96 protein-coding genes and 1 pseudogene (1 of these 97 running past the window's edge) are annotated in these 115,343 nt (G+C 45.1%); 54 read left to right on the top strand and 43 right to left on the bottom strand.

Translation table 11 applies throughout. The annotated features are described in order from the left end of the window. The 9 genes and pseudogenes from VL525_RS13995 to VL525_RS14035 all read right to left on the bottom strand — a co-directional run. A pseudogene (locus tag VL525_RS13995) lies at positions 1-390 on the bottom strand (alpha-ketoacid dehydrogenase subunit beta); the annotation flags it as partial. Positions 391-756: 366 nt separating this feature from the next. Further along, positions 757-1,230, bottom strand: a complete 474-nt coding sequence (locus VL525_RS14000; protein ID WP_325387650.1) for a hypothetical protein — start codon at positions 1,228-1,230, stop codon at positions 757-759. A 108-nt stretch (positions 1,231-1,338) separates the two neighbouring features. Further along, positions 1,339-2,259 carry a TIGR01777 family oxidoreductase gene (locus tag VL525_RS14005; protein WP_325387652.1) on the bottom strand — a complete coding sequence of 307 codons (921 nt, stop codon included), beginning with the start codon at positions 2,257-2,259 and terminating at the stop codon, positions 1,339-1,341. Positions 2,260-2,284: 25 nt separating this feature from the next. Then, positions 2,285-2,812 (bottom strand): hypothetical protein, encoded by a 528-nt coding sequence (locus tag VL525_RS14010; protein ID WP_325387653.1) that lies wholly within the window; start codon positions 2,810-2,812, stop codon positions 2,285-2,287. Beyond that, positions 2,813-3,634: a DUF393 domain-containing protein gene (locus tag VL525_RS14015; RefSeq protein ID WP_325387654.1), complete on the bottom strand. Its 822-nt coding sequence runs from the start codon at positions 3,632-3,634 to the stop codon at positions 2,813-2,815. A 13-nt stretch (positions 3,635-3,647) separates the two neighbouring features. Then, positions 3,648-3,959: a hypothetical protein gene (locus tag VL525_RS14020; protein WP_325387655.1), complete on the bottom strand. Its 312-nt coding sequence runs from the start codon at positions 3,957-3,959 to the stop codon at positions 3,648-3,650. A 370-nt stretch (positions 3,960-4,329) separates the two neighbouring features. Beyond that, positions 4,330-4,836 (bottom strand): GbsR/MarR family transcriptional regulator, encoded by a 507-nt coding sequence (locus VL525_RS14025; protein ID WP_325387656.1) that lies wholly within the window; start codon positions 4,834-4,836, stop codon positions 4,330-4,332. A 72-nt stretch (positions 4,837-4,908) separates the two neighbouring features. Beyond that, complete coding sequence (locus tag VL525_RS14030; RefSeq protein WP_325387657.1) at positions 4,909-6,516, bottom strand: S8 family serine peptidase; 1,608 nt, start codon at positions 6,514-6,516, stop codon at positions 4,909-4,911. Positions 6,517-6,528: 12 nt separating this feature from the next. Next, positions 6,529-8,070: an aldehyde dehydrogenase family protein gene (locus VL525_RS14035; RefSeq protein ID WP_325387658.1), complete on the bottom strand. Its 1,542-nt coding sequence runs from the start codon at positions 8,068-8,070 to the stop codon at positions 6,529-6,531. Positions 8,071-8,333: 263 nt separating this feature from the next. Between VL525_RS14035 and VL525_RS14040 the strand changes: the two genes are divergently transcribed. From VL525_RS14040 to VL525_RS14085, 10 genes are all read left to right on the top strand, one after another. Continuing rightward, entirely contained in the window at positions 8,334-9,737 is a 1,404-nt protein-coding gene (locus VL525_RS14040; protein ID WP_325387659.1) for a tetratricopeptide repeat protein, read from the top strand. Positions 9,738-10,107: 370 nt separating this feature from the next. Next, positions 10,108-10,869, top strand: coding sequence for a phosphosulfolactate synthase (locus VL525_RS14045; RefSeq protein ID WP_325387819.1), 762 nt, complete (start codon positions 10,108-10,110; stop codon positions 10,867-10,869). 97 nt (positions 10,870-10,966) lie between these two features. After that, positions 10,967-11,782, top strand: a complete 816-nt coding sequence (locus VL525_RS14050; protein ID WP_325387660.1) for a class I SAM-dependent methyltransferase — start codon at positions 10,967-10,969, stop codon at positions 11,780-11,782. A gap of 222 nt (positions 11,783-12,004) precedes the next feature. Then, positions 12,005-12,805: a shikimate dehydrogenase gene (locus VL525_RS14055; RefSeq protein ID WP_325387661.1), complete on the top strand. Its 801-nt coding sequence runs from the start codon at positions 12,005-12,007 to the stop codon at positions 12,803-12,805. After that, positions 12,802-13,407 carry a gliding motility lipoprotein GldD gene (locus VL525_RS14060; RefSeq protein ID WP_325387662.1) on the top strand — a complete coding sequence of 202 codons (606 nt, stop codon included), beginning with the start codon at positions 12,802-12,804 and terminating at the stop codon, positions 13,405-13,407. Before VL525_RS14055 ends, VL525_RS14060 begins: the two co-directional genes overlap by 4 nt. Before the next feature lie 81 nt (positions 13,408-13,488). Beyond that, entirely contained in the window at positions 13,489-14,127 is a 639-nt protein-coding gene (locus VL525_RS14065; RefSeq protein ID WP_325387663.1) for an MBL fold metallo-hydrolase, read from the top strand. Between the two features lie 56 nt (positions 14,128-14,183). After that, positions 14,184-15,413: an ABC transporter permease gene (locus VL525_RS14070; RefSeq protein WP_325387664.1), complete on the top strand. Its 1,230-nt coding sequence runs from the start codon at positions 14,184-14,186 to the stop codon at positions 15,411-15,413. Between the two features lie 92 nt (positions 15,414-15,505). Continuing rightward, positions 15,506-15,877 carry a 30S ribosome-binding factor RbfA gene (gene rbfA, locus VL525_RS14075; RefSeq protein ID WP_325387665.1) on the top strand — a complete coding sequence of 124 codons (372 nt, stop codon included), beginning with the start codon at positions 15,506-15,508 and terminating at the stop codon, positions 15,875-15,877. Between the two features lie 38 nt (positions 15,878-15,915). Beyond that, positions 15,916-16,614: a peptidoglycan DD-metalloendopeptidase family protein gene (locus VL525_RS14080; protein WP_325387666.1), complete on the top strand. Its 699-nt coding sequence runs from the start codon at positions 15,916-15,918 to the stop codon at positions 16,612-16,614. A 30-nt stretch (positions 16,615-16,644) separates the two neighbouring features. Further along, positions 16,645-17,199: a hypothetical protein gene (locus tag VL525_RS14085; protein ID WP_325387667.1), complete on the top strand. Its 555-nt coding sequence runs from the start codon at positions 16,645-16,647 to the stop codon at positions 17,197-17,199. A gap of 2 nt (positions 17,200-17,201) precedes the next feature. Here the strand turns inward: VL525_RS14085 and VL525_RS14090 are convergent, their stop codons facing one another. From VL525_RS14090 to VL525_RS14100, 3 genes are all read right to left on the bottom strand, one after another. Further along, positions 17,202-18,269: an SGNH/GDSL hydrolase family protein gene (locus VL525_RS14090; protein ID WP_325387668.1), complete on the bottom strand. Its 1,068-nt coding sequence runs from the start codon at positions 18,267-18,269 to the stop codon at positions 17,202-17,204. A 114-nt stretch (positions 18,270-18,383) separates the two neighbouring features. Then, positions 18,384-19,286, bottom strand: coding sequence for a glycoside hydrolase family 25 protein (locus VL525_RS14095; protein WP_325387669.1), 903 nt, complete (start codon positions 19,284-19,286; stop codon positions 18,384-18,386). Positions 19,287-19,443: 157 nt separating this feature from the next. Further along, complete coding sequence (locus VL525_RS14100; RefSeq protein ID WP_325387670.1) at positions 19,444-19,908, bottom strand: hypothetical protein; 465 nt, start codon at positions 19,906-19,908, stop codon at positions 19,444-19,446. A gap of 166 nt (positions 19,909-20,074) precedes the next feature. Between VL525_RS14100 and VL525_RS14105 the strand changes: the two genes are divergently transcribed. The 3 genes from VL525_RS14105 to VL525_RS14115 all read left to right on the top strand — a co-directional run bounded on the left by VL525_RS14105 (position 20,075) and on the right by VL525_RS14115 (position 22,394). Further along, the gene (locus tag VL525_RS14105; RefSeq protein ID WP_325387671.1) at positions 20,075-20,428 is read left to right on the top strand and encodes a YciI family protein; all 354 of its coding nucleotides are present in this window, start codon (positions 20,075-20,077) and stop codon (positions 20,426-20,428) included. A gap of 117 nt (positions 20,429-20,545) precedes the next feature. Beyond that, positions 20,546-21,772, top strand: coding sequence for an RNA polymerase sigma factor (locus tag VL525_RS14110; protein WP_325387672.1), 1,227 nt, complete (start codon positions 20,546-20,548; stop codon positions 21,770-21,772). A 148-nt stretch (positions 21,773-21,920) separates the two neighbouring features. Then, the gene (locus VL525_RS14115; protein WP_325387673.1) at positions 21,921-22,394 is read left to right on the top strand and encodes a carboxymuconolactone decarboxylase family protein; all 474 of its coding nucleotides are present in this window, start codon (positions 21,921-21,923) and stop codon (positions 22,392-22,394) included. Between the two features lie 119 nt (positions 22,395-22,513). On the opposite strand, the gene VL525_RS14120 is transcribed toward VL525_RS14115, so the two are convergent. Next, entirely contained in the window at positions 22,514-23,893 is a 1,380-nt protein-coding gene (locus VL525_RS14120) for a TlpA disulfide reductase family protein (protein ID WP_325387674.1), read from the bottom strand. Between the two features lie 350 nt (positions 23,894-24,243). Further along, the gene (locus tag VL525_RS14125; protein ID WP_325387675.1) at positions 24,244-25,857 is read right to left on the bottom strand and encodes a vitamin K epoxide reductase family protein; all 1,614 of its coding nucleotides are present in this window, start codon (positions 25,855-25,857) and stop codon (positions 24,244-24,246) included. Positions 25,858-26,293: 436 nt separating this feature from the next. Between VL525_RS14125 and VL525_RS14130 the strand changes: the two genes are divergently transcribed. The 9 genes from VL525_RS14130 (at position 26,294) to VL525_RS14170 (ending at position 33,451) form a co-directional block, all read left to right on the top strand. Beyond that, complete coding sequence (locus VL525_RS14130; protein ID WP_325387676.1) at positions 26,294-26,479, top strand: hypothetical protein; 186 nt, start codon at positions 26,294-26,296, stop codon at positions 26,477-26,479. A 220-nt stretch (positions 26,480-26,699) separates the two neighbouring features. Beyond that, a complete protein-coding gene (locus tag VL525_RS14135) occupies positions 26,700-27,041 on the top strand; it encodes a metalloregulator ArsR/SmtB family transcription factor (RefSeq protein ID WP_325387677.1) in 342 nt (113 codons plus the stop codon). Positions 27,042-27,052: 11 nt separating this feature from the next. Next, positions 27,053-27,580, top strand: coding sequence for an SRPBCC family protein (locus VL525_RS14140; RefSeq protein ID WP_325387678.1), 528 nt, complete (start codon positions 27,053-27,055; stop codon positions 27,578-27,580). A 5-nt stretch (positions 27,581-27,585) separates the two neighbouring features. Next, positions 27,586-28,548, top strand: coding sequence for an SRPBCC domain-containing protein (locus VL525_RS14145; protein WP_325387679.1), 963 nt, complete (start codon positions 27,586-27,588; stop codon positions 28,546-28,548). 29 nt (positions 28,549-28,577) lie between these two features. After that, positions 28,578-28,940, top strand: a complete 363-nt coding sequence (locus VL525_RS14150) for a DoxX family protein (protein ID WP_325387680.1) — start codon at positions 28,578-28,580, stop codon at positions 28,938-28,940. 23 nt (positions 28,941-28,963) lie between these two features. After that, positions 28,964-29,185, top strand: a complete 222-nt coding sequence (locus VL525_RS14155) for a methyltransferase type 11 (RefSeq protein WP_325387681.1) — start codon at positions 28,964-28,966, stop codon at positions 29,183-29,185. 19 nt (positions 29,186-29,204) lie between these two features. Next, complete coding sequence (locus tag VL525_RS14160) at positions 29,205-29,990, top strand: alpha/beta hydrolase (RefSeq protein ID WP_325387682.1); 786 nt, start codon at positions 29,205-29,207, stop codon at positions 29,988-29,990. Positions 29,991-30,318: 328 nt separating this feature from the next. Next, complete coding sequence (locus VL525_RS14165) at positions 30,319-30,678, top strand: response regulator (RefSeq protein WP_325387683.1); 360 nt, start codon at positions 30,319-30,321, stop codon at positions 30,676-30,678. A 235-nt stretch (positions 30,679-30,913) separates the two neighbouring features. After that, positions 30,914-33,451, top strand: a complete 2,538-nt coding sequence (locus tag VL525_RS14170) for a DUF5686 and carboxypeptidase-like regulatory domain-containing protein (RefSeq protein ID WP_325387684.1) — start codon at positions 30,914-30,916, stop codon at positions 33,449-33,451. Here the strand turns inward: VL525_RS14170 and VL525_RS14175 are convergent. From VL525_RS14175 to VL525_RS14205, 7 genes are all read right to left on the bottom strand, one after another. Continuing rightward, entirely contained in the window at positions 33,448-34,230 is a 783-nt protein-coding gene (locus VL525_RS14175; protein ID WP_325387685.1) for an alpha/beta hydrolase, read from the bottom strand. The genes VL525_RS14170 and VL525_RS14175 overlap by 4 nt on opposite strands. A gap of 110 nt (positions 34,231-34,340) precedes the next feature. Beyond that, a complete protein-coding gene (locus VL525_RS14180) occupies positions 34,341-34,808 on the bottom strand; it encodes an SRPBCC family protein (protein ID WP_325387686.1) in 468 nt (155 codons plus the stop codon). Next, on the bottom strand, positions 34,798-35,130 hold the full coding sequence (locus tag VL525_RS14185) for a metalloregulator ArsR/SmtB family transcription factor (RefSeq protein ID WP_325387687.1): 333 nt from the start codon (positions 35,128-35,130) through the stop codon (positions 34,798-34,800). Before VL525_RS14185 ends, VL525_RS14180 begins: the two co-directional genes overlap by 11 nt. A gap of 107 nt (positions 35,131-35,237) precedes the next feature. After that, positions 35,238-36,266: a phytanoyl-CoA dioxygenase family protein gene (locus VL525_RS14190; RefSeq protein ID WP_325387688.1), complete on the bottom strand. Its 1,029-nt coding sequence runs from the start codon at positions 36,264-36,266 to the stop codon at positions 35,238-35,240. 13 nt (positions 36,267-36,279) lie between these two features. Continuing rightward, the gene (locus tag VL525_RS14195) at positions 36,280-36,789 is read right to left on the bottom strand and encodes a hypothetical protein (protein WP_325387689.1); all 510 of its coding nucleotides are present in this window, start codon (positions 36,787-36,789) and stop codon (positions 36,280-36,282) included. After that, positions 36,782-37,471, bottom strand: a complete 690-nt coding sequence (locus VL525_RS14200; RefSeq protein ID WP_325387690.1) for an aspartyl/asparaginyl beta-hydroxylase domain-containing protein — start codon at positions 37,469-37,471, stop codon at positions 36,782-36,784. Before VL525_RS14200 ends, VL525_RS14195 begins: the two co-directional genes overlap by 8 nt. Next, positions 37,468-39,165, bottom strand: a complete 1,698-nt coding sequence (locus VL525_RS14205; RefSeq protein ID WP_325387691.1) for a carbamoyltransferase family protein — start codon at positions 39,163-39,165, stop codon at positions 37,468-37,470. Before VL525_RS14205 ends, VL525_RS14200 begins: the two co-directional genes overlap by 4 nt. A 293-nt stretch (positions 39,166-39,458) precedes the next feature. On the opposite strand from VL525_RS14205, the gene VL525_RS14210 reads away from it, so the two are divergent. The 7 genes from VL525_RS14210 to VL525_RS14240 all read left to right on the top strand — a co-directional run bounded on the left by VL525_RS14210 (position 39,459) and on the right by VL525_RS14240 (position 45,496). Then, positions 39,459-40,136 carry a Fe2+-dependent dioxygenase gene (locus tag VL525_RS14210; protein WP_325387692.1) on the top strand — a complete coding sequence of 226 codons (678 nt, stop codon included), beginning with the start codon at positions 39,459-39,461 and terminating at the stop codon, positions 40,134-40,136. 13 nt (positions 40,137-40,149) lie between these two features. Continuing rightward, complete coding sequence (locus VL525_RS14215; RefSeq protein ID WP_325387693.1) at positions 40,150-41,265, top strand: ABC transporter substrate-binding protein; 1,116 nt, start codon at positions 40,150-40,152, stop codon at positions 41,263-41,265. Positions 41,266-41,267: 2 nt separating this feature from the next. After that, a complete protein-coding gene (locus VL525_RS14220) occupies positions 41,268-42,212 on the top strand; it encodes a formyltransferase family protein (protein WP_325387694.1) in 945 nt (314 codons plus the stop codon). 17 nt (positions 42,213-42,229) lie between these two features. After that, the gene (locus VL525_RS14225; protein ID WP_325387695.1) at positions 42,230-42,829 is read left to right on the top strand and encodes a phage tail protein; all 600 of its coding nucleotides are present in this window, start codon (positions 42,230-42,232) and stop codon (positions 42,827-42,829) included. A gap of 19 nt (positions 42,830-42,848) precedes the next feature. Beyond that, positions 42,849-43,454 carry a phage tail protein gene (locus tag VL525_RS14230; protein ID WP_325387696.1) on the top strand — a complete coding sequence of 202 codons (606 nt, stop codon included), beginning with the start codon at positions 42,849-42,851 and terminating at the stop codon, positions 43,452-43,454. A 37-nt stretch (positions 43,455-43,491) separates the two neighbouring features. Beyond that, the gene (locus tag VL525_RS14235; protein WP_325387697.1) at positions 43,492-44,100 is read left to right on the top strand and encodes a phage tail protein; all 609 of its coding nucleotides are present in this window, start codon (positions 43,492-43,494) and stop codon (positions 44,098-44,100) included. Between the two features lie 208 nt (positions 44,101-44,308). Further along, entirely contained in the window at positions 44,309-45,496 is a 1,188-nt protein-coding gene (locus VL525_RS14240) for a nucleotidyltransferase family protein (RefSeq protein ID WP_325387698.1), read from the top strand. A gap of 17 nt (positions 45,497-45,513) precedes the next feature. Here the strand turns inward: VL525_RS14240 and VL525_RS14245 are convergent, their stop codons facing one another. The 6 genes from VL525_RS14245 to VL525_RS14275 all read right to left on the bottom strand — a co-directional run bounded on the left by VL525_RS14245 (position 45,514) and on the right by VL525_RS14275 (position 51,194). Next, complete coding sequence (locus VL525_RS14245) at positions 45,514-46,410, bottom strand: sulfotransferase (RefSeq protein WP_325387699.1); 897 nt, start codon at positions 46,408-46,410, stop codon at positions 45,514-45,516. After that, positions 46,410-47,240, bottom strand: coding sequence for a hypothetical protein (locus VL525_RS14250; RefSeq protein WP_325387700.1), 831 nt, complete (start codon positions 47,238-47,240; stop codon positions 46,410-46,412). The genes VL525_RS14245 and VL525_RS14250 overlap by 1 nt, the downstream gene beginning before the upstream one ends. A 438-nt stretch (positions 47,241-47,678) precedes the next feature. After that, positions 47,679-48,893 (bottom strand): 50S ribosomal protein L11 methyltransferase, encoded by a 1,215-nt coding sequence (locus VL525_RS14260; RefSeq protein ID WP_325387702.1) that lies wholly within the window; start codon positions 48,891-48,893, stop codon positions 47,679-47,681. Next, positions 48,890-49,888 carry a sulfotransferase gene (locus VL525_RS14265; protein ID WP_325387703.1) on the bottom strand — a complete coding sequence of 333 codons (999 nt, stop codon included), beginning with the start codon at positions 49,886-49,888 and terminating at the stop codon, positions 48,890-48,892. Before VL525_RS14265 ends, VL525_RS14260 begins: the two co-directional genes overlap by 4 nt. Further along, the gene (locus VL525_RS14270) at positions 49,885-50,697 is read right to left on the bottom strand and encodes a hypothetical protein (RefSeq protein WP_325387704.1); all 813 of its coding nucleotides are present in this window, start codon (positions 50,695-50,697) and stop codon (positions 49,885-49,887) included. Before VL525_RS14270 ends, VL525_RS14265 begins: the two co-directional genes overlap by 4 nt. Then, positions 50,694-51,194 carry a hypothetical protein gene (locus VL525_RS14275; RefSeq protein WP_325387705.1) on the bottom strand — a complete coding sequence of 167 codons (501 nt, stop codon included), beginning with the start codon at positions 51,192-51,194 and terminating at the stop codon, positions 50,694-50,696. Before VL525_RS14275 ends, VL525_RS14270 begins: the two co-directional genes overlap by 4 nt. A 115-nt stretch (positions 51,195-51,309) precedes the next feature. Between VL525_RS14275 and VL525_RS14280 the strand changes: the two genes are divergently transcribed. From VL525_RS14280 to VL525_RS14325, 10 genes are all read left to right on the top strand, one after another. Further along, positions 51,310-51,945 (top strand): 2OG-Fe(II) oxygenase, encoded by a 636-nt coding sequence (locus VL525_RS14280; protein ID WP_325387706.1) that lies wholly within the window; start codon positions 51,310-51,312, stop codon positions 51,943-51,945. A gap of 124 nt (positions 51,946-52,069) precedes the next feature. After that, on the top strand, positions 52,070-52,594 hold the full coding sequence (locus VL525_RS14285) for a 2OG-Fe(II) oxygenase (protein ID WP_325387707.1): 525 nt from the start codon (positions 52,070-52,072) through the stop codon (positions 52,592-52,594). 1 nt (position 52,595) lies between these two features. Next, positions 52,596-53,570, top strand: a complete 975-nt coding sequence (locus tag VL525_RS14290) for a phytanoyl-CoA dioxygenase family protein (RefSeq protein WP_325387708.1) — start codon at positions 52,596-52,598, stop codon at positions 53,568-53,570. A gap of 62 nt (positions 53,571-53,632) precedes the next feature. Then, on the top strand, positions 53,633-53,917 hold the full coding sequence (locus VL525_RS14295; RefSeq protein ID WP_325387709.1) for a PqqD family protein: 285 nt from the start codon (positions 53,633-53,635) through the stop codon (positions 53,915-53,917). Further along, complete coding sequence (locus VL525_RS14300; RefSeq protein WP_325387710.1) at positions 53,907-54,350, top strand: lasso peptide biosynthesis B2 protein; 444 nt, start codon at positions 53,907-53,909, stop codon at positions 54,348-54,350. The genes VL525_RS14295 and VL525_RS14300 overlap by 11 nt, the downstream gene beginning before the upstream one ends. A gap of 48 nt (positions 54,351-54,398) precedes the next feature. Then, a complete protein-coding gene (locus VL525_RS14305) occupies positions 54,399-54,572 on the top strand; it encodes a hypothetical protein (protein ID WP_325387711.1) in 174 nt (57 codons plus the stop codon). 101 nt (positions 54,573-54,673) lie between these two features. Further along, positions 54,674-56,569, top strand: coding sequence for an asparagine synthase-related protein (locus VL525_RS14310; RefSeq protein ID WP_325387712.1), 1,896 nt, complete (start codon positions 54,674-54,676; stop codon positions 56,567-56,569). 2 nt (positions 56,570-56,571) lie between these two features. After that, positions 56,572-57,543, top strand: a complete 972-nt coding sequence (locus tag VL525_RS14315) for a hypothetical protein (RefSeq protein ID WP_325387713.1) — start codon at positions 56,572-56,574, stop codon at positions 57,541-57,543. A 21-nt stretch (positions 57,544-57,564) separates the two neighbouring features. Further along, the gene (locus VL525_RS14320; protein ID WP_325387714.1) at positions 57,565-58,758 is read left to right on the top strand and encodes a cupin domain-containing protein; all 1,194 of its coding nucleotides are present in this window, start codon (positions 57,565-57,567) and stop codon (positions 58,756-58,758) included. After that, positions 58,751-60,964, top strand: a complete 2,214-nt coding sequence (locus tag VL525_RS14325; protein ID WP_325387715.1) for a tryptophan halogenase family protein — start codon at positions 58,751-58,753, stop codon at positions 60,962-60,964. Before VL525_RS14320 ends, VL525_RS14325 begins: the two co-directional genes overlap by 8 nt. A 3-nt stretch (positions 60,965-60,967) precedes the next feature. On the opposite strand, the gene VL525_RS14330 is transcribed toward VL525_RS14325, so the two are convergent. From VL525_RS14330 to VL525_RS14340, 3 genes are read right to left on the bottom strand one after another with little or no spacing between them, the layout of a single operon-like run. Continuing rightward, the gene (locus VL525_RS14330; protein ID WP_325387716.1) at positions 60,968-62,758 is read right to left on the bottom strand and encodes a hypothetical protein; all 1,791 of its coding nucleotides are present in this window, start codon (positions 62,756-62,758) and stop codon (positions 60,968-60,970) included. Further along, positions 62,755-63,702: an NAD-dependent epimerase/dehydratase family protein gene (locus VL525_RS14335; RefSeq protein ID WP_325387717.1), complete on the bottom strand. Its 948-nt coding sequence runs from the start codon at positions 63,700-63,702 to the stop codon at positions 62,755-62,757. Before VL525_RS14335 ends, VL525_RS14330 begins: the two co-directional genes overlap by 4 nt. Positions 63,703-63,729: 27 nt before the next feature. Next, a complete protein-coding gene (locus VL525_RS14340; protein WP_325387718.1) occupies positions 63,730-64,920 on the bottom strand; it encodes a glycosyltransferase in 1,191 nt (396 codons plus the stop codon). Positions 64,921-65,196: 276 nt separating this feature from the next. Here VL525_RS14340 and VL525_RS14345 point away from each other — a divergent pair, with 276 nt between their 5' ends. After that, positions 65,197-66,576 carry a hypothetical protein gene (locus tag VL525_RS14345; RefSeq protein ID WP_325387719.1) on the top strand — a complete coding sequence of 460 codons (1,380 nt, stop codon included), beginning with the start codon at positions 65,197-65,199 and terminating at the stop codon, positions 66,574-66,576. Here the strand turns inward: VL525_RS14345 and VL525_RS14350 are convergent. The 10 genes from VL525_RS14350 to VL525_RS14395 are packed head-to-tail and all read right to left on the bottom strand — an operon-like array spanning position 66,571 to position 79,169. Continuing rightward, entirely contained in the window at positions 66,571-67,656 is a 1,086-nt protein-coding gene (locus VL525_RS14350) for a glycosyltransferase family 4 protein (protein ID WP_325387720.1), read from the bottom strand. The genes VL525_RS14345 and VL525_RS14350 overlap by 6 nt on opposite strands. Continuing rightward, positions 67,634-68,557, bottom strand: a complete 924-nt coding sequence (locus VL525_RS14355) for a class I SAM-dependent methyltransferase (RefSeq protein WP_325387721.1) — start codon at positions 68,555-68,557, stop codon at positions 67,634-67,636. Before VL525_RS14355 ends, VL525_RS14350 begins: the two co-directional genes overlap by 23 nt. Next, complete coding sequence (locus VL525_RS14360) at positions 68,554-69,783, bottom strand: glycosyltransferase (RefSeq protein WP_325387722.1); 1,230 nt, start codon at positions 69,781-69,783, stop codon at positions 68,554-68,556. Before VL525_RS14360 ends, VL525_RS14355 begins: the two co-directional genes overlap by 4 nt. Before the next feature lie 10 nt (positions 69,784-69,793). Then, a complete protein-coding gene (gene asnB / locus VL525_RS14365) occupies positions 69,794-71,701 on the bottom strand; it encodes an asparagine synthase (glutamine-hydrolyzing) (RefSeq protein WP_325387723.1) in 1,908 nt (635 codons plus the stop codon). Positions 71,702-71,715: 14 nt separating this feature from the next. Next, the gene (locus tag VL525_RS14370; protein ID WP_325387724.1) at positions 71,716-72,585 is read right to left on the bottom strand and encodes a glycosyltransferase family 2 protein; all 870 of its coding nucleotides are present in this window, start codon (positions 72,583-72,585) and stop codon (positions 71,716-71,718) included. Next, positions 72,582-73,334: a class I SAM-dependent methyltransferase gene (locus VL525_RS14375; RefSeq protein WP_325387725.1), complete on the bottom strand. Its 753-nt coding sequence runs from the start codon at positions 73,332-73,334 to the stop codon at positions 72,582-72,584. Before VL525_RS14375 ends, VL525_RS14370 begins: the two co-directional genes overlap by 4 nt. 36 nt (positions 73,335-73,370) lie before the next feature. Then, positions 73,371-74,630, bottom strand: a complete 1,260-nt coding sequence (locus VL525_RS14380; protein WP_325387726.1) for a lipopolysaccharide biosynthesis protein — start codon at positions 74,628-74,630, stop codon at positions 73,371-73,373. Positions 74,631-74,643: 13 nt separating this feature from the next. After that, positions 74,644-75,630, bottom strand: a complete 987-nt coding sequence (locus VL525_RS14385; RefSeq protein WP_325387727.1) for an SDR family oxidoreductase — start codon at positions 75,628-75,630, stop codon at positions 74,644-74,646. A gap of 26 nt (positions 75,631-75,656) precedes the next feature. Further along, positions 75,657-76,646 carry a hypothetical protein gene (locus tag VL525_RS14390; protein ID WP_325387728.1) on the bottom strand — a complete coding sequence of 330 codons (990 nt, stop codon included), beginning with the start codon at positions 76,644-76,646 and terminating at the stop codon, positions 75,657-75,659. Between the two features lie 30 nt (positions 76,647-76,676). Then, complete coding sequence (locus tag VL525_RS14395; protein ID WP_325387729.1) at positions 76,677-79,169, bottom strand: SLBB domain-containing protein; 2,493 nt, start codon at positions 79,167-79,169, stop codon at positions 76,677-76,679. Between the two features lie 341 nt (positions 79,170-79,510). Between VL525_RS14395 and VL525_RS14400 the strand changes: the two genes are divergently transcribed. Both VL525_RS14400 and VL525_RS14405 read left to right on the top strand, forming a co-directional pair. Then, on the top strand, positions 79,511-81,286 hold the full coding sequence (locus VL525_RS14400) for an ABC transporter ATP-binding protein (protein ID WP_325387730.1): 1,776 nt from the start codon (positions 79,511-79,513) through the stop codon (positions 81,284-81,286). A 94-nt stretch (positions 81,287-81,380) separates the two neighbouring features. After that, positions 81,381-82,346, top strand: a complete 966-nt coding sequence (locus VL525_RS14405; protein ID WP_325387731.1) for a glycosyltransferase family 2 protein — start codon at positions 81,381-81,383, stop codon at positions 82,344-82,346. Between the two features lie 50 nt (positions 82,347-82,396). Here VL525_RS14405 and VL525_RS14410 read toward each other — a convergent pair whose 3' ends face one another. From VL525_RS14410 to VL525_RS14420, 3 genes are read right to left on the bottom strand one after another with little or no spacing between them, the layout of a single operon-like run. Continuing rightward, positions 82,397-82,741: a phage holin family protein gene (locus tag VL525_RS14410; RefSeq protein WP_325387732.1), complete on the bottom strand. Its 345-nt coding sequence runs from the start codon at positions 82,739-82,741 to the stop codon at positions 82,397-82,399. 46 nt (positions 82,742-82,787) lie between these two features. After that, a complete protein-coding gene (locus VL525_RS14415; protein ID WP_325387733.1) occupies positions 82,788-85,082 on the bottom strand; it encodes a BamA/TamA family outer membrane protein in 2,295 nt (764 codons plus the stop codon). Positions 85,083-85,100: 18 nt separating this feature from the next. After that, complete coding sequence (locus tag VL525_RS14420) at positions 85,101-90,236, bottom strand: translocation/assembly module TamB domain-containing protein (RefSeq protein WP_325387734.1); 5,136 nt, start codon at positions 90,234-90,236, stop codon at positions 85,101-85,103. Between the two features lie 639 nt (positions 90,237-90,875). Between VL525_RS14420 and VL525_RS14425 the strand changes: the two genes are divergently transcribed. The 12 genes in view from VL525_RS14425 to VL525_RS14480 are tightly spaced (at most 55 nt apart) and all read left to right on the top strand, a layout consistent with a single transcriptional unit that may run on beyond the window. Continuing rightward, a complete protein-coding gene (locus tag VL525_RS14425; protein WP_325387735.1) occupies positions 90,876-92,282 on the top strand; it encodes a hypothetical protein in 1,407 nt (468 codons plus the stop codon). A 21-nt stretch (positions 92,283-92,303) separates the two neighbouring features. Continuing rightward, positions 92,304-96,080, top strand: coding sequence for a hypothetical protein (locus tag VL525_RS14430; protein ID WP_325387736.1), 3,777 nt, complete (start codon positions 92,304-92,306; stop codon positions 96,078-96,080). A gap of 20 nt (positions 96,081-96,100) precedes the next feature. Further along, positions 96,101-97,360 (top strand): endonuclease/exonuclease/phosphatase family protein, encoded by a 1,260-nt coding sequence (locus VL525_RS14435; protein ID WP_325387737.1) that lies wholly within the window; start codon positions 96,101-96,103, stop codon positions 97,358-97,360. A 19-nt stretch (positions 97,361-97,379) separates the two neighbouring features. Further along, positions 97,380-98,156, top strand: coding sequence for a hypothetical protein (locus VL525_RS14440; protein WP_325387738.1), 777 nt, complete (start codon positions 97,380-97,382; stop codon positions 98,154-98,156). Between the two features lie 11 nt (positions 98,157-98,167). Further along, positions 98,168-98,665 carry a hypothetical protein gene (locus VL525_RS14445; protein WP_325387739.1) on the top strand — a complete coding sequence of 166 codons (498 nt, stop codon included), beginning with the start codon at positions 98,168-98,170 and terminating at the stop codon, positions 98,663-98,665. A 34-nt stretch (positions 98,666-98,699) separates the two neighbouring features. Beyond that, positions 98,700-107,738 (top strand): LysM peptidoglycan-binding domain-containing protein, encoded by a 9,039-nt coding sequence (locus VL525_RS14450; protein WP_325387740.1) that lies wholly within the window; start codon positions 98,700-98,702, stop codon positions 107,736-107,738. 55 nt (positions 107,739-107,793) lie between these two features. After that, positions 107,794-108,597, top strand: coding sequence for a glycosyltransferase family A protein (locus tag VL525_RS14455; RefSeq protein WP_325387741.1), 804 nt, complete (start codon positions 107,794-107,796; stop codon positions 108,595-108,597). A 7-nt stretch (positions 108,598-108,604) separates the two neighbouring features. Then, on the top strand, positions 108,605-110,371 hold the full coding sequence (locus tag VL525_RS14460) for a glycosyltransferase (RefSeq protein WP_325387742.1): 1,767 nt from the start codon (positions 108,605-108,607) through the stop codon (positions 110,369-110,371). Between the two features lie 22 nt (positions 110,372-110,393). Next, positions 110,394-112,274: a glycosyltransferase gene (locus VL525_RS14465; RefSeq protein ID WP_325387743.1), complete on the top strand. Its 1,881-nt coding sequence runs from the start codon at positions 110,394-110,396 to the stop codon at positions 112,272-112,274. 44 nt (positions 112,275-112,318) lie between these two features. Next, positions 112,319-113,269 (top strand): FkbM family methyltransferase, encoded by a 951-nt coding sequence (locus VL525_RS14470; protein WP_325387744.1) that lies wholly within the window; start codon positions 112,319-112,321, stop codon positions 113,267-113,269. Positions 113,270-113,290: 21 nt separating this feature from the next. After that, positions 113,291-114,445: a hypothetical protein gene (locus tag VL525_RS14475; protein WP_325387745.1), complete on the top strand. Its 1,155-nt coding sequence runs from the start codon at positions 113,291-113,293 to the stop codon at positions 114,443-114,445. Next, on the top strand, positions 114,429-115,343 hold the 5' portion of the coding sequence (locus VL525_RS14480) for a hypothetical protein (protein ID WP_325387746.1). It continues 336 nt past the right edge of the window; only the first 915 of its 1,251 coding nucleotides appear in the window; the start codon lies at positions 114,429-114,431; the stop codon falls past the right edge of the window. Before VL525_RS14475 ends, VL525_RS14480 begins: the two co-directional genes overlap by 17 nt.

The raw sequence follows: 115,343 nt of genomic DNA on the forward strand, positions 1-115,343 counted from the left end.
GCTGTGCTGCGAGCTAAGCATACCGGCGTTACCGGTTGGACCACGGAACACGATAGGCACTGAGAACTGGCCGCCGCTCATCGACATGATCTTAGCCGCGCCGTTAATGATCTGGTCGATGGCTACCAGCGAAAAATTAAAGGTCATGAACTCGATGATCGGGCGCAGGCCGTTCATAGCCGAGCCGATGCCGATACCGGCAAAACCCAATTCAGAGATGGGGGTATCTATCACCCGTTTTGCACCAAATTCATCCAGCATACCCTGGCTCACTTTATAGGCGCCGTTATACTCGGCTACCTCTTCGCCCATCAGGTATATTTTATCGTCTTTGCGCATTTCTTCGCTCATTGCTTCCCGAAGCGCTTCTCTGAATTGTATTTCTCTCATTATGTTTCTAAAAATGAATTTTTCGCGAACGCAAATATAGGGAATGCGTTTGTAAAAACAATTTTGCCGGAGTGTAACAAATGCTTGATTTGACGATTGCCCGACATGCAGCAAACAGTAGGCTCCTACGGAGTCGTTATGCTGGTTTGGTGTCAAGCTATAAACAGGGTATCCCTATGGGATTTGAAATCCGTCGGTGAGAAAAATTAAAGCTCCGGCTGGAGTTCCTGTTTAAGCTATAACCAGGCAATCCCTACAGGATTTGAAACGCGCGGGCGCGAAAAATTAAGGCTCCGGCTGGAGCCGCCTGTTTATAGCCCATTTCAAAATTATCAAAATAGCTCCCATAGGAGCTTCCTCCGGCGATCAGGATGCGGCTTCCAATAATCGTATATATTTGTGGCACAGGTAAAGCGGCACAAGCCCGATAACCCCGAACGAACAATCTATCAGTTGCCAGAAGAAGGGAATGCCACGTATCGACCCGGCAATAAAAGCCAGCGGAAACACGCCGATACAGGCTATCATCCCGAAATGAATGACCCAAATATTCTTCACCGGGTCGCGCAGCGGACCGACAAACACTACTGCGATAACCAGGTGCGCAAATGCCAGCCAGTCGGTGCCGTAACTGAGCCATGGGAATCGGGTGTTGGTGGCTTTTATAGCATGATAAATATGATCTATCCAGTTGCCCATCAGGCTGCCCGGATTAACATGGTCTTTTAAAATTGCCAGTTCGCTTTCCAAAGGAAAGGCCGTGATGCCGCTTAATGCCAAACCTGTGATGACAATCCATAGGCATATTTTGATACGGTGGCGTAAAGTTTTTTCTTTCATGATGCGATGGATCAATTTTAAAAGGGCTGTCATGTTGAGGCTCTCGAAACATGCGGGTCGGCCTTTGCGCTCACCCTTCGAGAGCCTCAGGGTGACACCCGCATATGTTTATTCGTTCAAGCATTCTTTCACCGCCCCCTTCATATCCGGATATTGAAAAACATACCCTGCTTCCAGCAACCGTTTGGGCAAAACCCAACGGCTTTTCAATATCAGTTCGGTTTCGGTGCCAATAACCAGGGAGCCGATGCTGAGCAGCCACGCAGGCGCGGGTAAGCCAAACTTTGCTCCATAAGCCTCGCGAATGAGCCGCATTTGATTGGCGTTCCGTTCGGGATTAGGAGCGGTAGCGTTTACTGCACCTTCTATTTCGGGATGCTCCAACAGCCATTCGGTTATGCCTGCTATATCCTTTTCGTGTATCCACGATACCATTTGCTGGCCGTCGCCTTGTTTGCCGCCAAAACCCAGCTTCACCAAATTCAGCAGCCTTGGAAACACTGCATCGGTTTTGCCGAATACAATGCCTATGCGCAGGGCCACTTTCCGGGTTAACGGTGTTTTTGTGTTGAAGAAGGCGTTCTCCCAGGCCGTACAGATATTGACAGAAAAACCTTTGCCTATCTCACCGGCGTCTTCCGTTTGCGGCATATCTTCCGCATGGCGATAGATGGTAGCCGATGCGCTGTTGATCCAAAGCTTAGGCGGATTTTCCAGTTTAGTAACTACCTCATTCAGAAGGTTTATCGGGTTGATGCGGGAGTCCAGTATCTCCTGCTTGTTTTTGGGTGTGTAGCGGCAATTGACATTTTTACCGCAGAGGTTGACCAGCAGGTCAGCATTTTCCAGTTCGCCTGCCCATTCCCCTTTGGTTTTGCCATCCCATACCAGTGTTTTGACGTTGCCATCGCCGTCTTTTGGGTGGCGGCTGAGGATGATGATCTCGTCGGCCAGCGTTTTGAAATGTTCGGCAAGCACGGTGCCGAGATAACCGTTGCCCCCTGCCAGTACTATTTTGTGGTATTTCATTTTATATAAGGTTTATCTTAGGGTTTCAAGGTAAAAACCAAAATCGCCAGCCATTCCAATAAACAGCATATCGCTGATAAAAGGTTTTGAATTCGCTTACCTGCGGCAGATGATGCACTGATGCATAGGTTTCATATTCTTGTTTGCTATTATGTTTGTTCCATTCACCTGAGATAAGATGGTAGTCGTAATAGTTATTGTCTGATACAAAACATAGATGCTCGTTGCGAACAAGAAAGCTGTCGACGTTAACTTCACTATCAGGCTTTAAGGCGAAATAAGGATTGCCATCAGTGCTATTCATGCTTTTCCAATGACCCAAAGGAATATTAGCTTCATCCCCGAGTCCATGATCTCCGTAGTAAGTAAATGAAAAGACCAGCATCAATGCCGACACCGAAAGATATACTGGTTTAAATTTGATCAACCGTAGGGAATCATTTTTTATTATTTCAGTCAGGACAAATTTTAAGGTCAATATAGTTAAAGCATAAACAGCGGCTTGAATAGCTATTTTAAAGATTTCGAAGCCAAAATGAAATAATGTGAACATTTATATAAGGTTTAGGATCAATAAAAGGATAAGGATACGATAAATTACCCAGCTGATGGTGAGCAGCCAGCCCAGTTTCATCAGTTTGGTGCGACGGATGTGCTCCAAAAACATCAATCCTGCAACGGCCATAAAATACAGCGGATAAACAACCGGCCATATGCGGAAAAAATGCGCTACGAGGATCAATGGTGTTAACAGCAAGGCTCCGGCGAATGATATCGTCATCATATTGCCGAGGTAATCCCAGCGTTTTTTGCGTTCGTAAAAATTGACGATAATACCCTGGAACAGTATCTGCCCGCCGCAGATGGCGTATTCGCGCCAGGCATTTCCCAGCGGAACAAAAGCTGTTAGCAGGTAAGCGTAATGCGTCAGGATAAAACCCGTCATCAGCCAGGTGGAGATCAGGTAAGCTATGCGGTGTTTCAGGCTGAAAGAAGGGTCGATCGTGTTATGATTATCCGCTGCAGAGGGGGCTATCACCCGCCTGTTGTAAGAAACAAACCCATACGCTTTACCCATCAGCCATACGAAAGGTTGAAAAGTAAATAGTTTTCCAAATACCGGAAATGAATTTCCGATCACCTTAAACAAACTTTTTACGCCATATTCCACCTCTCCGGTTTGAGTGTTTACCAGGGCTATCTCGTTAACGGCGCGCTGCCTGTCCACATAAGGGCAAACCGTTTCTGGCATTTGCTGGTAAGGTGCACGGCCATCGGCCCCAAGCATGCCGCTTTTTACAAACTGGTTGGTATACAGCTTGCACATGGGGCAATCGGCGTCGTAAAGGATGATATGGTTGTTCAGCGTTTTCATGTTTTTACATTCTTTAAGGTATTGCAACCAAAGACATAAGACCTGTTATAAATGGAATAAAGCTTACAAACAGGCAAGAGTATTCTTTGCCAAAAACTGATTTAAAAGCGCCTTTTATTATATAGCTGTAGACTGAAACAATAATTAGGGCGAGCACGGCAGGAATATGTACTAAATAAAACGTGTAAATGGTTAACTGTTCCAAGGTTGTACCCAATCGTCCGAAATTCCTGTCCATATTCACAATTAAAAAGCACCATGCGACCAAATATATTGCGGTAACTGTGCCAAAAGCATTGCGGAGTATTCTTCTAATTGTTTTCATAGTGCTATTTTTTTAAATGCACAACTAAAAGCTCGATCAAGTCCAATGATATACAGAGGCCCAATTGGGCAAACCAGAAATAATATTCTGTTTTGAATTCTGACCAAAATCTCTTGTTGATAAAATAGTTGCAAACGGAAACTATGGGTAATAATAGCAAGGCAGGCAAATAAAGAAATACAAAATATATTACGTTAGGGTATGCGAGAAATCCCAATAGATGCAATTCGAATGTTTCAATAAAGAATCCAAGAATACCTAGAATCCCGCCTATGCCTAAGATATACCTTATTATTTTTTTAAAGTAAAACATAACAATTTTTGTTATTGTATTTTCAGGAAAAATTGAAATATAGGATTAAAAAATATATCACTTAAAAATTTTAAATATCGACCCCCAAAACCAGTTCTCTTCAGCCTTTACCATAGTGGTAAGCGTGCGGTCGACGTTTTTAGCCAGTTTGTTGATGTCGCCAACCGATTTTTTAAAAGTTTTATAATGGGCATCTTTCTCGTCGCCTTTAATGGTTGATAGTTCGTTCAATACTTTCAGTACCGGGTCAAGCTCGCGGCGTTTCCGCTCCTGCGCTACCTGGCGCGCAATGGTCCATACATCTTTTTCGGCAAAAAAGTATTCTTTGCGTTCGCCGGCACGGTGCTGCTTTTCAATCAACCCCCAGTTGATCAGGTCGCGCAGGGTCATGTTGGCATTACCGCGGGAAATTTTAAGATCGTCCATGATCTCCTCTGTCGTCAAAGCTTCCGGCGAAAGCAGCAGTAAGGCGTGTACCTGCGCCATGGTGCGGTTAATGCCCCATTCCGAACCAAGCTTGCCCCATGCTTCAATAAACTTCGCTTTGCCTTCCGCTAATTCCATGCACAAATATAAAACATGTTTTTAAACTTTCAAAATATTTTGAAAGTTTATTTTGATGGGATCATGGATTCGTTATTTTATGTCCCCCTTCATCTCTGAAGCGATCTGCAACGCCTTGTAAGCATTTACAATGCCGCCCGTTTTGCAAAGCGAGGTAAAATCGACCAATTCCTGGGTGCCGGGCTTGTAAACTTTAGTGCCGGATAAAGGTACAGCGGATCGCATGATGGCTTCTTTTACCTGCCTGGCGCTTAATTGAGGGTAATATTCGCGTATAAGCGCCGCTATGCCCGATACAATGGGCGCTGAAAAACTGGTGCCGTCATCAGTGATGGTTTCGGCATCCATGTCAATAGAAGTTATTTTAACGCCTGGCGCAAATACATCGACGTTTTTCTGTCCGAAATTGCTGAAATCGGTAGCCAGGACGCTATCTGCCCTTAAACCGGATGCTCCGACATTGATCACATTATCAGCGTCAGCAGCCGAGCCGTCTTCAAAAGTATCATTGGGGTACTCGGGCTTTTCGTCCATGTCCTGGTTCTCGTTGCCAGAGGCCTGCACCAATAGCACATCATGTTCGGCCGCATACTTAAAAGCGGCATCCACCCAGGCTTTGTGGGGCGATATTTTTTTCCCAAAGCTCATATTGATCACCTTTGCGCCATTATCCACCGCGTAGCGGATAGCATTAGCCTCGTCCTTATCATATTCATCGCCAACAGGAACCGCTTTCAGTATCATCAGTTTCACGTTATCCGCTACCCCGTCTATACCATAACCGTTGCCGCGTTTGGCGCCTACTAACCCCGCTACTTCGGTGCCGTGCGATGCATCTTCGTATTTAAGGATATTGTTACCATAAGGCTTATCGTTTAAAATGTCGGGGTTATCACCGACGGTACGCTTACGGGCTTCCAGGTCCGGACTGATATCGTTATTCAGCTTGGTAACGTATTCGTTCATCTCCTTTATCACCTTCACATTGGTGCTGGTGGAAACATCCTGGCTGAAAGCCACCAGCCAAAGATCCTTCACCTGGGCCATGGTATCATTTTTTGTTTCTATCCGCTCAACGTCTTTACGGGTAAAGGTCTGATTGTTTTTTAACCCAAGTTGCGCCCTCACCAAACCAGACGTTTGTACCAGCGCGTTAAATATGGGTGATAGCTGCTCCAGTTCGGTTTTGGCCTTGCTCAGGGTCGAATCGTACTGCGCTTTCACATTCAGCCAAAAATTATATTCCTTTTTATCAGGTGCGGTCGCTTTGGTAAGATGCAGGTACTTGTCTTTCAATTTAAAATATTGCCTTACTTCTTCTTCCGTTTCATTAAAGTCGCATTTACGGCCGGGGCCGCCAAGATAGTTCCAGCCGTGTATATCGCCCTTACCCGTGTTTTTGGGGTTTATCCACAATATTCCCTGCAAATCCTGCTGAAGTGTATCCACCCCGCTGTCGATGATGGCCACCACCACCGGTTTGCTTTCCTTTCCTTTCAGAAAATCATAAGCCTGGCTAAGGCTCACACCAAAAAAACCGTCTTTCTGCAGATCGAGCGCGTACCAGTTTTTGGGCGGATCGGGCTGAGGAGGCGGTAATTGCTGGGCAAAAGAACGGGAGCCGCAAAAAAGCGCGCAAGCGATAAAGCAGCTTATGAGGTATTTGTGGAAATTATGCATGCTCGATATAAGCTACAGGTCGAATTTGATGCCTTGCGCCAATGGTAATTTAGTTGAATAATTAATGGTGTTGGTTTGTCTTCTCATATAAGCTTTCCATGCATCCGAGCCGGATTCGCGACCGCCGCCGGTTTCTTTCTCGCCACCGAACGCCCCGCCTATCTCCGCGCCCGATGTACCTATATTTACGTTAGCAATACCGCAATCAGAACCAGCATAAGACAGAAATTGTTCTGCCTCGCGTAAATTATTGGTCATGATAGAGGATGAAAGCCCCTGCGGGACACCATTTTGCAGCGCGATGGCTTCGTCCAGCGTGTTGTATCTGATAAGGTATAATATAGGGGCAAAGGTTTCGTGCTGAACAATGGCGTAACTATTCTCTACCTCGGCAATGCAGGGTTTTACATAACAGCCCGAGGTATAATCGCCGCCTTCCAGTTTGCCGCCCTCAACAACGAACTTGCCGCCCTCCGCTTTACACTTTTCTATCGAATCAAGATAAAGTTGAACAGCGTCCTTATCTATCAGCGGGCCCATATGGTTATGCTCATCGAGCGGGTTGCCAATACGTATCTGCCCGTAGGCTTTTACCAGTTTTTGTTTGAACTGATCATAAACGCTCTCGTGAATGATAAGCCTGCGCGTAGTAGTACAACGTTGGCCGGCAGTACCTACGGCGCCGAATACCGCGCCTATCAGCACAGTGTCCAGGTCGGCATATTGGCTTACGATGATGGCGTTGTTGCCACCGAGCTCCAGTAAACTGCGGCCTAATCTTGCACCTACAGCAGCGCCTACGGCCTTGCCCATGCGGGTTGACCCGGTAGCCGAAACCAAAGGAACGCGGGTATCATTCGACATGAGTTCGCCAACCACACGGTCACCGATAATAAGACAGGAAACACCTTCGGGCACATCGTTCCGTTCAAAAACTTCCTGCACAATATGCTGGCAGGCAATGGCGGTCAACGGTGTTTTTTCCGATGGTTTCCAAACGCATACGTCGCCGCATATCCAGGCCAGTGCAGCGTTCCATGCCCAAACCGCAACCGGGAAGTTAAAGGCCGATATAATACCAACTATACCCAGCGGGTGATATTGCTCGTACATGCGGTGCTCGGGCCGTTCCGAATGCATCGTCTGGCCAAACAACTGGCGGCTCTGGCCCACAGCCAGGTCGCATATATCTATCATCTCCTGCACCTCGCCATATCCTTCCTGCAGGCTCTTGCCCATTTCGTAAGATACCAAAGCGCCCAGCTCCTGCTTTTTGGCGCGTAATGCTTCGCCCACCTGGCGCACTACCTCGCCACGCTTTGGGGCCGGTACGGTGCGCCATTTTTTAAAGGCTTCGGCAGCCTGTGTTATTACTGTGTTATAATCTGCTTCAGCCGCCATTTGCACCGAGGCAATTTTTTTGCCGTCGACGGGTGAATAGATGGTCTTTATACTGTCACCTTTGCCGCTTCCCCATTTACTTCCCGTACTAAACGCGCCGTTATTGTCGTTAATGTGTAAATGATCAAGAATTTCAGAAATATTAAGGCTCATAATCGTATTTTTGTCAAAGGTAAAAATCTTTAAGGCAATTTGTCATCAACTCACCCTTTGCCGGCAAAGCACCAATGCTTTCCATTTATTATCAGGTCGTTGCAAAAAACCACTGTTAAAAATGTTTGAATGTTGAAAACTTAATTGCCATGAGGATGCTTACATGTTGTAATTTGAGACTGTAAAAGCCAAAAATAAACCCTGATTAACCCCGTAACTATTGGGAGGGCAAATGGCGGCTCGCGTTCTGAAAAATATATTGAATGGAAGAAGACTTTGAATTTGGATTCACCGAAGACCCCAAGTTTTCGGTTGAACGTTACGAAGAAATGATTCGTAATCATGACCAGTATTTTTTTGATGCGCAGGCGTTTGAAAACATTATCGACTACTACATCGAGAAGAATGACCCGGCGAAAGCCCTGCAGGTTGTTGAATATGCCTGCAACCAGCACCCCTTTGCCGCTGTATTCCTGATCAAACAGGCACAACTTATGGTGGTTACCAATCGCGTCAGCGAAGCTTTTGCTTCCCTGGAGAAGGCCGCCCTGCTCGAGGCTTCGGATGCGGATATTTATATCATCCGCGGAAATTTGTACGAGAACATGGAGCGTTATGCCGAAGCGTTGGAAAACTACGAAAAGGCGCTTGACCTGGCCGAAGAAACGGATGAGATACTGCTGCATATTTCCTACGTGTATCAAAATATGGGTGATTACGACACGGCGATCACTTACCTGAAACTTTGCCTGCAGCAGAACATGGAAAACCAGGACGCGCTATACGAACTGGCTTTCTGTTACGACGTAATGGACAACCAGGAGGAGAGCGTGCAGTTTTATATGCAGTACATCGACAGCGAGCCTTACAGCTACGCCGCCTGGTACAACCTGGGAAATGCCTATACCAAGCTTAGTTTGTTCGAGAAGGCTATAGACGCTTATGATTATGCTATTCTTATTAAGGATAGCTTTGCATCCGCCTACTTTAACAAAGGCAATGCGCTGGTTAACCTGGAGAAATATGCAGAAGCCATTGAGGTTTATCGCCAAACTTTCGAGTACGAGCAGCCCAATGCTGATACTTATTGCGCCATTGGCGAATGCTACGAGAAGCTGGAGCAGATGGACGATGCGCGCGCCTTCTACAAAAAGGCCGTGAAAATGGATTCGAAACTGGCCGATGGCTGGTTCGGCATAGGGGTGACGCTTGATTTTGAGGAGCGTTATTTCGAGGCGCTTCATTTCTATAAAAAGGCGCTCGACCTGGATATTGCCAATGCCGATTACTGGTTCGCGATAGCAGATGCCGAATATAAATTGGGCCACCTGGCCGAAGCCGAGCAGGCTTATGAAAAAGTGGTTGAGCTGAACCCGATAGACGTGGATGCCTGGCTGGATTATTCGTCCATCCTTTATGAGCAAAGCCGTTTGGTTGATGCTGTGGAGGTAATGGCGCAGGCGATAAAAAACAACCCGGATTCGGCAGAACTATACTACCGCATGGTAGCTTACCTGTTTGCCGCAGGCGACTATAAAGAAGCGCTGAATCACCTGGAAATGGCCCTGGCAGCCGACCCGGAAAAACATTATATCCTGTTCGACTACCTGCCGCAGTTGCAAAAGAACAAGGTGATCCTGGATATCATTAACCGGTACGCCAAATAAGGTTGCGGCATAAAGGAAAAGGCCCCCTTTACAGGGGGCCTTACCTAATCAACCTCACATATCAGTCTAAAATATCAACCTCACTTATCGTTCTGTTTTTCAATCTCACTTATCCTGGCAGATGGTTCTTTTACGCACCGGGGCATGCGGAAGATTGTCGAAGCGACCATGAAATACCTGTCATGTTTTGTACTACAAAAAGTGGAGTATCAATAACTGTCACCAATATTTTTACATCCGGCAAATCATAATATTAGCTTGTTTTCGTTTTTTTTATGATATTTGCATCATTAGTACTTTTTGTTATAGTCTATAACTAAACGTTACATCTATGAATTACGCCGGCATTCCCGAACTTATTTCATCCCCTATGAACTACCCTTTAAGTAATATTCCCGACCGCACTGCCAAACCCCGCAACAGTGGCATAACCATGGTAATGGACAAGGGGTTAAGTCTGCGGCAGGCCGAGGACCTGGTAGAAGTTGCCGGGCCATATACGGATATCATTAAACTGGGTTGGGCAACATCTTTCGTTACCCCAAACCTGGATGAGAAGTTAAAAATATACCGCGAGGCGGGCATCCCGGTTTATTTTGGGGGCACCTTGTTCGAGGCATTTATTGTGCGTGGCGAGTTTGATGAATACCGCCGCATACTGGATAAATACAAGCTGGAACATGCCGAAGTTTCGGATGGTTCTATCGAGATAGAACATGATGCAAAATGTGAATACATCCGCAAACTGAGCGAACAGGTGACCGTCATTTCGGAGGTTGGATCCAAAGACATCCAAAAGATATTTGCTCCTTATAAATGGATCAAACTGATGACCGCCGAACTGGAAGCCGGTGCGTGGAAGGTAATAGCCGAGGCCCGCGAAAGCGGCAATGTTGGCATCTACCGCGATTCGGGCGAAGTAAGGCAGGGACTGGTTGACGAGATATTAACCCAAATACCTGAAGACAAGATCATTTGGGAGGCCCCGCAAAAAGCACAGCAGGTTTGGTTCATCAAACTGATAGGCGCTAATGTGAGCCTGGGCAATATCGCTCCTGCGGAGGTGATCCCGCTGGAAACACTTCGCCTGGGTATCCGCAGCGATACCTTCGATCATTTTTTGAATCAGTAAAATACATCTGCATACGGGATCAGCCTCTCCGATGAATCGGAGAGGCTTTTTTTATGATGATGGGTTTCAAACTGATAGTTATGTATTATCTTCGGTTATGCCCAATCTGATTGCTGAAGACATTGACAATTTTTATTCTGCTACCTCCGAAGAAGGCCGCCTGCAGCTTGGCCTTGGGCCGTTGGAGTTTGAGCGGAATAAGGAGCTTATCAGCCGATACCTAACCAAAAAGAATGTGGTTGTTGATGTGGGTGGCGGTCCGGGTGTTTATTCGGAGTGGCTGGCGAGCCTCGGGCACGAGGTATATTTGATTGAACCTGTGGAAAAGCATATCAAGCAGGCGCAGAAACGATCTGGAAAAGCCCAAAAACCTTTTAAAGTTATTTTAGGCGAAGCCCAAAAACTGGAGCTGCCGGATAATTTCGCCCACGTTGTCATCCTGCATGGGCCGCTTTATCATTTGCAGAAAGAACCGGAACGGGTAAAGGCGATAAGCGAAGCGAAACGGGTTTTGAAACCTGGCGGTATTGCTTTAGGCTTTGCAATTAATCATTCGGCATCGACCATAGCGGCTTTACTGAACGGTTTTATTCATACCCCCGAGATATTTGAAATGTGCAAAGAGGAGTTGAGATATGGCATGCACACCCCGCCGGTAAACATGCCGGGGGTACTGCCATCGGCATACTTTCATCACCCTGCCGAACTGAAAAGGGAATTTGAAAAGGCGGGCCTTGCCTGCCTGGACACACTGGCGGTGGAAGGACTGATATGGATGGACAAAAACTATTTCGAAAGCCGGTACGATGCCACCAAAAAAGCGAATATGATGGAGTTGATGCAGCTTACCGAAAATGACCAGTCGTTGCTGTCGTTAAGCCCGCATATGATGATAGCAGGGAAGAAGGAGTAATTTGATTGTGGGATATCGCACTCGGCGTTTGACTAAAGCCTGTTGGTTTATTATTCTTCATCCGTTGGCTGAAGCCAACGGCAATAAATATGAAAAGGCTAAATTTATTACCGTCCCATTTATGGGACGGAATCATCAAAGAAGACAAATGGCTTTAGCCCAACAACAGCAATTCTGCCCGCCTTTCATCAAAATCCCATCCATTCTTATTAATATTACGCCATGAAACATTACGGGCTCATTGGCTTCCCGCTTTCGCATTCATTCTCCAAAAAATACTTTACTGAAAAGTTTAAGAGCGAAGGCATTACCGACGCCAAATACGAACTTTATCCCATTGAGCATATCAGCCAATTGGTTCCGTTGCTGCGCGAACACTCCGACCTTTGCGGGCTAAACGTTACTGTGCCGCATAAGGTTAACGTACTCAAATACCTGGACTGGATAGAGCACGATGCCCGCAAGGCAGGCGCAGTAAACTGCATTAGTATTACTGCCGAAAGTCCTGTTGTTGCTGCATTTTCTGGCGAAATAGGTATAAAGGGGCACGATTTCAGGCTGGAAGGCTATAACACGGATATTTATGGTTTTGAAAGATCCCTTAAGCCCTTGCTTAAAAACCGGCACGATAGTGCACTGGTACTCGGCGATGGCGGTGCGGCAAAAGCCGTGAAATGTGTGCTGGATAATTTAGGTATAGCATATAAATGCGTTACCCGAAGGGCTGCGCCGGGGCATATTTTGTTCAGCGAACTGAAGCCGCATCATATCAAAAACAACCTGCTGATCATCAATACGACGCCTTTGGGTATGTCGCCGAACGTAGACGAATGCCCGCCGATACCCTATGAGGCCATCACAGATAATCATTTACTTTACGATTTGATCTATAATCCCGAACAAACCTTATTTTTGAAAAAAGGCGCGGAAAGATGCGCGGCGACAAAAAACGGCTACGAAATGTTAGTGCTGCAAGCCGAAAAATCCTGGGAAATATGGAACTCAAAAGACAAGCATCCATGAGAAAGATATTAGCACTTGTAAGCGCCGTTCTATTGCTGGCTGCATGCAACAGTAACCCGGATTATTCGCCGAAACCGCGCGGTTTTTTTCGCATCAAATTTCCGCAGAAGGCATACAGGCAGTTTGATACCGTTTACCCGTTTACTTTTATTTACCCTAAATATGCCTTTATCGAAAAGGATATGCACCCGCAGCGGAACGACAGCAAACTGGTAAATATGAAATACCTGCTCAATATGCAATTCCCGCAATTCAATGGCACACTGCACCTGAGTTACGAGAGCATTACCTCCAAAAAGGTTTTTGACGAGTTAACCGAAGACGCGCGCACTTTCGCATTTAAACATACGGTAAAGGCCACCTCTATCGAACAGGGTATCATCCACAATTCGGCACGGAAGATATACGGCATCTATTATACTATAGAGGGCAATGCGGCATCTTCCTTACAGTTTTACATAACCGACAGTACCAAAAATTACCTGCGCGGCGCTTTGTATTTTAACAACGAGCCACGACAGGATTCGATACAGCCGGTACTCAGTTTTGTGAAGAAGGACATTGATACCATGCTGAAAACCTTTCAGTGGAAGGGGGAGTGATTTTTGATGCTGAATTGCGGAATCCAAGGCTGTTTGAATGGTCAGATTCGAAATTGAACATTCGAAATTCGAAATAAGAATATGGCTAAATTAAGATCATTCGTCAACAATCCGTACCAGGAAAATACTTATATCCTTTTTGATGAGACACGCGAGTGCTGCATCATCGACCCGGGTATGTACACCGCTTCGGAACAAAATGCAGTGACTAATTTTATCCGGGATAATCAATTAAAGCCCGTATTGCTGTTAAATACGCATTGCCATATCGACCATGTACTGGGTAATAAACTGGTGTCCGATCTTTATGGGTTAAAACCGCAGTTCCACATCGGCGAGTCGCCTGTACTGGCATCAGTGCCTGCTTATGCACCGCAAATGGGTATGCGGTATGAACCATCACCTTTGCCCGATCATTACCTTTCGGAAACAGGCACCGTATCATTCGGCGATACCGACTTGCAATTGATCTTCGCGCCGGGCCACTCGCCTGCGCATCTTTGCTTTTACAATGAGGCTGATAATTTCCTGGTAGGTGGCGATGTGCTGTTCCGCGGCAGCATAGGGCGCTGGGATTTCCCCGGCGGTAATTTTGAAACACTTACCCAAAATATTCGCGAAAAACTGTTCACCCTGCCCGATGACTGTACGGTGTACCCCGGCCATGGCCCTGAAACTACGATCGGTTTTGAAAAAGGGCATAACCCGTTTTTTAGTTAAGTTGTACCTATTACGTCCAACAAATTTGTAGTTTAGCGTCCAACGTACCACACGCATTGAACACCGCCATCTACATAGCCCGCCGTTATCTTTTTTCGAGGAAGAAGATGCATGCCATCAATATCATATCGGGTATATCCATGCTGGGTGTGTTTATAGGTAGTGCGGCGCTCATTGTTATTTTATCGGTTTTCAACGGTTTTGAAAAGGTGATCTTATCGCTTTACAGCAACTTTACGCCCGAAATGCTGATAGCACCCAGGCAGGGTAAGACATTCGATCCCAATACTCCTTATTTCAATGCCCTGCGCCGCGACCCAAAGCTGATATCCTTCACTGAAATACTGGAGGAAAAAGCTTTGATACGCTACGGCACCGATGGCGAATTTATTGGGACCGTAAGAGGCGTTAGCGATGATTTTTTGAAAGATCCGCTGTTGGATAGCACCATTGTAAAAGGGAGTTTTACCCTAAAAAGCAAAGGCCATTTTTATGCGGTTATCGGCGCCACTGTGCAAAGTAAATTATCTGTCAACATTAACGACCAGCTTTCGCCGCTGCAAATATACACCCCCAACCGGCACGCGTCCAGTTCTGCCAACCAGCTTAATGAGTTCGAGGTAAGGTATATTTATCCATCGGGGATATTCAATATCCAGCAGGATTTTAACAACCTTATCATCACCCATATCGATTTTATGCGCGATCTGCTGAACGAGCCCAAAAACATTTCGGCAATTGCCCTCAACTACAAAAAAGGCACCGATCTTGGACTGGTTAAAGACGACCTGACGGACAAGCTTGGCGCAGCGTTCACCATCAAAGACCGTTACGAACAAAATGCCGAATTATACAAAACACTCAACTATGAACGGTGGTTCATTTTCGTGATACTTACGTTTGTGCTCATCATCGCCATATTTAACATTATCGGGTCGTTAACCATGCTGGTTATCGACAAGCAAAAGGACATTGCCATCTTAACCAGTCTTGGAGCGAATAAACGGCTGATACAGGGCATCTTCTTTTCTGAAGGGATGATGATCTCCTTTATTGGTTGTATTGCCGGGATGCTGGTTGGACTAATATTCTGCCTTTTGCAGGAACAGTTCGGCTTCATCAGGTTCGGCGAAGAAATGTCGGCTATAGACGCATACCCGGTTGCGTTAAAGGTTACCGACTTTCTTTTAGTTTTTCTGACCGTAGGCGGCATCTCAACCATCGCATCAGGTGTAAGCGCACGTTTAAGTATCAAAAGGCTGGGAGAGATCAAAGAAGAATTGTAATTTTGGGCATAAAGCTTAAAGCTCTTTTTATAAAAACAAAATTCCGGCATATAGCTTTTAGCTTTATGCTTTTACCTTTCAACCTATAAAATATGGAATCGAAACGTCAGCAAAAATTCGCGGGAGTTATACAACAGGACCTGGCCGCCATATTTCAGCGCGAGGGGATGAACCTTTTGCCAAATACGATGATAACGATCACCAAGGTACGGGTAACCCCCGATCTGGCCATTGCACGTGTGTTCCTAAGCTTTTTCAATAATACCAATAACCAGCTGGCTTTGAATACTATCAAAGCGCACGCATCCGAAATACGCTATAAACTTGGCGCCCGAATTAAAGACCAGGTGAGAATAATTCCGCAGCTTGAGTTTTTTGTGGACGATACGAGCGATTACGTAGAGCGTATGGATAAAATATTCGACAAAATAAGCAAGGAAGAGCGCCAGCCCGACGGAGAATAATACAACGATGTCATTTCCTTTAGAGGTACTTATTGTTAATGAACAAACACACCTTGTTAGAAAACTACATCCGCTCCCACCCTGCAGAGGTCGGCAAGGTGGTTGACTACACGCCTGGAACTGACCTCCTGTACAGATTCGATTTTACAGCAGCGAATACTGAATTAAGCGCGGAAGACATTGAGGACACCAGTCGTTTCAGCGCATGGATAACCACCAAATTAAAAGAAAATAATTGCAGCTACGGTATTGGCGGATACATGGAGCACCGCACTATTTATGCCCGTAGCGCGCATTTTAATACTGAAGACGAGCCACGCCGCCTGCATCTTGGCGTAGATATATGGGCCGGGGCCGGAACGCCGGTTTACGCGCCGATGTCGGGTTATGTGCATAGTTTCCAGGATAATAATAATCACGGCGATTACGGGCCGACTATCATTTTACAGCATGATGTTGATGGGCTTGAGTTGTATTCGCTCTACGGTCATTTAAGCCGGAAAGATTTAGTCGTGCTGCACACCGGGGATAGTATCGAAAAAGGCCAGCAAATTGGCACTTTTGGCAACCAGGACGAGAACGGGCACTGGCCGCCTCACCTGCATTTTCAGCTGATGTTTGATATGGAAGATTTAACAGGCGATTATCCAGGTGTGGCCAAATTTTCTGAGAAAGAGAAATGGTTGAAAAATATTCCTGACCCGAACCTGATCCTGCGATTTCCAAATACGGAATAATAGGTTTATTTTTAATAAACCTAAAATCACATGACACCACGATCTTTTTTTGCTATCATCATTAAGATTACCGGGCTTTACCTCGTAATCGGCGCAGTTGTTTCCATTCCCCAGGTTATTACCGCGTTATTTGCTTATAAGTCTCAATTTAACTATAGCAGCGGGGATGATGTATTAACAATGGGTTCTTTCCTGGTATTTTCTGTCTCCTTTTATCTTGCCGTGATGTATTACTGTGTTTTCAAAACAGAATGGATCATCGACAAACTTCAGTTAGATCAAAACTTTTCGGAAGAAAGATTCGAACTCAATATCCATCGCTCAACTGTTTTAAGAATAGCAGTCATTGTTATCGGGGGTATTATAATAACCGATAGCTTGCCGCTATTGTGCAAACAGGCATTTGAGTTTGTCCGGTTTAACCGGACAGGCGCAGACCTGAAGCAGAACCCTGAAACGGTATGGATGATATTTTATTTTGTTAAAGTTTCGGTCGGCTTTGCTTTGATCTCGGCTAGTCGCCCGATAGTCAATTTTATTGAGTTGAAAAGAAAAAAGCCTGCTCAAAATGAAATAACGGAATAATTTCACCAGCTTTCGGCCTTCTTAATACAAACGGTCAGCTCGGTAGCTATTTGCCGTTGCTCGTCCATATCCGGGTGCGTTCCACAGCCGTGGTAAAACCGTTTGGAGAAAAAATATTTTGATACTTTTTTATCCCCGGCATTATTTACATAAGCAACTACGCCTGTCAAATATTTATGCATGGCGGCGCGCAATGCGTCGTTAGCCATTGGGCTGCTCAGGCAGATGATATCGGCATCAGGGTATCGTTTTCTAACGGTTTGAATAAATTTTACATAAGCGCTACAGAACAGGGTTGAGTCTTGTACGCCATCATTCTGGCCCAGGCAAATGGTAACCACATCGGGCTGGTAACGGCGAAAGTCCCACGCTGTTTTGTTATCACGCAGAAATGTTTTGTCAAATACATCGGGCATTACGATGTCCATATTGCAGCAGCTGTGTGTCAGCCCGATACCTGCCACGGCAGTCAGCTGCCATTGCGCGTTGAGCGCCCTTGACGTTATAGCCCCATAGCTGCGGTAAGCATTATGCTGATCGTACCAGGCGCCGGTATTGCAGGGCGACGCCGCAACATCGATACCTGTACCGGTTGTGATAGAGTCGCCGATGTACTCGATCTTGCGTGTTGGTTTTGACGGTGGCTGCAGCAATTGCTCACAACGGATGCCCGTAAACTCCAGGTACCCAATGCCCGATTCCGTATCTTTACAAATGGTCACTATATGCACTTCATTGGGCAATCCGGCAGCTACTTTGATCACATTGGCCTTACCCGTAGTTTGTACCCTGTACGACGGCTGGTCGTCCACCGCCACCTCGATATAGTTATGCGTGTTACCATCCTTTACCTCGTCATTAAGCAGTATCTCGCAATCGCTTCCTTTAAATTTCGCCCTGATATATACACCCGGCGACCAAAATTTCGGCTTCAGTTTATTAGCGAAATCTATACGTCCAAAATATTGTATCCGCGGGTCATCAGCCTTAAACAACTTTAGTACCGGCTGCTTTGCGAAAACGATATGGCTAAGCAGTATTAAATAGGCAGAAAATAGAATACGGGCCATGTTATGAAAAGAAAAACTTGGCTCAAAATTAACTTTTTGGCATGGTGGGTAGTAATACTATTATAACAAAAACCCGCCGCACAAAGAACATTTGAGCAGTCCGGCTCGCAAAAACTATTTGATCAGCAATTGCTGAAAAGTCACACTATCGCCGCTAAAAGCATCAAAGTCTACCACATGGCCAATGCCGGTTATCGTAGCTTTGTCCGAATGCTGCCATATCAGCCAACGCTTGCTGCCGATCGATCTCATTTCGGGCTGATCGTAATTAGCTACCCATAATGGATAACCATCAAAGAAACCCAGCAGGTAATCCTGGTAAAAGCTCGACCCCGAATAGATAATAGGTTTTATACCGGTTTTCTTCTCGATAAAAGTTAGGAACTCCTTCAGTTGCAGGCGCATTTTATCGGGCGTCATGTGGTTCAGTTCCTCCACATCAACTACCATGGGCAGGTCGCCTTTTTCCACTTTCACATTTTGAAGAAAAAACCTTGCCTGCCACGACCCGCTTTTGGATGGCTTAAAATAGTGATAAGCGCCACATATTATCCCGGCTTTGGCGGCCTCGCGCCAGTTGCGCTGAAAATACGGGTCGACGGACAGGATACCTTCGGTTGCCTTGATAAAGGCAAAAGTAATATGCACACTATCCTCCTCCATCGCCTTCACTTTCTGCCAGTCGATTTTTCCCTGCGCATAGGAAACATCGATACCATGAATGGCATATTTGTCAGGTATCCGGATATTGAAACTGCGGTAAGTACGATAATGCGGGTTGCCGCCGATATCCCTTACCCAGCGCCAGGCTGAGCTAAATCCCCGCAGAACATACCCGTAATAAAATGGAGAAAGCAATACAAGGGCTATACCGGCAATCGTTAATCTAAGTTGAATAGGCCAGCCTTTCTTTTTCTTTTTGCGCGTTGCCGTTTTACGCGCTGGCGATGGCTTTTTTGCAGGGGGTCTTTTAGGCGCGGCCACGGCGCAAAAATAAGAATATAAGCTCGTTCTCACAATATAAAACCCCCTTGCACTCGCTGCTCGGGGGTTTAAACCTAAACCTTATCACAGTTGGCCTGTCAGAACGACGGCCTCATGTACAGCAAATATAATAATGTAACACGCATGTTACAAATAATTCAACGAACTCATTGTGTTTATTCGACGCAGACTATTTTTTGATAGTCACAAGTGGGTTGTATCCGCACGCGCTGCAAATCAGGGTATTATCAATAACAACCTCATGTATTTTAGGTATTGAGCAACATTTCGGCGAGTCAAGTTTCAGGGTGACATGAATGCTGTCGGTAGCCAGGGTGCCGAGTGTCAGTTTAAACGTCTGCGTTGAAGTAGCTATGATCCGCACGAATCGGTTTGCCTTATCCGTGCTATCAACAGTCGCGTAAACATTTTGGCCATCAACCGAGCTGCTCACCTTAAGATCCTCGAATTTGTAGGGCGAACCCGGTGACAGGAAAAGGTCGGCGCCGCTGGTTTTATCTACTATTCGTACCCCAATGGTAGGCGCCACTACAGCAATAGCAGGGCATATGCCGCATTTACTGCTGGCCGGGGTATTTTTACAGGCGCCCCATAACATAGCCGAAGCTGCCAGAACGATAAGGAACCTTTTCATAATTCAATGACTTTAAAATTAATACGTTCATAGCAGCGATCACGATACAGTACATTGATAATCTTTTTCCTGGCGTGTCCAATTGCCATCGTTTCACTTGTTATGCTGGTATAATTCATATATTTATTAACCTGTCCATCGCAAGCTGGACCAAAAATTTACTAAAATGGACGAATACGCATTAATTATGAGGCACGAGGACGGAACGAAGATCGCCTCGCCCGAGCAAATGCAGATCTGGATGAAACAGACCATGGACTGGATAGGTGGTATTGCAGCTAAAAACAAATTTGTAAGCGGTACCGGCCTGCTCTTCGACGGTGCTAAAGTGGTCGGACATGGCGGCATAGTTACCGACGGCCCCTTCGGCGAGATAAAGGAAACTATCGGGGGGCTTATCGTGGTTAAAGCGGCTTCAGTTGAAGAAGCTATTGAATTTGCCAAAGGCTGCCCGGTTTTGCAGGGCGATGGCAACACTATGGAAGTGCGCCGAATCGCGAAAAACGACGGCACGCATTAGAACCATCTTTGTGCCTCCCTATGAAAAAACTTGGTACCAGCTGTGGTTAACTGGCCCCGAAAAGATTAACCACAGCGGGCACAAGGGGGGCAGAGTTCACAAACGTTTTTGAACGCAATGGAGCAACCGGAACTGATACCTCACCTTTTCAGGACAGAATACCGCAAAATAGTTTCGGTACTTTACCGGCGCTTCGGGTTCGGCCAGATGGAAACTGCCGAGGATATTGCCGCCGATACATTCGTTACCGCAGCCCAAACCTGGCCTATGCGTGGTATTCCGCCCAACCCGGTAGCCTGGCTGTATAACGTGGCCCGAAACAAAGCCAAAAACCACCTGCAGCGCGAAACGATCTTTACTAAAAAAATAGAACCTGAACTTACCCACAGCTCTTCCGAATTGTACGAACAGGACATCGACCTTTCACCCCGGAACATTAACGACAGCCAATTGCAGATGATGTTTGCAATTTGCCACCCTGCTATCCCTCCAGAGGCTCAGATCGGTCTGTCCCTTCGTATTCTTTGCGGTTTTGGTATTGACGAGATAGCAGCTGCATTCCTGAGTAATAAAGACACTATTAACAAACGCCTGTTTCGTGCAAAGGAAAAACTCCGCAAAGGGAAGGTCAGGATCGAACTGCCAAACGCCGCTGAATTGGATGAAAGGCTGGAACCAGTGCTGCGCACCATATACCTGCTATTTAATGAGGGCTACTATTCCGTAAGCCAGAAACAGGTTTTGCGAAAGGAACTTTGTTTGGAAGCTATCCGTCTTTGTTATATGCTGATAGACAACACGGAAACCAACAAACCCGGGGTAAATGCGTTGCTGGCCCTGATGCTGTTTCATGCTTCACGGTTTGAGGCGAGGGTGGGTAAAGATGGTGAACTGATCCTTTACGACGACCAGGACACCAGCCTTTGGGATACCGATCTCATCAGTCGGGCCAGCTATTTCTTTCATTGCGCGGCCGGCGGCGATACACTTTCCAAATACCACCTCGAAGCTGGTATTGCCTGGTGGAACACGCAAAAGACCGACTCCGCGGAAAAGTGGGAAAGCGTTTTGCAGCTATATAACCAGCTGCTCGCCATAGAGTATTCGCCGGTGGCTGCACTTAACCGAACTTATGCCCTTTCAAAAACCAGCGGTAAGGAAATGGCCATAAGGGAAGCAGAACAATTGAAGCTGGAAAACTATCCCTTTTATTTTACCCTTTTGGGCGATTTATATACCGGTATCGACACAGAAATGGCGCGTAAAAATCTGCTGAAAGGTCTTTCGATCACTAAAAGCGACTTTGATAAGCAAGCCATCCGGCGAAAAATAGACTTACTATAAGTTTAACCGGTATTACCGGCTGCGGCAGTAAAAAGGTCGTTTTCCGGTTGTTCAACAGTTTTTGCCCGCTTTCCAAAATAATTCCAACCCATTGTCCAATCCTGCAATACCCGGTCGTCATTAGGGTATAAATCAAATACAGAATAAAATGGAACAGAGAATTAGTTTTTTTAACAAAGGGCAAAATGCCATGAAAGTGTTGTTTGGATTCGGTAGTTATTTAAGAAGATCAGACCTTGATCAGCAGCTTTTGCATTTAATAGAGTACAGGGTATCGCAGATCAACGGCTGCGCCTTTTGCCTGGATATGCATTCGAAGGACTTGCGCGCCGGCGGCGAAACAGAACAGCGCATTTATATGCTCGATGCATGGCGCGAAGCGCCATTTTACACGCAACGGGAACGTGCCGCGCTTGCCTGGGCAGAGGCTGTTACCAAACTTACGGATAAAAATGTGCCCGATGATGTTTATCAGCTGGCCAACAGCCAGTTTACCGAGCAGGAACTGGTCGACCTTACCTTTGCGGTTTTGGCCATCAACTGCTTCAACCGCATCAACATAGCCTTCCAAACTCCGGCAGGCGACTACCACCCTGGCCAGTTTGCAACGCAGACGGCGTAAAATTAAACGCAATAAAAAGCCACTCTCCAATGGAGAGTGGTTAGGAATTAGCAGGTCCGGCGGGCTGACAAGCGCACTTCTCATCTTACGCTGCACTCGCTATACCGGGATATATGCGTTTATTTGCTTAATAATTGGTTTAAAATTATCTCCAATTTAGGATCGCTTGGCCGCGGAGCGTCCTGATCAACGATATTGCCTTTTTTATCTATTATCATATATCTCGGTATCGTTTTTAAATTAAATTTATTTGAAAAATCCGTAAAAGCGGCATTCTTTAGTAGGATAAAGCTGAGCTTGTCAGGCAGACCTATGTCGTTTGCCTTATGTTTCCAGGCAGACATGTCCTCGTCTTTTGAAAGATACAGGAATACAATGGGTGCCCCTTTGGTTTTATATTTCTGTGCTAACGAGTGCGAAGCGGGCATTTCTGACAAACAAGGTGCACACCAGGACGCCCAAAAATCGAGGTATATTACGTTGCCTTTTGATTGGCCGAGCAATTGCTCTAAGTTTACAACTTTATTGTTGCCGAGGGACTTTAATTCAACGTTTTTTGAAAGCTTTGCCTGTAGATTTGACCTGTACTTTTCTAAATTTTCAGTTAGATAATTTGCCAGATCAGGATGTCTCGCAACTTTATTAAAAGCAGCAATTTGTTCAATTAAAGTATCCAATTGAGCTTTAGTATCAGGCTTGTAATTTTTCAGATAACCGTAAATGGCGTAATCCTGTATTGCCGGCGGTAGATTTTTACGCATATCATTGATGTATTCGTCAGTGCTTGAAATGTGATGAACTTTATTGATATACAAAATATAATTATTTATCACATTTCTGAAGGTTAAATAATTCCATGACGTGCTATCAGCGTTTTTTAAAGAAGTTAAAACGTTGTCATCGTTTTTTAAAAACCTGGCGTATAATGAAAGCAGCCCAGCCAGTTTGTCATATTCAACGGTCGACTTTGCATCTTTATAAACATCGTTGTGCAATGTATTTTTACGATTTTCAAGAATCTGTTTTTTGCTGGCGTAAAACTTATTAATTGCTTTGATCCCGGTGAGAAAGTCAGTTTTGTTCGAATAGTTCATTGATCCGACATTGAACAAAAGGGTGTCCATCAGATCTATTCGATTTTGTAGAATGGAATTGTTCGAACTCAATGTTGTCCGGCCATTTTTCTTTATGAGCGATACTGTATCTGACGATCTTATTATAAAATATCTTAGATCACTGAAGTCGGGAGTGTTTGTGCTATAAAAGACTATCGGATCTGTGACATCAATGTGTAAAGTATCACTATTGATAAATGGATATAGTTGGGAATTGTTAAAATGATCAATGTAACTAAACTCTTCATTCCTGTTACCTGTGCGATTAATGATCACCAAAGTAGATCGTCTTTTACTTGTCTTTTGATCTGGGTCTCTTGTCTTTTGACCGCTACAGGATAAAAAATGGATTGCAATTAATAATACAAATACAATTTTGGTCATAATAGTTTATATTGATAGTATGCAAACGAATGGTTTTACAACCATTCGTTTGTGAAAATAAATATTATGGGCAGCTGCTGCAGCACCAGGTTGCGGTTTGACAACGTCCGCTAGTAATATTTTCATCGGCCTCGGCTTGAGCAGTTGCCTTGCTAAATGATTGCGGGCTATAAAAACCATTGCAAGAGTATGCGCAAGTCCCGGGTGCAGCGACACCGCCTTTCACATTTTTCATTTGCTCTCTATCGAGCATTTTAAAGTTATTCATGACTTTTTTTAGATTTGTTAATTTTGCTTACTCTTTTCCAAGGTTTTCAGCTTTCCCTTTTTCTTCGGCCGAAAGAAAGTCTTCAAAAAATATATTTTAATTCTTCAATGTCATAGTTTTCAGGCAACCGGTACCCATTTATGAAAATAGTTGGGGTATAGGTAATTTCAACTTCGTCACACCATGTACCCATAGCTTCCATCTTATCATTTTGGTTTACAAGTTCACCGTTCATAAGATATTTTGAGGAAAACAGTTCATAGTCCTTTTTGGGCGCCAAATACCAGTCGTCAAGTGCCTGTTGAGTTTTGGCGCGATCATTTTGTGCTTCAATGGCAAGCAGGTGCCTTACAACTTGAGCGCCACGGTCATCTTTGTTATTTTTTGCAGTGAATATTACCCGCAGATTTACATTTTTATTATAGGTTACTATATCTTCAAGCGTAGGATGTGCTTTGGCGCAAGGGCCACAATAGGGATTGCAAACTTTAATTATCGTATTTTCGGCATTTGGGTCGCCTATAAGAATACCTAATTGCTGCCAATTATCCGTTTTATCCTGTTTGGTTAAAAGCCCATTAAATATGTCAGGATTGTATTGTAACCTTTTGTAAGCATTTTTATACAAATTCTGATCTTTTGCTTTGAAAAAGATGGGCTTCAGGGTATACCATGCCACAATGGGCATCAATAGCGCAAACGCAACCCCGAGCGCAAAAGCGAAGCCATTCGTCGTAAAGAATAGTAACGAATGTACGGGCCTCCAGAAATTGAAAGCGCTCCATATCAGTTCCGCAGCCAGACAAGCCTGAACAGTAAGGCAAAGTAAACACCATTGGTGAACAATTCGCCATTGATAATAAATGCTGAATAAAATATAAGGAGCTGCAAATATGTTCAAAAATGCCAGGCAACCTTTTTTATCAGAAAATGACATGCCCGGCATTAATAATAAAATAGTCGTAGAACAGAAATAGAAAAACCCGATCTCCGACCAGCTTACTCCCCATATTTTCGAGGCTTGGCTGCCTAGCACTGCATCGCAATTGCTTCTGGCACCGGCTGTGCAAATATTCTTCACGAATATGTTGCTTTTGTCTATTTCGTAAACCAGCAAAAAAACAGTTGTAGCAAGTCCGCATAATTTTATAAACGTAATAGGCATATAAGCGAGGCTTTTTGCAGCGATACCATTGGCAACAACTAAGAATAACAGTAACAAAATTGCACTAGTAATAGTGAGTGTTAGTTTATTCTTTTCAATTTTCTCCTTTTTTAGATGGACCTCGAAATCTCGTTCGCCGCTATTTTCATTAAGCTCTGCAAATAAGGCTGTATTTCTGAATTGCTCAATAAATTGCTGCTTTGCAATTTTTTGTGGTCGTTTTAAATTATAAATCAAATCGACTGCGTTATCACTCATCCCTGTCACCAGTACAAAATCGCTTCCCACATCAGGGACGCTCATGTAGGCTATAAATGGTGCCTTTAAATGATCAATTTCATCTGTAGGAACATTATATGCAGCATTTCGAATATTAAACCGATCGAAAGTATCGCTTAAGCTAAATAAACTTGGGTAATAAGGGTTTTCTTCTATAGCGGACTGTAATGATGTTTTTGTTACCGGTATTTTTAATAAGGTTGCGTAAGCAAAAGCGACTTTTTTAAGACTGGAATTAAAGGTTTGGGCCATTTATATATTTAGACTAAAACAGTTGTTACCAATGTCCAGATATTCGTTAGTAATATCAATCCGTTTTTTCACGGCATTTTTACCGTCAAAACACCCAATATTGAAAATCTGACGAGTAAGTACTTGCATATTGAAAAATGAACATCCAACTGTAGGTGCTCGGGGCCTGATAAAGCGGGCGCCAGGCTTGTGCCCTCGGTAGCTGGTTGAACCGGAAGTTTATTTCATAATCGTTCGTCATCGTGAACGTAGTGAAGCATCTATGCCGGATGGATGTTAACCGTAATACATAGTGTTATGAAATAGATTTTTTTACGCTCCACTACCTGGGTATGACAATGAGGAGCAAATCAGCTGGCTATATAAATTCGACTGGCCAGGTTGGGGGCTCAAGCCTACAGCCTTTGTTGCAATTGTAGATCGCATAATTTCTACTTTGGAAGAATATTTTGCGGGCACCTCTGAGTTTAATGATGAATTATTGGAATTTGATGAAACTGCCGCGAAAGCCAAACCTTCAGCGTGGGCGCTGATGCTGCGCTGGAAATTAGGTTTTCGCCCACCGGAAGCTTTTATACTTAAACTAGCCCTTATTCTTGCAAATCCCCAGCTACCTGCGTGATTAATGATTTCTGCAAGAAGAATCGGCCCAGGCTCCCTCTGTCGCAACACGCCCCTCATATTGCCGCATTCACCAGTTTGGATAGGCGCCTATTCACCCTAAGTTTGTATTGTGCATTGTTAAACAGGCATTTGCCACCGCTCTTTGAAAATTATTTAAAAATAAATTTGTGCAACCAAAAGGTGGCATATATATTTGCAACCAAAAGGTTTCATAAATAATGAGAAGAGATGTGTTCCAGGCGATAGCCGACCCGACGAGGAGGGAGATTTTGGGATTGATAGCGCATAAGTCGCTTAATATAAATTCAGTGACGGAGCAATTTGACGTAAGCCGGGCGGCCATTTACAAACACATGAAGATATTGACCGAGTGCGGGTTGCTCGAGATCAAACAGCAGGGGCGCGAACGCTTTTGCGAAGGCAAGCTGGAAAGGCTGAATGAAATATCGGATTGGGTGGCGCAGTACCGGGAATTTTGGGAGACGCGCCTCGATTCGTTAGAAAGTTATTTAAAAACCCTCCAGGGAAAGAGCAATGATCAGGGTAAAACTACATTATAAAGGAGAAAAATATGACACGCTTAAATAATGCCGATGTTGAAGTAAAGAAGCGCGAATTGGTAATAGTCCGCTTGTTCGACGCGCCACGCGCATTGGTTTACAAAGTTTGGACAGATCCGGAACATGTAAAACAATGGTGGGGGCCAAAACCATTCACCAACCCGGTATGCGAGATCGATCTGAAGCCGGGCGGCAGGTTCTATTACGTAATGCGTTCGCCGGATGGCATGGATTTTCCGATGCTTGGAACGTATATCGAGATTGTCCCCAACGAGCGGCTCGTATATTCAGACGACCTGTTTGAACAGGCCGGATTTTGGAAGATGGCGATAGGAGACAAAGTAGGCGATGACATCGATTTTTCGACCATCAAAAACAAGGTGACCGTAATTTTTGAGGACAAAGACGGAAAAACCAAACTTACATTAACAACCCGGTTTGCATCCAACGATATACGCGACGCTATGATAGGCATGCAAATGGCCGAAGGCTGGACCCAAAGCCTGGAGAAGTTTGCTTACGAATTAACTATTTCCTGAGCAATATGAAAGATATGGCAATATCCCCCGATAAATTCAGCGGCAACACAGATAACCGTGAGATCGTGATCAACCGCCTGCTGGATGCGCCGCGCGAGCTGGTATTTGAAGCATGGACCAACCCGAAGCACCTGGTAAACTGGTGGGGCTGCCAGGGTTTCAGCAGCACTTTTCACCACATCGAAATAAAACCCGGCGGCAAATGGCACTTTGAAATGAACGGCGCCAACGGGGTAAGTTTCCCAAACTTTGTGCTGTTCACCGAAGTGGTAAAGCCCGAGCGACTCACCTATCTGCATGCCGCGGATGAATCTTACGAACCCAACTTTAAAGTGACCGTAACTTTTGAACAGCGGGGCGCTAAAACCTGGCTAACCATGCGCAGCATATATGCTACCGTTGCGGAGCGCGATTATGCTGTGAAAGCGTTCGGCGTTGTTGAGGGCAGCAATCAAACTATGGATAAACTGGAACTTTACCTTAAATCGCGGTTCGATCTGCAAAATCAATTAAAAATCAACAATGTGTCAAGAGTAACCACCTACCTCAATTTCAGTACCCAAACCGAGCAGGCATTTAATTTTTATAAGTCAGTATTCGGCACCGAATTTTCGGGACCTGGAATAGCAAGGTTCGGCGAAATTCCGCCACACGAAGGCATGCCGGCTTTGAGTGAAGAGGACAAGAAACTGATTCTCCATATCGAGTTACCTATCCTCGGCGGCCATGTACTGAAGGGAACCGATGCGCCCGAATCCATGGGTTTTACCCTGAAAAAAGGCGACAATATGCACATTAACCTGGAACCCGATACCCGCGAGGAAACCAAAAGGTTATTCGACGGCCTTTCGGAAGGCGGCCAGGTAACCATGCCGCTAATGGATATGTTCTGGGGTGGCTATTATGGTAGTTTCACTGACAAATTCGGTATCAACTGGATGGTGAACTGTTCTGAAGAAAAGAAATAATTAATTCATAAATCAAACTCACTAAAACAATGAAAAAGATCAAAATTATTTACTGGATCTGCACGATCATTATCTGCGGATTAATGTTATTCTCAGCGGTTATGACCTTCATACCCCAACCACCAAATCCCGAGATGGTAAAGCTTGCATACCCCGGCTACATATTTAAGTTTTTGGCCGTGGCTAAAATATTGGGAGTGGCTGCTATCCTGGCGCCTGGTTTCCCAAGATTAAAGGAATGGGCCTATGCCGGCCTATTTTTTGACTTGCTCGGTGCAACTTATTCATTCATTGCTATCGGCGATCCGGTATCAGCGTGGGCGCCAATGTTCATCTTTATCGCTATCCTTTTTGGATCGTATTTCACTTATCACAAAAAGATAGCCGCGTAAATTAACCATTAATGTTCTGAACGATGGAAATGCAAATGGTAGAGGTTTTTAAAACAAATGTGAGGCAGAAAAGACAGGCTAAACGGCTGTTGAATATCCTGTCGCAGCAGTTCCCTTTATGCCGCATCAATTTCGACCTGGAGGATTGTGACAAGATATTGCGGGTGGAAGGGAACAACATTCGCCACGAAAAAATAACCGCACTGGTAACCGGGCATGGTTACCGGTGCGATATACTCGAATAGAACATTCAAGCTCATTAAAATGACACAAGTAACTTCGAAAGACGGTACACTCATCGCTTACGAAAAAACCGGCAGTGGCTTACCTTTAATATTGGTAGACGGCGCCCTTTGCAGCCGCGATTTCGGCCCAATGCCAAAACTGGCACAGTTTCTCGCCGGCAGTTTCACCGTCTTCACCTACGACCGCCGCGGAAGAAATGAAAGCGGCGATACCAAACCCTATGCTGCTGAACGCGAAGTGGAAGATATTGAAGCACTAATTAACGTTGCGGGCGGCGCAGCTTACGTATATGGTGTATCATCAGGTGCCGCCCTTGCCCTGGCTGCTGCCGCAAACGGGCTAAATATCACCAAACTTGCCCTGTACGAACCTCCTTTCGATGTTTCGGACGAAGGGCACCATGCTCCGGCCGACTCGCTGCCTCAACTGAAGGCCCTTATTACGCAGGACCGCCGGGGCGATGCCGTAAAATATTTTATGAAGGATATCATTGGCATCCCCCCGCTGGTTGTTTTTATGATGACACTGTTCCCTATCTGGAAAAAACTAAAAGCCGTTGCGCACACATTGCCCTATGATATTACCATACTGGACGGCTTCGGTTTGCCCGTAGAGCGTGCCAAATCTGTCAGGGTCCGCACGCTTGTTTCAGGCGGCGATAAAAGCCAGGTTTTGCTGCAGCACGCTGTAAAAAAGCTGGCTGAGGTAATACCAAATTGCGAACTAAGGATGTTAAAAGGGCAAACCCACAACGTATCTGAAAAGGCGATAGGCCCGGTGCTTGTAGAATTTTTTAATAAATAATTAACCTCTCCAAATAATAACCCTTCCTGGCACTTGCCGGAGTAGCAGCAATTTTGTAACTTGCGTTGCCTCTATAATTCAACCTATGAAAAAATTTAAACGGCATTAGCCCCCTGTGGGGCAATAATGGCACGTTTTATTACGCAAAAACACTGGTTTAGCGAGAAATTTTGCACTAAGTAAAATTAAGGCATCGTTAGCAACGTTAACCTGTCAACATGCGTAATGTTCCATAAACGTTAATTAATATTTAATTTCAGCAAATCATTCCAAACATTTTATTTGATTTTTGGTTTACCATGTTGATTCACTTTATCACTGGATAAAAATGTCAAAGCGGGTATTAATAATAGAAGATGACGAAGATATACTTCAGGTATTAGAAACGGTGTTGGTCCACAACGATTATGAAGTTAAAGGGCTTGAACGGACTGACGATATACTTAAATCTGTAGGGGAATATAAACCGGACCTTGTTTTAACCGATTACCTTCTTTCGGGTACCAACGGGGGCAAGATATGCCAGCAAATAAAAGGCAATAAGGATACCTGCCACATACCGGTTATTTTAATATCTGCCTACCCCGAACTGGCTGTTTCACTGGGTCATTTTGGTTTCGATGCCTTTATTACAAAACCTTTTGATATCAATGTGCTGGTAAAAAAGATAGGCGGCCTGATTAATTAATGCCGGCTTCATAAAATTCACCAAAATTAAATCTCATTACCTGGAATCGTCCAAATAACGGATATTCGGCTTTCGTGTGTTTTTTACAGGGCGGTGACCGTATAAAATGTGCATAAATAACATTTTTAGGCTATCACCGTTAACTTTGAAAGCGGCACAAAAGGTAAACATGTTTATGCCGGGTGCTTTTTAAATAAAATACCGGGCTGCCATATAATCAGTTGGAATTATTCGAATGAGATATACCCTTTTTGCACTAATATTATTTTTTTCTATTGCCGCAAAAGGGCAAAATACCATTGTGAGTGGGTCTGTGACCGATGCGCAAACCAACCAATTAATGCCCTTCGTAACCGTGTCTTTCCCTGGTACGCCTATCGGTACCAATACCGGGAATACCGGTAAATACCGCATTGAAACAGGTAAAACTTACACACAGCTTAAATTTTCTTCTGTTGGCTATAAGCCGGTTATCCGTACCATCGTTGCCGGTAAGGAACAGGTGATCAATGTGCGCATGCAGTCGGACGTACAAACCCTTGCCGATGTAAAAATTCATGCCGGGAAAAAGACGCGTTACAGGAATAAGGACAACCCGGCGGTGGAACTGATACGCCAGGTGATTGCGCATAAAGATGAGAACCGAATGCAGAGTTATGATTATACGGAGTATAAACAATACGAAAAGCTGGAGTTCTCTTTTATCAACGTCTCCGAAAAGCTGACCCAGCGTAAGCTGATGCGTCCGTATAAATTTTATTTCGACAACAAGGATACAACCAGTTCTCCCGGAAAGTCGCTGTTGCCGGTTTACCTTGAGGAGAAACTGACGCAAACTTATTTCCGGAAGAATCCCGAGAAAACCAAGAAGATAGTTGAGGGCGAAAAAAAGGTAAACATCATCAACTTTGTGGATGAAGAGGGAGTGAATACCTATCTCAACCGCATGTATGCCGAGGTGGATATCTACTCAAACAACATCTTTTTGATGACCAACCAGTTCCTGAGCCCTATTGCAGATGCCGCCCCAACTTTTTATAAATTTTTCATTACCGACACTATCGAGGTGGACCACAGGAAGTTGGTCGAACTAAGCTTTACGCCGCGTAACGGGAATGATATATTGTTTGAAGGGTTGATCCTGGTCACCCTCGACGGACGCTACTCAGTGCAAAAAGCGCGACTATCTGTTAATAAGAACATCAACTTGAATTGGGTACGCGGTATGTCTGTTGACCTGGCCTATGAGGAAAACCCCGATGGGCGTTATCATTTGAGCAAAAGTGATATGAAGGCCGACTTTGGCCTTAATAAAAATGGCAACAAAGGTATTTTTGGTGAGCGCACGATATCCTATCAAAACTACCTGGTAAATACGCCGCGACCAGATAGCGTGTACGCCGGCGATCAGCTGGTGATCAAAAAAAGCGCTTTAAAGCGGGGCGATCAATTTTGGTTGGATAGCCGTGGCCGCGACACGCTGACCAGGATAGAGGCGGGTGTGTACAAGAATATCGATACCCTGCAAACTATCCCGGCCTATAAAAGGACAATGGATATTATTACCCTGGTTGCTACCGGGTTTAAATCATTCGGCCCTTTCGAGATGGGGCCATTCGGTACGTTTTACAGCTTTAATGATGTTGAAGGATCACGGCTGAGGCTGGGCGGCCGCACCACTACCGATTTTAGTACCCGTTATTACCTGGAGGCTTACGGAGCTTATGGGTTTAAGGATGAAAAATTTAAATACCTGCTCAGCGCCGCCTATTCATTTAATAACAAGTCGATTTATAAATTCCCTCTTAGTTATATTAAAGCAACTGTTCAGTACGAGGCGAAAATACCAGGCGAGGAGATATCCTTTGCGCAGCAGGATGCTTTGTTCCTGTCGTTTACCCGCGGTGTTAATGATAAATTTCTTTACAACCAATACTACAAACTGGATTATGTAAACGAATTTGAAAACCACTTTTCTTATTCGCTCGGCTTCAAAAGCTGGCAGCAAACTCCCGCCGGATCGTTATATTTTATCAACGGGGCAAATGGCTCACCTAACATCGTTCACGATGTAACGACATCTGAATTTTCGCTTAACCTGCGGTATGCGCCGCATGAACAATTGGTGCAGGGTAAACAGTATCGCATTACCATTCCAAGTAAATATCCCGTACTCAACCTGGATTACAGGCAGGGAGTAAAGGGCCTGTTTGGTGGCGATTATAATTACAAAAGCCTGATGGCCCGCCTCGACAAGCGCTTTTATTTATCGCAATTGGGCTATGCTGATCTTTCTGTGCAGGGCAGTTACCTGTTTGGACAGGTGCCGTTCCCGTTGTTAAGCATTCACCAGGCCAACCAAACGTATACGTATGATTTTCATTCCTATAACCTGATGAATTTCCTCGAGTTTGTAAGCGACCATTACGCCGCCGCCCAGTTCGAGTATACGCCAAACGGGTTTTTCTTTAACAAAATACCCCTGCTCAAAAAATTGAAATGGCGCGAGGTTGTTGGGATAAAAGCTATTTATGGCGGTCTGCGCGATGAGAACAACCCGGCGTTGCACCCTTCGCTATTCCAATTCCCTACCGATCAGAATGGTGTATCGGAAACCTATACCATCAATAAAACACCTTACCTGGAGGGTAGTGTCGGCATCGGCAATATCTTCAAAGTATTCCGTATTGACGTAGTGGAGCGGTTCACGTACCTTAACAATCCAAACACTACCCGTTTTGGCGTAAGGGGTAGTGCCTGGTTCGATTTTTAACCGTTCAAAAATTCTTCTATCAAAGCAGCGGTAAGTTCCGGCAGCCTGCTTCCTTTCGTTACCATGCCCATTTCGCCAATACACGAGCCATGAGCACCGGGCAATACCGCCAGCCGGCCGCCCGGGATCAACCGCGATAGCTTTACCGCATGTTCGGCAGGCATCACATCCTGGTCAGACACCATAATAAGTGCGGGCGCTTTGATAGACCTGATAAGATCGTCAGGAATGTCCTTAAAGTTCACCATACGCGCTACATCCCTTTCAAACATAGCTTGCAGACGGCTTTTATCCGGGGTAACTTTCAGGAAGGCCGCCTGCAACGGTTCGGGCATGCTATTGAGCGTAGCGCCGGTAAAACCATCGAAGAAACCATCAATAAACCCATCGCGCCTGTATGCCCCTGAAAGGTTAATGATCTTGTTTACCAGCCCCGGGTACCTTATCGCTATCTGCATAGAAGTAGTACCCCCATTGCTGAACCCAAAAAAGTTGGCCTTTTTTATTTTGAGGTGTTTCAGCAGCGCTGCAACATCGTCCGCATCCTGCTCAAATGATTCGGGAGTGTCCCTGTCTGCTGTGCGGCCATGCGCCTGCAATTCTACCGCTATCAATTTACCATAGCCTGAAAGAAACGGCAACATGGTACCGAAGGTTGTTTCTATGGTCGATCCCCCGCCATGGATCAATACCAGCGGCAAGCTGCCTTTGCCATAGATCTCATAATACATTTCCAAACCGTTTACCGGTGCGTAACCGGCTGTTGTTGCGTTTTTCATTTGATCAGATTATTTGCATTTACAATTATTACAGCACTGCGATAAATAACCTGCGAGCATCAATGCCCACAGCTCAACCATGTGTTTATTTAAGAGGTGCTGCACCGGTATTATTTTTTGCTTTTCATCCCCTCCAGGTAAACTGCAAGTTTTTCAACGTTTTGTTTCAGGCCCTCATCGGCTCCATAAGTTTTTACTACCTGGATAAATTGCTCGGCGCTTTCAAAAAGCATGTGCCAGCTCAAAAAAGTTTCCCCGCCCATATCTTCAAACTCAATAGTCGCTACAAACTTTGGACTTGATGCATGTTCATAAACTATCTTTTTAAGCGGAATGACCTCCTTAAATATACTTTTGTTCTTATAGTCAGTCCCGTCAGGGCCGTGCATCACCAGGTTCCATTCGCCGCCGGGGCGCATATCCATAGTTGTTATGGTATTGGTAAAACCATTGGGGCCCCACCAATTGGCGATGTGTTCCGGTTTCGTCCATATTTCCCATACCAGCTCTACAGGCGCATTCAGCTTTCTTGAAATGCGGAGTTCGCGGTCTTTAGTGCTGTTTTGATCATTTTCCATATCTCTCTTTTTTAAGTTTTTCCAAATAGGCTTCCATGCTGTCCAGTTTGCTTTCCCAGTGCCGTTTGTATTGTTCAACCCAGTTAGCTACTTCGCTAAGTTTATCCAACTGAGCCTCACAAAAGCGTTCACGTCCTTTTTGTTTTATGGTGATCAAACCACACTCAGTAAGTATTTTAACATGAAGCGAAATAGCCTGCCGGCTCATATCAAAACTGTCGGCAAGCGTATTCACGTTCAGTGCCGAGTTTGATAACATGCCTATTATCTGCCGCCTCGTAGGGTCTGCTATTGCCTGGAAGGCATCTCTTCTCATCTCCATTTGCTATTCTTTATGCAAGTAAGTGCTTGCAAATATAAATGCAAGTATTTACTTGCGCAAATTTATTTAAGAAAATTGTTGGTTTTTTACGATCGCCTGCCGGCTGGTCAAATCCACAGGTCGGCCTCTCTTATGTCGAATGGCTCATAAGTAAAGTACTGTACAAACCTGGGCTTAGCCGAAGTATTGGGCCTGCTGCCATGTGGCAGCGCCTGGTGCCAGATTATGAAATCGCCGCCGTTGGCGGCTACTGGAATGCTCCCAAGCGCATGAAGATCTTGCCGCCGCGGGTCAGTTCCGCCGGGTAAGGAATGCAGCCAGTTTTCTACCCTGTTATGAAAGCCGGGTACCAAAGTAAATGCGCCCTGCGAAGCTTCCGTGTCCGAAAGATAAAGCAAACCCTGCAGCGAAAAGGGTATAGGTAAAGTGAGGCTGCAATCCCAGTGCATGTTGGGGCCGGGAAACTTCCACCTATCCGTTTCCGGCGGGTTAAAGCCTACCCTGTCGGCCGTCACCCAAATATCTTTCCGTTGCCAAAGCTGCTCATAGGCCATTCGCACTTTTTCCGATTGTCTGTTCTTATTCAATAACGGATGCTGAAAAAGCTGCACCATAATGCCCTGGATGGACGGGTGCTGTTTGTACCATGTCACCGGGTCATCCCGCTTGATACCGATAAAATCGCAGATAACTTCAATGGTTTTTTCACAATCGTCCTTCGAAACAGCGTCCCTGATAATAAGGTAGCCATTATCCTGCCAGCATTTAAGCTGCTGGTCATCCAGCACCGGGTGTATGGTCTTGTCCTGTTCTGTATTCCCGCTATGGAACAGGTTATTAAACCGAAAAATATTGTCCTGCATAGGGTAGCCTGAGGTCTCGATTATCCAGTTTTCGAATTGGTCGAACGATGGCGTTTCCCGGAAAATGTATATCATGCATTGTTCAAGGCCAAGCCCCAGGGCCGACAGCAAAGTCCTGTCGAGCTGCCACTCGTCCTGCCAGTCGGTGGGTGGCAGCTTATTTTCCCTTTTCAGTAAAACTTTGTTCCAAAACCTTTTAAGGTGCATAACGCCCAGTCTGCCCGTTTCTGAGGAAGGGATTAAGGTGCCCGATGATAAGAATGTTTGGTCCATAAAAGGATAAATGTCAGATGTTATACATATTTTTTTCGCACAGCCAACTGATCATTTGCGGGAACGCTTGTTTGTTCAGTTTCTTTGCGGTTGCCGGCCCGTAACTCATACCGCACCATTCCAGCAACGGAACGCCAAAGTATTGTCCCTGGTTAAAGTTGTCGACGATGTTCGCACCGCCACCCTTATAGCCATTTTCGTGAAAGACGACTTTTAAATCTATACCCAGGTGTAAGCATGCCGCGTATGACCAGGCTATGGCCATCATTTCTCCGCCCTGGTGCACCTGGCTATTGTCCAGGTTATCATTCATCGCCAGTCTTATATCTTCCGGCATACAGGCAAGATGGCCGGCCTCGTGCAAAATATCGCCCGGGTAAAGCAGTTTTTCCTTATCGATGATCAGCGTCCCATCCCTAAGCCGGAGGCCCGGCAAAAAGGTATTTCCTTCGATACGCTCAAAATAATAGCCGATACCTATCTCCCTGAGAAAACCCAGCATCAAATCCATTGTTTTATTCATGGTTCAGTTCATTTTCCAGCTTATCAGCCAGGGCCGATGACGCTTCGGTCCGGTGCATTCTCAAGCTCCTGATAATAGATATTTGTAATTCTTTGTCTGTCGTTTCTGCTTTGCATCTTTTTTCAGCCCGTTCAAAAACCTGTTGCAGCCAGTTATTTACCCTGCAATCCACCACCAGGTGTATGCGGTCGGTGTCCCCTTTATTGGCAACCCGGTGTGGCAGGTTGGCGTTAATGTACCAGCATTCGCCTGCATTCATACTTACCGGCTCGTCATCCACAAAAAACTCCACTTGGTTATTAGTAAATACAGGTATGTGCAGCCTGGTCTCGCCGTTTTCAAAAGAAAGCTCCGCATCGCGGTGCTGTTTAATTACAGCGCCGGCTTTCAAATTCAGCAACCTGGCCGACATCTTTTCACATTGCAGTCCATCAAGTATACGGCCTACCCCGGGCAGCCTGTCCAACAGCATGGTATTTTCAAACGAATCATCATCCATCAGTTCAGCAAATGGTTTGCCTGCATCGCCCCTGGGTGCGCGCAAAGGCAACACGTTCCATTCACCGTCGTAATGCAAGCGGTTGTAATGCTGCATCCAGTTTTTACTGGATAACACTTCTTTTACTTCGGCCTGTATCTTTGTGATAGTAATAGGCAGACCGAGTCTGGCATAGCAAATCATAAGTTAGTTTTTCGTATTATAAAGTCATCAATAACCAACGCATCCATCGCCCCCGAAAAAAAAAGCTCGATGGCCTGCAAGGGTGTTTCTACTATCGGCATACCCTTTTTGTTGAGCGAGGTATTAAGCAACACCCCAATGCCCGCCTCTTTTTCAAACCGGTCTATCAATTCATAAAAATGGGCATTCCATTCGCGGCTCACCGTTTGTACACGACAAGTGCCGTCCACGTGTACAACCCCCTGCAATTCGGCCGTCCATTCGGGCTTAACCAGGTCAACAAGTATCATATACGGGCTTTCCCAGCCATAAACAAAATACTTACCCGCGTCTTCTATTTTTACTGCAGGGGCAAATGGCCTGAAGTCTTCCCGGAATTTAATATCCCGGTTAATGCGGTCCTTTATTCCCGGAATTCGTGGGTCGGCCAAAATGCTGCGATGCCCCAGCGCCCTCGGTCCAAATTCCGCACCACCACTAAACCAACCGACCACATTCCCGCCGGCAAGCAACGCTGCCGTTTCTGCGGTCACATCCTGCGACACAGAAACATTTAAGGTCATATTTTTTTCACGCTCATAATCTCTTATTGCCCTTCTGGTTTCCTCTGGGGAATAACAACAACCAAGGAAAGGGCAGCCGCCGGGCTTGTCCTGTTTGGCATTCCCAAGTGCATGATGCCAGCCATAATAAGCGCAACCAATGGCCAAGCCATTGTCGCCTGCGGCAGGCTGCATATACAGGTTTTTAATATTCCCGGCCAGTAGCAATTTGTGATTTGCCACTGCATTTAATGCTACCCCGCCGGCATAAGCCATATTTGAATGTGGATTGACACTTAGCCGTTGTTCAACAAGATAAAGTATCGCCCGTTCAGCCTCGTCCTGCACCCATCGGGCCATATCGGCATAGTGGTTAAAGTTCTTTTTGAACTGGCCATAATCCAGGGCTGGATCTGTAAAGAACGCGTTAATGTGCTCATAGTTAAGTTCGGCCCTCCCATTCGCTAGTTTAAACAGCGGCGGTTTCCCGTCGAGTTTGCCGTAAGGCGCCAGGCCCATTAGTTTGCCTGCGTCGTCCATATTTCTGAACGCATAAAAGCTGGCAGCGCTGTAAAGCCCGCCTATGGAATGATAATTGGTCGGGAGTTTCAAAGTTGGCGAATTCTCAAAAAGCCGTACTTCCGAAAAGTCCTTATATAGTGGTTTTAAGGTCTTTCCGTCGAAGTAATAAAAGCTATCTTTCTCGCAAAACAACGCCTCCTGGAAGGGATAATCGGGCACAATAGCCCCGCCAAGATCCAGGCATTGATAATAAGGACTGCCTGCCCCGTCAATAACCATGACGTTGCATTCGCTGAAAGGAGCTGTTGCAGCGGCACCCCAGGCATGTGCCATATGATGTGACAGGGTTATCATGGGAATTTCAATATCTTTTGCAAAATAGCGCTGCCCCGCATACCGGTCGGGCTTAATGTCGATCTCGAAATTAGCGGCCTGTACTATGAGCGTAAGATCACTAACTCCAATACCTGCAGCTTCCAGGCAATACTTCACGGCTGCACTATCGTTCCCGCCATCATGCTTGATGCAGGTCAACCGTTCCTTTTCTATCGCTACAACTATTTTTCCGTCTTTTATAAGGCAAGCCGAGCCGTCGTGCGACAGGCCCGTCCCTAAGATGTAAACGCTCATATCGGACACAGATCAGGGCATTTCGGCAATAAGGCTTTCATTTATTAATTGATAATTAATTTATATATTAATTATGAAATTATTTTTCATTAAAATATCGATTAAAAGGCAAATAAAATTGACTATTAACCAATTAATATCCTAATAAACAAATGTAAATTACTTAATAATTCATAACTATTGTTTTTGTTAATTTATTCGCTACTTTTACCTAAGTCACCTGGGTATTAAGTAACCGCCTTTCTGACTTTTCTAAACTTATCATCTATGAATACCTATACATCACCAGGCAAATGATAATTCAGAATACATTCCTGCATTTATCAAATATGCTTGATGCTGCCGAGCTTGGGCAAATCGGGAAACTATGTGAACAGGCAGAATACCAGGACGGAAAAATAACTGCCACGGGGGCAGCCAGGGAAGTAAAAGACAACTTGCAGCTGAGCGAGCATGAGCAGGTTTACATGTCGATACAGCAGGTGCTGCTCAATGCTTTAAACCGGAATGCATTGTTCAGAAATGCTTTGTTCCCGCAAAATGTGTACCCGTTTTTGATAAGCAAATACAATAAGGGTATGAGTTATGGCTGGCACGTGGACAGCCCGGTAATGGGAAATATGATGCGGACAGATATAGCCATGACCATCTTTTTGAATGATCCGGCTGAATACGAGGGGGGCGAACTGGAACTACAAACGGCACTCGGGTCAGTGAAGTTTAAACTGACAAGGGGAGATGCAATTTGCTACCCATGCCAGCATTTACACAGGGTGAATGAAGTAACGGGCGGGCAACGGCATGTGGCAGTTACATGGATACAATCGCTGGTGCGTGCGCCCGAGCAGCGCAAAATGTTATTCGAGTTGCAACAGGTAACGGAAACCCTGCGCCAGCAAAATATAGCGACCGATGAGGTGGGGGTTTTACAGCAGCATTATAGTAATCTGTTACGCATGTGGGCGTACTAATTATATACTTACAATGAACGGAGAAAAACTGACAGTTGGTGTGCTTTTATCCAACTCTACCATTTTACCGATGGCTAAAAACTTTAATGCTGGTTTAAAGCAGGGACTAACAGGTCTGGATGTTGAGATAGTACCGGAATTTATAGGGCAGGGATCGAAGGAACAGGCAGAAAAAGCCATCAATAAATTATTCAGTTTCGATAACTCCGACATTATAACCGGTATTGTCTCTAATAAAGTAGGTTACGAATTGTCAGAAAAATTTGAGAAGCATAAACGGCCGTTCATCATCAACAATCTCGGTGAACACCTTCCCGATCCTTCCCTGTATAACGACTATACTTTTCTGAACTCTGTGCATACCTGGCAGCAGGTATGGTCAATGGGTAATTGGGGAGTAAAAACATTCGGTAAACGGGGAATGCTGGTTTCCGGGGTTTACGATTCCGGTTATTCTTTCCCGGTTATGCTGCAAAAAGGGATACAGGCTTCGGCTGCTGACAGTGCGGTACCGTTTGCGATCGCACCCATGAGGCAATACAACGGCCTGGCCGACGTTGCGTCGGTAATACCACACATCGTCGAATTCGAACCCGATTTTATACTGGCTACATTTTGCGGCGAAGAGGCAAGCCTTTTCTTATCCGAATATGTTAAACATGGGCTTCATAAAAAAATACCTCTACTGGGCCTGCCCTTTCTGCTGGAGTCGTTTGACGCCTGCGGCGAAACAATCGAAGTATATACCACAATATCCTCATATCGCGAAGTTACCGAAGATGAGATTGATCGCCTTTGCAACATCGCCTGCGATCCATTTGCGCAATTTGGATACGAAACAGGTCTTTTGATAAAAGAAGCGGTTGAAAACTCAGGCGGGAAAACGCTTCAACGCGCGCTTGCAGAAGCAGCCGTAAATACAGACCGCGGGAAACTGGAAATACTGCCCCGCGAAACCGGCAATGATAGCAGGGTCTTCCTGGTAAAAAATACCTGGTCGGGAAACAAAGGCGAAATATCACGGCAAGTAATTGGCGAACTGGAGACTATTGGCATTAGTAACCAGGTTGTAGCCGACATTAACAGCCAACCCTCATCGGGTTGGGTTAACCCGTACCTCGGCATTTAAATATGAAAATAGCGGTTATATGCAATTCCGATTCATTAGCCTTCCCGGCTATTAGCTCCCTGATCAGCCAGGGATGGCTGGCGGGTGCCGGGATATTGGCACGCAGTAGTAATGTCTTACTTTCCCCGCTCTTGGGTATGGCCATACCGAAGCAAAATATAGCGCAATTCACCAAAGAGGCCTGGCAATCGGAAATGCAAAACTGGCTCCAAACTATCGCTCCCGATATGGTATGGGTTTTTGGTTTTCCCTGGCTCATACCATCCTCAATACTTGCCATACCCGAAGGTGGTTTCCTGAATTTTCATTTTGGAAATCTTCCACGGTACAAAGGAGCCGATCCCATATTCTGGCAGTTAAAAAACGGCGAAGAAAAGGCTGCCCTGGTAGTGCACCGGATGACCCCAGTTATCGATGACGGCCCGATTTTAATGATGGAGGAATTGAGAACAATAAAAGGAGAAAACTATGGCTTGTTTTGCCAGCGCCTGGGGTTTATGGCTGCGGGGCTTGTCCAGCCTTTAGTTGATAATTATTTGAACAAATCATTTCGCGAACTTGATAAGCCAGGTGGCGGCGAAGCAGCATGCTTTAAAAAGCCGGGATATAAGACGTTAAAAATAAATTGGGACGAACAATCCGCTGATGAAATTGAGTACCTGGTGAATGCGTCAAACCCGAAATACGATGGGGCATCTACATACTTGAGGAACGCTGAAATACGAATACTGGAAACATCGCCGGCGGAAATACAGCTTGAAAATAATTTCAGGCCCGATCCGGGAACGATCGTTTATGCTGATGCAGTATATGGGCTGATTGTAGCCTGCCGGGGAAGCCGGTTTCTAAAGATAAATGTTGTCCATACACAGGAGGGGTATTTTTCGGGCAGTAAGCTGTTTAGTATGGGCGTGCAGGCTGGAGAAAAATTCATCAACTTAAATTAAATATTATGGAAGGAACAATGTCAGAAATCCGGCTTTTCGCCGGGAACTTTGCCCCCCGAACATGGGCGCTTTGCCAGGGGCAAACATTAGCCATTTCAAGCAACCAGGCATTATTTGCATTGCTTGGCACTACTTACGGGGGTAATGGTGTTCAAACTTTTATGCTGCCCGATCTGCGGGGGAAAACAGCGATCGGCGCCGGACAGGGGCTGGGTCTTTCGACCTATGTTTTGGGCGAAACCCTTGGAACTGATGATGAGACCATAACATCGCAAACAATGGCGGCACATACACATGCAACCGTTATAACCCAGCCGACAACAAGGGGTACTGGCACAGCAACATTGTATGGGGTTAACGCAGGCGGGCAACCGCAACCTGCGGGAAATTACCTGGGCACCGATACCACCGGTGGGGCCAGGCCTTATACACATCCGGGCACAGGCACCCCGGTGGTGATGTCGAGAAGTGCAATAACGTATGCAAATCTAAACGTGCCTGCGCCTACGGTTACAACCGGGCTTACGGGCGGCAATCAGCCACACAACAACATTATGCCCTCTATTGCATTAAATTATATTATTTGTCTCCAGGGAATATTCCCTTCAAGAGATTAACCATTAAAAACTTAAACACATGGAAGGAACAATTGGCGAAATACGCGGATTTGCAGGTAATTTTGCACCATTGAACTGGCAATTCTGCCAGGGGCAAATAATGTCCATTGCACAGGAGACAGCGCTTTTTGCTATCATAGGTACTACTTATGGTGGCGATGGCGTAACCACTTTTCAACTACCCAATATACAAAGCCGCATAGTAATAGGTACCGGGCAGGGCCTGGGTTTGCCGGATTATGCCCTCGGAGAGGTTTTAGGGGAAGAAAACCATACGCTACAGATCACCGAAATACCTGCGCATAATCATACAGCAACGGTGCAAACCGATTCAACGCCCGCATCGGCCACTTTCGAACTGATGGGCGTGCCAGGCCAGGGCGGAAAGGCACTGCCGCAGAATAATTTATTGGGCCAGGACGCAACAGCTACTATTTATGCCCCGGGCGGATCGTCGACCGTCGCTATGAATGCCGCGTCGGTAACACTCGATAGCCTTACGGCGCCTGCACCTGGAGTTACTGTTTCCCTGGCCGGCTCAAGCCTGCCGCATTCTAATATTCAGCCGGTATTGGCGATGAATTATATCATTTGTATCAATGGAATATTCCCATCGAGGGATTGAGGCCAAATTAATTATGGATCATTAAAAACTTATCAAAATGGAAGGAACTATAGGAGAAGTAAGAATGTTTGCCGCAAATTTTGCACCTCGTACCTGGGCATACTGCCAGGGACAGATATTATCAATTGCATCAAATACGGCACTTTTTTCAATTTTAGGAACACAATACGGTGGTAATGGCACCAGTACTTTTGCACTGCCCAACCTTGCCAGCAGGGCATTTATCGGCACCGGGCAGGGACCCGGCTTGAGCCCTTATGACAACGGCGAAATGGTGGGAACAGAAACAGTAACGTTAATTTCGTCAAACCTGCCATCGCATACGCATACAGCTACGGTTACACCCGGAACAGGGGCGACAGCTGACGTTACTTTGAACGGTGTAAATGGCCTGGCTGGCCAGGCAAGTCCTGCCGGCGGTCTTCCGGGGCAGGATACCGCTCACAATGTATCGATGTACGTGGCGTCAGGCACACCTGTGGCGATGGACCCGGGTTCAATTGTCGTAACAAAGGTATCCACAGCGCCGGTATCCAATGTTGTGCTTGCCCCGGCCGGGAATACCATTCCCCATAACAACATTCAGCCATCCCTGGTCTTGAATTATATTATTTGTATGCAGGGTATATTCCCTGTCAGGAATTAGCAAGGCCAGTGGACAATAAAGCGTAAGCCTGAACAACTACAACGGCCGGTATCACATGCCAGCCGTTGTTTTTTTGGGAGGGTACCGGTCTTTTCCCGCATCAATATCTTTTTGTTGTTAGTTACCTTACACTTTGCACAAACTTTTTTAGCTTTAAGCACCGCTTATCAGCCACCGGCCTGACTGAATAATTTATACCTCTATAAAAATGATCCCATTAAAAGAGCTGGCAGATACCTATTCAAACGAACAACTTTTTTTATTGCAGCTATGCAGGCTATATTTTTCGGGATTCGGGAAAACCGATTTTCATGACTTCGCGGCTTCACCGCCCGACTGGCAATTAGTTTACAAAATTGCCATGGCGCACGGTGTCCGGCCATTTATTTATGATGTGATCTTAAAATACGACCTTGACGTTGATACGGGTTTTAAGTCGAGGTTAGAAAATGATCATCGTGTTATGCTGCAAAGAAACATGATGCAGGCAATACTGACCACAAAAATAACTACCGGTCTAAAAGATTTAGGAATCACCGTAATTGCTTATAAAGGTACTGCTTTAGTATCCAGGTACTATGATAATATAGGAATGAGGGAAAGCATAGATATCGACCTGATAGCAAGCCGTACTGATATAGGAAAAATAGAAGATTATTTTATTGCCAGCGGCTACATCCCCAAAGAGACTGTGCCGCGCAACTACCTTAAGTTTTACCAGGGGTTTTTTAAAGATATGGTTTATCGCGTGCCCAAATACGATTGCAATATTGAAATTCACTGGTCGCTTCTCAACGGTTTTGCCGGCAAATACCCTCCCTTTGAGTTTTTCAAACCCCATATAGAACCATATAAGCAGGCTTATGGCGAATACGCGGTTCTGTCCCCGCCATTTGATTTTCTTGCCACTATTTCCAACCACCTGGTAAAGGATATGGGCACCCGGTTTAAATACATGATTGATATTGCCTGTATATTAAAAAAGTACCCGGCATTGCTGGACGATCCTGTCATTCTTTCGACGGCGGTTAAGTTTGGATTTAAGAAAAGACTGATGAAAGGCTTATCTGTTGTAAGCAGCCTGACCGGGGTGGATATTCCGCCGTCCTGTTCGACCACAATAAAAAGCGAAGACTTGTTGGTGCCGTTGCAATACCCGGTTGCATTGAGCAGTTTACAATTTAATAATATTCGTTTTTTAAAACATTCGTTGAGATCGCAGGACAACATAGTAAATAAGGCCCGGTTTCTTTTGCGGTCATTTGTTTATTTTTTTATTCCGTCATATATCGATATCAACACTTTCAGGTTGCCCATTTTTCTCTTTCCCCTGTTATTTATTTTGCGGCCATTCCGCCTGCTGTTTGAAAAAATAAACTTTCGGCCCAAAAAGTAACATCGTTATAAGTCTGATCAAGTATCATTTCCGTTAAATCTTTTCCTGTTAAATTCCACCTTGGCATCAAATGAAAACTGCGTTTGCATAAGCGACAATTCGTTGGCGTTTATATCAGCTTTAAAATGATACAATACTGATGGCAATAGCTCGGGATTAAGATCCTTATAGTCAATGCATTTCAACACCTCGTCCGGGTATTTTTTTGCGGCAGCAAGGAAACTTTCCACTATTGTTTTTGTATCAGTGTAAGCACTTCCCGCCGTAATATTCAAAAATCCAGTGTTGCCCGGCGCAAGCCAGCCCGGAGGGTTTTTTTCGAACGATCTTAAAATATCCTCACTGTTCCGATTCAAAAATATTGCCGGCACGTCAGGGAATACGGTATGTATAAAATCGAAAAAAAGGATATTGAAAGATGTGAATTTTATAAAATAGCGCTTATGCGTCTTGCACCTGTGCCTGCTCATGGTAAGTAAAAGATTCCTGTATATCTTTTTGTTACTATCGGTCGCTTGTATGGGTAATTGCCCATTGTCAGTAAAAAAAGACCATATGCTATTCATTGGCCCGGCTTCGCTAATGACATGATTTTCGCGCGAACGCGCCAATACCTTCGAAAGCATTGTAGATCCTGAACGGCCGGCGTGGAAGATAAAGCCTGTCGGGTAAATGCTGTCAGCCACCAATGCACCTTCATCCAGTACGTCAATACCTGTCAGAAATGTTTTGATCTCGCCTTTTTTTAACGCTTCGAATACTTTAGCTGACTTGTGAAAAAAACCCTCATAAAAATGATACCGGCCGAAATCAAGCCAGGCAATGGTACGTTTTAACGGATCGACCGATACCGGAAGAAATCCGGTATTCGCAATAAGCTCGCTTAAAACCGATTGATCTGTGCCGTTTCTCATTATGTCCCCGGGATTATTTTTAAGCGAAATATCGTGTCAGTAAAGAAAACCAGGTATACCGGCCCCATGTATTTAAGGTAATTTATGCGCATGGTTATTAGCGTACTCGTATGGAACAGGATGGCAAATGCCACATAAAAAAAAGTAAATGACGGAAAGAAGATAACCAACCAGAAAGTAAGTTCAAAAAAAAGGGTGAGGGTGCTTAATATCATGCAAAGCATTGGCCTGCTAGCTATAACTAATGCGCTCTTTTTATCAGACCAAAGATAATTTTCCATTAAATAAGCCTGCAGGTTTTTACCATTGACCCACCTTAGACCCGACCGTATCAGTTTTTGCAAACCTGCAGCAAAATAAACCTGCACTAACGCTATTTTAACCAGGATCAACTCCCAAGCCGTTGAAGGCGCCGCCAACGGCTTATCCAATGAGGGCGATAATAGCAGTATGAGCAATACAACTGGTAAAAGATTGGTTTTGCGTTGGACGTATGCCAGCGAAATGATGGGGCTGAAATACAAAAAGTAGTTAACAAGCGCTATAAAAATAAAAATGCGGGTATAAAACCCTGCACACACCAGCACCAGGCACGTCGTCAGGCATAAGCCTGAACCTAAAAATTGATATTTATTTAGGGCCGGTAAGGGTAAAAAACCTAACAATCGTTGTCTCCTTCCATATATTTTCCAGGGTTCCGTTTGGAAATAGCGATATTGCTGGCGAAAGCTTAGAAGTACCTGTATGGCTGATACCGCGCAAAAAAGCTTGGCGAACATCCCGGCTTCATTGGGACCATGAGCGTTACTAAAAAGATCAGGAAAGCTCATTTCGTAAATTTTCTAACGGGATTTGTTCAATTATGTGATCCTTAGGTTTAAGGTCAGTTGTAATCGTTCTTTCAACTATACAAAGAGTTTTATAATTACTGATCTGCACCCCCTCTCCTTCCGCGATTCTTAAGATCGAGATTAAAAGCCTTGTTTGTTCAAGCCGTAAAAAAACATCCTTTTCCTCTGCCCCGCTGCTGATGGTACGTAACTGTTTCAGCTTTCTCCCAACATATTCGGGGTAACGATAAAATTCCGATTCCCACCATGCCATAGTACCGTCCTGCGTTTTAAACGCAACGCGATACACGCTAACCCCGCTTACCTGATGCGGAGACGAATACATCGGGTAATATGAAAAAGGGTAAGCTTCTTTCTGCATTACTGTAACCCAAAGCAATACGGCGCAAACCGCTATAAAAAAAATAACATAAAACATCATCCTGTAAGTTCGTCGTTATGCAATAGCCTAATCTCCGAATCGCGCCCGCCGGAATACTTATAATTAATAGTATAGTCATCGCCTATTTTCAATTTCGCAGCGCCAGGTAAATACCAAACAAAATTCACCCAGGATGTCGCACGGTCCGGAAGGCCGGGTTGATTGGACAACAATAAATCATCGAGACCAAGTTCAAAATGTATCAGCAGGCCGTTAAACTCATGCGCCACAGTTCCTGAAACGTAATTGTCAATTTTTAAATTAGTGATGGCATTAAGATCTACTTCGGCAAGCACCAGCGGATCATTAAAGATGGCAACATTTTTGAGCCTTTCTGTATCCAGCTTGATCAGATGTTTTGACAAGTCCGCATCAATATTTTTAAGTGCGGAAAAATCTATATCATACCATTTTTCCCAATTTACCAGGTCCGCTTCATGCAAAATTCTGTTTTTCAACATCCGCTCGGGTACCTGTACGGGCAAACCTATCACTTTTATACTGCCGGGGATCAGCCGGGCGCCGGGCGTTAATAACCTTTGCCGGGCATCAAAAAATACCGGCAGCACATTTTCATCGAATGGATCGTTTCCAATAATTTCACTGACCAATACGTCTGCCTTTTCCGGTAATTCGACCTGCGTCGACCAGCTCCTGATCAACGTTATCCGGTCGGTATATTCGGTGGTATTGATAACGGCTTGCGCCACGTCGGCCATGCTTCCGGCTTCTATTGCATATACTTTTTTTGCGCCCGCCCTGGCCGCAGCAATAGCCAATATTCCTGTTCCGGTGCCGATGTCAACCACTACATCACCTTTTCTGACAACCTGTTTAATTGCTTTTTCAAATTTATTCGTACGGACACGGTCGTTAAGCATCGCTATATGAATTGGTGATGAACCGAAACTTGCTAAATTTTTGTCGGGCGAAAACTGATTTTCATTATAGTCGCATAAAGCGCCAAGCACCCATAATTTGCAAATTGTACTGCTGGCCTCAACCCAGTTTTGTACGCCCGAAACCTTTATTTTTCTTAACCCTTCGCGCATGGTCAGTGGTTGGGAAAATACGCTTAATATCACCAGCGCCAGGTTACGAAAACCCGATCGTTTATTATTTACGATTACCTGGATCATATGAAGTGAATCCATCCTGATCTCGACCCCACTGCCCCGTTTAAGTATGGTTTCAGGTTTTAACTTCATCATTTCGTAAAATAAGCCTTCAATTTTTTACCAATAAACTGATTCAACCTGATGAATCTCCAAAACCATAATTTTGATGCATAACCCCAATCATAAAAGTAATTTGTAAGCACCCACAGAAATTTAGCTCCCAGGGGTTTTACGGGATCGTACCCCCACATTACCAATTCTTTTCCTGCCAGCCAGTTAAATCGTTCATGCTGTTTGCGGGTCCATTTGGCGCTTCGCAGCAGCGGGTTAAATTCAGCCGTTTTATCTACAGGCGCCCAGTGTACCGGCCCGGCCCCGCGCATAAATACCGAAGAGCCTATTACCGGCGAATACAATGCCTTTTCGAAATCGTAACACGCTGCGTCAAGATCAAGAAATGACAAAATTTTTCTCATCTCATTTTCAGTATTTGCGTAAAGCTCTTCATATTTTACTACCAGGAATTGCTTCCCTTCCCGCATCCATTGTTTTTGAATTTCAAAAATATCGCGGGCAGCATTTGCCCAGTCGCGTGTTGCGGTTTCCCTGTTATATTTGAAAGATAAATTAATAGATTCTACCAGGCTCCTGCCGTCCCTTACCAGGATGAGCAGTTTTTCGTCCGGAAAAAACTTAAAGAAATTTTTAAGATTACTTACATTAGGGGTTTTAGTAACCATGTACCGGTAATCGATATCGCAGGTTTCGGTAACAGGCATTTTTTTTTCATCTAAAGCTTTCTGTGTAAGACGATTCAGGAATATCCTTAACCCTTCTCCCAATCCTTCGGCTAACAGTTGCTCGGCTCCCATATCTTCGGGCAGGTCGGCATCTACCACCCATTGCCTGTTGTTGCGCTCGATATATTTTGTCAGTAACGACGACTTGGCTAATAACCCATCCTCTACCAGTACACTTCTGCGGCATTTTGGATGAAGGCAAAGCAGATGCATCAGATAATGCGTTCCGCTGCGCGGCATCATTCCCTGTATAAAGATAAAATTTGATCCTTCTTTCTGAATATTCATTGTGTTATAAAGATCAATGCCGGGTAAGTTGCTATCCAAACCCAAAAAAACTTTCCAAGCCTTAGCCATATAGCTATTGAGGCATGAAATACTATCCCGAAACCCAGGAACCACCAAAAATATGGTCGGCCGACAACTAAGGTCAATGAGAAAAAGCACTCAAATACAATTACCGACCAATTTATGAATTTGCTAAGCGGCCTTCGCTGTTCGAAAAACAGATTTACGGCGGGCAGAGGCACCTTATTATACGCTGTTATAATACGGTAAAAACCGCCACCATTTCGCCAGTTTACATTTAATAATTTGGCAACTCCGGCAGTTAGGTAAGAAAGACAAACTTGCAGGGCGATGAACCAAAAGGCTACCACTGTCACAGTATGAGTGGGGGCTATTTTCTGCAGCAAAAGTGCGCCGGTTATGATGAGTGAAAAGCGATTTTCTGCTTCGGCTCCATAAGCTATATTTCGACAGTTAATCAACGAACTAACAATAAATAGCGTGAAAAAGCAATAGATCGAATCAGTTAAAAAAGAAGAGAAAAATAACAAGTATACTCCGCATAAAAGCCTTAAAAACAATAGGCCCATCCACACTGGTGTAAAAAAAACGGCATCAGAAAGTTTCCTGATAAAAGCGTGTTGTCGTTTATAGAAATTGTTTTCCTTTAGCATATGCCAATCAAATAAACCACCGCCGATGTATTGTTTCGCCAGGCAAAGCTTTTCGAATGAATCTATAACAACATATACTGCCAACAAGCGGCCCGTCCACTCCAAAACCTCGGTCGCTGTGATTTCCAATTTCATCCTTTGTGAAAATATGACGTAAATACCTCAAGATTTTCCTGGTCAACTACCCTGAATTGTCGGCCAGCCTCAAACTCGCCTGATGGTATTTGCATTATAAAGCACAATATTGCATTATAATTAAATCGTTCGTTCATTTTTTTCAATTTTGTTTTATCTTGTTGCGTTTTTACGATTGTAGCAAAATCGCTTACAATGGACTTTATGCTTTCGGGTATGGCGTTTTGAGGGAACCAGATAGCATGATATATCTTCCATCGCGGCGTCAATGGGATATTTTTCCATTCGGTTACAGAATGATCAGACAGCCTATCGCGATAATATAATTTATATTCTCCCAGGTTATTGTAGGAAAAAAGCTGAAAAGCCGATATCCATCTGAATACGTCAGCGTAAAAGGTAACGCGGGCTAATTTTTTATTAAAAATAGCGTAACTGGCGTTGGCAAGTAACCAAAAGGATAATATAAAGATAACCGTGATTTCTTTTAAGGTCATGGTTTGAATATCTGGCAAGTAGATTTACTGATAAAGTTTCGGATTTTCTTTTAAAAACTTACTAAATTAAATGATTTATTTAATAACCCTTTTGCCTCAAATTCAATACTGACCAATGATAACCATCACAAAAAACGGCCTTACAGGTTGCCAGGATCATATCGTTGATGAACTAAGGCGCGAATTTGACGAAAAGAAATGTACCGTACTACCGCGTTTACTTGAAGATAAACTACTTGACAAAATATTGGAAAATCTTGACACCGCATCTTTTTACGAAAATCAGCATACGGCTTCGGGTAACGTAATATTTGCTTCAGATCTTTCGGTGCCAACAAAAAGCATCGTGCTGCATCAGTTAAATTTTGTGTTTAATAATCCCGAACTTTTTCGCTTAATTGAAGCTATAACCGGTTGCGCCGAAATTCGGGGGTTTTCCGGAAGGATTTATCGTAATATGCCTGGAACAGATCATTTCCTGGATTGGCACGACGATACATCCGGGCCGACAAGACTTATCGGGTTAAGTATCAATCTTAGCAAAGAAAGGTATGAGGGCGGCCTATTTCAGATCCGGGAAAAAAAGACCAGGGAAAATTTAAACGAGGTTGGCTGTTCCAATCCGGGAGACGCTCATATTTTTAAAGTTTCTCCCCATTTGGAACATTGTGTTACCGCAGTAAGTGGTAACTTCCCCAGAACTGCAGGTGCCGGATGGTTTACTTCTGATGCAGCTTTACTGCATAATTAAAAATAGTTATATGGTAGCTACCAATACTTTTATAGACGAAACCCGGATTGAAAGTTACAGGGACGAGTATATTGATACAAATTGTATTTTTTTGCCGGGCTTTTTACCTCAGGCAACCTTAAACATGCTTCTGAAAAAATTAGCCGATATCCGGTTTCAAACCAAATTTGAAATGGATGACCGTAACAAATTCGGGAAATTGCTTTTGGTCCCTCAAAACGATCCTCTTTTGTTTATTTTTCAGATGCTTATTAACAACACCGCGCTTTTTTCTGCTCTGGAGGAGATCACCGGTTGCGAACCTATCGGAAATTTTATGGGTCGTATTCACCGAAGCGAGGAAGGCGAACAACACGGCATAGAATGGCATGGCGATAATTCTGACAACAGGCTGCTTGCGATGACGCTAGGTTTAGGAACAAGGGATTACACCGGCGGCAAGTTACAAATACGGGAAACAGGCAGCGACCAAACTATACGGGAATTTGGGCGGCTGAACGCCGGCGATGCCATAGTTTTTAAGATAGCGCCCGGCTTGCAGCACAGGCTTACTGTGTTAGAAACCGGCCAGAGAACCGTTGGGGTGGGCTGGTTCAGATCGAAGCCCGACTTTGCAACATTTGCGGCAACGCATTTAAAGCCTTATTAAAATGGAAACAGGAAAAGCAGAAGCAGGAAAGGTATTATTTAAAGCTTTGTTTGAAAAGGAGAGTTTTTCTGAAGAAGAAACCAACCGGCGTATCGAACTGGCCCGGTCGCAGGATTACTGGCGCCAATTAAACCCACAGCTAAATGTATGCGCTGATCTGACGTTCGACGATTTTGAAAAAGATGCTTTGACAAACAACGAAATTGATGATATGCTGGGGAAGCTTGGCCGGGAGGGCTATTTTTCAACCCAGGCTCCCCTCATCAGGAAAGAGATTACTGACAGGATGTTGCTTGGCGTTGAAAACCTTAGAAAAGCCGGATGGCATGAAGTGTGGGCCTTCGTGTACGACGAATTTTGGCAAGTTACCCGCACACCATCAATGCTCAGGTTATTGTCAGCGCACCTTGGCAAAGGCTTTATGGCAATGCCGCATGTTGTGGTCCATTATGTTTGTCCTGAGAAAGGCTCGGGATGGAGCCCACACGTTGATTTTTACGACCGGCATGATCGCTTTACAGTTTGGTTTCCGCTAACTGACGCAACAATTGATAACGGCTGCATGTATATTATTGCAAGGCACCGCGTTTCGGACACGCTGCTCGTAAAATGGCTGAATATGGAAGACCTGAGCCATCGTGAAGTTAAAAATTTATTGCAAAGCACGCGGGCACTGCCTGTTCCTGCCGGCAGTATATTATCCTGGAAAGGCGATGTTATTCACTGGGGGACAATTTCTTCTAAAAATGTTGAGCCCAGGGTCAGTTTGTCGGTTGTATATATTAAAGAAAATACCCCACCTCTGCCGGATGAAGTTCCGTTACTTTCGCCGGTTGAGGTACCAGACTTCTCAACCCGGCTAATGTCCGTTGCGAAAGCTATTAAGTATTATAAAATACATGTCTTATCTTTAAATAAATTTTCGGCCATCGCCCATGAGCTGCTGACCGCATATAAAGAAAACCGTATCGCATAGACCAATTGTACAAGCAGGCAAAATGACATTTATAGAAAACTTAAACTTTAAATCACATTAATATGACGCATCTTAATTTACCAAAAAAAGTAAAAATATCCGATAATGTATTATTCCAGCAAATCAATAATGAGTGCGTTTTGCTGGATATGGATAGCGAACAATACTTTGGATTAAATGATGTAGGAGCCCGGATATGGCAAATCCTGTCTGAAGATGGTGATACGGAAAAAGCATTATCACAACTACTGGCAGAGTATGAGACGGATGAAATAACTTTACGTTCCGATATGGTCAACTTGCTTACTGAACTTGGAAATGAAAAATTGATCATAATTGAAAATTAAATGGCCCAATATTCCCCCGCGAAGCTTATCCTATGCCGATAAATGGATATTCTTCAGAACGCTGATGCTGGCGTTCCTGGTAAGGGTATTGGTAAAAATTACAGGTTTCAAACACACTGTTCGCTTTCTCAGGAGATTTGAAAAGGGCGGTGAAATTGATACCGATATTGAAATAGCCGAGCTTAAAAAGTATCGTTTTATGATCACGTTATCCCATAAATTCTGGCCGGCTACTAACTGTCTGTCCTCGTCATTGGCATTTTGGCTCACACTCCGCAGAAAAGGTATAAAAACTGATCTGAAATTTGGTATATTGACAGTGCCGGAGAATAAGCTTAAATCGCACGCATGGCTGGAGCATAAGGGGTACCTGCTAAGCGCAGATGACAGTGCGATAGGTAAGTTTAAAACATTTGACAAGCCTGTTTTATAATAAGTAAATTATTAGGTAAATTTACATTTAACAAATAATTAAACCGTTATGGAGAATAACAATCCAACTGACGCTATGCCTGCTAACAGTGGAGATAGCAAGCAAAAAAAAGTGTATCAAACGCCAAAAATTCAACGATTTGGTGGTCTGGCTGAATTAGTTCAACTGAATCCTGCGCGCGGCGCAGATGGAGAAACCAGATGGCCCGATTGTACATCCTGATAATTTTTCTGTATAAATTAGATGCGTTGTTGACCGCTTGGCCCGGCCTGTGGTCATACTTAACCAGTATTGATTTTAGGAAATAATTTTGGGCGTAATAGATGACAATATTTTTTGGTGTATACTGCCTGGATAAGACCGATTGCAGTTTTGATGCCAAAATCATGCTGGAGTCTTTAAATTATGTTTCGTCTGATGCCGATGCTCTCTGGAATGCCGAAGGTATAGCGTTAGGTCAAAAAACCGTTTTCAATACACCTGAATCTTTTTCTGAGACCCTGCCGCTATATGATCCGGTTAATAACTTAACCATTGCCGGAGATATTCGGCTTGATAATCGTGCAGAACTATTCGTTAAATTAAGCATCGATGCTAAAGAATATAAGGAACGTGCCGATGCTGGCATCATTATTTTAGCTTACAGAAAGTGGGGAGAAGCACTGTGCGAACACCTGCTCGGCGATTTCGCCTTTGTTTTATGGGACGGCGGTCTAAATAAACTCATTTGCTGTACCGACCACCTTGCGTCGCGCAACCTGCATTATTTTTATAATGGAAAAAAGTTTGTTTTCGCAACAACCCCTAATCCTATTCTCGCTCTTGATGATATTTATCCGGTTGTCAACGAAAACAAGTTGATGACCATGACCATCCCGTATGCAAAACATTTATTCTGGGGTGAAAGCTGGTTCAAAGATATCTTCCCTGTTCAGGCGGCAACATTGATGACTATTGATCAAAACGGGATCAAAAAAAAGACATACTGGACGCCGGACATATATAAAGCTCTATCATTTAAAGATGAGGCTGAATTTGCTGAAGCTTTCCGGGAAAAATTGTTTAAAGCTGTTAACGATCGCATGCGGAGCCGGTTTCCTGTTACGGCACTGTTAAGCGGAGGGCTCGACTCTTCGGCCATAGTGAGTGTAGCAGCAAGGATATTGCAGGGTCAAAATCGCGAGTTGCAGGTTTTCTCGGGTGTATTACCCGAAGGAGCCGATCCGGGACTGGCCGACGAACGTTATTATATCGATCAGTTCAAAAGCCTTCCCAATGTAAATATCAATTACATATCGGCTGAAGGAAAAGGTTTTTTTAGTGACCTGGATGAACTGCAGACCACTATTTATGCGCCAACACTTATCGCGAGCCATTATTTACACAGATCATTTGCGTCAGCGGTCAGGCAACATGGATCGAGGGTGCTACTTGGCGGGGGCGGCGGAGAAATGGGAATTTCTTATCATGGCACCGGCTGTTATGCCGAGTTTTTCAGGAAAATGCAATGGTCAACTTTGTGGCACGAACTGAGGTACCGCAAAAAAATTAACGCTGAGCAATTCTGGCAAACTGCGTACACTGATGTGGTCAAGCCAATAGTGCCAGAGATGATCGCAAATATTATCAGGCCAAAATATTTAGATAGGGTAAGGGTAAATTGTTTGCAGCCGGATATCGTTGAAAGGCTCAGGAATAGGTGGGACCAGCAAAAATCTGAACTTATCGATGTAAATTTAGGCGGGGCTTCAGCCAGCCACAGGATCAATCAGTCCAAGATGATCAGAACCGCGCAGATGAAGGCCCACGGCAAAGCGGACATGGGTGATATTGAACTGCGCTGCCCGTTGATGGATAAGTCACTGCTGGAATTTTGCCTTGCCGCCCCGCATGACCTAAAAGTAAAAAACGGATATAAACGTTATTTAGTAAGAGCTGGGCTTAACGGTATGCTCCCACCCGAGATACAATGGCGAACTACCAAAGGCGCTTTTTCGCCCGATTACAGAGCGCGATATAATGCCCAAATGCCGCAGGTAAGATCTTTTTTAGAAAATATTAATGTGAATGATCCGGTCAGGCAGATAGTTGATGTTGAAAAATTAAAGCTGTGGACGGATAAAAATAACATCATTACCGATAAGATGGCACGGGATTCGGTACCAGAGGGCATTTACCTGATACATTTTTTGCGCCGGTTCCCGGATTACCGACTATAGCTATGACTCACTATTATAATATCTACGGACTGTCGGTCCGTAGTTCACGTAAAATAGAATTACTTAACGAACTTGCTGAGCCATCCTCGGTCGATCTTTCAGTTACCTGGTCCTCCGCACAGGTATCAATACCCGATGTGGCATTAGTTTGGCAGCCGGTAGTAACCCGGCAGCTTAGCACAAAAGGACGGATATCATTTTTTTCTGCTGAGTCTGCGTCGGGAATATATTTAAAGCTGACTTTTATAACTGCGCATGGCGACCTATCAGTTTTGATGGACCCGGATAAAAAAAATGTATGGATAATCCATAGTAATACAGAGCCTGTATCTAACATGAATTCGTTGTTCGTAGGTTCCATATTAGGTTGCATATTGCGGCTAAGGGGTACGTTGTGCCTTCATGGATCGGTCATAAATATCGACGGGCAGGCTGTCATCCTTACGGGAAAAAAGAAAAGCGGGAAATCAACCACCGCTACAGCTTTTTCAAGATTAGGCTATAAAGTTATGGCTGATGATATTGCCGTAATAAATGAAGTAAATGGCGATTTTTTTGTTCAGCCGGGTTATGCTAAAGTACGGCTGCGGCCACAACCGTTGGAAGTTTTTTACCCTGAAAACACTTATGAATTTGATTCGGTATATTCACATCGCGACAGCAAATATTCCGACCTGAAAGGAAGTTTTCATAACACTCCGTTAAGGCTCGGAGCTATTTATTTGCTGAGCGAAACAGAAGAAACAGACGGGGTCCCCTTTGTAAAATCAACCTCGGCTGAACGACTGGTTCAGTTACACAGCAATACCTTTGCCGGCTACGTACTGTCGACCGGCCAGCGGAAGGCAGAATTTAAGATGCTCGGGCGGCTGTCCTTAAAAGTGCCGGTTAAATATCTGCACTTTGGCCGTAACGTAAAGCTGGTGTACCAACAGTGCGGTGTTATGTTGGATGATCTTAAAAAAACAGTTTGAACGGCAGATATTAAAACATTGATGAGAACTATCGATTTTTCACAGCTTGTTGCACCTCTCACTACACAGGAGTTCTTCAAAAACTATTGGGAGAAGACGTTTGTCCATAACCGCCACCAAAACTCGGGTTATTTTGACAATGTGATATCCATAGCCGACATTGACGATTTTCTCAGCCAGCAGAATTTGATCCCAGAGGGCATCAAGGTCATGAACAAAGGCAACAGCATACCATCTTCGGGCTGGACAAGGTCGGATACGCTGATAGATGGCACCATAAAAACTGTGGTTGACCCGGGAAAACTGATCGGCCATTTTAACGAGGGGGCGACCATTATTATAAATTCCGCCGACAGATCGATCAGCCGTTTGTCTGAAGCCTGCAGGGTGCTTGAGCAGGAATTGAAATTCAGGTTACAATCCAACATCTATATTACTCCGCCGAACTCGCAGGGTTTTGCCATGCACTACGACCCGCATGATATCTTTTTGATGCAGATAAAAGGGCCAAAAACATGGATGATATATGATACAGGCGAAGATTTACCTGTAAAGTACCGTGCATTTAGCAATGAGCCAAAATTAGTCTCGAAATTCGAGATCAACTCAGGCGATTTTCTCTACATCCCACGTGGTACCTCGCACGAGGCCATTTCGTCCGGGGTATCGACCATCCATGTCAATTTTTCGCTTAAACCTGCGTATGGATATCACCTGGTTGAAGAATTGGCCCGTATAGCGTGTGAAAAAGAGCGGTTTTTTAGGCTGACAATACCCAATGGGTTTCAAAGCGAGAGCGAACAGAAAGCCTACCTTGCCACATTTAAGGAAAAGCTAAACGAACTGATGGAAAAAATAAGTCCCGAACAATTATTAGAAAAGCAGGCTGAACATTTCGTCAAAGAACAGGCAATTGATTTTCGCGGTAAACTCACCGATTCGTTACGGCTTGAAGGACTTAACGAAGATACCTTTGTATCGCGCCGGCCAGGCTTTGCATGTCTGTTTAAAACGACAGGTGGAAAATTCAGTATTCATTTTGGAGGACAGAAGCTTAGTATACCCCCCTTTATAGAAAAAGATATTTTATTGCAGTTTGAGCCATTTACAGCTAAACAAATAAAAGGGCTGGCAACAGCTGGGGGCAAGCTTCAGCTTGTACAGAAATTAATAGAAGCAGGTTATCTGAAGATTGACGATCCAAAGCATGAGTAAAACTATTACGCCAATGAAGATCATCCTTACCGCCAGGCAAACCGGCTCGGCTTTGTATAGCTTTTTGCTGACACAACTAAATTATATCGAGTGGATAAACTGTTCTAGCCTCGACTATCAGGCTGTTAAAAATGGCAGCGAGGCTGATTTGTATATTAATGTACTTGAGGGCAATACCTTAGGTGAGGTAATCGATATCTGCGCCTTTTTCAGGAATAATAAAAAGAAGTCTATAACGGTTTCGTCGTGGAATAACAGCCTAATAACCGGCCCAACTCATTTTCCCGGGAAAAGCGCCGGTGCCGATTCCGCGATTTTAATACTGCAACAGGAATATGGCCGACCTGCCGATAAGCTTGAACTGAAAAGCCAAATCACCTCAACCGCATCCTCAAACGATATCCAGGGCAATCCCGACATCGTTTTTGCTGCCTTTGCCAGCCTGTTGAACGAATTAAAAATTCTTTACAATGATAAGCCTGCACAGCGCTTGAATTTTGTTGATGGGGTCCGGCTGTTTAAACTCCACCAAAAAGACCAGGCAATTTATGAATCGAAATACATCTATCCCATTTTTGACAGCGCGGATACCGGCACTTCGCATGAAAGCTTAACAGACTATAAGGTACTGGTGGGCAAGTTTTTGCATTCCGTATCCCACATAAAAAATGGATTTTTTAATGCCCCCCCTCCCGAAAACGGCGGGGATGAGTATCGGAATGTTGCTATAATAGGCGGCGGAACGGCCGGGTATCTTACAGCCCTCCTTTTTAAAGAAAAATACCCCAACATGCCGGTTACGCTGATAGAATCATCTAAAATACCGGTGATCGGGGTGGGCGAAGCGACCACGCCGGAAATCAGGTCATTCCTGTTCGGTGTGCTTAAATTTTCAGCGCACGAATTTTATGAAATAGTCAAACCTACCTGGAAACTCGGGATAAAATTCTTTTGGGGGCTACCCGGCGACTATTACTTTAATTACCCCTTCGGATGGCCGGATGTAAAAAGTTCTTTTGTTGCCGATGGCGATATCAACAATAGTTCGCTCACTGCTACATTGATGGACCAGGAATCCTCCTTTGTTGTCGCTGCTAAAGACGGCAGTGGCGCCCAGCAATATTCGACACTTTCCGACGAACTTTTTTATGCCCTTCATCTTGACAATGTCTCCTTTATTAAATACCTGAAGATAAAAGCACAGGAAAAAGGTATTATTTATATCGATGATCTGATAGTTGGTGCCGAGAGAAAAGCAGACTCGGATGAACTGGCCGTGGTTATTGGGGAAACCGGGAAGCGCCATATCTATGACTTTTATGTTGATTGTACCGGCTTTAGCTCGCTTCTGCTCGAGAAAACTTTAAAATCTGAGTTTATATCTTACAATAAAAGCTTGTTTTGCGACACCGCGGTTGTAGGTAATATTCCCGGAGTTAATAAGATCAAAACCTACACCTATGCAGAGTCAATGGACCATGGATGGTGCTGGAACATACCCATGCGTGGCGAGGATCACCGGGGTTATGTGTTTTCTTCTGCTTACTGTTCTATCGACGAAGCTACCGATGAATTTCTTCGAAAGAACCCTGAAATAAGCAACCCAGGGATCGTTCGTTTCAAAACAGGCCGGCACCGGGAAATTTGCATCGGTAACGTATTTGCCATAGGCAATTCGTTCGCTTTTGTCGAGCCACTCGAATCAACAGGTATCCACATGATTATTACCGAAGCAAAAAGGCTGGTCAATAATTTTAGTGAGTTAAAAGGTTCTCCTGCACTCAGGAAAAAGATAAACACAGATATTAATGATAACTGGGACTACTTAAGGGACTTTTTAGCGATACATTATAAATTCAATAAAAAATTTGACACCCGCTTCTGGAAAGATTGCCGCGCACTTACCGACGTAAGCGGTATACAGGATATGATAGACCTTTATCATGAAATAGGACTGTTGAGCTGTGCTAACAAAAGCCTGGTCAGGATGATCAATTCATCTATAAAAGATGTGATATTCGGGTTGGTTGGTTTTGATGTGATGATGATGGGGCAGGGCGAGATACCTAAAAAGTTCGATTGGTCGGTAAGGAATCAGCATATCTGGAAATCAAACGTTGAGACCTGGAAGGCAATACGCTCGCTAACGGTGCCCGTCGATAAGGACCTTGACATTCTGAATGAATACCTCGAAAGCCGATGGTAATAATTAAATAAACGAAAGCTGCATATTAAACCTGCCGAGGTCGATATTTTGCTCCTCCAATAATTCCTTTATCTCCAACTCATCTTTCACGCTTATGGAATTGGTCGAGATGAGTACAAGATCAGGTTTTAATTTTTCACAGATATTGGCAAGATTACTTTTACCGCCATAAATTTTATACCCGTACAGGTACATATTGTGCTTAGTCTCATCATCGTCTATCCAGCCAACGGGTCTCAACTCATGTTTGTGATTTTGCAGCAACTCCTTTATCAGCAAATACCCGCCATCACCAGCCCCATAGATAATAACTTTTTTCTTTGCGCTCCTGTTTCTGCTGATCAGTTCATTTACCCACCTGTAGAATAACCGCGAAAAAACAATCCCGGTTGCACTCAGCAGGAAATCGACCATAAAGAAATAAGGAGTATAGATACCGAACTTGCCTTTGAAAAAGAGTATTCCTGCCAACACTGCGCTGGCCAGAAAAATAAACATAAAGTAAGCCGCCACTTCTATTACTTCCATATATCGCCATATCCGGTAGTAGAGCCGGGTGATATACAATACCGATATCTTAACACAAATAAAAGTCGCAAGTATAATGTCGTCATCCTTCACGCTAACGTGCAGGGTGTTTTTTGCTATAAGGAAAGATGCGTAAATGATAAGGATATCGGTAATAACGCCAACGATCAATTTTTTTTGCGACAAGAAAAAGCGCAATACTAAATTGCTCCCCGCGTCTTTTCCTCGTAACCGCCGGTAAGTTAGCGTTTCCTCCGTTTCATTATAAACCTTAACCTTGGACAGTAGTACCGAGAAGATAACTGAACTAACCGCTACCAGCAGGATACATAAAAGCAGGTTGTTTACCTGGGTTTTATACATAAGCAGGCATAGCACCCCCCATAGCATACTGATGCCATAAAGTGTGAGCACAGCCTGTTTTTCGCTCAGGCCCAGGGCTACCAGCCGGTGCGATGTATGGTCGCGGCCTCCCTGGTCTATCCTGCGCCCGGCCAAAATGCGCTTGATGGTTACCAACGTGGTGTCCATAATGGGTATGGCCATTAAGCTAATGGGTATAAACAGTACCCAAACTGCTGATGAAGACCCCATTTTATATTGAACCGCGATGCTAAGGTAGGAGAGAGAGAATCCAAGGAAAAGGCTCCCCGAATCGCCCATAAATATCCTGGCGGGCTTAAAATTATAAACCAAAAAGCCTATCGCTGCCCCGGCTATGGCAAAACCTGGTATAGCAAGGTTTGTCTCTCCGTTCAGGTAGGTTAAAATACCCGTTATCAGGGCCACAATGGCCGAAATGCCTGCCGCCAGGCCATCCATATTATCCAATAAATTAACGGCATTGGTTATCCCCATAACCCATATAAAAGTCAGCGGGATTCCGGCCCAGCTTAATAATCCCCCTCCAAAATTAAATCCGTAGTAGATCAGGATAAATGAGCAAAAGATTTGTACCACGATCTTAATAACAGGTTTTATTTCCCAAATATCATCGATAAGACCGGTCAGAAACATGACAGACGAAGCGGAATAAAGCATCCAGTTGATATGCCCGGCGCCTGAACTGAAAAGGGCAATACTATAGGCAGAAAAAATAGCGATACCGCCCATTAAGGCAGTCGGTTTCTGGTGCCACCGGTCGCTCCTGGGTTTTACCACCCACCCTTTACTATTGGCCAGTTTGATAACCAAGGGTGTAATAGCCAAACAGGAAGCAAGAGCTACCAGGCCTGCGATGATCGGTTTCAGCAACGGAGGTATCATACAGTCATCTTACTATCCAGTTTATATTTTATGTTCAATATCCTTTCAATTCCTTCGTCAATATTCACAAGGCGCCGGTTAAGTATATGAAGCATTTTTGAATTATCCGGCTGGCGGCGGGTCATGTCGCCTTCTTTCAGCGGATCGAGATGCACGATAGAAGAGGATGAACCCGTTATATTAATTATCTTCCGGGCAAGATCGACTATCCTGATCTCCAGCGCGTTGCCGATATTGACAACCTCATTTATACTTGACCCATGTTCAAAAATTTTGACGGTAGCATCAACGTTGTCATCGATATACAGGAAAGTGCGGGTTTGATGCCCATCGCCATAGATCGGGATGTCCTGGTTTTTCAAAGCCAGGTCGATAAACTTAGTCACCACAAAATCGGTGCTTTGTTTAGGGCCATAAGTATTAAAAAACCTGAATATGGTAAAATCAAGACCAAATTCCTTTTGATAAGACCTGAAAAACGCTTCGCCTACATTTTTAACAATAGCATAAGGCAGGCGCGAATTCAAAGGCGTAGTATCTTCATTCTGTGGAAATTCAACGGGTTCGCCATACACCTCCGAAGAAGATGAGTAGAATATGCGTTTAACGCCGGTATTTTTTGAAAGATTCAGAATGTTTTTGATACCTTCTATATCCTCTAAAACCTTCATCGGGTTATTCAGCGTCCGTTTTACCCCGACCAGCGCCGCATAGTGAAACACATAATCAAACCTGAAACCGAGCATTACTGCTGACAGATCGTGGTAGTTATTAACGTCGCATTTTATGAAGGAGAAGTTATCATCGCCCACGGGCAGGTTATGTACCGATCCTGTAAGCAAATTATCAGTTACGACAACATGATAATCTTTGTTTTGCACCAACTTGCTTGCGAGCGTGCTGCCAACATTGCCGGCGCCTCCGGTAATCAGTATCCTTTTCATAATGCAACCAGGTCTTTAAAATTTCATTTAGCTTAATAAATAATTATACAGATCCTCCGTTTCCTTCACCAGGCGGTGGTATGAGTAATTTTCCAGGGCCGACTGTTTCCCATTTAATGCCAGTTTTTCCCTCAATTCAGGATTGACAATAAGCTGTTTCAGTTTTTCGGCAAACATAGCCGGGCTGACGTCACTTAAAAGCCCGTTAAATCCATCATTTACCACATCCTTTACACCTCCCACATCGGTACACATTACCGCCGTTGCCGTTGCCTGTGCTTCGATGATACTTACCGGCGTGCCCTCATTTAAAGAGGTGAGCGCTACAATGTCTGCGCCGGCATTAATTACATCTATATCCTTTCGCCACGATGTAAAAATGATTTCCGCCTCATAGTTGTCGTCACCTGGTACACAAACACTAAATCCGTTATCCCGGCTCATGGCTATAATCGCGTCAAGCCGTTCACCGTCGCCTACTACAAATACTTTAAATTTAAGTTCCGGCGCCTGACGCCTTATTAGCCTGAGCGATTCGACAAGCAGCGAGTGGTTTTTGATGGCAGTAAGCCTGCCGGTGATAACGATCACCGCTTCATCCTGGCCAATTCCGTAAAACTGCCTGAAAGCTGTCCTTTTTTCTTCTTTATGCTCAGTAAATCGCCGCAGGTCGAAACCCAATTTTATAACGTGCACCTTATGTGCAGGCGCAATTTTGTATTTATTTACCAGGTCGTCCTTCTGCTTTTCGCTTATGGCTACAATGGCACTACTTACACTGCACAGGTAGCGCTCAATGCTCAAAAATATTTTTGTTTTGACAGGCGAAAAATACCCGTCAAAAACATTTCCATGATAAGTATGTACAATGGCCCTCGGTCTTCCGGAACTTCGGTAAGCTGCCAGCCGGCCCAGTACACCGGCCTTCGCTGCATGCGTGTGTACGATATCAGGCTTTTCAGTCCCGATCATATTATAGATATACCGGTATGCCCGCATATCCTTCCGGAAATTGATGCTCCTGTTCATGCCAGGAACGTAATCAAAATCCACCCCAAGGTCCTTCAAAATATAATCCGAATTCCCTTCATAAGGTTCTCTGTTCCCTGCCAGTACCATAGTTTGAAAGGACGGGTCGAGGTACCTTGACAGGTACGCTACGTTATAGGTCGGTCCCCCAATATTCAGACGGTTAAGGATGCGCAAAATCCGGGGCATTGTAATAAAAGTTTAAATAGATAAACAGGGTATTAGGTTTTCGTGCACTTAATCTATTGGTTAAAAAAATTGAAATAAAAATATATTAGTTAAATACCGTGCACGAATACAATATTAATAATTAAAATTGCTTATTTGTTTCAGTTAGTAATTTTTTCTTCGTAAATCAGTAGAAAATTCTTCTTTTGAAAATGAATAGCCCGCAAATCAGTTATAATCGGTATTTGCACAGTACAGGTTCACCAATAACAACGAACAAGGATTTTTAGAACAAACATGGCGGAAATTACTTTGACCGATTATTTGCTGTTACCGTTCTACCTTTGGCTTATCTATAAAATAGCCTATTTCTACCGCAATAAATATTACCCCCGGGGCCATCCGTATCATACCTATTTCATACCCGGGCTTACGGTAAAAATTGCCGGGGCAATATCCATAGGACTAATATATAATTATTATTACAGCGGTGGCGATACCTTTAACTTTTTTTACCACTCGCAGATCATTAATTCCACGTTTATGCGATCTCCCCATGCGTGGTTTTCACTTATCACTCACCGGGTGGACGGCAATAACCTGGTAGCATCCAAAGCGCTATCCGATATGTATTGGTATGATGACATTCCGGCTTATACCACTTCATGCATCGGTGCATTCATCGGGATCTTTTGTTTTACAAAATATCTTGTTATTAATGTGATTGTCGCTTCGCTATCGTTTATTGGTAGCTGGTTATTATTTGTACAATTTGCGCGGCAATATCCCAACCTGGTCAAGTATATAGCCATTGCGGTGTTATTTATGCCGGGACCCGTTATCTGGGGGTCAGGATTATTTAAAGATAGTTTTTGTCTTTTTGCCATAGGTTGCCTGGTGTATTGCATCTACGTGTTATTTGAAAGACGGGAGTTTAAAATATCACTGGTTTTGCTTCTGTCGGTCTCGGTTATGCTGCTAATACTTATAAAGGCTTATATACTCATCATTTTACTACCGCTTGTTTTTCTTAAAACCCTGCTGGTTTACCGAAAACAACTGTCAAATTACTATGAAAGCAGGCTGCCCTATTATATAGTGATGGCCATTATAACCATAAGCCTGTTCTTTATAGTGCGTCGCGTATCGCATCGCGTATCTGCCGAGGCCGTGCAAACCACCCTGGAAACTATAAAAAGGCAAAAGGATTATTTATTGCAGGTTTCGCTGCTATCTGACGGCTCGGCATACGACCTGGGCGATTTTGACCCTACGTTAGGCAGTATCCTGAGCAAATTCTGGCCGGCTGTGAATGTAACCCTATTCAGGCCGTTTGTGTGGGAATCGCGGAGCATAATGGAATTTTTCAATTCCTTCGAATCGCTTGGGATGTTGTTATTGACGTTGTACCTATTGGTACGCAGGAATATATTTAAAACAGTCAAAAATATCATTACCGATCCAACCCTGATCATGTGCCTGCTTTTTGTGCTGGCGTTTTCTTTCATCGTGGGCGTGTCCACTTATAACTTTGGCTCGCTTTCCCGCTACCGCATTCCGGGGACACCCTTTTTTATGGTGTTTGTGCTGGTGCTGCTGTTTAAGGACAGACCTGCTCCTGCATCGGCCACTGTCGCCGGCAACGAAGTCGCTGTTGAAGTCCAACCGGGATCATAACTTGTCGAAAACAGCGAGATACTTGCCGGCATTAGCTTCAACCGAACTGTTTTCCGCAGCAAATCTGCGCGAATTTTCTCCCATCTTTTTCCTTAATTCATGGTCTGTGATCAAAAGAACAAGGCGCTCTATCCACTCCTGCTCCCCCGTTACCAGGAACCCGTTATAACCATCCTGGATAACTTTGAAATTCGGACCCAGAGCCGTGGCCACAATAGGAATACCGGCCGCCATATACTGTACCAATTTACCTCCGCTTTTTCCATAAGCCCATTGCTCATCAGGCAAAGGATGCAGGCCGATGTCGAATTTCTGCAGGTTAGTTATTTCGCTTTCGGCTGTCCAGTGCAAAAGTTCGATATCTACCCCCGCCAGTTCAAAATCGTCATCGCCCATCACCATAATTCTGACGTCGTAGTTCGCTTTGAGATATTTGAGTACCGGGTCTATCAAATGCAGGTATTTGCTTGTGGTTTGGCTTCCGCTCCAACCGATGACCACCGTGCCAGGCATAAGTTTTTTGGGATAAGGGTATTTCTTAATGTCGATGGTGGCAGGTATCATACTCAGGTTCTTGTTAAACCTGGCCGAATACGAACTCAACTCATCGGTACTAACCAAAACATGGTCGCTCCGCTTAATCAAAAAATTTATTTTTGAAGCCGATTTCAAAAACCTGATAAACTTGTTGTAACGGCTCGTCCGGCCCATATAAACCAGGTCGTCTATATCGTAAACCATTTTTTTTGCCCTCGCCCGGATTAGCCATTCGGTGATTGCGGGGCCAAATGGCGTGATCCAAAGAAATACATACACGATATCGTACTTCCCAACCCTGACAAGGTCCCTGTACCTGCGAAGATATCCCCGAATGGTGCCGGCGATCTTTGCAAATAAATGGCCTTTTTTGTAAACTATCTTTTGCATCTCGTCAGACATAAAAGGCGAAACCTCCACCTCAAAACCGTTTGCACGCCAACTATCGTAATACTGCTCAAATTTGAGCCGTTGCCCTGGCGCACATCCCATGGGATAGGGGCATAGCACTAATATTCTTTTATTCCTTTTTTCCGACGGCATGCCAATAAGGTTCTTTATCTGAAAATATAATATCGGTCAATCCGGAATCTTCCATCATCAACCTGATCTCATTTTTTGTAAAGCGCTGCTCTAAAGGGGTTCCAAACCTGTCACGCGCATCATTCCTGATAACGTTAAAAGTTTTACCAATATAAAAATGCAACGGCATTTGCTGTGCAAGTTTACTTAGCCCTGCCTTTTTGAAGCACCAGCCTGTAAACACCAGGGGCAGATATACGGTTACCGCAATGATGTCACATAAAATATTTTTAGCCCCCTCATTTAGTCCCGAGATGATTTTTCTGACCCCATTCGACACACGGAATAAAAACTTGAACACCGGACCCTTGTTGTCAAAGCTGTAATAAAGATATACCAAAAAAAAACCGCCCTGCTTCAGTTTACTAACGCATTGCTTCATGGCTAGTGACGTATCCGGGATATGGTGCAATACACCGAGACTGAATACAAAGTCGAAACTGGTATCTGCGAATGGAAGTTCATCCACAGCAGCGCGTGACAGCCTCACATTGCTGCGATCTGCAAGGAATTTCGACGCTGTTTCCACCGCGTCACTCGGATCCACGGCGTCGACTGTCAAGGCGCGGGCAGCAACAAACCTAGTCCATCTGCCCGTTCCACAGCCAACATCGAGCACCCGCTTGTTTTCGGTCCATTCTGGTTTAACAATATCAAAATAATGCCTGGACGCTATGTCTTCTATCTCACAATCGGTAAAATGGTTAAATTTTGTCCATTCCAGTCCAAACGATTCGACGGTAGCTGCATCGATATTGTTTGAGTGCCCAATACCAAAGTTATATATTGGCAAGCCATCAACCTGAGTAGTGCTAACCGGTTCAGTTATAAAAGGTATTGCGTCCATCCCGAATCCCATCATTTCGTCACCTTATTATAAATATCCAGGTATTTCCTTACCCCTTCATCCAAAGAGAAATAATCCAGTGCACCTTCCCTGATCAACGCTCTATCGTATGCAGTACCAGCGGCCAGATGTGCTACAGCGGCAACGTAGTCGGGCAGGTCAACAACAAGTCCCGAATGATATTGTTCAACTATCCTGCTGCTATCGCCTATACCATCGTTACATATCACCGGTACACCCATTGCCATAATTTCTCCCTGCTTGGTCGGGCTGCTCGCTGTTTTACTGTACGACGGCTTAATGAAGAATATTCCATAGTTAAACAAACTGATCATCAGCGGCACGTCGCGCCGGTCTGCCGTGGTGATAATGACATCACTGCTGTCTATTTGATTTTGGCGCGCTTTAAGGATAATATCCCCTGGATCGTCGTGCGTTACAAACAAAAATTTTGCGGAAGGCTGACTCTTTTTTAACGATGAAAAAAAAAGGAGCATTTCGTCCAGCAAATACCAGGTACCAATACTTCCAAGGTAGCCGAGAACAAGGTTGCTGGGTTCCAGGTTAAGTGACTGCATCATGCGCAGTTTTTCGGCCGGCGGTATTTTTTTTATATCGAAGAGCCCGGTGTCCACACAGCAGGGAATAACTGCTATCTTACCGGCATTTATTTCAATACCCTTCCAGTTCAATATCTCATTTTTACCGGCATTAGTAAGGCTTACAATGGCCGCCGAACGGTTTACGAATTCAAGTTCCTTTCTTTTAAAATATCGGTAAATAAATTTGAACACCTGGTTTTTAATATCCCACAATCCGCCATCCACGCGCTCGTCGGCCCAAAAGCCGCGCATATCAAAAATAAAGGGTATTCCGAATCTGCGGTTTAATGCTATGCCGGCAAGGGCCGGGATGTAGCTGCGGCAGTGGATGAGATCGAAACTTATCTTGCGGTGAAGCGATGCTGCTATACTTTTCATCCTGACGTAATCATACAGGGTGGAAAGTACAGGCGGTGATTTGGTATAGATCAACGGGTGCCAGCTGATGCCTTCGCTGTCCAGCATAGCCTTTATATCCTTGCTGTTTTTTTTGTATCTATCCTTCTTTTCAAAGCTTAGTATGGTAAAAGAAAACCCTTTTTTTGCCAGCCCGGCCAGGTACGGAATAACCTGCGACTGCCCCAGCGAGTCGGTCATGCCATCATAGGAAAGATACAAAACGTTTTTTCTATCGCTCATCTTATTGCAATCAGTTATTTCTCATCCATTGAGCGTACCACATCTGAAACATCAGCAGGTACCACACCTGCAAGTGCTTCTCCTTGTTTCCTGAATAAAACTTTTTCAACAGGTCGATTACTACACCTGTATTAAACAGTCCGTGTTCCTTTAAACTTTCCTCGTTAATAAAAGCTGCAACGAGTGGTTTTAGTTCTCCCGCAAGCCATTTTTCTACGGGAATAGCAAAACCCATTTTGGGCCTGTCCATTAGCTTCTCCGGAACATATTTATGGACGATCTGCTTAAGAATATACTTTTTCTGTTTTTGATGATATTTGTATCCGGTTGGCAATTTAGCTGCCCATTCAATAATGTGCTGGTCCAAAAACGGCTCACGACCCTCAAGGCCAATGCTCATGGTGGCTCTGTCTACTTTCTGCAAGATATCATCAACCATGTAGGTCTGGTAATCAACAACCATCATATACGACAGGTCATCATAACCTTCAATAAGTTTTCCGGCGTTGTGCGCCGTATCTAATTGTTTTACCGGTTTATTAAATAGTTGTGTTATTTCCTGTTCGGTAAATACCTGGGTCAGATTTTTAAGCAGTTCACCAGGGGATGGGTCCCGCAAAATATTTTTGAGTTTGTGGTAACGCCCGTGAAAATTATACGAACTTCTGAGATAAGGTATGTGCTCGGAAGAAACGCGATCCATTATATAGGACAATGTCTTTCGAAAAGGCCCTGGTATCCTTGCGATCTTTTCACCATATCTCGACACATAATCGTAACGGTTATACCCGGCGAATATCTCGTCGCCTGCGTCGGCCGAAAGGGCAACGGTAACCTGTTTCCTGGCCATTCTGCTCACCAGGATCGTCGGTATGGCACTGCTGTCGGCAAAGGGTTCGTCGTAATAATAGGGCAGGTCGGGGATAATATCCAAAGCTTCTTTTGCCGAACAATAATATTCGGTATGGTCAGTGCCCAATCGGGATGCAACCTGTTTGGCAAACGGCGCTTCATCAAGCTGGTCATCAATACTGCCTATGGTAAATGTTTTCAGTCGTGCTGTACTTTCTTTTTGCAAAAGCGCAGTAACGCAGGTACTGTCATAACCGCCGCTCAGGAAAACCCCAACAGGCACATCGGCCACCATCCGGTATTGGAATGATGCTGAAAGTACCCGTTCGGTTTCTTCGATGGCTTCGGGTAAAGGGATGGAAAGCCTGGGCTGGTTATAACAGTCATAAACACTCCAGTAAGCCTTAGTTTTGATAGACTTCGATCGAAGATCGAAACGGAGGATATGACCGGGAGATAATTTTTTGGTGTGTTTATAGATGCAGTTTGGCCACGAAACGTATCCGTAAACCAGGTAGGAAGCGACCGCATCCGGGTCAATAATCTTCTCAAACCCGGGATGCTTCAACAACGATTTTAATTCGGATCCAAATAAGAAGAGACCGTTATGAAAATAATAGAACAACGGCTTTACGCCGGCTCTGTCTCTTATGCACACCAGTTCGTTCGTCTTGTTGTCATACAAAACAATAGCAAACATGCCACGCCATTGGTCAATGCTTTGCTCGCCCCATTCGCGCCAGGCATGCAATATAACTTCTGTGTCTGAATGTGTTTTAAACCGGTGGCCAAGCGCAATTAGTTTATCCCGTATCTCATTATAATTATATATCTCACCATTAAAAATGATTTGAAGGCCATCATATTCCATCGGTTGATTGGCTGATGCGCTCAGATCGATCACAGAAAGGCGCCGGTGCCCGAACCCAACCTGGCAGTTATTTAGCTGCTGAAGCGACACGCCCTGCCCGTCTGGCCCCCGGCTGGCAAGGGAATAGGTCATTCCAGCCAGGATGGCTTCGTCACTGTTATTATTAAAATCAACAAAACCGGTTATGCCACACATTGTAAAGCAGCTGTTTATTTCGTTAAATATTTAATCGTGGCCGACCCGTATTTGAAGGCGTACCGAATGGAGGCTGCATAGTCACCTGCCTTCATAGCGGCGCCACTAAGCATATAGTAATTTCTTTTCAAAAACTCACCCATCAGTTTTTCGGGCACAATATGTTCACTTATTAAAATAGTGATAAATAATTCATTATCCTTAAAAATCTTGCTTACGTTGCCGGCACCATGGTACATACTACCGCCGTGAACACGGTAAAAGATATTTTGGCAAGGTAACGAGATGCATTTTGAAACCAAAGCGACCCTGCACAGCGATAACCTGTCGGCACTGCTGTGGAGGCGCGTATCAAATAAAATGTTATTAGCGGCGAGCACCTGTTTCCTGAACACCAGGTTTGACGGTATGGTTGCAACGCCAGTTTTATAAAACAATATTTCTTCCAGCATTTTATCAGTCGGTGCCCGCAATGTGATGGACTGATCAATACGTTCTCCATTTTCATCAATGAACCCGATGAGGGAACCACATACGCCGGCGCTGCTATCCACCCTCAATGCTTCCACGCGCGACCTGAGAAAATCGGCCCCTAACACATCATCGGCATCGAGGAACACTACGAACTCGCCCCGCGCCCTTTCCAATCCAAAATTCCGCGCAGCCGAAACGCCCGAATTTTTTTCCCAAAAAAGTTCTATCCTGTTATCTTTCTCCTTCAGTTCTATCGCTATTCCCGCTGTGTCATCCGTGCTGCCATCATCTATGATCAAAACCTCAAATTCAGCAAGGTCTTGTGCAAGAACAGAATTAACCGTCTGCCGAAGGTATTTACTGCCGTTATAAACCGGGATAACTATGCTTACTTTCGGGGTAATTTTCATTTTCGACACACGGCAAATAATACATGACAATTCTCTTCTATAAATTCCCTGTCCGAAAACATCCTGTAATCAACGGCTGTTGGATATAATGATGCGCCAAATACTGTTCTGAAAATCCCGTTGCGCAACTTATATGGCAATTTTCTAATTCCCCGCGCAAGCAGTATCTTCTCGGTACTGTGCATACCCGGGCTTCGTCTTTCTCCGGAGTATCTTATATACTTTTGCCCGTAAATGCTAACCCCTGCAAATTCAGGCTTCAGCAGATCGCTTAGTTCCTGGTAAGTAAACTCCTGTGTATGAAACGGATTGAGGATGTTACCATCCGGGCTGGATACTTTTATGTTCGGCGTAGATATGATCACGGTGCCACCGGGCTTGATCACCCGGCTGAACTCCGACACCATTCTTCTGTATGCCGTCAAATGCTCGATGGTTTCCAGTGATACAATGGCGTTAAAGAAAGCATTGTCAAACCGAAGATCCGTTGCATCCATTACTTCGAAATTTAACGATATATTATCCTTCCAGTTATTCTGGCAAGCCGATATTACACCTGGGTCAATATCGCCTGCGTAAACCCTCGTATTTTCCACGCGGCTTAAAATATCGGCTCCATAACCCGACCCGCATGCAAGGTCGAGTATTACGTCGCCCTCACTGATGTAGCGGGCTGCTTCCATGTACCGGTGAATATGCTCGCCTGTCCACGGCGTAATTTCATTAAATAAGTGGCGTTCTACCGACATTATAGCACATTTTGGATGATCATTCCCGGCTTATATTCAATTTATGAATTTAAAGCCAGACCGGGATAACATTACCAGCCCTTTCCTGACTTCGCGCCGGTAAAAAAATGCTAGAACGATAAAGCAAAACAAATATGAAAGCGCCGAAGTGTAGGCAAACTGGCTGATCTTTAAAGTACTCAGCAAATAATAATTAATAGCTATAGTGAACAATATGACCATCGGTGCAATGAAATAATAGACATTATTTTGCCTTTTATAGTAAACCAAACCACCGAGTATCATGTAGGCACTGTAAAAAAACTGCCCAACGATAAGAAAGGGTAAATAATATAACGACGGGTAAAATTTAGGGGCTATAAAATATCTGAAACCTATAGGTGCAAGCAGGTATATTGCCAAACCGGTGATGCCAAGCAGCAGCATATAACTGCTTGTTACAATCACCACTTTCCGAAGATTTCCATTGTTCAGGCTATCATATAAAAATGGATAAAAAGGCGTAATGAATGCCGAACTGAGCATGGTGATGATAAATGCAAATTGCGCGGCTAAACCATATAGCCCGGCCCTTGCCGGGCCAAAAAAATAGTTGATCATATACTTATCCGTATTATATAAAACGAACACCATAAAAAACAAAGGAATGGCCGGGAAACCTCTTTTCAGTATGAGTGTAGCCCAGCTTTTGCTATAACTGAAAGTAAGCAAGCCGCTTTTGATGAAATAAAAAAGCGTAACAATAAATACAACAGCCGTGCTTATAAACATACTTTGCACCCTGCCCATATATCCCATTTTTAGAAAGCGTATAAACAGTACCGCCAGTGCTAATTCTAACACCGTTTTTAAAATGGCAAGCATGCCAAAACTCAAAGGTTTGTTTTTATTTCTTAATACAGTAAACAGGTAATCGCTGAAAAAATTGGAGAAGCTGAAGAAACAGACAATATACTGCACCGGCGTTGTTAGGCCGGTGAGCCTGAAGAAAAAGTCATGAAAAGCTATAACGATCAGAAGCACAATTAAAAGTACCAAAACAGGGATGGTAAGGGAGGTGCTTACAAAACTTGTCAACTGCTTTTTGTCGATAGAGGCATATTCTACTGTAAAGGTTTCCCCAATGCCCATATTCATTAGCGGAGCTATAAAATAGATTGAATTAGAAAATATAACGATGATGCCGTATTCGCTTTGTGAAAGATAGTGGGTAAAAAATGGTAATAGAAAAAACGAAATGCCTTTGGCAGCCAAACCACAAATTGTATATATGCCAAATGATTTGTAAAAGCTCAATTCCGTTTAAATATTATTGATAATTAAAGGCCTCTATCGTAGTCCTGATCCCTTCTTTAAAGCCGATCAATGGTTTATATCCTAATATGCTGCCAGCCTTATCAATGTTAGCCAGGCTATTCCGCACGTCACCTTTCTGGCTTTCCCGATACGTCGGTTCTATTTGTACGTTTAAAACGTTGGTGATCTCCTGCCAAAGTTGGTTTAGCGATGTTTGGTTACCACAAGCGATATTATATACGCTGTCTTCCGGGGGTATATCACCAATAAAAAAGGCCCTGATATTGGCCTGAACGGCATTTTCCACAAAGGTAAAATCCCTTGTTTGTTCCCCGTCGCCGTTGATCATAGGCGCCTTGCCCGATTTTGCTGCCAATATAAATTTGGGAATTGCCGCTGCATATTCGCTTTCAGGGCTTTGCCCGGGGCCAAAAATATTAAAGTAGCGCAGTCCGATGGATGGTAGCCCATAGCCCCTTGAAAAAAGATCGGCATATAACTCATTAACATATTTGGTTACCGCATAAGGGGAAAGTGGTTTCCCAATACGGCCTTCAATTTTTGGTAACTCCTGGCTGTTGCCGTAGGTCGATGAGGATGCAGCATAAATAAAGCGCTTAATATTTCCGCTATCCTTTACGGCATAGATCATGTTCAAAAACCCGGAAATATTGACTGCGTTGGTAGTGAGTGGGTCGTTTATTGAACGCGGAACTGATCCCAATGCGGCCTGGTGGGTCACATAGTCTATTCCGGCGACCGCTTTTTTACAAGTTTCAATGTCCCTGATATCCCCTTCTATCAGCTCAAATGCCGGATCATCCAAAAAAGGCTCAATATTCCGGCGGTAACCGGTCAGAAAATTATCCAGCACACGCACCTTTCCGGCTTTATATTTTAGCAAATATTTCACCAGGTTCGAGCCGATGAACCCTGCTCCGCCTGTCACCAGGAAACTGTACCGGCTTAAATCTGTATCATGGTATTGGTTCTCATACATGTCGATAGGTTTTTCACAGATAAAGTTTAGTTTTTTAATAATTCATCCACGCCAAGCAGGACAGCCATAAATAGCAACCCTATCAGGGTAGTTATAGCTATGTGCCTTATCATGCTGTCTTTCTGCGGTATCAGGGGGAGGTCCGTTTCGTCTATCACCCGGTACAACGGCGTTTCTTTTTGCAGATTAACCTTTGCTATCTCGAGGTTGCGCATCACTTCTATATAAGCAGCATCATAGGCTGCTGCTTTCGCCTGGTTAAACATTGACCCTGATCGCTGAACGGTAATGGCCGGGTTAAGGTCATAAGTACGGTCATTCATAGAGGCCGTGGAGGAAAAGATACCACTCAGTACGTTTGCCAGGCTATCGGCCTCATGCTGCAAAAGTTTTACGCCCGAAGCAAAAACTTTTGTCTTGGTCTCAATAAAATACCTGGAAGTTTCGTCCAATAGTACCTTAGAGGTATAATAGGTAATCTCGGGATTGGTGGAAGTGACGCTGATAATATAAATGATCAGTTTTTTATCCTTTTTAAATACAATAAAGGATTTTTCGACAAAACTGATAATTTGCTGGTATAACATTTTCTGGGCAGGCGAGAACTTATCAAGATCGTTTCCTATAGGGCCGACCGAGGCATATTTGTCCTTGAACTGCTTCCTGGCAATGAGGTTGAGCAGGGTTTGGCGTGGCTTTGTATCTACATCCGACAACAAGGCCGCGCCGATCAGTTTCCTTGATTTGAATAATTCAATGATATTATCACCCGAGAAAATATTATCAGGATTGCTGGATATTGCATCAAACCCGAGTTGTGTCGCTAAATTATATAATCCGCTGTTCGGCCTTGGGTCCGTTGACAAGACAAAGCTTATGTTAGACGTATAAACAGGCAATTTACTTCGTACCCTGATATAACCGACTGCCGCGCCTACAAGGGCAGCGATCAGTAAGAAGTGCCATTTCTTAAGTACATTTGATATTATACGGAGTATTTGTTCCTGGCTGAACATATAATGAATATTTACTTATGCCCGTTATATTTATTTATGAATATTGGTTATCGTAATAATTACAAGCGATAGCAGCGAAACAATAGTAGATGTAAGCCCTATCGTTTCTCCTGTCGTAAGCTCTCTCCTTATTTTTTTGTGCGGTACAATTATCTCGGCGCCGGTTTCAATTTTGGGATACGATCTGAACATTCCGAGGAACCCATTGCTTGTTTTGCTCACATGCCCGTTTGGATATACCACATAGATCTTTGACAACCGTGCGTTCTCAGTTGTGCCGCCAGCCTGCGTTAGGTAGTAATTTAACGATTGACTCTCAACAAAACCTGTTTTGGTAGGCGAAAGCACTTCGCCGCTTATGCGTACCAGCGGATCAACTTTTAAAACCTGTATGATATCTCCATCCTGCAGAATATAGTCATCCAGTGAGCCAGGAGATTTTAAAACCTGTTCAAGATCTATGGCGATCCTGTTATTCGCCCGGTTCTCGCCTTCAATGGCCTGGGTCGTAGTTGTGTCGCCGGTTTTTTGCTGAACCGTTTTGATACTTTGATCGTTTGCCATATCCGCATCAGTATTTTTCCTGGTCAAAAACACCCCCTTTTTGTAGGCCAGCGGCGATAAGCCGCCCGCACGTTTGATCAGGCTGCTAACGCGTTCATTTTTTAGTTCTATCGTATAGGTCCCGGGAAAAGTTACCTCTCCATTTATCGTTACCCGCTTCTGCTCTGTATAACCCGGGTTACGCCTTACCGTTACTATGTCGTAAGGCTGCAAAACAAATTTATCGGATCCTATTTCAAGTCCGTCGTGTATATTAACATTGTATACTTCGGCAATGGAATCTACGCTTACCTGCAGGCTTTGATCCACTATTCGCCTGCCAACTTCAATATTAAAAGAACTGGCTGCATCCGTTACCCCACCGGCCATAAACAAAACATCTTTTAACGACAGGTTTTGTTTAAATGCGTATTGCCCCGGCTTCCTTACCTCCCCTAAAATGGTTACTTTAAAGTCACTCCTGAAATCGTTTTCGAAAGCAATATGGATCGAATCACGCTTAACAAGCGCAACATCGTTCACACCATTCAGCGCGCTTGCTACGTTAAACGTAATGTTCTCTTTTGTACCGTTGGCATAAGTACGGGTTAAAGTTGCCCGCCCGGTAAATACGTTTTCCTGCAATCCCCCGGCGCGTTTTATCAAACCGCTTATGGTTAGCCCCGGCGTAAACTCAAATCCGCCGGGCCTGTAAACTGCTCCTGTAATGTTCACTTCATTTTCAAAGCGGTTTAAAATAGAACCAACCGCAAATTCATCGCCGTTTTGCGGTTCATAAGTAGCGTTCTCCGTTTTGGGCAGGTCTTTTATTTTTCGTTCTATATCCGTAACCTGTTTAACCTTAATACTAGCTTTATAGGCCCGTTCGGTAAATCCTCCGGCAAAAAACAAAAGGTCCTGCAATGTTTCCTTATCTTTCAATTCAAATATCCCCGGCCTTTTTATCTCACCTGTCATGGTCACCCGTTCTTTATAAACAGGGAAATTTATGACATCATTCTCCTGCAGCGGAACGTTTCCCTGCTGATCGCCCCTGGTCAAAAACTGGTAAAGGTCTATTGTTTTATAAACTTTGTTATTACGTATCAATTCTATGTTCCGGTATGAATTGATGTCACCCGGCCCGCCGCACAGAAACAGCGAATTAAAAACTGTCGCCAGCGATGAAACTGTGTAGTTACCGGGCTTGGCAGCCCCTATAATAATGATGTGTATGCTTTTGATCCTGCTTAGTGTTATAACAAGTTTTGATTGCCCGCTTTTTAGCGAGGGGTAAGCACTTTGGCCCATCTTCGCCTGTATTCTTGACGTAGCTTGTTCAACGGTAAGCCCGGCAACCGAAATCGTGCCAACATGAGGTAAAAAGATCGTTCCTTCAGGCTGTACCGTTACGCGGATGTTAGTTTCCTGGTAACCTGATATATTGATCTGCAATTCGTCATCGGCGCCTAAAATGTAATTGACAGGGGTGGCGATGCGCAGGTTGGGTTCGAATGATAACGACGCTGTAGTAAAAAGGGAGGCGCCAAATACCTCGGGGGTTATTTTTTGTTTCTGAAATGTTAAATAGTCATCTTTCTCCTGGTGCCGTTTAACCGAATCAACCGTGACGGGATTTGCGGAATCATTTTGCGCGGCCCTGGCAGGTGCTGTACCAAGTAATCTTGCTTTCAGCTTTTGCCACTCCGCGGCCGGCATCCCCTTGCTTAATGCAATTTGTTCGGCTTGGTCGTACGATATTCCGCTTGCGGTTAAACGCGATCTGATGGTGGATACGTCAGCATCTGAAAGCTGGTCTGCAGTAACCGTGGACAGGCTGTATCCATTGAAAATATCCGGCGTTTGCGATGCTGACATCTGTGCAGCCTGGGCCGCATGTTTTCCCTGGGCCCGGGAAACCGATATATTGATAGTTATACAAAAAAATAGCAGCGTTATTATTTTCCAATGGATATGCATTTGTTATTTTAACAGCTTTAGGTGACGTTTTTAGGGTTATAATGCATTTCGGCGATTAAATGTCTTCACTCACAGGCAAAACCGATTTTATTTTGCTTTACATGCTAAAAAGAAATCATCGCGATTAACTATTGCATAAATGCAATATTAATTATAGCTAAACTACATATTTTAATTTAAAAACTCTTTCTTTTGAATAACCAGCGTTTTTATTAAAAAAATGATTGTAAAACGCTTGACCAGACTGACATCATTGATGCGTAAGCAAGTAATATGTATTTTTATTTTTGCCGGGCATCTTCCGGGGTAAACATTTATCATTTAAATAATTCACGGTTCATTTGAGCTTCAAACATAATTTCCTGGCTTTTTTACGGGATCTTAAACGATCGGTGGAATTGCTTTGGACCGTAGATAAGAAAGTAAGCCGCATTAACATTTTACTACAGCTTTTACAGGCACTTCTCCCTATAGCATCGCTATATTTTATGAAACGCATGATAGAGGCGGTCCTGCATCATTATGCCACCTTTTATCCTGTTTTACCATTTATCGCGGGTTATGCGTTAGCGCAGCTTTTGCTTGTATGCATCAATCAATATTCATCGTTTATAGACGTCAGGCATCAGCATAAGATCACGGATAAATTATCCGGCGAAATATTACAAAAAGCCATTGAGGTGGATTATGAATACTACGAGAACCCTTTATACCATGACACTTTACATTTAGCCCAGCAGCAAGCAGCCTATAAAATACCGCAGGTACTTAAAGACTTTAACAACATGCTGGTCAATATCCTGTCGCTGGTATTCCTGGTCGGATTCTTCTTTACCATACATGCATTGTTCGCGCTTTTTCTGATGGTTGTATTTATACCATTAGCGGTTACCAAGTGGTATTCGGGTTTTAAGCTGCTGCAATTGGAAAAAAAATTCGTACCGATGGAACGCGAAGCCAATTACGTGAACCAAACATTAACCAATGTTAACTCTGCCAAGGAAGTGCGGGTATTCGGTTATGGGAATAGCTTCATAAAGAAATTCATGAATATCCGGGCCATCATACATCATGAAAAGGCCACGCTTCACGCTAAACTTACCTGGTATAATTTTTTAGCTGAAGCGGGCGAAGTGATCGCTATGAGTTTTGTTTTTGTACTGCTCGCCGAATATACCTGGGAAAAAATAATCACGTTAGGTGTGTTTGTCATTTACCTGCAGGGATTCCAGCGTTTACAGGCATCGTCTAAAGGGTTTTTGCAGGCTCTTGTTCAACTATTTCAGCAAAGGCTTTTTTTAAGGGACCTTTTTGCATTTTTAGATCTCAAAACATCGAAAGTGAATGCCAGCACGGCACCATTCCCTTCTGCAGAAACCGGCCTTACGGTATCAAACCTGTCGTTCGCTTACCCGGGTACAAGTAAAGTGGTGCTCGACGATATATCAATGGTATGCAAACCCGGCAAGATCGTCGGCCTGGTAGGCGAAAATGGTTCGGGGAAAACCACGTTGATAAAATTGCTGGCGCGGTTGTACGAAACCCAAAGCGGCGATATCCAAATTAACGGCACGGATATCGAACAGATCGAATTAAATGCTTTCCGCAAGAAAACTGTGTTCCTGTTCCAGGATTTTGAAAAGTATTTTTTAAGCATCGAAGAGAATATTACGCTGGGGGATAATGATAGCAGCAGATTAGAAAAGGATGTAGAGCGTGCAGCCAAACTGGCACAGGCGCATGATTTTATTATGAGGCTGAGGAACGGTTATAAAACCCGAATAGGCCGGTATTTTAAAGACAGCGAACAATTAAGCGGCGGCCAGTGGCAAAAGCTGGCATTGTCCAGGATATTTTACCGCGATGCAAACCTGGTGATACTGGACGAGCCCACTAGTTCACTTGACCCTAACGCTGAATTCGAGGTGTTTGAGAACCTGAAAAAAAACCTGCAAGATCAGATGATAATTGTAGTGACCCACCGCTTATATAATTTGAAAATTGCCGATCACATTTATCTGCTCAAAGACGGTCGCATTAACCAGGAAGGCGATTTTGAATCGCTGGTTAAACAGGATGGCGAGTTTAAAAAAATGTATTCGAGGCAAAAGCTTTGACAATTTCTCAAAAGCTGTTTAATAATAATTTTTAATTGCCCCCGAGGCCGCCTATATTAGTTACCTCACCGGATCATGATAATTCCGGATTATAATGCCACGTAATACTCTGTCCGTTATCATCCCTACCAAAAACCGGCCCGCACTGTTAAAGAGAGCTATGCTGTCTGTTGCCATGCAGGATTATCAGGGCTTTGAGGTGTGCATAGTGGATAACAATAGCGACCAAAAAACAAACGGGCAAACCAAAGCCATCGTAGCTGAATTTGAAAAGAATTACCCGGCCATAACATGGCATTATATACACAGCGATAAGAGGTTTGCATCAGGTGCGCGAAACGACGGCATGAATGTTTCTTCCGGTGATCATATCATTTTTTTAGACGATGACGACGAATTGCTGGCCGGCAGTATAAAAATACGAATGGATGTGATGACCGCCGACCCTGAACTAGCCTTATTATATTGCGGGGGATATTCAAAAATATACCCCTATCCTTTTAAAATATATCGGTATTACCATTACAATAAGTCGCTGCATACCGATAGGCTGATGATGATGTCGTGCTCATCAATTATGATCAATAAGAAAATATTTGAGGTTAACAATCTGCAGTTCGATGAGGAACAAAGCCGCATGGATGACTACGACCTGTGTAAAATGATAATCAAGCTGGGACTTAATGTAAGATCGATACCCGATCCGCTGGTGCTGATCCACCTTCATCCTGAAACAAGGATATCATCGCAGCAGGTTATAAATTACGATTTTAAAAACGCATTGATCAGGCGATGGGGGCCGTCAGAGGCAGACACCGTATTTCACTATGCAGAGGCGGTAGCTATATGGCGCAAGTGTTTTGGAATAGAAGAGCAGTCGTTCGCGGAGATAAGAAAGTCCCTGCGAAAGGACTTCAACCGCCGGCCAACTTTATCATTCAGGCTGAAATTTATAATGGTGAGCATAAGCCCGTTCCTTTTTTTAATCCTTTATCACTTTGCCCTTTTTATCTCACAGTCGTATAAAAATCGCATTGCTTATTCAAGGGGAAGAACGTAATTTGACGTGTGGATAGATGGGCTAATAAGCATACCCTGCTTTTGTACTTGTTACAGGTGTTTAAAAAACTTTCGCACTACAGAATTAACCACAGCTTTTTCAATATTCTTTTTAAAAATCTTTGTTCCAAAGTATATGACCAGGAATAACACGAACACACAACCAAAGCCTGCCCAGAACGAGCCAAGCACATCGGAGAGATAAAAGCCAAGCGTAAGGCTCGCAAAGCCTATAACAAAAAGAACACAAATTATCTGTGCAACATCCGTGATGATTTCTCCGGCAACGGACGAGCCTTTATCCAGGGCCTCATACCTGGCCAGTTTGATATTAGTTTTTGCATACTCTTTCGCCTGGTCGATAACCGAAACCGGTCTTTTATCTTTCTCTTCCATAAGGTGGTGATTTTAAATTTATATACACACTCCTGTTTTCATTCCATCAGAAAGGATAACCTATTGCAAGGTTGAATACTAAGTTCTGGCTTCGCCACGATGAACTGCCAAAGTCGATCTTGTTGATCACATTCCGCTGCCCGGCAGGCAGGTAAGGTTCAATTATCGGGAAGCCGACATCGGTACGCAGCACCAGTACTGTAAAGTTGAACCGGAGGCCCACGCCCGCATCGGCCGCCATCTGGCTCAAAAAGTTTTTGCCAAAAGCGGCCCCCGGCAGGTTAGGGTTGCTGCGCAGCAGCCAAATATTACCAGCGTCGAGGAACAATGCCCCCTCGACAATGCTGAATAGTTTTGGCCGGTATTCCACATTTGCTTCAATTTTTATATCACCCGACTCATCAGGTAAAAAAGCGCTTCCCTGCGTAAGTGCTGCAGGTATGGCGTAAGAACCCGGACCTATAGCGTGTGCCTGGAAACCGCGCAGGCTATTGGCGCCCCCAATAAAAAATTGCTGCGTATAAGGAAGCACAGTAGAGTTTCCGTAAGGAAGCCCTACGTTTACCATCAGCCGTGTTGCCAGTTTACTGTTTGGCCCGGTCTTGTGAAAAAACCGTAGTTCGTTCTCCAGCTTTACATATTGATTGAATGGCGTTCCAAACAATTTTCGCACTTTGCCCGCCAGCGTATCTGCCCCGGTGAGCAGCCCGTACAGATTGCCCGACAGGCTTATTTTCCCGTTATAATAAAATGTATTTATACGGTTTTCTTCGGTTGTATTGGTGTAGGTATAACTGTATGTTGGGCCGAAGGTAAATTGTTTATCTATAACATGGGCCAGGGTTGGGTTCTGCGTATTTTTAATGCTGTCAAGGTATACCTGGCTCACATGGGCCGCATCCACATAATTAATAACCAGCAGGTTCAGCTCGTCCTGTTTATGCAGGCTCGGCTTCCATTGATAGCCGAACGACCCGGTGAACGAATTAAGCGTATAGAGCTGGGTACGGTTTACAAGTGTATAACCAGTTGACAAAATGGTATGCGGAACAAAAGCATTGTTAGTGGTAAAATTGAAGGGGCTTATAAATCGCGGCCACGATACTGACGGCTGTATGCCGAGTTGGTACACGTTGTAACCCTTATTGTATTTGCCGAATTGTATATCGGAACTGCCGAATAGCGTTAGCGTAAACAGCTCGGCTCCCTTGAAGGTGTTCCTGTTGCGGAAATTGATATTGATCTGCGTACCGTCGTAATTTGCGGAAGTCGACCTGGCCAATATTTCGGCCTGTAACGATTTGCGCTTGTTTTGGGTTAAGAAATAATAAATGTCCAAAAATGCCGAATCGGGGGTGACATCCTCAAACCTGTTCTTCACAAATTTAAACGGCCCAAGTTCGATGAGCCTGCTCAGCGAATTATTGTGTTGCGTGCGGTTATAGATATCGCCGGGATGCAACAATATGCTGTTTTTGAAGGTAAAAGGACGTACGGTTTGCTTTGGATCGATGACATTGTACCAGCGGTATTTAACGGCCGAGTCCAGCTTTAGCGCCGTATCCCTAAGCGTATAATGAGGATACACATAAATATCCCTGATCTTATATATCCACCGGGCTTCATCAGGCGTCTCGTCCTTAACTTTAACAAACATATCTACCTTATGCCCGGCCACGGTGCTGTCATACCGCATGATCAGGTCTTCAGGAGCAAAGTAATAGAACCCTTCTTCTTTTAATCTCGCATCTATCCGTATGCGCTCGGCCTTAATAATATCCAGGTTAAACTTGTCTCCAACTTTTAACAGCGTTTGCTTATTGGTCCCGGCAACGGCTGTATCAAGGTCGTCATTACCAGTCGGGAAAGTTATCTTATTATAATGGTAAGCCGGCCCGGTCTGTACGGTATATATTGCCTTAGCTATCTTCTTTTTGCTTGTGGTATCGCCTGCTACCTGCGCCACAAAATAGCCCTCGTTTTGCAGGCGGTTTTGCAATATGCTGGCGTTTTTATCCACGTCTACAGCGCTTATCAATACCGGTGGCTCGCCTATGTGGGTATTAAGATAATGCCTTAAACCGCGTCTCTTATTGGTCCTGGTCTTGTCATAAACCCACAATTTAAACCTTAGCCCAAGTATTTTAGCATTAGGCTTTGGCCGCAGCAAGTTCTTAAGCTCTCCGGTAATGGCTTTTGCGTCACCCTTATCGGCACTTTTGTCGGTAATTTTTACTTCGCCGCCGTCATATAATTTTTGCCCGGGCTGCAGGTATTTTGTTGTACTGCATGCGCTTGTAAAAAATGCCGCTAAAAATATTAAGTATCTAAACCTGTTCATGTTTTATCGGTATTATTATCAGGGCTCGTCTGTTGGCTCAATCACACCTGCGGTGTTTGCATCTGCCTCTTTATCAGCCTTTTTTTGCTCTTCCTTTTTTTCTTTCTGATCCTTTTTATATTCTTTTTGCAACTCCCTGTCCTTTTTTGAACGCCTCTTGAACAACTCGCTGAAACGATTAAAATCATAGGTAAGCGAAAAGCCCACACCAGTTTCGACAACCTGCCCTTCTATCACAATAAATTCATCTTTACGATAGGCCCGGATACGGTACCGGCCATCCTTGGTCAGTAAATAGTTTACAGATACGTTACCGGCAATGTCCGTCGTTTTTTGACCGGGCTGGTTTTGTCCCTCCAGGTTGAAATTATTGCCAACGGTTACGGTAATCCTGTCATTAAGGAAGGATTTGGACAAACCGACATTCAGGTCGGTGCGGTTTTGTTGAACCCCTGTAGAATAGTCTGCACCCGATGTCAGATCGAAACTTAATTGAACACCGCCTATCAGGTCGCCTGCCAGTTTATTGAGCTGATCTGATAACAGGCCGCTCACGCTGTTCCGTATGGTACCTGCTATACCGGTGCTGCCACCCTGGCTTTGCAAAGGATTATCGCCAATGAAATGCCCGAGTATCAATACGCCTAATACCTGTTTGTTCAACTCGTTAGGATCTTGCCGCACCTGGTCGAGCCGGGTATTGACCGTCGAAACAACCTGCGGCGAAACAGTATAGGAACTATCAGGCAAAATGATATCGAAAGTAATATCAGGCTTCAGCAACTGGTTCCGCATGTTCAGGTTGACATTGAAGGGTAGCTTTTGTTTATACATCGTCATGTTCTGCACATCGCCGCCCAATTGATCGCTCACCAAGTCAATAGGCGGAACATTCGCCACATAAATAGCCGTCAGGTTTACCATAGCGGTTGTCGGGTCGCCCGACCATGTAATAGTGCTCCCTTTCTTAAACAGGAATTTGCGCTTAACCGATGCGTATGAAAGGTTATACGAACCCTGGTCCACTGTATAAGTCCCCGTCAGATTTATTTTACCACTCGGGTCTATCGCGGCATTAAGTTGCGCATCACCTTTTAACTGCACCACGTCGCCATTACGTTCATCAACCACTATGGTGAAGTTTGCCTGCTTGTTAACCCTGATGGTAGCGGAAACGTCCATTCCTTTTAAATTCGATTTCTTCAGCGAATCAAGTTGCTTTGCAAGGAATATGGAATCGAGTTTCGGGGCTTTCGGGTTGATAACTTCAACTACGCCTTTCCTGTCTTCAATACTCGGATCATCGGAAGGCAGCACAATGGTCATATTTGTTTTATCGTTAACAGTCAGGTTGGCGTCAACCACAGGCTTGTCCATATTTCCACGTACGGTTATGCGGCTATTGAGGAACAGCTTGCCATAATACAGCTTATTATCCTCTTGTGTTGAGTTGATCACCCTAAAGTTGTCGGTAGTAATATCCAGCCCAAACCGGAAATCGGTAAATGTTTTAGTGTAAACACCCCCAGCTATAACCGCCTTGTTCCCGAGCGAGTCGATCATAGTGAAATCATTGAACATGATGCCTTCGTTATTAAAAGTGATGCTTTCCTTGGGCATGGTGAAATAGGAGTTAAGCATCGCTACATTAAAACCTACCTGGTTAAAGTTAATGTCGCCCCTTACCGACGGGGCCGAAGTTGTCCCGCTGATCTTCAATTGCCCGTTGATAACTCCTTTTGCATTCCTGATGCTGCCGAAGCTGAATCCCTCTATACTTTTCATTTTCAGGCTAACGATATCCATGTTCAGGTCGAATGTGCTTGCCGGCGTAGTATAATATAGCCCCGTCAATTTTACCTGGTTACCTTTACCCGTTATCCGCACATCGGCAGCATAGGCGTTTTGCGTTTGGTTGTTTACTTTCAACGCTATATCCCCTACGGTGTCGCCTTTGAAATTAAAATTATGAACATCCAGTGCTGTGGTAAAATGCATGTTGGTTTGCAGATCGCTGATGTGTGCATTGCCATTGATGACACCGCCCACCTGTAACGAATCCTGTTGGGCGGCTCGGGTAAGAGTTTCGATCTGGAAATTCTTAAAGTTGACCGTCAGCGGCGAATTCATTACCTGCGAATCGCTGTTCACGCTCAAAACCTGGTTACTATTGCTGATGGTAAAGTCTTTGGCCAGGATACCCTTGTTGCCGAAGTCCAGCTCATTGCCGGCGTTAACAGCCCAGGGCGTATAATTGAGCATCAGGCCATCTTTAACAAAATTAAATTTGTACTCGTTGGGCATAACGCTGAAAACACCGGCTACGCGATACCGCTCCTTTTTCGCCGCATCACGTACTTGCAGCATCACGTTCAGCTTGTTATCATGCGCATTGCCTGAAACACTGGTGTATAGCAGGTCGATTGATGAAGAGAGTTTGATCTCGTTCACAGCAAGATTATAGTTGAGCGCGTTATTGCCCGTATTGATAGCAAGTTTCATGTTATCAACGACGGTTGTACCGTAAACAACTTTAGGCATTGTACCGTTCACCACAAGTTCGTTGTTGCGGCTATCAAAGCGGCCGTCGATATTTACAGGCTCCAGCGTTTTAAGCTCAGGCGCAAATTGAGTTACCAAGGGGGTTTTAACCGCCCGGATACTAAAAGTGAAACGCTGCGGTGAATAGGCCGTTTTTACCCGGGCGGTATTGCCGGATGAACTGGTATTATAATACTTATCTATCACATTTTGTACCGCGGGGCCTATTTCAGCTAAATTATACTTCCCGGCCATGTGCGCTGTCAGCACTGGCGTTTTCAACCGAAGTGTGCTGCTATCTGCATTGGCAGTAGATATGAGGTTGATACTGTCCAGCCTGATGACCTGCTGCTTCTGCGCCACTACTAGGTCTGTAAGTTTGATATTTGCATTTAAGTACCCGGGATCGGCTGTAGGTATATCAGCGATCAGCTTGCCATGGATTTTTAGTGCATCGTTGCTGAAATGAAGTTTTTGCAAGTCGATACTATCGATTAAGATCGTTGAATATACCGAAGGGTATTTTTTGTTCATGTTTGCCCGTCCATCAAGCGCGAAATGAATGTTTGGATCGTTCATGTGTACATTGGCGGTATATTTACCGTCGTGCCCGGTAGCCTTCAACACCAGGTTGCGGTAGGTGTATCCTTTTACATAAGCGCTTGCAACATTCCCGGCTACCTGTAAGCTAGCGGTTTTAGGATTTGTACCCGTACCGTTAATATTTAATGCTAATGTGATATTACCAACCGTTTTGGGCTGTTTGGTTAGGGCGCCAACGTTTAAGTTATTCGTTTTAATATTTGCTGAATAAACTTCGTGCCCCTTTTTATTGCCATTCTTCATGCTGGCATCCAGGTCCACGGCGCCATACGATGAGCGCAGGTTCATGCGGGTAGTGAAATCGTACATACTGCCCTTAAATGTCCCTTTCAGATTTAATGCTGCAGGAATACTTACCGACGAAGGCAGCATGCCCGGGGACACCAGCTTGGCAATATCTCCGCTGCCGGTACTGAGGTTATTTATAGTAAGATCGAAATATGATCTGTTCATGTCCGGCAACCCCCGGATAACTGCGGAAGCTTTGATATGCGTGTTGCTAAGCCCCCGCACTTCAAGTTCAGGTATACGGAGGTTGTTTACCTTACCGATAACCCGACCGTCAATTCTGAAAACGGCGTTGGGCGAATGCTTAAAAGGCTCCATCGACGACATGGTGGGCATTAGCAATAACACATCTTTTAATCCCAGGCGGCTGCCATTAAGATCGGCGTTAACATACAACTTACCCGGATCGGTACTTAATGATTCGATAGACGGATAACTCACCTGCAATCGTTTCTGTAAAACGGTTTGCGGAGTTTCCAGGTACAGGTCATTCAGGTACGAATTCTTTGGGCCGTATAAAAAGCTGGTGTGAAATTTATTGATACGCAGACCGCTTTTTTCGGCAAAGGTAAGCGTGTTGATACGGCCGGCTATCGAATCGGGGTTATAGGCCAGGTTCTCCATATCTACCTGCAGATCGCTTATATGCATGTGCCCGAAATCCAGGCCTTTGGCTATAGGTGCAGTAGCGTTGTTATCATATTTAATGTCATCATTTGCAAAGCTGACCTTAGCAATGGTTGCACGCCAGCCCTTGTCAGCTCCTGGCGATGTCACAAGCGTATCGAGTTTCTTAACCGCTTTTACGACTGCTTTTTTTACCGACTGTGGCTTAGCGAATGTGACTCCTGCTTTGGTATCATTCAGTTCTATAGTTTTAATGGCGACGTTTTGATTTTTTAGATCGATCTTATCCATCACCACAAGCAATTTGCCTAAGTTCACCAGCGACGACATCTGTTTGGTCTGGTAATCAACTTTTATTTTCGAAATATCGATAGTGCCGAGATCTAGAGTCATATTGATCGGTTTGATCGCAGTATCCGGCGGTGCAACCGGAGTGCCCGCACCCTTTGGCTGAGTTTGGATAATCCGCGCGTCAACATCCGAAAGGGTGATCTTTGGTATGGTGAATTTCATCTTATCCATATCAAAATCTTTGATTCTGGTATCGAAATGGCCAAGCAGGAATTTCACATCATTCCCCGTAATAGCATCTTTGTATGCGATATTGATCTTGTCGAGTATAATTTTATCGACAGAAAATTTCATGGATGATGAGGTATCGGCGGGGGCTACCGGCTTTTTCTGTTCACCCGCAAAAGCCTTAAGGATATAATCAAAATTGAAAACGCTGTCACGCCCCCGGTTCACATTCATCGTGATACCGTCAAGGTTTATCTCGTTTACCTCTACCTGGTGATGCAGCAGTTTCAGCATACTGACGTCCACCTTCAGGTTATCTCCGGCTATCAGGGTGTCTTTTTTCTGGTCTTCGAAATACACATCCTGCAGCACAATCAGCTTAGGCAATCCTAATGATATATGCCCTATTTCTACTTTGGTATGTATCTTTCCCTCGATAAATGCGACTGCTTTGTTCTTGAGGTAGTTTTGGACGGAGGGGATCTGGATTAAAATGATAACAAGCAGGACAAGGACAAGAATACTTCCAATTATCCAGAGTAAGGTTTTAAGGGCTATGCGTCCGATCCGTCTCAATTTTGCGGGTTTTGAAAGTTGTAAAAATATCCATTCGTTTAGTGAATGTTTCGTAGTACATCAACCATCAAATAAGCGACTTGTTTTTTTAGAATACAGGTAAAATCAATACAAGTGGCTATTCAACAAAAACTCACCAGGGAATGACCGGAAGCATTTTTATAAGTATGGGCCGAAATCAGGTTTTACCAATCAATAGTTTATCGTGAAGTTTTAGCTAAGTCCCAAACGATGTGTGCATGGGTTGCTACAGGAATTGTCTCATTTTCCCGGTTGAAAATACCGTTATTTCACGGTGTTTTTACCGTGAAATAACGGTGCAAATCGACATATAATCTTATTAGATTCGTCTGCGGCATGAGGCAATGTCTTTTTAGACTTGCAGGGATACAGATAAACCTTAGCTGACAGCTGACACAGATACCAAAAGACGCGCTGTTCGCAGGTTTTTGTTCAAAATCTGACGCTTAACCTTAGAAACCATGAAAACTCCCTGCATTTGATGAAAGCAGTCAGCCTCCTTACTATTGGCTGAATGATGAATTGCCGCGATCCGGCGTTGGAACCGATTACCCAGGTTGTCTGTATTTCCAGATCAATTTGTTTTAGAACTTTTTTGAATTTAATCCGCACAGCGTTATGAACTATTCATCTGACGAACCAGCTTCAAATTTTTCAACCGATCCTACGGGGCCCACGGGGCCTGTCGGCCCGACGGGACATACCGGCCCTACAGGGCACACAGGTTCGACAGGATACACCGGGCCAACTGGCCCAACCGGACCGACAGGTTATAGGGGGCCAACAGGACATACGGGGTTTACTGGCCCTACGGGCACCGCCGGCGACAAATGGAGCTATATTATAGTAGATGGAATAACCGGGCCAACAGGGCCGCGGGGATATACGGGTCCTACCGGGCCAACAGGGTCACAAGGCCCTACTGGTGCAACAGGCCATACGGGACCAACTGGTAACCCGGGACATACCGGGAGTACAGGAGCAACAGGAAATACCGGTGCAACAGGTCAAACCGGACCAACGGGATATACCGGCTCGACAGGAAGTACCGGCCCAACAGGGCACACCGGGCCAACCGGCAATTACGGGCCAACGGGTTATACCGGGCCAACAGGAAGTACAGGACCAACGGGCCATACGGGGCCGACAGGAAATCCGGGATCGACAGGTGCAACCGGGGGTACAGGTGCAACGGGCCAAACGGGGCCGACAGGAAATCCGGGATCAACAGGTCCTACCGGAAGTACTGGGGCAACAGGCCATACCGGCCCAACGGGAAACCCGGGATTCGGGTATACCGGTCCTACCGGAAGTACAGGGGCGACAGGCCATACCGGTCCGACGGGTAATCCTGGATTCGGGTATACCGGTCCAACCGGAAGTACGGGGGCAACAGGCCATACAGGGCCGACGGGTAATCCTGGATTCGGGTACACGGGGCCAACGGGCTATACAGGCCCGACGGGGAGCCGCGGACCAACAGGGTACACCGGACCAACAGGTGGCAGAGGGCCAACCGGCCCAACGGGACCCCGGGGATATAATGGCGATTTTGACAGCGGAGTTTCTGCCAAAAACATGCTACTGCATTTAAGCAGGTCCGTCACTGATGAATGGACCAGGGATATCTCCCGTCATGGTTCTTCGTCGCCGTATGTCGTTGCGCTGAAAAAAATATTTACCCCAAACCCTAAAATGGAGGTTTTCAGCTTATTTCCTGCAAGTTCACATTCAACGTCATCAGATGTTGTTAAGATCACATTCCCTGCCATAGTCTCCCGTTTGGGTGCGCATTTCGAAGGAGCTGCTGAATTTCATCATTCCGGCCATGCACCACACCCAATACATGAGTTTTATGAAGCTGTAAAGTTTGACAGGCACGTGTCCGTTGTGGGGCATCTGATTTGCGGGCAAACCGATTGGGCGAACTTTTACAGTTGGGTGGTGGCTTATAGTATAGAAATGCAAGGGCTTGCATCTCCGTTGGTAGTAAGCTTACTGCCTTACCTGGAGTTAAAGAAATAGATGGATATCTGACGCAGGAACATGATCACATTTTTCCCCATATCACCCGGAAGCAGGCTATTCACAGCCAACCAGGTACCCGGCGCGAATGAGCACCTGGCTTATTTTTTGCCGGTCGGGAACATTCCTGCTACGATAAGTTTTGCCGAATCGTGGAGCCAATACCGGGGTTATTATTTGTTCACAAGATCAAAAGCCGACTCTTCTGTTGAAAGCTGGCTCGTTTCCAAATTTCCGACACCGCCGCTCCAAAGCTCAATAATATGGCTGGAGGTAACAACTGCAGATAAACAAACTACCGTAGTGCCAATCGGCAGCGACAGTATGGTGATGGAGTCCGTACAAGTAAATCTTAACAACTATAGTTTGACCATCCTGCCTGGGAGCGTCGTTTATCCAACTGTCAACCGTGAGCCCGTTTCTGTAGCCGGGCTTAATAACGCCGATGGTTTTGCAATTGTGATACCTAAGGCACAACGGTCAAGTAATAATTTATACATACCACTTACAGGTACTATGTGCGGGTGCTTGCTATGCCAGGCCATGATAGCTGACTTTACCGACGGCATAAATTCGGGATGGGATATTGCCCTGCGTTATTTTATATATACCGACGTTGGGATAGTATCCCAGCGCTATCCGATATACAATTTAGGCGTGGAAGGCGGTAATTATGTGATGTTCGACATGTGCTGGGATCCTACCGATGCTCTTAATTCGGAACGGACGTACCTCGCATTTAACGGTATAAATCTTAAACTTGACCTCCCTCCAAACGGCAGGGGAACTGTAAAACCATTAAACGACAGAGGCGCCTTAAAAACATTTTACAGAACCCGCTACGGCGAAGAGATCGTTTTCTATCCCGTTACAACCGGCGATGACAATGCGAAGCTGGTGTTTCAGTCGCGGCCCGGTGAAGCCAGTATTGACGATTACTACCTGGTGCCACAAGGGACATTCGAATTAGGGGTACTAACCGCTGGGGGGGAACTGCCTGTATCTCCCTCGCAGGAGTACTATTTGCTGTGCGGTTTGGCGGGTACCGAATACTTTGGTTTCAGGTCGAAAACCACTACTGCCCCGGGCGATCTGATCTCATTTTTTCCCAACCAGCCTGCGTATGCACCGGCGTTCCCTTTAAAAGATAATAACAGTGCCGTTACAGGTAATTTATTAGGTAATAAATATACTACCGCGTGGGCAAAAATTATACCAAGAGAGTCTTCGCAGCCCGTCAAATATTATATACAGCCCCAAAATAATGCACTCTATGGTCCAACCGGTCCAACAGCGTATGGGCCGATACAAATGTATTTTCAAACCCCCGCGCTTTATTTTGCACCCTCCGGGCCTACCGGCATTACCGGACCGACAGGTCCAACTGGTCCAACTGGGCCTACAGGGCCAACTGGAAAGGGTGAGCACAAGTATATTCAGGCAAATCCGCTCTATCCTGCGTTTCTCGGACCGACAGGTATTACAGGGCCGACAGGTATTACAGGGCCGACAGGTATTACCGGGCCAACCGGCCCAACTTATTACAGTGGTTTCCCAATGGTACCCTATGCTGGCGTGGCGCCAAACGACACCATACCCTATTTAAAACCTTTCGCGCCAACGAGCGCCACAGGTATAAATGGGCCTACGGGCTCAGCGGGTCACGACCTTGCTGATTTTGAATACTATATTATCAATCCATTCAGGCGCTCCACCCTTCTTTCCAATCATTTTGTTCATAAGGAAAGAGACCTGGCCGCTACGGACAACCTGAAAGCAACTATCACATCGCAGGGCTTGCTTGCACAGATAGATACGTCTACGGGCCAATGGGCGACGTTATTGCTGGCAAGGAACCAATCGGTGTCCGGCGATATCGACCTTTTGCAATTTGGTAATTTAAACGGTCAGCTAAAGATGGCCTTCCAGGTCGATCAGCAATTCCTGGTCATAACCACCGCCGATGAGTTGGGCGCCCTTGTAAATAATTCACCTTTGGGGCCTTATTTTAATAATTCCATTTCTATTGAGGGCTGGCCATTTATATTCAATCTTCCGTTAAAAAGCGATGTACAAGCCGGCAATTATTCCAACGTATTAATATTCAAGTTCTGCAAGGGATCGATCCTCGAACGTGTACAGAAAACCAAGTCGTGGTCAGATCCTTCCGTGTTCAATGCGGGGGGCGACCAGGGAGTTAGTGCTCTCTCTGCCTGGTTGAAAGGTTATATCACCGATCCGGTTACCCAAAGCGACCCCGATTTTGCTCAATTTAACAGTATAGTTAATGATCCTGACTGGAACGGGATACTGGGCCTGAAAGTTGATATCAATATACAGGACTTCCCCGAGCAATTACAGGGTCTGCTGGCGGGTATTAACCTTAGCCAGTTTAACGCGCATCACTTTGGTATACAGGTTAACCACCCCCATGTTTCGTCGGGCAGCCTTCAGATCGCGCCCAAAAGCTCATTGTTTGGGTTGATCTATTATGTAAACAACTCCGGTTGGAACCAGGCAAACGCGTCGCATACCGATTTCGGATTTTCAGTGTTGATACTCAAAGTGTTGTTTGAAAATTCGAAGATCAAAAATTTCGTTGGCAAAATACAGCTAACTATTAACTCACTATTTGGCAACGACGTTGTAAACACATTAAATAACGGCGGAACGGTAGTTCAGAATAACATTGTTTTCAACAGCAGTTTTGAAGACCACGACGGGTCGCCCGTTTATACATTCACCGAAGCAGGTGACACAAAATTTTTCATCGATAATGTTATGCTCAATTATGTTGAGATAACGCAGGCCACATTTAATACATTACTGTCAAAAAGATCCGGCCCAACCGGCCCGTCTTTTAAAAATAATTACCCGGCTTCTATAGGTCCTGGTGGAATAACGGGTCCGACCGGGCCAACGGGCCCCACCGGGCCTGGTAAACAGGTTCATTCGCGCTTTTCGTTTTGGGGGTACATGAGTTTCAACACGTTAATTGGCTCTGAAGGACCTACCGGTTCGACTGGCCCAATTCCCGAGGTTGACCTGTTCTCCTATGGACCCGACGATAACGTAACTGCAAATAAAACAGGGCTGGCATTTTCCAACATGTGGGTCGATCTTGATTTTCCATTAAGCACGCCAGCTAATGCTATCTATACTTTCGACACCAGCAGCATGGCATTTGACCCGGGTCAAAGCATCAGCCGCAAAGGGTCGCTTGTCCAAAAACTGCCCTTGCAGATAACCGGAATTACATCCGGCGACACTAAAGCATTAGGCAGCCAGGGATACATGTTAACCGAGGTCGACCTCTGGTCGGCTAAAGCGGATGGAGCCCTGGGACCTAAGTTGGTAAATCCTAAAAACCTTTATGCGCTTGTTTTTGACCTGAACCTGGGCAGCCTTGGCGACCTGGTTGGAAAATCATCATTCAACGCACGCCTCGCAGTAGCGTGGGGAACGGATGCGGCAGTGGGTAACCAATACCCGGTGGCAATAGGAATGGCCCTGCCGGGCATAAACAGTACCGGGCAAATGCTGAACCTTGAAGGTGTACTAACGGTAACATTATCCGACATCCAACTGATATACAACCCTGACGTGCAAGCGTATTTGATAAAACTGACGGATATAGCCCTAAAACTTCTGGGCCTTCAGCTGCCGCCGTCCAGTAATATTGACTTTTTCATTTTCGGTGACCCAAGCGGTCAGACCAATATGCTCGGCTGGTATGGCGCTTATCAGAAAACCGGGGCGACGGGAAGTACTTCAAAACAAATAGCAAATAATTATTAACGCAAAAAAAATCAACGATTATGGCACGAGTGGTTTGGTGGAACATGTACAACTTTGCAATTAATAAAATTGCGGACCCCCACCATGCTGTACCGTCACAAGACCGGCTGGCGCAGATCAGGCGTGTGTTTACCAATACACAGCCGGATATTTTTGTCATGCTTGAATTGCATAACCGGAGCGTAGGAGTTGCGGGCACCCTGGTAAACAACCTCACAAGCGGTGGGCGAGGCGCAATACGATTGTTGACGGAGATTCGGCAAGCCACCGGTAATAACAATTGGTTCATGGTTCCACCAATAGTAACAGGGGCGGGAGGAAAAGCAGAAGGGGTGGGGGTTTATTACAATGGCAACACAGTACGATTTACCGGCCCCTGGCAGTGCAATGGACAAACTACAGGTATGGCCGTGGGAGCTCCTCAACAATATCCGGCTGCCTGGGCCAATTTAACGCTTAATAACAATAACACACTCGGTGGACAATGGAATTACAAGCCTTTGCAACCCGCTAAAAAGAAGCAGAAGAAAACAGCAAACAACAATAACTCAGATATAAATTTCCCTATTAAGGGTGAAAGGGCCCCGTGGCTCACCACTTTCACCGAAGTAATTGGAGGCCGGGAACTGGAAATATTTGGGCTTCATGCACCGGCGCCCGGCCCAAATGCAATTTTGGGAACGGCAGCCATACTAAATGTGGATGAATTTACCGGTGCCGAAGCAGCAAACGTGGCAAGAGCGCTGGGCGGAGATTTTAATGTCGACGCGAATAGTGCCCCAAAGGCCAACAACCCCTACCAGCAAATAGCGGCAGCGGGATATCAGTGGGTATTTAGCACGAAAGTGCCTCAAGTTCCGGCGGTATTTTACAGAACCTCGATGCGAACTGTTGGAGCAGCTTCCTTAAACGGTATTTATCCCGATTATGGTTATGGAGTAAATGCCTACGATCAAATATTTGTGAGAGGTCAAACAGTTACCGACCCCGCTACCACGCAACGCATCATTAACCCTGTAGCCGGTACAAGCGCGCCCCCGCAGGCCAATGATTCGGGCTATCCGAATACGCCTCTCAGGAATGCATTAATAGGATATGGCTACCCCGCAGCACAACCTGCGGCTAATGGAACGGCGGCATTTTCCACGCCAACAGAAATGGGGCAAGACATTCCTACCATCCTTGCCGGTGCCGGACCTGCAGCAGCATTTAAACTATGGGCCAATTATGGAAAAATACGAAGTCTGAGTGATCACCTTGCAGTTGTGATCGATCTGTGATTCAAAAAAAATTAAAGAAATGAGCTTAGTAGACCTGGCTAATACTTTTCGGAACCAGCTTTCATCGGGGGATACAATTACCCTTGATAGTGCTTCACTATCGTCTTCGGGCGCTGTGAATATTGCCGGCCTGATAAGCCTGATGGAAAAACAGCTCGATATTACCGCCCCCGGCTCCATTGCTATTTCAGGGTTGCAAAGCGCTGATATTCCTGTTCCGGTTAGATCTTTAGCAATAATCAAAGGGACAAGTACCTTTTTGAATACGCAACTGCAGGTAAATAACCTGGTGTTTACATTAGATGGAAGCAATAACCTGGACTTTTATCTCGAAGTGACGATCACGGACCTTAACTGGACGTTTGGCAAAAGTTTTCCGAGCGGCGCAACGTTTACAGAACTCGACGGCTTTTACAAAAATGCTGAATTTATCTTTTCCACCTATACCCTGCTCCCCTGGCCCGGGCATCCGCATCTTTCCCTGAAACAAGGATTGAATTTCTATTCGGAACTGGACCTGAAGGACCCAACGTCGCCCATATTTGTGCTCGGGGCTTTCCTTGCCTTTTTCAGCGGCGGGGCCGCCGGCAGTACGCCCAGTTTATTCGGGCAGATCGATATAGCAAATACTATACAGGGGGATGCGTCGCAGGCATCGCTGCCCACGATCAACTTAGTAACCCCGAATATTAGCCAGTCAGCCGATTCATTTAATTTATTTGGTTTCCTGCATGTTAAAAATCCAAGGATAGCTGTAAAAACAATAACGTTTGAAGACGAAGAACCATCATCCTAAATACCTGGCCAATGCAATATTCAAAAATAGAGTTGTCTTTTGATTTAGATATTACGATAGGTACCGATCTTACCCTGACATTGTCTGCGGGTATTATACCCGGTTCGGGGTTCCTGATGTTCCGCATTACGCCTGATCCTAACAACCCGCCGACAATAGACCAGGTATTTGAATTGATGGCGGGCAATAACTGGTCAGACCTGATACCGGGGCCTCTGCAATTTGCGCTGGATGAAATTGTCTTCCAGGGTTTCCTCGCTACAGTATACTACAATCTTCAAAAACCTTCGTTCGAGTTGTCGTCCATTGCCGTAAGCATCGGTTCAAACCCGAATCGCAAAATACCGCTATTTGGCCCTTTTAAGGAGTTTATTTACCGCTTTATATGGACAGTTTTGAACCCGACCAACGAGGCTACCAGAAGCAGCGTAGCTAATTTTTTTGCGGAAGTTCCGGTGGAACTTACCCCGAGCTCCACAGGAACGATAGAGGTGGAAATTATTACCTAATGAACTATCAATGATTACTGAAAAATAATTGAATATGAACGATGGTATAATAGCAGGCGGCAGTTTCAAGGGGAACTTAAAATTAGGTGATCTGATAAGCGCTTTCACCGGCGGTGCTATCAAAATTCCCGATCATTGGAATGTTGAGTTTACGGACATTAACGGCCAGGTTGATACCGGAGGTAAAACCTATTCCGTTGGCGCTACTGCAAATGTTGAACTCCAGCTGTTTGGAGACACCTCGCTTATTATTCAACAGGCGTATTTCGAGATCAACGCCAATTATGGCCAGGAGGCCGGCGGCGACAATGTTTTCAACGCCACTATGGGTGGCCTTTTCGGTATAGGAGATATAACTACACAAGAAGGTGTTTTTGTGATGCTGACGGCCGTCTATAACAGCGAAGGTGGTGAATGGACATGGGATATAGACGCAGTAACTGAACAGCCCATACAGCTAAGTACGCTGGTAAACCAGCTTTTTAACAGCTTCGGCCTTCCTGACTTCATACCAGGCGACCTGGTACTGAACCGCATGGAGTTTAAGGCTATGCTGGCCAAGGGCAAGGAAAATATCTATGCGTTTTCGATAGATATTGGCTGGCAATATGAAACCCGTTATTTAACCATCGATATTCCGCATGCCGGCTTAAATCTAAATTATGATGGCAACGCTGAACCGGGGAAGCAATATTCGGGCGATATCTACGGTCAGTTCTTATTAGACATAGATGTCGGAAACGGTATTTCTGTCGATGTAAAACTGAAATACACTTTTACGCCTGATAATAAAGAGCTACAGGTAGAATGGAAAGGGGTGATCGGCACCTATGATTTCACTAACGACACCATAACCATTCAATTCGATAATCTTACGCTGGGCGACCTGATTGTCTCTTTCGTGGAAATGCTTGGCATCGAAAACTTTAAGATCGATTCGCCATGGGACCTGGTCAACGACATTAGTCTCAACGGGTTTGAAGTTATTTTTAATTTGAAAACCAAGCAGGTAACGCTTGAATATACATTACCAAGCTCTATAGACCTTGTATTCATCAATATCAATGGATTTATGCTCACCTGTAACAGTGGAGGTGAGAGCAAAATAAAATTTGGGCTTAATGCTACCTCTCCGCTGGCAGTGCCCGGGGATGAGAGCTGGAATAACCTGCTTGATCCTAACAAAGGACAGGATATTCAAAATATGCCGAGCGTGCCGGGCAAGGGCAGCAGCCTTTTCGACCTTAAGTACCTGGGCCTTGGGCAGCGGGTATCCCTGTTCGACATCACAGATATCAATACGGTTGAACAAGCGACAAGTTACCTGGAAACCGCCTTCCAGCAGCCCGCGGATAATACGTCGTCTGCGCCCGTTGGGCCAACCGGCCCTCCGGGTACGCTCGTATTCGATTCATCGAGCAGTTGGCTTGCCGGTACCCAACTGACCCTGATAGACACTGTAAGTTTTAGTATCGTATTTAACGACCCCAAGCTATATGGTTTATTGATAAGCCTGAGCGGGCAAAAAGCAAAATCGTTTGCCGGGTTGAAATTTGAAATATTATACAAAAAAGTTACCGACACGATCGGCATGTATTACCTGGAACTTACACTTCCGGACGTAATGCGCCATTTGGAGTTTGGCGAGGTATCCATTACGCTTCCTGTTGTCGGGCTTACCATCTATACCGATGGTAAATTTAAGATCGATTTTGGTTTTCCTGCGAGTCTTAACGATTTTTCGCGGTCTTTCACGCTGCAGGCGTTCCCGTTCACCGGTTCCGGGGGATTTTATTTTGCTTATATCGATGCCGTGGCATCGAAACATGTCCCTCAAACATCGAAGGGGACTTTTCACCCGGTTATCGAGTTTGGCATAGCCATGCAGGTTGGGTTGGGCAAAACTATAGATGAAGGAATACTACAAGCAGGCCTGAGCCTAACCATGACAGGTATGGTGCAAGGCAGCCTGGCATGGTATTATGCCAACGATGGCAGCGATTCGGACGATTTCTTTTACTGGCTGCAGGGCACTATGGGTATTGTCGGCAAGCTGTACGGCTCTATTAACTTTGCCATTATAACTGCGTCCCTAACCGTTGAAATATCCGCCAGCATTGCAGCTACGCTTGAATCGTACCACGCCATCCTGCTGACACTCGAGGTTGAAGTTGATGTTGAACTTACCGTTACCATACACATTATTTTCTCTATCAATATACATCTTGGTTTCCACATGAAACTGACCCAGGACCTGACGATAGGCAGCGATAACTTATCTGCCGCGCCATGGTACGATCCCAACAGTAATTATGAACTGCTGTACAAACCTGTTCCAAAAGAGCATCTCACCCGTCTTAACGGTACACCGGGCGCCAGCCACTTGCGGATGATACCCCTTCGGTGGAAAGCTTTCCGATTGGATGAGTCCCAAAAAGAAAACCTGCAGTTTTACTTTGTACCTCACCTCACCGTTTCAACCGGACCAACGGGACCGCAATCGCCGCAGTACGTGGCCATGCTTTATACCGATATTAGTGCAGGGCCCACCGGCCCTACAGGTCCGTCGGCGCCATTGTCATCATTTGAAAAACTGGCAAAGGGTACGCTTATGTGGGTTATTAATACCATGATACATGAGGAGGACGAGGTTATAACCAACAAGACATCCACCGAGGGTATTTCTATCGGGCAACTTCAGAATCTTCTGAATACACTGAACAACAGCTCGACTACCCCTATATCCAACCAGGATATACAGAACTTCCTTACCTCTTATTTCAATATCTACATAGCGCAGCCGGATGAGGTTGAAAGCGCCGAATTGCATGCTACCGTATTCCCGATGTTACCCGGATTGATTCTCAATTACTCAGGAGCGAAGCATCAAATCGACTTTAGTAATTATAACCTGGCCGACAAGGATTATCAAAAAGACATCCAGCATTATTTTGAAAAACTGTTCGTCAATTTTGAGAACAGTCTCGAGAAAAAAAATAACAACGGTGCCGATAAGCAATCCCTTATCAAAAAATCGCTTGACAATATCTCGATGGCCGAATACATATTCCAGGATTTCTTTTTAATGCTGGCGAAAGCGTTGGTTCAGAATGCTATCAACTATATAAAAGGATACCAAATGCTCCTGGTATCCCCGAATGCGGAAAGCTTAAACAGCATTGTTGCTGAGTTTAACAGCATTTATGCACCCGGGGTAACGGGGCCTACTGGAAGCTTTGTGTATAATGATATTGAAATTGCCACGCTGGCAGAACGAAATAAATCGGCAAAACTGGCAACAAACACCTCTTTATATGTGGGCGGATACCCGGTTACCGTACCAAATACCGTTAGCCTGTATCAAATTGCTCAATTATTCAATGTGCCTGTCGCAACACTTGCACAGGTAAATCAAACCACACCCGATATTATTGTTGCGGGCACTATAATTGAGTATTTGGCACCAAATGGCCCCACAGGCGCGTTGCCATACCAGTATACAGTACGACCGGGGGATAACATGCTGGATATAATTGCAGGACTGGGCGGCGGCGTAACCGCGCCGACGGGGCCTACCGGCTATCCGATCACCGTACCGGCCGTGGCGGAATACAATAAGGATAAAAACATTCTGAATGAAAGTGTGCTTACTGTGCCTGCCCGTATTTATGGCATCAAATCGAGCGATACATTCCAGGATATATCGGATAAATATCTTGCAGGACCTACCGGCACCGGAAATTACTTTCATGGAGCATTGGCACTGACCGGCCCAACTGCAAATATCAGCCAGGTAGCCCGGCTAATGAATACCAATAACTATATCCAGGGATTAATTGCACCGGGCACTTCCATAACCGGGCCTACAGGATCGGGTTATTTTTATAAAGCTTCCGGATTGACCGGCCCGACGGGCCCAACCGGTCCAACTGCATACATCGTTCAGCCGGCCGATACTATTCTAACCCTTACACAGGCGTTAAAGCTGACCACCGAACAGCTTGCTGAATATATCAAAGACCGCCCCGTTTTATCTACAGGCAAATCGCTGACCATACCATCTGTCAGTATGAACACAGGACCTACCGGCGGTACTTATACGCTGGATAGCCTGTCGAACAAGTACGGGTTGCCGGTTAACCAGCTGGCTATTTCAAATGCTGGCATTACGGGGATATTTGCAGGCGGTCAGCAACTTCCTGTACCCAATTTGGTGTGTCTTGAATTGAACACGATCATAGACGGTTTAAAAGATAACGGAAGTTATTCCAACCAGGCCGGCCTTGGAGCAAGGGTATTCCTGAGCGGCCTTAATTTGCCTGTCACCAGTCATATTCATATTAACCCTGGCGATCCCGGGTACGGACAGGCAACGGAAGGGTTATATAACCTTACCGGCCAGCAACTGGCCATCAATGATGTGTCCACAAATTATTGGCTTGCAGTTGGCAAATCGGAGCCGGGTTCATTGACCGGTGTTTACTTCGGAGTTGCTCCAACCGGCCCGACAGGTTCAGGCGTTTACAGGAAGGGGCTCGGTATTACTGGCCCTACGGGTCCAACCGGCAGCGGGCTTTATTTCTCGCCCGACCAAAAAGAGGTGGACTGGATAAACGCCGTTGCAAATGAACAATTGACATTAGATGTACCATACGGGCCCCTGCCGTTGTACCAGGAGATCCCGAAACAATATACATTGCGCAACCAGGTGTTGTGGCAATATCCCGGGCAGCTTGTACTTCCGTACAATAATAACTCCGGGCAGGTGGATGCCCAACCAGGTATATGGATGTTCCCGCAGTCGTTACTGAACGACCTGCAAGACCCTGGCCGGCCACAAGGTATTGTACTGGATCTTAAAATGGTGACAAGATCGCGCCCTGGTTTCCCTGTTGTGCGCACTAATATTGATTTTTATGGATGGTCGACATCGATCAATGTAAAAATTAAGAAATTAAACGGCGGAACTGCCATAACCAAGCAAACTTACGAAGTTATCGGCGCCCAGGAATCTGACGTCACCCTGCTTGAGCGCCTGGTTACTTATATGAACACCCAACCCGGGGGCGATAATATCATTTATCAGTTACAGGTATTGTACGCAACCAGCAGCGCTACCAACACGCAAAACGGCCTTCAATCTGAATCGATCGGCGGGGCAAGCTTCATATTAACTCAGGCTAACCTGTCCACGGTAACAAACCCGGATAGTGGTTCATTATTTTCAGGCTTATCACAAACCCAAAATGTTATTAACACATTTGGCAATTTCGTAACTCTTTTGTGGGAGGCAAGCATTGTACGTTCGGGCGGGTATTACCTGTACTACAACGACAATGATTCCAATACCGGTTTGCCGCAGTCGCTGTTTAACCAGGACCAGATCGGCGAGATCACTTTGGTTATTACGTACACCGCTCAGGCGTTTACATCGGGCGTGCAGGACTTTGTGAACAGCGTGACGATCGGAAATAATATCGACAACACGAACTCTGTTGTATATGCTGAAGCACTGGATATTATGACAAGGGTGGCCCATGTTCCACCGGGAAATGTCGGGATAAAATTAACACGTCCTACACCTGATCAATTGGGTATAAACCCTTCCAGCCCCCAGTATTATTTACAGGAAAACTACAACCTTTTGGGTTACCGTTTGGCCGCTACGGGGGGCTTCACGGGCAGTAATGACGGCATGCCGATCAGCTTTGTACAGGCTACAAACCCAACCGGCCCTCCCGGGCCTACAGGACCGTGGGAATACTCACGCGTCATTCCTGTTTTCAAATATTACAATGGCGGGCAGGATCACGAACACCTGTTTGGCCTGACAGGGCCTACCGGCCCGGCAAACAGCGAGAACCCGTACCTTGGTGTAGGAATGACCGCTACAATACAACTGGATTGGATAGATCTGTTTGGCAATAAAACAAAATCTAATCCGGCGTTTAATGATGTACCGGTTCCCGTAGGGTTCATCGATCCCGTGATAGCGATTGCGCAATGCCCAAGCTTGAGCAGCGATTACCTTTATACCAAGGGGGTAACCATGCCAAACCTTGGTATCGAGCTGACTTTCTCAAATGCAAAGTATAAGCCTGTTACGGGTCCATCAGGTATCTCGGGCAGTGCGTTTGTGCCTGGTATCACGGGCCCGACGGGGGCAACCGCTGCAATGAACCATGCTGCCATCGACATCGAAACCTATAAAAAACTCTTTTACCAGGTCACCAGTTTGGGAAACAGTAACGGCGCGGGTATCTATGTCAATACTTCTATCGATCCGGGCAAGGCAATCCCTGTTAGTAATGCGCTTGTCCTGAATTACATTGCTGAGATCTATGATTATCTTCTCGATATCGAAAACGGGAATTTCAACGCACCTTTGCCAGGTGATGATGGTAAATTAAGCTTGAATTTACCAATAACAGATACTAACCCCGACACCATTTTTGAATTGGAGGTATCCGTAACCATTGTACGTGACCGGGCTTTGATCAACAATGACTTCCTGGGTCAGTCAAATGTTCAAAGCAGTACCACTAACGTCAAACCAAAACTGGTTGGCCCTACCGGCGCAACGGGTCCAACAGGCCCGACCGGGCCGCCTGCCAGGACCATGCTTGACTTCGCCAGTAAATTTGAAGATGCTTTCAGTGACATAGCCAATAAAAAACTGGTGAAAGTCGCAACCGGCGATGACAGGTTCAACATAGCAGCAAGCGGCGATGACAAAACCGTTTGGGTGGTGCGTATGGGGCAGCAAAGGGTTAATTTCGCTATTCAACTGGAACAGGGGCCATATTATTTCGCTCCAAAACCATTATCAAATACGCTCCTCTCGTTGAATAACATCCCTACTTATGATTATATCTCAGGACAGGGCCTTACCATGGGGCATCAAAAGAGTTATAGCAGTGTCGACCTGGATAAATGGGGACAACAATTCCTTGCAGCCATGGACGATTTCCTTGCGCCGGAGTTCGCGGTACCTGCCAACATTATCAGCAGCGCCGCCGGCCCGACTGGCCCCTCGGGCTTTTTCGGAGCGATGCCATACACCAACCACCGCTTATACACAGCGGGCGTTACCGGGCCAACGGGTGTATACCAGCGTATCCTTGATGCCAAACAGCAGATCGCGGGCGCAATTGCAAACCAAATTGCTACCATAGTGGGTCCTACAGGGCCAACCGGGGCATCGGTATCCGTGGCTCAGGAAACATTAAAACAGGAGCTTTTGTCTCAGTTGTCAAATGCCTATACCATCAATACCATTATTCAGCACCCGGTGAGTGTAGATGGCGGGAACGGCAGCACGCTGGCGCCAAGATTGTTCGGCAGGCCTGTCACCACACATTCGCAGGGGAATCTCCGCAGGGAACTGATGGCAGTGAATAAAATGTATGGCTTAGGGGCCGATGGCCCGACCGGGGCTGACTATACGCTTTCAACAGCCAAAATTCCTCTTGAACAAACCGGGCAGTCGTGGCTCACTTATACATTTAGCACCAAAGACGCCGCCAAATATCAGAGTATAGATCTGCGGATGAATTATGAGGTCAGCAACATTGAACACCAGATAGGAAACGTACCGGGAATAACAGGATACCAGGCCAGCTCGTGGTTGTCGTTTGTAATCCCGCTTAGTACATCGGGGCTGGAAAGTGTGGGTATGCAGCCTCAAATAGGACCTACAGGCCCGATTGAAATACCGGTTCCGTTGCGCGCATACCCCGCACCGCCATCGTTAAACAGCCAGGGTTTTGTAGCAGGCCCCACTGGCGGTAATAATTGTATTTCGTCTCTGGATCAATTCCTGAAATGGGACTATAATTATAATTACACCGAGGTTACCGCAAGGCAGGACAGCATTCAAACCGTTGTTCAATACAACGTTGAAGGGGTGACGGGCTCCAGGGCATTTTTTGATGAACCCATCACGCTTGATGTCGCTTTAGCTCAATTTATCGATGTGTATGCGGCCATCAGGAATGATTTTGTCAACTCATTGGTTAAAATCAACAGCACCGTAAAAAACACAGGAAGCGATTTTATTACCGCTGCCAGTGCTCTCGAAGCGTTTGCATTTCTTTCAGGAAACATAGCCGATGCATGGCCGCGCTGGGCCGAGGTTGTGAACGAGCGAAAGATCCCGCTCGGCGTAACCAATGCTTATAGCATCAAGGAATCGGACGATAACGGGTTTTTGAAACTGTCGGTGCAATCATTGGCCAAGCCTGCGAACCCGGTTTTCCCGACTGTTTACATAAGCGATTATAATACAACAATGACCGGCCCTGCAGGGCCCACAGGCGCGCCTGTGCCCGTCGGACCGACCAGCCAGGTCAATTACTGGTATGAGAAGGACGGCGCATATCTCGGATACCAGCAGGGTATGAATTATCCGTCGCGAAAAGTTCAGTTCGGCGGGCTTGACATCCTGCAAACTCAGAATGCATGGGGTGGCGTCTCGATAATCCGAAACCTCAATTTGTTTAAAAACCAGCCGGATATCGTAACAAACGACTACTTCGTTTACCAGACGCCGCTCATAAGGCAATCGACACCGCTGATACCGTTGATCGGTATAGAGCAGGCCATTAACATCGCGTGCCTTGGTGGAACCAGCCCGGCTGTAAAATACCTGGCACAGCACTTAAGCGAATTGTTTAGCAACTTGTTAAGTACGGCTTCAGGCCAGCAACTGCTAAAAGTGCAGTGCGAGTATGTTTACACCATCCGCGAAGATTACCTGATAGATAGCGTAGTACTGCCGGTAATGGTAACAGTGCCGCTGCTTTTTAACATAGGTGCCGACTGGAACATTGGCCAGATGCCCTATTGTTCGGCAGGCGACAACAGTTTTGTGTGCCAGCTTACACAAACTATTACCCAGTGGGTGAATAGCAATGGCTTAAGTACCAACACCGGGCCATCACAGAATAACGGGCCATTCCACTACAACGGAAAGCTGATCTTTAAAATCGAGATCTATTCTAAAACCGATAACCGGTTACCTTTATTGCAACTTAATAATCTGTACCTCGAAATAACGAACATTATATGGTGACACCACGGAAGCATAAATTAATGGCTATTTGCCCTGATAATAAACCGGCCTGAGAATGCATGATGATCTGCCCAAAATAAGCTGCCTGACCGTGACGGCAAACAGGCTTATTTTGTTGAAACAAGCTGTTGCCTGTTTTATGGCCCAGACTTATCCGAATAAGGAACTGGTGGTAGTTACCGACGGCACAGCGTATTATAAGCGATGCCTTGCTGATTATGTGCATTCGCTAAGGCGGAGTGATATCAAATTTGTATTTTTAGACGAGGCGGATCATCCTTTAGGTAAACTTAGAAATATATCTATAGAAAACGCCTCGGGCGACGTCATTTGTCAATGGGACGATGATGATCTTTACCATTCGGACAGGCTGCAAATACAATACGATCATATGAAGAAGGAAAATGCCGGAGCATGTTTTTTGGGTGATCAACTGCACTATTTTGCGCAAAGGGGCGAAATTTTTTGGGTTGATTGGATAGCTTCGAACACTATTCACGAAAGAGACCAGCTGTTTCCCGGAAGCATGATGGCGTATAAAGACGACCGTTTCCGTTATCCCGAGGATGGGCATTACGCTCGCACCGGCGAGGATACGGATTATCTTTATCAGCTATACCAACATATAAAAGTTACCCGGCTGCGTCACAGGGGTTATATTTATGTTTACCGGTATCACGGCCAAAATGCGTTTAACCTCGCACATCATGACCTGATCGCGTCTACACATGCATGTTCATTTGAATTTGCCAGAGCAAATGAGGCGGTTCTGCGAAAAGCCTTAAAGCAGTATCAACTGCCCATGCCTTATATTTTCAAGGTGCGCGACAACCGCTCATTTTTCACTTACAACGAATAATTTATCTATGCAAAACGCTGCAAAGGGAACAAACAGGCCAACTATTTGCCTGAACATGATAGTAAAAAATGAGTCGAAGGTCATTCAGCGTTGCCTTGGCTCGTTAAAAAACATTATAGATTACTGGGTTATAGTAGATACCGGTTCGTCGGACGGCACGCAGGAACTCATTCGCTCATTTATGAGCGATGTGCCAGGCGAACTGCACGAACGCCCGTGGATCAATTTTGGGCACAACAGGTCCGAGGCTTTAACGCTGGCCAGGGGGAAAGGGGATTATATATTCATTATCGACGCTGATGAAATAGTAGCGCTTGATCCCGGTTTTGAATGGCGTGGCTTAACCGGGGACTCTTATTTGATAAAATTCCTGGATAACGGTATTACTTATCGCCGTTGCCAACTGGTAAACAATCGCCTTAACTGGCGTTATGAAGGCGTACTGCACGAATATATATATTGCGACGAGGCTGCCACCCCGGGGTTATACGAAGGTATAAGCGTGGTGCGTTTCCTGGATGGCGCCCGATCTTCCGATCCGAATAAATTTAAAAGAGATGCTCTTGTGTTAGAACAGGGTTTGCTTGACGAACCCGGCAATTTACGCTACCTGTTTTACCTGGCCCAAAGTTACAAGGACGCCAATGATATTGACCAGGCAATCAAATATTACACTAAAAGAGCTGAAAAAGGCGGCTGGGATCAGGAGGTGTGGTACTCGTTATACCAGGTTGCCCAGCTGATGGAACGAAGGGGCGATAATTGGGCAAACATACTCGAAGCCTACCTGAAAGCTTACCAGTATTATCCTAAACGTGTGGGCCCGTTGTTCGGTATCATCCGTCATTATATGTATGTGACGGGCGAATTTCAATTGGCGTACATTTTTGCAAAGAAAGCAGTAACAATACCCGAACCCGATGATATCCTTTTTGTCGAAAACGATCTTTACAACTGGTTTGTTCCACTCGAATTTGCAGTTTGCTCCTATTGGGTTGGCGATCAGGCATCCGCTGTAAGCACTAACAATAAACTGCTGCAAAAGAAAGGAATTTCGGCAGAGCTGTTTGTCCGGGTGATCGAGAACCGGAAATTCAGTTTGAATGCCATGTATAAAAAACGTGAGCGGCCGTTGTCGCTCAGGCACACCATCAAGGTTGTGGTCGTATGCCATAACCCTGGCCATTTTCTTGATAACTGCATTGAACGGCTAATGCAACAAACTTATACGGACACGGAATATATTTTTATCGATAACGGTTCTACAGATGGGTCCATTGCCAAAATATCCGGACAAACAGGGATGAAAACCATACGCGAGGACCTGCATTGTGCTATCGATCAGTTAATAGCCCGGCATCTGCCCGGGTTGATCGGGCCGGATGACCTGGTGTACCTGATGCGGGGGCAAGATTGGCTTGCATCAGATTCCGTACTTACCGAGATCAATGAAGAATATAGTAACCGCTATTGTCAGTTGCTGTATTCACAATTTAGAAAAGAGAACGGCCAATACGGCACTTCAATGCCCCTTGTTCCGGCAATTGAAGCAAAGCGGGTACAACTCCAGGAAAGTTACCCGGTTTCCCTTTCGTTAAAGGGAAGCCTTTTGCTTAGCTATTGTTCGTCTGTAAAAGGTACCCGAAAGGTTGCCGAAGGCAATGCCGGTAAAGATTTTTTACTACCGTTTGCTTATAGTTTGATGGAGTTAGCAGGCTTTGAGAATATTCAGTTCGACGATAAGGTTTGGCTGATAAAAAATTGTGACCAGTAATTTTTAAAGGGAAATTGTTACAATGGATGTTGCGCTTTATACAGAAGGACTGCCGTTTACCGGCAACATGATAGATCAACGATCGTTAGGCGGGTCCGAGTCGGCTTTTATTTACCTGGCGCGCGAGTTTGCAAAACAAGGGCATAACGTAACCGCTTTTTGCATTTGTTCGGAAGAGGGCGTTTTCCACGGGGTACAATATCTCAGTCTGGCCGCGTGGGACTCATGGCGCAAAGAGCACACATTCGACATTTTTATCTGTTCCCGGTTTTACCAGGTCTTTCATCAGCCTATAAAAGCAAAAGTAAAGATACTGTGGTGCCACGACCTGTTTACACACGCTATGGCTCCTGACATGAATGCTGTGTTCCCCGGGATCGATCTTATCTATTGCCTTTCCGACTATCACGTGGGTGAAGTGGTAAAAATTTTTCCGCATCAGCAACATAAAATAAAAAAGAGTTTCAACGGCATTGATATCGAAAGTATAAATGAAACCGCCGCTGCGGTGACTGAAAAAAAGAACAAGATCATATTCAACTCCAGGCCCGAACGAGGGTTGACCGAGGCGCTTGAAGCCTACAAATTATTGAATGACCCAAACCTGGAATTTGTCATTTGCTCCTACTTGTATCCTAACGAAGTAGCGGGTGCGCATTATCTCGGGCAGATAGAGGATCTTCAACGGCTTGGATTTAACGTCACACTCCAATCATTCAACAAAAAGGAGCTTTATCGCAATTTGGCGGAAAGTAAATTAGCCATCTATCCGCCGCACTTTCCCGAAACATTTTGCATTTCGGCGGTAGAAGCGCAGGCTTGCGGTACAGCATATTTAACACGGCCTGTGGCAGCCCTGGCAGAGACCGTTGCGTATCACCCGGGGATAGAAAGTGGCTCGGCAGCATTTGCAGCCGAAATGAAAAAAATTCTTGAAAACGATGAGCTCCGGGCCGAAATAGAAAAAGCAGGGCGGCAGCACGTAAGCCAGTTTACATGGGACAAAGTGGCCGACAATTTCCTGCGTGACGCGGCTGAACTGCTGGTAACGGGCGTGACCAAAAATAATGAGGCAGTGGCAAAGAAGAGCCGGGAAACGACAAAAGAAAACCTGCCGCTCATCAGCTGTTTAATGGTTACATCGAACCGGCTTATTTTGCTGAAACAGGCAGTCAATTGTTATATCGACCAAACCTACCCAAAAAAGGAGTTGATCATTGTTGGATCGGGGCAGGAATATTTCAGGAAAGGAGTTGAGGATTACCTTACGTGCATGGGCCGGGACGATATTCATTTTGTGTGGTATGATCAGCAGGATAACAACCTGGGAAGGAAACGCAACCTGTCTATAGACAGTTCAGGCGGCGAGATATTATGCTTGTGGGACGACGACGACCTGTATCATCCTCAACGTCTTGAGTTGCAGTATAATTACATGATACAAAGTAATTCCAAGGCTTGCTTCCTGAGCGACCATCTGCAATTTTTTGAACAGCAACAGGAACTGTTTTGGATAGACTGGACCTTCCAGGACCTTTTAAAAAAACAGGAACAAATGCTTCCGGGCAGCATGATGATCTTTCGTGATGATCGTTTCCGTTACCCCGAAGCGGGTCCCACCTCAGTAAAAGCTGAGGATAATGCTTTTATGGATGGCTTTTATGGAAAAATAAAGGTTGCAACGTTATCTAACCACGGCTTTTTATACATATACCGTTTTCACCAGCGAAATATTCACTCCCAAATGCACCACGAACGCGTAACAGCTTTTGGAAGCCGGGAAAGGGAATACATTCTTGGTCAGCAGCGGCCCTTGTTACAGGCGTTGGATTATTATAAACTGCCAAAGCCCTATTTTTTTAAGGAAAGGAACGGTAATTTGATTTTTGCACATCTTAACTAAGCCATTATCATTTCCGGTTTCAACTTCCAAAACCACCAAAAATTATGTCAATAAACCTATCGCAGATTATTTCAGAATTCCTGAGCTTGCCAGCGAGCGAGCAGCAAATAGCAGCCGAAGCGATCAGGGAAAAAAACAGAAAAAAAAATGCAGGCGATTATAATGACCCTAGGTTAAATGAAGAGCTTTCCCGTAAAGCAGGGATGAGTTCGGCATTCCGTGCGCAAATTGGTGAGTATGCGAGGGCCATTTTGGTAAGCGCGAAGACCGGGCAGTTTCTGGTTGACCCTGAAGATTATGAGATTGGCTACAGGCTGCGGACCACCGGCAGTTACGGCGACGATGAATTAGCACGCATAAAAAATCTTGTCGCAGCAGGCAGCAATGTACTGGTAATCGGGGCGCATGTGGGTACATTGGCTATTCCGATAGCAAAAACATGCGGGGATGTTACAGCAATCGAAGCCAACCCAAACACTTTCAGGCTGCTGGAAATGAATATTCTTTTGAATGATGTACAAAATTGTACAGCCATAAACCTGGCCGCAAATGATAATTTCGAAGAGATCAGCTTCATTGTTAACAGGGTAAATTCGGGAGGCAGCAAACGCAAGCCCCTTGTGGATAATTTTATCTACACCTATGATAACCCTGCCGAGATCATTGTCAGGGCGGCTCCGCTTGATGATCTTTTAGCGGGAACGCCGTTCGAAATCATTATTATGGATATTGAAGGCTCGGAGTATTTTGCTTTAAGAGGGATGCAAAATCTATTGAGAAACTCAAAAACGCTAATTGTGGAGTTTATCCCCCACCACTTGCAAAATGTTAGTGCGATAAGTGTTGACGAACTTCTCGGCTCCATTCCCGGCTTTAGATTTTTGACCGTACCGTCAAAAGGAATAAAAGTGCCTGAAAATGCATTTTCTTTTCTCTTGAATAACATGTATTACCACAATATCAGCGATGACGGAATTATATTCAGCCGGAATTAAGAGTGATTGGGATATGTTTAAATGCCTGAAGCTGAAATGACCCGTGACCAGATAAATTTCCGCATCGTCGGGCCGTGCAGGGGCCCTACCGGTTACGACAACCAGGTAAGGCAGTTATGCAAGGGCCTGGCGGAAAATAAGCGGTTGTTTGAATTTTACGAATTTGCCTGGGGGCCAGTTTCGCTGCCGCAGGACTGGCTTTCACCTCTTTCACAAACACAGCCGCCCTTGCTTGTAAAACCAGGAGTTACATTACACTTTGTAATGCCTCCCCAGGTACAGCCCTGCAACGATACGTATAATGTGAATTTTACCATGTTCGAGGCAAGTACGATTCCCCGTGAATGGGCATTGCACAGCATGCAGCATGATCACGTCATCGTACCGACCGCCTCATCGGCCAACGCCTGGATACGTTCGGGCGTAAGCGAAGATAAAATAAGCATTTGCCCTTTAGGCATCGATAGTGAAATTTTTAAACCCGGTATCCCTGCCGGCAATATTGGCAGGATAAGGGGTAAAGCGGTGCATGAATACCGTACACGGTTACTGAATATATCAGACTTTATCCCACGAAAAAATATCACGGGACTGCTGCTTGCCTGGTTGGATGCCACTACCGATGCCGACGATGCGGTATTAATATTAAAAGCCTGCCTGTACCAGCATGAACTGTATAATTGGCTGCAAAATGAAATAAGGGCAATGGAACGGCGCACAGGCAAAACATTTGAAAAAGCCGCGCCTGTTTTCTGGATCACGGACGTGCTTCATCCAGCCGCTATGCCTTCGCTATACGCCGTTGCAACGCATTACATCAGTATGTCGCATGGCGAAGGGTGGGACCTGCCTATGATGGAAGCGGGCGCCTGCGGGTTACAGTTAATTGCACCCCGGCACAGTGCCTATGAAAATTGGATGGACGAACGGTGGACATGTTTTATACCCTCATACGAAATCGATGTACCTCATTTTTACCCTCCCACCTTATTAAGCGGACTTCGATTCTGGCAGCCCGAACATGACGCCGCGGTTGACATTATTAAACAAGCCGTAAAAGGCCAACAGTTGTGTTCACAATCGGCTGCGGAGGCAATTCGCGGAAGATTTACCTGGGCCAACACTACCAAACAAGTTTTGAATATAATTGATAACGTGTATGGACGGGGAGCATAAACTGGCCTATCGATCGCAAACACACCGGGAGGATGTATTCAACTGTTTCCGGGAAATATGCAGCGCTAAAGTGTATCGTTACACAGTGGCCGGCCATGGATCGCAATTGCTTGAATTGATGCCCGATTTTCGAATATTCGTTTCGGGATATTTCCATTCCCGCCATGCGGTAGAGGCGGGCGCCACCTGGGAATTGAAAGATGAGCCAGATGGTGTTCCGACCCTCGTGATATCGACCGGTAATAACGGATCATCCTACACACTCAGAAAAGACGAGAACGGTGATTGGAAGGGCCAGCAGCTTCTGCAGGCACAACCAGATATATTACTTGAGCCGGTTTACGCCACTTGCACGGAGGAGGAAAAAACATACTATAGATCTTTGCAGGAAAACTTCGTTGCCTCTCTTTCTGACCATCCGATAGCAACAGGCGCAGGAAAGGGTATCATTATACCGGGTGGTGGCGAAAAATATTTCATAGGCGCGTGGGTGCTCATCAACATTTTGCGGGAAACGCTGGGATGTACCTTGCCTATCGAGCTATGGCACCTTGGCACTGATGAGATCCCTGCAAGGTTGGTGCCCGAATTACAAAGGTTGAACGTGCAGTGCTGCGATGCGTATAACGAAGGGAACGCACCAATAATTGGCCAGATGAGCGGGTGGGCGCTAAAACCCTATGCTTTGCTTAACAGCCGGTTTGCGGAAGTACTGTTACTGGATGCAGATAACATTCCTGTCCGCAACCCCGAATACCTTTTCGATGATCCTTCGTTTAAAAAAACAGGCAGTGTTTTTTGGCCAGATTTTGGGGCGCTTAGCGAACACAGACCAATATGGGAGGTTTGCGGCGTTACCTATTACCAGGAAGCGGAATTTGAATCGGGGCAATTGCTT

It is taken from the genome of Mucilaginibacter sp. (assembly GCF_035492695.1).
Lineage (GTDB): Bacteria > Bacteroidota > Bacteroidia > Sphingobacteriales > Sphingobacteriaceae > Mucilaginibacter.

What these genes read in the sequence shown, in the direction of transcription:
- VL525_RS14000 (WP_325387650.1), bottom strand. Translation starts at nt 1,230, where the DNA reads ATGAAAGAAAAAACTTTACGCCACCGTATCAAAATATGCCTATGGATT.
- VL525_RS14005 (WP_325387652.1), bottom strand. Translation starts at nt 2,259, where the DNA reads ATGAAATACCACAAAATAGTACTGGCAGGGGGCAACGGTTATCTCGGC.
- VL525_RS14010 (WP_325387653.1), bottom strand. Translation starts at nt 2,812, where the DNA reads ATGTTCACATTATTTCATTTTGGCTTCGAAATCTTTAAAATAGCTATT.
- VL525_RS14015 (WP_325387654.1), bottom strand. Translation starts at nt 3,634, where the DNA reads ATGAAAACGCTGAACAACCATATCATCCTTTACGACGCCGATTGCCCC.
- VL525_RS14020 (WP_325387655.1), bottom strand. Translation starts at nt 3,959, where the DNA reads ATGAAAACAATTAGAAGAATACTCCGCAATGCTTTTGGCACAGTTACC.
- VL525_RS14025 (WP_325387656.1), bottom strand. Translation starts at nt 4,836, where the DNA reads ATGGAATTAGCGGAAGGCAAAGCGAAGTTTATTGAAGCATGGGGCAAG.
- VL525_RS14030 (WP_325387657.1), bottom strand. Translation starts at nt 6,516, where the DNA reads ATGCATAATTTCCACAAATACCTCATAAGCTGCTTTATCGCTTGCGCG.
- VL525_RS14035 (WP_325387658.1), bottom strand. Translation starts at nt 8,070, where the DNA reads ATGAGCCTTAATATTTCTGAAATTCTTGATCATTTACACATTAACGAC.
- VL525_RS14040 (WP_325387659.1), top strand. Translation starts at nt 8,334, where the DNA reads ATGGAAGAAGACTTTGAATTTGGATTCACCGAAGACCCCAAGTTTTCG.
- VL525_RS14045 (WP_325387819.1), top strand. Translation starts at nt 10,108, where the DNA reads ATGAACTACCCTTTAAGTAATATTCCCGACCGCACTGCCAAACCCCGC.
- VL525_RS14050 (WP_325387660.1), top strand. Translation starts at nt 10,967, where the DNA reads ATGCCCAATCTGATTGCTGAAGACATTGACAATTTTTATTCTGCTACC.
- VL525_RS14055 (WP_325387661.1), top strand. Translation starts at nt 12,005, where the DNA reads ATGAAACATTACGGGCTCATTGGCTTCCCGCTTTCGCATTCATTCTCC.
- VL525_RS14060 (WP_325387662.1), top strand. Translation starts at nt 12,802, where the DNA reads ATGAGAAAGATATTAGCACTTGTAAGCGCCGTTCTATTGCTGGCTGCA.
- VL525_RS14065 (WP_325387663.1), top strand. Translation starts at nt 13,489, where the DNA reads ATGGCTAAATTAAGATCATTCGTCAACAATCCGTACCAGGAAAATACT.
- rbfA (WP_325387665.1), top strand. Translation starts at nt 15,506, where the DNA reads ATGGAATCGAAACGTCAGCAAAAATTCGCGGGAGTTATACAACAGGAC.
- VL525_RS14080 (WP_325387666.1), top strand. Translation starts at nt 15,916, where the DNA reads ATGAACAAACACACCTTGTTAGAAAACTACATCCGCTCCCACCCTGCA.
- VL525_RS14085 (WP_325387667.1), top strand. Translation starts at nt 16,645, where the DNA reads ATGACACCACGATCTTTTTTTGCTATCATCATTAAGATTACCGGGCTT.
- VL525_RS14090 (WP_325387668.1), bottom strand. Translation starts at nt 18,269, where the DNA reads ATGGCCCGTATTCTATTTTCTGCCTATTTAATACTGCTTAGCCATATC.
- VL525_RS14100 (WP_325387670.1), bottom strand. Translation starts at nt 19,908, where the DNA reads ATGAAAAGGTTCCTTATCGTTCTGGCAGCTTCGGCTATGTTATGGGGC.
- VL525_RS14105 (WP_325387671.1), top strand. Translation starts at nt 20,075, where the DNA reads ATGGACGAATACGCATTAATTATGAGGCACGAGGACGGAACGAAGATC.
- VL525_RS14110 (WP_325387672.1), top strand. Translation starts at nt 20,546, where the DNA reads ATGGAGCAACCGGAACTGATACCTCACCTTTTCAGGACAGAATACCGC.
- VL525_RS14115 (WP_325387673.1), top strand. Translation starts at nt 21,921, where the DNA reads ATGGAACAGAGAATTAGTTTTTTTAACAAAGGGCAAAATGCCATGAAA.
- VL525_RS14120 (WP_325387674.1), bottom strand. Translation starts at nt 23,893, where the DNA reads ATGACCAAAATTGTATTTGTATTATTAATTGCAATCCATTTTTTATCC.
- VL525_RS14125 (WP_325387675.1), bottom strand. Translation starts at nt 25,857, where the DNA reads ATGGCCCAAACCTTTAATTCCAGTCTTAAAAAAGTCGCTTTTGCTTAC.
- VL525_RS14135 (WP_325387677.1), top strand. Translation starts at nt 26,700, where the DNA reads ATGAGAAGAGATGTGTTCCAGGCGATAGCCGACCCGACGAGGAGGGAG.
- VL525_RS14140 (WP_325387678.1), top strand. Translation starts at nt 27,053, where the DNA reads ATGACACGCTTAAATAATGCCGATGTTGAAGTAAAGAAGCGCGAATTG.
- VL525_RS14145 (WP_325387679.1), top strand. Translation starts at nt 27,586, where the DNA reads ATGAAAGATATGGCAATATCCCCCGATAAATTCAGCGGCAACACAGAT.
- VL525_RS14150 (WP_325387680.1), top strand. Translation starts at nt 28,578, where the DNA reads ATGAAAAAGATCAAAATTATTTACTGGATCTGCACGATCATTATCTGC.
- VL525_RS14155 (WP_325387681.1), top strand. Translation starts at nt 28,964, where the DNA reads ATGGAAATGCAAATGGTAGAGGTTTTTAAAACAAATGTGAGGCAGAAA.
- VL525_RS14160 (WP_325387682.1), top strand. Translation starts at nt 29,205, where the DNA reads ATGACACAAGTAACTTCGAAAGACGGTACACTCATCGCTTACGAAAAA.
- VL525_RS14165 (WP_325387683.1), top strand. Translation starts at nt 30,319, where the DNA reads ATGTCAAAGCGGGTATTAATAATAGAAGATGACGAAGATATACTTCAG.
- VL525_RS14170 (WP_325387684.1), top strand. Translation starts at nt 30,914, where the DNA reads ATGAGATATACCCTTTTTGCACTAATATTATTTTTTTCTATTGCCGCA.
- VL525_RS14175 (WP_325387685.1), bottom strand. Translation starts at nt 34,230, where the DNA reads ATGAAAAACGCAACAACAGCCGGTTACGCACCGGTAAACGGTTTGGAA.
- VL525_RS14180 (WP_325387686.1), bottom strand. Translation starts at nt 34,808, where the DNA reads ATGGAAAATGATCAAAACAGCACTAAAGACCGCGAACTCCGCATTTCA.
- VL525_RS14185 (WP_325387687.1), bottom strand. Translation starts at nt 35,130, where the DNA reads ATGGAGATGAGAAGAGATGCCTTCCAGGCAATAGCAGACCCTACGAGG.
- VL525_RS14190 (WP_325387688.1), bottom strand. Translation starts at nt 36,266, where the DNA reads ATGGACCAAACATTCTTATCATCGGGCACCTTAATCCCTTCCTCAGAA.
- VL525_RS14195 (WP_325387689.1), bottom strand. Translation starts at nt 36,789, where the DNA reads ATGAATAAAACAATGGATTTGATGCTGGGTTTTCTCAGGGAGATAGGT.
- VL525_RS14200 (WP_325387690.1), bottom strand. Translation starts at nt 37,471, where the DNA reads ATGATTTGCTATGCCAGACTCGGTCTGCCTATTACTATCACAAAGATA.
- VL525_RS14205 (WP_325387691.1), bottom strand. Translation starts at nt 39,165, where the DNA reads ATGAGCGTTTACATCTTAGGGACGGGCCTGTCGCACGACGGCTCGGCT.
- VL525_RS14210 (WP_325387692.1), top strand. Translation starts at nt 39,459, where the DNA reads ATGATAATTCAGAATACATTCCTGCATTTATCAAATATGCTTGATGCT.
- VL525_RS14215 (WP_325387693.1), top strand. Translation starts at nt 40,150, where the DNA reads ATGAACGGAGAAAAACTGACAGTTGGTGTGCTTTTATCCAACTCTACC.
- VL525_RS14220 (WP_325387694.1), top strand. Translation starts at nt 41,268, where the DNA reads ATGAAAATAGCGGTTATATGCAATTCCGATTCATTAGCCTTCCCGGCT.
- VL525_RS14225 (WP_325387695.1), top strand. Translation starts at nt 42,230, where the DNA reads ATGTCAGAAATCCGGCTTTTCGCCGGGAACTTTGCCCCCCGAACATGG.
- VL525_RS14230 (WP_325387696.1), top strand. Translation starts at nt 42,849, where the DNA reads ATGGAAGGAACAATTGGCGAAATACGCGGATTTGCAGGTAATTTTGCA.
- VL525_RS14235 (WP_325387697.1), top strand. Translation starts at nt 43,492, where the DNA reads ATGGAAGGAACTATAGGAGAAGTAAGAATGTTTGCCGCAAATTTTGCA.
- VL525_RS14240 (WP_325387698.1), top strand. Translation starts at nt 44,309, where the DNA reads ATGATCCCATTAAAAGAGCTGGCAGATACCTATTCAAACGAACAACTT.
- VL525_RS14245 (WP_325387699.1), bottom strand. Translation starts at nt 46,410, where the DNA reads ATGAGAAACGGCACAGATCAATCGGTTTTAAGCGAGCTTATTGCGAAT.
- VL525_RS14250 (WP_325387700.1), bottom strand. Translation starts at nt 47,240, where the DNA reads ATGAGCTTTCCTGATCTTTTTAGTAACGCTCATGGTCCCAATGAAGCC.
- VL525_RS14260 (WP_325387702.1), bottom strand. Translation starts at nt 48,893, where the DNA reads ATGATGAAGTTAAAACCTGAAACCATACTTAAACGGGGCAGTGGGGTC.
- VL525_RS14265 (WP_325387703.1), bottom strand. Translation starts at nt 49,888, where the DNA reads ATGAATATTCAGAAAGAAGGATCAAATTTTATCTTTATACAGGGAATG.
- VL525_RS14270 (WP_325387704.1), bottom strand. Translation starts at nt 50,697, where the DNA reads ATGAAATTGGAAATCACAGCGACCGAGGTTTTGGAGTGGACGGGCCGC.
- VL525_RS14275 (WP_325387705.1), bottom strand. Translation starts at nt 51,194, where the DNA reads ATGACCTTAAAAGAAATCACGGTTATCTTTATATTATCCTTTTGGTTA.
- VL525_RS14280 (WP_325387706.1), top strand. Translation starts at nt 51,310, where the DNA reads ATGATAACCATCACAAAAAACGGCCTTACAGGTTGCCAGGATCATATC.
- VL525_RS14285 (WP_325387707.1), top strand. Translation starts at nt 52,070, where the DNA reads ATGCTTCTGAAAAAATTAGCCGATATCCGGTTTCAAACCAAATTTGAA.
- VL525_RS14290 (WP_325387708.1), top strand. Translation starts at nt 52,596, where the DNA reads ATGGAAACAGGAAAAGCAGAAGCAGGAAAGGTATTATTTAAAGCTTTG.
- VL525_RS14295 (WP_325387709.1), top strand. Translation starts at nt 53,633, where the DNA reads ATGACGCATCTTAATTTACCAAAAAAAGTAAAAATATCCGATAATGTA.
- VL525_RS14305 (WP_325387711.1), top strand. Translation starts at nt 54,399, where the DNA reads ATGGAGAATAACAATCCAACTGACGCTATGCCTGCTAACAGTGGAGAT.
- VL525_RS14310 (WP_325387712.1), top strand. Translation starts at nt 54,674, where the DNA reads ATGACAATATTTTTTGGTGTATACTGCCTGGATAAGACCGATTGCAGT.
- VL525_RS14315 (WP_325387713.1), top strand. Translation starts at nt 56,572, where the DNA reads ATGACTCACTATTATAATATCTACGGACTGTCGGTCCGTAGTTCACGT.
- VL525_RS14320 (WP_325387714.1), top strand. Translation starts at nt 57,565, where the DNA reads ATGAGAACTATCGATTTTTCACAGCTTGTTGCACCTCTCACTACACAG.
- VL525_RS14325 (WP_325387715.1), top strand. Translation starts at nt 58,751, where the DNA reads ATGAGTAAAACTATTACGCCAATGAAGATCATCCTTACCGCCAGGCAA.
- VL525_RS14330 (WP_325387716.1), bottom strand. Translation starts at nt 62,758, where the DNA reads ATGATACCTCCGTTGCTGAAACCGATCATCGCAGGCCTGGTAGCTCTT.
- VL525_RS14335 (WP_325387717.1), bottom strand. Translation starts at nt 63,702, where the DNA reads ATGAAAAGGATACTGATTACCGGAGGCGCCGGCAATGTTGGCAGCACG.
- VL525_RS14340 (WP_325387718.1), bottom strand. Translation starts at nt 64,920, where the DNA reads ATGCCCCGGATTTTGCGCATCCTTAACCGTCTGAATATTGGGGGACCG.
- VL525_RS14345 (WP_325387719.1), top strand. Translation starts at nt 65,197, where the DNA reads ATGGCGGAAATTACTTTGACCGATTATTTGCTGTTACCGTTCTACCTT.
- VL525_RS14350 (WP_325387720.1), bottom strand. Translation starts at nt 67,656, where the DNA reads ATGCCGTCGGAAAAAAGGAATAAAAGAATATTAGTGCTATGCCCCTAT.
- VL525_RS14355 (WP_325387721.1), bottom strand. Translation starts at nt 68,557, where the DNA reads ATGATGGGATTCGGGATGGACGCAATACCTTTTATAACTGAACCGGTT.
- VL525_RS14360 (WP_325387722.1), bottom strand. Translation starts at nt 69,783, where the DNA reads ATGAGCGATAGAAAAAACGTTTTGTATCTTTCCTATGATGGCATGACC.
- asnB (WP_325387723.1), bottom strand. Translation starts at nt 71,701, where the DNA reads ATGTGTGGCATAACCGGTTTTGTTGATTTTAATAATAACAGTGACGAA.
- VL525_RS14370 (WP_325387724.1), bottom strand. Translation starts at nt 72,585, where the DNA reads ATGAAAATTACCCCGAAAGTAAGCATAGTTATCCCGGTTTATAACGGC.
- VL525_RS14375 (WP_325387725.1), bottom strand. Translation starts at nt 73,334, where the DNA reads ATGTCGGTAGAACGCCACTTATTTAATGAAATTACGCCGTGGACAGGC.
- VL525_RS14385 (WP_325387727.1), bottom strand. Translation starts at nt 75,630, where the DNA reads ATGTATGAGAACCAATACCATGATACAGATTTAAGCCGGTACAGTTTC.
- VL525_RS14390 (WP_325387728.1), bottom strand. Translation starts at nt 76,646, where the DNA reads ATGTTCAGCCAGGAACAAATACTCCGTATAATATCAAATGTACTTAAG.
- VL525_RS14395 (WP_325387729.1), bottom strand. Translation starts at nt 79,169, where the DNA reads ATGCATATCCATTGGAAAATAATAACGCTGCTATTTTTTTGTATAACT.
- VL525_RS14405 (WP_325387731.1), top strand. Translation starts at nt 81,381, where the DNA reads ATGCCACGTAATACTCTGTCCGTTATCATCCCTACCAAAAACCGGCCC.
- VL525_RS14410 (WP_325387732.1), bottom strand. Translation starts at nt 82,741, where the DNA reads ATGGAAGAGAAAGATAAAAGACCGGTTTCGGTTATCGACCAGGCGAAA.
- VL525_RS14415 (WP_325387733.1), bottom strand. Translation starts at nt 85,082, where the DNA reads ATGAACAGGTTTAGATACTTAATATTTTTAGCGGCATTTTTTACAAGC.
- VL525_RS14425 (WP_325387735.1), top strand. Translation starts at nt 90,876, where the DNA reads ATGAACTATTCATCTGACGAACCAGCTTCAAATTTTTCAACCGATCCT.
- VL525_RS14430 (WP_325387736.1), top strand. Translation starts at nt 92,304, where the DNA reads ATGATCACATTTTTCCCCATATCACCCGGAAGCAGGCTATTCACAGCC.
- VL525_RS14435 (WP_325387737.1), top strand. Translation starts at nt 96,101, where the DNA reads ATGGCACGAGTGGTTTGGTGGAACATGTACAACTTTGCAATTAATAAA.
- VL525_RS14440 (WP_325387738.1), top strand. Translation starts at nt 97,380, where the DNA reads ATGAGCTTAGTAGACCTGGCTAATACTTTTCGGAACCAGCTTTCATCG.
- VL525_RS14445 (WP_325387739.1), top strand. Translation starts at nt 98,168, where the DNA reads ATGCAATATTCAAAAATAGAGTTGTCTTTTGATTTAGATATTACGATA.
- VL525_RS14450 (WP_325387740.1), top strand. Translation starts at nt 98,700, where the DNA reads ATGAACGATGGTATAATAGCAGGCGGCAGTTTCAAGGGGAACTTAAAA.
- VL525_RS14455 (WP_325387741.1), top strand. Translation starts at nt 107,794, where the DNA reads ATGCATGATGATCTGCCCAAAATAAGCTGCCTGACCGTGACGGCAAAC.
- VL525_RS14460 (WP_325387742.1), top strand. Translation starts at nt 108,605, where the DNA reads ATGCAAAACGCTGCAAAGGGAACAAACAGGCCAACTATTTGCCTGAAC.
- VL525_RS14465 (WP_325387743.1), top strand. Translation starts at nt 110,394, where the DNA reads ATGGATGTTGCGCTTTATACAGAAGGACTGCCGTTTACCGGCAACATG.
- VL525_RS14470 (WP_325387744.1), top strand. Translation starts at nt 112,319, where the DNA reads ATGTCAATAAACCTATCGCAGATTATTTCAGAATTCCTGAGCTTGCCA.
- VL525_RS14475 (WP_325387745.1), top strand. Translation starts at nt 113,291, where the DNA reads ATGCCTGAAGCTGAAATGACCCGTGACCAGATAAATTTCCGCATCGTC.